At 69.1% G+C, this 114,000-nt stretch carries 101 protein-coding genes and 1 tRNA gene (1 of these 102 only partly in view); 51 read left to right on the top strand and 51 right to left on the bottom strand.

Annotated features, from left to right (window positions below):
- The 3 genes in view from EPN98_RS23625 to EPN98_RS23615 are tightly spaced (at most 39 nt apart) and all read left to right on the top strand, a layout consistent with a single transcriptional unit that may run on beyond the window.
- Positions 1-13: the 3' end of a hypothetical protein gene (locus EPN98_RS23625; RefSeq protein WP_293365422.1), read on the top strand. 644 nt of this gene lie to the left of the window's left edge; only the last 13 of its 657 coding nucleotides appear in the window; the start codon falls outside the window, past its left edge; its stop codon occupies positions 11-13.
- Positions 14-52: 39 nt separating this feature from the next.
- Positions 53-418: a phage holin family protein gene (locus tag EPN98_RS23620; protein WP_293365421.1), complete on the top strand. Its 366-nt coding sequence runs from the start codon at positions 53-55 to the stop codon at positions 416-418.
- Positions 415-1,251: a DUF3618 domain-containing protein gene (locus EPN98_RS23615; RefSeq protein WP_293365420.1), complete on the top strand. Its 837-nt coding sequence runs from the start codon at positions 415-417 to the stop codon at positions 1,249-1,251. Before EPN98_RS23620 ends, EPN98_RS23615 begins: the two co-directional genes overlap by 4 nt.
- Positions 1,252-1,318: 67 nt before the next feature.
- Here EPN98_RS23615 and EPN98_RS23610 read toward each other — a convergent pair whose 3' ends face one another.
- Together EPN98_RS23610 and EPN98_RS23605 are read right to left on the bottom strand one after the other, a co-directional pair.
- Positions 1,319-2,167 (bottom strand): copper resistance protein B, encoded by an 849-nt coding sequence (locus EPN98_RS23610; protein WP_366558523.1) that lies wholly within the window; start codon positions 2,165-2,167, stop codon positions 1,319-1,321.
- 272 nt (positions 2,168-2,439) lie between these two features.
- The gene (locus EPN98_RS23605) at positions 2,440-4,155 is read right to left on the bottom strand and encodes a copper resistance system multicopper oxidase (protein WP_293365418.1); all 1,716 of its coding nucleotides are present in this window, start codon (positions 4,153-4,155) and stop codon (positions 2,440-2,442) included.
- A 69-nt stretch (positions 4,156-4,224) separates the two neighbouring features.
- On the opposite strand from EPN98_RS23605, the gene EPN98_RS23600 reads away from it, so the two are divergent.
- Positions 4,225-4,938: a PepSY domain-containing protein gene (locus tag EPN98_RS23600; protein WP_293365417.1), complete on the top strand. Its 714-nt coding sequence runs from the start codon at positions 4,225-4,227 to the stop codon at positions 4,936-4,938.
- Positions 4,939-4,940: 2 nt separating this feature from the next.
- Here EPN98_RS23600 and EPN98_RS23595 read toward each other — a convergent pair whose 3' ends face one another.
- Positions 4,941-5,216 (bottom strand): metal-sensitive transcriptional regulator, encoded by a 276-nt coding sequence (locus tag EPN98_RS23595; RefSeq protein ID WP_293365416.1) that lies wholly within the window; start codon positions 5,214-5,216, stop codon positions 4,941-4,943.
- Between the two features lie 92 nt (positions 5,217-5,308).
- On the opposite strand from EPN98_RS23595, the gene EPN98_RS23590 reads away from it, so the two are divergent.
- A complete protein-coding gene (locus EPN98_RS23590; protein ID WP_293365414.1) occupies positions 5,309-7,678 on the top strand; it encodes a heavy metal translocating P-type ATPase in 2,370 nt (789 codons plus the stop codon).
- An 18-nt stretch (positions 7,679-7,696) separates the two neighbouring features.
- On the opposite strand, the gene EPN98_RS23585 is transcribed toward EPN98_RS23590, so the two are convergent.
- From EPN98_RS23585 to EPN98_RS23560, 6 genes are all read right to left on the bottom strand, one after another.
- Positions 7,697-8,734 (bottom strand): hypothetical protein, encoded by a 1,038-nt coding sequence (locus EPN98_RS23585; RefSeq protein ID WP_293365413.1) that lies wholly within the window; start codon positions 8,732-8,734, stop codon positions 7,697-7,699.
- Positions 8,734-9,768: a hypothetical protein gene (locus EPN98_RS23580; protein ID WP_293365412.1), complete on the bottom strand. Its 1,035-nt coding sequence runs from the start codon at positions 9,766-9,768 to the stop codon at positions 8,734-8,736. Before EPN98_RS23580 ends, EPN98_RS23585 begins: the two co-directional genes overlap by 1 nt.
- Positions 9,769-9,847: 79 nt before the next feature.
- Positions 9,848-11,074, bottom strand: coding sequence for an MFS transporter (locus EPN98_RS23575; protein WP_293365411.1), 1,227 nt, complete (start codon positions 11,072-11,074; stop codon positions 9,848-9,850).
- An 87-nt stretch (positions 11,075-11,161) separates the two neighbouring features.
- Complete coding sequence (locus EPN98_RS23570; RefSeq protein WP_293365409.1) at positions 11,162-11,785, bottom strand: DUF4142 domain-containing protein; 624 nt, start codon at positions 11,783-11,785, stop codon at positions 11,162-11,164.
- Between the two features lie 62 nt (positions 11,786-11,847).
- The gene (locus EPN98_RS23565) at positions 11,848-12,786 is read right to left on the bottom strand and encodes an aspartyl protease family protein (protein ID WP_293365407.1); all 939 of its coding nucleotides are present in this window, start codon (positions 12,784-12,786) and stop codon (positions 11,848-11,850) included.
- The gene (locus EPN98_RS23560) at positions 12,783-13,850 is read right to left on the bottom strand and encodes a beta-N-acetylglucosaminidase domain-containing protein (RefSeq protein ID WP_293365406.1); all 1,068 of its coding nucleotides are present in this window, start codon (positions 13,848-13,850) and stop codon (positions 12,783-12,785) included. Before EPN98_RS23560 ends, EPN98_RS23565 begins: the two co-directional genes overlap by 4 nt.
- Before the next feature lie 125 nt (positions 13,851-13,975).
- On the opposite strand from EPN98_RS23560, the gene EPN98_RS23555 reads away from it, so the two are divergent.
- Entirely contained in the window at positions 13,976-15,130 is a 1,155-nt protein-coding gene (locus EPN98_RS23555) for a saccharopine dehydrogenase NADP-binding domain-containing protein (protein WP_293365405.1), read from the top strand.
- 47 nt (positions 15,131-15,177) lie between these two features.
- Here the strand turns inward: EPN98_RS23555 and EPN98_RS23550 are convergent, their stop codons facing one another.
- Together EPN98_RS23550 and radC are read right to left on the bottom strand one after the other, a co-directional pair.
- A complete protein-coding gene (locus EPN98_RS23550; RefSeq protein ID WP_293365404.1) occupies positions 15,178-16,635 on the bottom strand; it encodes an MFS transporter in 1,458 nt (485 codons plus the stop codon).
- A gap of 129 nt (positions 16,636-16,764) precedes the next feature.
- Positions 16,765-17,511 (bottom strand): DNA repair protein RadC, encoded by a 747-nt coding sequence (radC, locus tag EPN98_RS23545; protein ID WP_293365403.1) that lies wholly within the window; start codon positions 17,509-17,511, stop codon positions 16,765-16,767.
- Positions 17,512-17,633: 122 nt separating this feature from the next.
- Here radC and EPN98_RS23540 point away from each other — a divergent pair, with 122 nt between their 5' ends.
- The gene (locus EPN98_RS23540; protein WP_293365402.1) at positions 17,634-17,921 is read left to right on the top strand and encodes a PEP-CTERM sorting domain-containing protein; all 288 of its coding nucleotides are present in this window, start codon (positions 17,634-17,636) and stop codon (positions 17,919-17,921) included.
- 16 nt (positions 17,922-17,937) lie between these two features.
- On the opposite strand, the gene EPN98_RS23535 is transcribed toward EPN98_RS23540, so the two are convergent.
- The 6 genes from EPN98_RS23535 to sfsA form a co-directional block, all read right to left on the bottom strand.
- On the bottom strand, positions 17,938-21,516 hold the full coding sequence (locus EPN98_RS23535; RefSeq protein WP_293365401.1) for a M1 family aminopeptidase: 3,579 nt from the start codon (positions 21,514-21,516) through the stop codon (positions 17,938-17,940).
- A gap of 6 nt (positions 21,517-21,522) precedes the next feature.
- Positions 21,523-22,401, bottom strand: a complete 879-nt coding sequence (locus tag EPN98_RS23530; protein ID WP_293365399.1) for an ABC transporter ATP-binding protein — start codon at positions 22,399-22,401, stop codon at positions 21,523-21,525.
- Between the two features lie 253 nt (positions 22,402-22,654).
- The gene (locus tag EPN98_RS23525; RefSeq protein WP_293365398.1) at positions 22,655-24,304 is read right to left on the bottom strand and encodes a hypothetical protein; all 1,650 of its coding nucleotides are present in this window, start codon (positions 24,302-24,304) and stop codon (positions 22,655-22,657) included.
- 79 nt (positions 24,305-24,383) lie between these two features.
- Positions 24,384-25,202, bottom strand: a complete 819-nt coding sequence (map, locus tag EPN98_RS23520; RefSeq protein WP_293365397.1) for a type I methionyl aminopeptidase — start codon at positions 25,200-25,202, stop codon at positions 24,384-24,386.
- Between the two features lie 98 nt (positions 25,203-25,300).
- Positions 25,301-26,668: an MATE family efflux transporter gene (locus EPN98_RS23515; protein WP_293365396.1), complete on the bottom strand. Its 1,368-nt coding sequence runs from the start codon at positions 26,666-26,668 to the stop codon at positions 25,301-25,303.
- 50 nt (positions 26,669-26,718) lie between these two features.
- A complete protein-coding gene (gene sfsA / locus EPN98_RS23510) occupies positions 26,719-27,435 on the bottom strand; it encodes a DNA/RNA nuclease SfsA (RefSeq protein WP_293365395.1) in 717 nt (238 codons plus the stop codon).
- 109 nt (positions 27,436-27,544) lie between these two features.
- On the opposite strand from sfsA, the gene EPN98_RS23505 reads away from it, so the two are divergent.
- The 4 genes from EPN98_RS23505 to EPN98_RS23490 all read left to right on the top strand — a co-directional run bounded on the left by EPN98_RS23505 (position 27,545) and on the right by EPN98_RS23490 (position 29,885).
- Positions 27,545-28,312: a competence/damage-inducible protein A gene (locus EPN98_RS23505; RefSeq protein ID WP_293365394.1), complete on the top strand. Its 768-nt coding sequence runs from the start codon at positions 27,545-27,547 to the stop codon at positions 28,310-28,312.
- 63 nt (positions 28,313-28,375) lie between these two features.
- The gene (locus EPN98_RS23500; RefSeq protein WP_293365393.1) at positions 28,376-28,639 is read left to right on the top strand and encodes a hypothetical protein; all 264 of its coding nucleotides are present in this window, start codon (positions 28,376-28,378) and stop codon (positions 28,637-28,639) included.
- A gap of 85 nt (positions 28,640-28,724) precedes the next feature.
- Positions 28,725-28,982: a hypothetical protein gene (locus EPN98_RS23495; protein ID WP_293365392.1), complete on the top strand. Its 258-nt coding sequence runs from the start codon at positions 28,725-28,727 to the stop codon at positions 28,980-28,982.
- Between the two features lie 189 nt (positions 28,983-29,171).
- Positions 29,172-29,885, top strand: coding sequence for a ParA family protein (locus tag EPN98_RS23490; protein ID WP_293365390.1), 714 nt, complete (start codon positions 29,172-29,174; stop codon positions 29,883-29,885).
- Positions 29,886-29,890: 5 nt separating this feature from the next.
- Here EPN98_RS23490 and EPN98_RS23485 read toward each other — a convergent pair whose 3' ends face one another.
- A complete protein-coding gene (locus EPN98_RS23485) occupies positions 29,891-30,823 on the bottom strand; it encodes a phytanoyl-CoA dioxygenase family protein (protein WP_293365389.1) in 933 nt (310 codons plus the stop codon).
- On the bottom strand, positions 30,820-31,095 hold the full coding sequence (locus tag EPN98_RS23480; RefSeq protein WP_293365388.1) for a hypothetical protein: 276 nt from the start codon (positions 31,093-31,095) through the stop codon (positions 30,820-30,822). The genes EPN98_RS23485 and EPN98_RS23480 overlap by 4 nt, the downstream gene beginning before the upstream one ends.
- Positions 31,096-31,219: 124 nt before the next feature.
- On the opposite strand from EPN98_RS23480, the gene EPN98_RS23475 reads away from it, so the two are divergent.
- Together EPN98_RS23475 and EPN98_RS23470 are read left to right on the top strand one after the other, a co-directional pair.
- Entirely contained in the window at positions 31,220-31,999 is a 780-nt protein-coding gene (locus tag EPN98_RS23475) for an SDR family oxidoreductase (protein ID WP_293365387.1), read from the top strand.
- Positions 32,000-32,009: 10 nt separating this feature from the next.
- Positions 32,010-32,804, top strand: a complete 795-nt coding sequence (locus EPN98_RS23470) for an enoyl-CoA hydratase/isomerase family protein (RefSeq protein ID WP_293365386.1) — start codon at positions 32,010-32,012, stop codon at positions 32,802-32,804.
- Here the strand turns inward: EPN98_RS23470 and EPN98_RS23465 are convergent.
- Positions 32,801-33,850 carry a glycosyltransferase gene (locus tag EPN98_RS23465; protein WP_293365385.1) on the bottom strand — a complete coding sequence of 350 codons (1,050 nt, stop codon included), beginning with the start codon at positions 33,848-33,850 and terminating at the stop codon, positions 32,801-32,803. The two genes, EPN98_RS23470 and EPN98_RS23465, sit on opposite strands and share 4 nt — an antisense overlap.
- A complete protein-coding gene (gene purU, locus EPN98_RS23460; protein WP_293365384.1) occupies positions 33,851-34,693 on the bottom strand; it encodes a formyltetrahydrofolate deformylase in 843 nt (280 codons plus the stop codon).
- 157 nt (positions 34,694-34,850) lie between these two features.
- Here purU and EPN98_RS23455 point away from each other — a divergent pair, with 157 nt between their 5' ends.
- Positions 34,851-35,405, top strand: a complete 555-nt coding sequence (locus tag EPN98_RS23455; protein ID WP_293365383.1) for a hypothetical protein — start codon at positions 34,851-34,853, stop codon at positions 35,403-35,405.
- 75 nt (positions 35,406-35,480) lie between these two features.
- Here the strand turns inward: EPN98_RS23455 and EPN98_RS23450 are convergent, their stop codons facing one another.
- A complete protein-coding gene (locus EPN98_RS23450; RefSeq protein WP_293365382.1) occupies positions 35,481-36,149 on the bottom strand; it encodes a superoxide dismutase in 669 nt (222 codons plus the stop codon).
- Positions 36,150-36,362: 213 nt separating this feature from the next.
- Between EPN98_RS23450 and EPN98_RS23445 the strand changes: the two genes are divergently transcribed.
- The 3 genes from EPN98_RS23445 to EPN98_RS23435 are packed head-to-tail and all read left to right on the top strand — an operon-like array spanning position 36,363 to position 43,854.
- Complete coding sequence (locus EPN98_RS23445) at positions 36,363-38,045, top strand: ShlB/FhaC/HecB family hemolysin secretion/activation protein (protein WP_293365381.1); 1,683 nt, start codon at positions 36,363-36,365, stop codon at positions 38,043-38,045.
- An 11-nt stretch (positions 38,046-38,056) separates the two neighbouring features.
- Positions 38,057-40,735, top strand: a complete 2,679-nt coding sequence (locus tag EPN98_RS23440; protein WP_293365379.1) for a filamentous hemagglutinin N-terminal domain-containing protein — start codon at positions 38,057-38,059, stop codon at positions 40,733-40,735.
- Entirely contained in the window at positions 40,732-43,854 is a 3,123-nt protein-coding gene (locus EPN98_RS23435) for a CHAT domain-containing protein (protein WP_293365377.1), read from the top strand. The genes EPN98_RS23440 and EPN98_RS23435 overlap by 4 nt, the downstream gene beginning before the upstream one ends.
- Here EPN98_RS23435 and EPN98_RS23430 read toward each other — a convergent pair.
- Positions 43,851-44,630, bottom strand: a complete 780-nt coding sequence (locus EPN98_RS23430; RefSeq protein WP_293365375.1) for an SH3 domain-containing protein — start codon at positions 44,628-44,630, stop codon at positions 43,851-43,853. The genes EPN98_RS23435 and EPN98_RS23430 overlap by 4 nt on opposite strands.
- Before the next feature lie 117 nt (positions 44,631-44,747).
- Between EPN98_RS23430 and EPN98_RS23425 the strand changes: the two genes are divergently transcribed.
- Positions 44,748-44,832, top strand: a tRNA-Leu gene (locus tag EPN98_RS23425).
- 18 nt (positions 44,833-44,850) lie between these two features.
- Here the strand turns inward: EPN98_RS23425 and EPN98_RS23420 are convergent.
- The 7 genes from EPN98_RS23420 to EPN98_RS23390 all read right to left on the bottom strand — a co-directional run bounded on the left by EPN98_RS23420 (position 44,851) and on the right by EPN98_RS23390 (position 49,167).
- Positions 44,851-45,354, bottom strand: a complete 504-nt coding sequence (locus EPN98_RS23420) for a DUF3237 domain-containing protein (protein WP_293365374.1) — start codon at positions 45,352-45,354, stop codon at positions 44,851-44,853.
- Between the two features lie 4 nt (positions 45,355-45,358).
- Positions 45,359-46,006, bottom strand: coding sequence for a carboxymuconolactone decarboxylase family protein (locus EPN98_RS23415; protein WP_293365373.1), 648 nt, complete (start codon positions 46,004-46,006; stop codon positions 45,359-45,361).
- Positions 46,007-46,029: 23 nt separating this feature from the next.
- Positions 46,030-46,416 (bottom strand): nuclear transport factor 2 family protein, encoded by a 387-nt coding sequence (locus tag EPN98_RS23410; RefSeq protein WP_293365371.1) that lies wholly within the window; start codon positions 46,414-46,416, stop codon positions 46,030-46,032.
- Between the two features lie 24 nt (positions 46,417-46,440).
- Complete coding sequence (locus EPN98_RS23405; protein WP_293365370.1) at positions 46,441-47,061, bottom strand: VOC family protein; 621 nt, start codon at positions 47,059-47,061, stop codon at positions 46,441-46,443.
- A 42-nt stretch (positions 47,062-47,103) separates the two neighbouring features.
- The gene (locus tag EPN98_RS23400) at positions 47,104-47,643 is read right to left on the bottom strand and encodes a VOC family protein (RefSeq protein WP_293365369.1); all 540 of its coding nucleotides are present in this window, start codon (positions 47,641-47,643) and stop codon (positions 47,104-47,106) included.
- Between the two features lie 47 nt (positions 47,644-47,690).
- On the bottom strand, positions 47,691-48,110 hold the full coding sequence (locus EPN98_RS23395) for a heme-binding protein (protein WP_293365368.1): 420 nt from the start codon (positions 48,108-48,110) through the stop codon (positions 47,691-47,693).
- Positions 48,111-48,237: 127 nt separating this feature from the next.
- Entirely contained in the window at positions 48,238-49,167 is a 930-nt protein-coding gene (locus EPN98_RS23390) for a LysR substrate-binding domain-containing protein (RefSeq protein ID WP_293365367.1), read from the bottom strand.
- Between the two features lie 175 nt (positions 49,168-49,342).
- Between EPN98_RS23390 and EPN98_RS23385 the strand changes: the two genes are divergently transcribed.
- The 9 genes from EPN98_RS23385 (at position 49,343) to EPN98_RS23345 (ending at position 58,568) form a co-directional block, all read left to right on the top strand.
- Positions 49,343-51,580 (top strand): TonB-dependent receptor, encoded by a 2,238-nt coding sequence (locus tag EPN98_RS23385; protein ID WP_293365366.1) that lies wholly within the window; start codon positions 49,343-49,345, stop codon positions 51,578-51,580.
- Positions 51,581-51,611: 31 nt separating this feature from the next.
- Entirely contained in the window at positions 51,612-52,184 is a 573-nt protein-coding gene (locus EPN98_RS23380) for a VOC family protein (RefSeq protein ID WP_293365365.1), read from the top strand.
- An 8-nt stretch (positions 52,185-52,192) separates the two neighbouring features.
- The gene (locus EPN98_RS23375; protein ID WP_293365363.1) at positions 52,193-53,575 is read left to right on the top strand and encodes an MFS transporter; all 1,383 of its coding nucleotides are present in this window, start codon (positions 52,193-52,195) and stop codon (positions 53,573-53,575) included.
- A 79-nt stretch (positions 53,576-53,654) separates the two neighbouring features.
- Positions 53,655-54,248, top strand: a complete 594-nt coding sequence (locus EPN98_RS23370; RefSeq protein ID WP_293365361.1) for a carboxymuconolactone decarboxylase family protein — start codon at positions 53,655-53,657, stop codon at positions 54,246-54,248.
- 25 nt (positions 54,249-54,273) lie between these two features.
- Positions 54,274-54,564: a putative quinol monooxygenase gene (locus EPN98_RS23365; RefSeq protein WP_293365360.1), complete on the top strand. Its 291-nt coding sequence runs from the start codon at positions 54,274-54,276 to the stop codon at positions 54,562-54,564.
- Positions 54,565-54,620: 56 nt separating this feature from the next.
- The gene (locus EPN98_RS23360; protein WP_293365358.1) at positions 54,621-55,619 is read left to right on the top strand and encodes an aminoglycoside phosphotransferase family protein; all 999 of its coding nucleotides are present in this window, start codon (positions 54,621-54,623) and stop codon (positions 55,617-55,619) included.
- Positions 55,616-56,917, top strand: a complete 1,302-nt coding sequence (eno, locus tag EPN98_RS23355) for a phosphopyruvate hydratase (protein WP_293365357.1) — start codon at positions 55,616-55,618, stop codon at positions 56,915-56,917. The genes EPN98_RS23360 and eno overlap by 4 nt, the downstream gene beginning before the upstream one ends.
- On the top strand, positions 56,914-57,861 hold the full coding sequence (locus tag EPN98_RS23350) for a 2-hydroxyacid dehydrogenase (RefSeq protein ID WP_293365355.1): 948 nt from the start codon (positions 56,914-56,916) through the stop codon (positions 57,859-57,861). Before eno ends, EPN98_RS23350 begins: the two co-directional genes overlap by 4 nt.
- On the top strand, positions 57,861-58,568 hold the full coding sequence (locus EPN98_RS23345) for an alpha/beta fold hydrolase (protein WP_293365354.1): 708 nt from the start codon (positions 57,861-57,863) through the stop codon (positions 58,566-58,568). Before EPN98_RS23350 ends, EPN98_RS23345 begins: the two co-directional genes overlap by 1 nt.
- Here the strand turns inward: EPN98_RS23345 and EPN98_RS23340 are convergent.
- Positions 58,565-59,617, bottom strand: a complete 1,053-nt coding sequence (locus tag EPN98_RS23340) for a hypothetical protein (protein ID WP_293365353.1) — start codon at positions 59,615-59,617, stop codon at positions 58,565-58,567. The genes EPN98_RS23345 and EPN98_RS23340 overlap by 4 nt on opposite strands.
- Positions 59,618-59,722: 105 nt before the next feature.
- Between EPN98_RS23340 and EPN98_RS23335 the strand changes: the two genes are divergently transcribed.
- Both EPN98_RS23335 and EPN98_RS23330 read left to right on the top strand, forming a co-directional pair.
- Positions 59,723-60,202 (top strand): MarR family transcriptional regulator, encoded by a 480-nt coding sequence (locus EPN98_RS23335; RefSeq protein WP_293365352.1) that lies wholly within the window; start codon positions 59,723-59,725, stop codon positions 60,200-60,202.
- Between the two features lie 27 nt (positions 60,203-60,229).
- Complete coding sequence (locus EPN98_RS23330) at positions 60,230-60,814, top strand: NAD(P)H-dependent oxidoreductase (RefSeq protein ID WP_293365351.1); 585 nt, start codon at positions 60,230-60,232, stop codon at positions 60,812-60,814.
- A gap of 26 nt (positions 60,815-60,840) precedes the next feature.
- Here the strand turns inward: EPN98_RS23330 and EPN98_RS23325 are convergent, their stop codons facing one another.
- Complete coding sequence (locus EPN98_RS23325; protein WP_293365350.1) at positions 60,841-62,469, bottom strand: long-chain-fatty-acid--CoA ligase; 1,629 nt, start codon at positions 62,467-62,469, stop codon at positions 60,841-60,843.
- 116 nt (positions 62,470-62,585) lie between these two features.
- Between EPN98_RS23325 and EPN98_RS23320 the strand changes: the two genes are divergently transcribed.
- The gene (locus EPN98_RS23320; protein ID WP_293365349.1) at positions 62,586-63,719 is read left to right on the top strand and encodes a hypothetical protein; all 1,134 of its coding nucleotides are present in this window, start codon (positions 62,586-62,588) and stop codon (positions 63,717-63,719) included.
- Between the two features lie 22 nt (positions 63,720-63,741).
- On the opposite strand, the gene EPN98_RS23315 is transcribed toward EPN98_RS23320, so the two are convergent.
- Positions 63,742-65,022, bottom strand: a complete 1,281-nt coding sequence (locus EPN98_RS23315) for a Rieske 2Fe-2S domain-containing protein (RefSeq protein ID WP_293365348.1) — start codon at positions 65,020-65,022, stop codon at positions 63,742-63,744.
- 93 nt (positions 65,023-65,115) lie between these two features.
- Here EPN98_RS23315 and EPN98_RS23310 point away from each other — a divergent pair, with 93 nt between their 5' ends.
- From EPN98_RS23310 to pcaD, 11 genes are all read left to right on the top strand, one after another.
- The gene (locus EPN98_RS23310) at positions 65,116-66,282 is read left to right on the top strand and encodes a Gfo/Idh/MocA family oxidoreductase (RefSeq protein ID WP_293365347.1); all 1,167 of its coding nucleotides are present in this window, start codon (positions 65,116-65,118) and stop codon (positions 66,280-66,282) included.
- On the top strand, positions 66,279-67,271 hold the full coding sequence (locus EPN98_RS23305) for an ABC transporter substrate-binding protein (RefSeq protein WP_293365346.1): 993 nt from the start codon (positions 66,279-66,281) through the stop codon (positions 67,269-67,271). The genes EPN98_RS23310 and EPN98_RS23305 overlap by 4 nt, the downstream gene beginning before the upstream one ends.
- Positions 67,271-67,747, top strand: a complete 477-nt coding sequence (locus EPN98_RS23300; protein WP_293365345.1) for a MarR family winged helix-turn-helix transcriptional regulator — start codon at positions 67,271-67,273, stop codon at positions 67,745-67,747. Before EPN98_RS23305 ends, EPN98_RS23300 begins: the two co-directional genes overlap by 1 nt.
- On the top strand, positions 67,744-68,451 hold the full coding sequence (locus tag EPN98_RS23295) for a glutathione S-transferase N-terminal domain-containing protein (protein ID WP_293365343.1): 708 nt from the start codon (positions 67,744-67,746) through the stop codon (positions 68,449-68,451). Before EPN98_RS23300 ends, EPN98_RS23295 begins: the two co-directional genes overlap by 4 nt.
- 57 nt (positions 68,452-68,508) lie before the next feature.
- The gene (locus EPN98_RS23290; RefSeq protein WP_293365342.1) at positions 68,509-69,000 is read left to right on the top strand and encodes a DUF3237 domain-containing protein; all 492 of its coding nucleotides are present in this window, start codon (positions 68,509-68,511) and stop codon (positions 68,998-69,000) included.
- Positions 68,993-70,309: an MFS transporter gene (locus EPN98_RS23285; RefSeq protein ID WP_293365340.1), complete on the top strand. Its 1,317-nt coding sequence runs from the start codon at positions 68,993-68,995 to the stop codon at positions 70,307-70,309. Before EPN98_RS23290 ends, EPN98_RS23285 begins: the two co-directional genes overlap by 8 nt.
- Before the next feature lie 72 nt (positions 70,310-70,381).
- Entirely contained in the window at positions 70,382-72,550 is a 2,169-nt protein-coding gene (locus EPN98_RS23280) for a TonB-dependent receptor (RefSeq protein WP_293365339.1), read from the top strand.
- 39 nt (positions 72,551-72,589) lie between these two features.
- Positions 72,590-73,288 carry a protocatechuate 3,4-dioxygenase subunit beta gene (pcaH, locus tag EPN98_RS23275; RefSeq protein WP_293365337.1) on the top strand — a complete coding sequence of 233 codons (699 nt, stop codon included), beginning with the start codon at positions 72,590-72,592 and terminating at the stop codon, positions 73,286-73,288.
- Between the two features lie 2 nt (positions 73,289-73,290).
- Positions 73,291-73,938, top strand: coding sequence for a protocatechuate 3,4-dioxygenase subunit alpha (pcaG, locus tag EPN98_RS23270; protein WP_293365336.1), 648 nt, complete (start codon positions 73,291-73,293; stop codon positions 73,936-73,938).
- Between the two features lie 15 nt (positions 73,939-73,953).
- The gene (gene pcaB / locus EPN98_RS23265) at positions 73,954-75,096 is read left to right on the top strand and encodes a 3-carboxy-cis,cis-muconate cycloisomerase (protein WP_293365334.1); all 1,143 of its coding nucleotides are present in this window, start codon (positions 73,954-73,956) and stop codon (positions 75,094-75,096) included.
- Positions 75,096-76,268, top strand: coding sequence for a 3-oxoadipate enol-lactonase (pcaD, locus tag EPN98_RS23260; RefSeq protein ID WP_293365333.1), 1,173 nt, complete (start codon positions 75,096-75,098; stop codon positions 76,266-76,268). Before pcaB ends, pcaD begins: the two co-directional genes overlap by 1 nt.
- 37 nt (positions 76,269-76,305) lie before the next feature.
- On the opposite strand, the gene EPN98_RS23255 is transcribed toward pcaD, so the two are convergent.
- Complete coding sequence (locus EPN98_RS23255) at positions 76,306-77,958, bottom strand: alkaline phosphatase family protein (RefSeq protein WP_293365332.1); 1,653 nt, start codon at positions 77,956-77,958, stop codon at positions 76,306-76,308.
- A 208-nt stretch (positions 77,959-78,166) separates the two neighbouring features.
- Here EPN98_RS23255 and EPN98_RS23250 point away from each other — a divergent pair, with 208 nt between their 5' ends.
- Entirely contained in the window at positions 78,167-81,379 is a 3,213-nt protein-coding gene (locus EPN98_RS23250) for an amidohydrolase family protein (protein WP_293365331.1), read from the top strand.
- Between the two features lie 3 nt (positions 81,380-81,382).
- Here the strand turns inward: EPN98_RS23250 and EPN98_RS23245 are convergent, their stop codons facing one another.
- The 5 genes from EPN98_RS23245 to EPN98_RS23225 all read right to left on the bottom strand — a co-directional run bounded on the left by EPN98_RS23245 (position 81,383) and on the right by EPN98_RS23225 (position 90,009).
- A complete protein-coding gene (locus EPN98_RS23245; RefSeq protein ID WP_293365330.1) occupies positions 81,383-84,514 on the bottom strand; it encodes a CHAT domain-containing protein in 3,132 nt (1,043 codons plus the stop codon).
- Positions 84,515-84,725: 211 nt separating this feature from the next.
- Positions 84,726-85,079 (bottom strand): hypothetical protein, encoded by a 354-nt coding sequence (locus EPN98_RS23240; protein WP_293365329.1) that lies wholly within the window; start codon positions 85,077-85,079, stop codon positions 84,726-84,728.
- A gap of 63 nt (positions 85,080-85,142) precedes the next feature.
- Entirely contained in the window at positions 85,143-86,072 is a 930-nt protein-coding gene (locus EPN98_RS23235) for a hypothetical protein (RefSeq protein WP_293365328.1), read from the bottom strand.
- Between the two features lie 77 nt (positions 86,073-86,149).
- Complete coding sequence (locus EPN98_RS23230) at positions 86,150-89,140, bottom strand: tetratricopeptide repeat protein (RefSeq protein WP_293365327.1); 2,991 nt, start codon at positions 89,138-89,140, stop codon at positions 86,150-86,152.
- An 83-nt stretch (positions 89,141-89,223) separates the two neighbouring features.
- Complete coding sequence (locus tag EPN98_RS23225) at positions 89,224-90,009, bottom strand: LuxR C-terminal-related transcriptional regulator (protein ID WP_293365326.1); 786 nt, start codon at positions 90,007-90,009, stop codon at positions 89,224-89,226.
- Positions 90,010-90,111: 102 nt separating this feature from the next.
- On the opposite strand from EPN98_RS23225, the gene EPN98_RS23220 reads away from it, so the two are divergent.
- The 5 genes from EPN98_RS23220 (at position 90,112) to EPN98_RS23200 (ending at position 95,381) form a co-directional block, all read left to right on the top strand.
- The gene (locus EPN98_RS23220) at positions 90,112-91,293 is read left to right on the top strand and encodes an acyl-CoA dehydrogenase family protein (RefSeq protein ID WP_293365325.1); all 1,182 of its coding nucleotides are present in this window, start codon (positions 90,112-90,114) and stop codon (positions 91,291-91,293) included.
- Between the two features lie 11 nt (positions 91,294-91,304).
- A complete protein-coding gene (locus EPN98_RS23215; protein ID WP_293365324.1) occupies positions 91,305-91,721 on the top strand; it encodes a MerR family DNA-binding transcriptional regulator in 417 nt (138 codons plus the stop codon).
- Between the two features lie 482 nt (positions 91,722-92,203).
- Positions 92,204-93,199 (top strand): NAD(P)-dependent oxidoreductase, encoded by a 996-nt coding sequence (locus EPN98_RS23210; protein WP_293365323.1) that lies wholly within the window; start codon positions 92,204-92,206, stop codon positions 93,197-93,199.
- Entirely contained in the window at positions 93,199-94,311 is a 1,113-nt protein-coding gene (locus tag EPN98_RS23205) for a DegT/DnrJ/EryC1/StrS family aminotransferase (protein WP_293365321.1), read from the top strand. The genes EPN98_RS23210 and EPN98_RS23205 overlap by 1 nt, the downstream gene beginning before the upstream one ends.
- Entirely contained in the window at positions 94,308-95,381 is a 1,074-nt protein-coding gene (locus EPN98_RS23200; protein WP_293365320.1) for a hypothetical protein, read from the top strand. Before EPN98_RS23205 ends, EPN98_RS23200 begins: the two co-directional genes overlap by 4 nt.
- On the opposite strand, the gene EPN98_RS23195 is transcribed toward EPN98_RS23200, so the two are convergent.
- The 11 genes from EPN98_RS23195 to EPN98_RS23145 form a co-directional block, all read right to left on the bottom strand.
- Positions 95,365-96,570 carry a glycosyltransferase family 4 protein gene (locus EPN98_RS23195; RefSeq protein WP_293365319.1) on the bottom strand — a complete coding sequence of 402 codons (1,206 nt, stop codon included), beginning with the start codon at positions 96,568-96,570 and terminating at the stop codon, positions 95,365-95,367. The two genes, EPN98_RS23200 and EPN98_RS23195, sit on opposite strands and share 17 nt — an antisense overlap.
- A gap of 81 nt (positions 96,571-96,651) precedes the next feature.
- Entirely contained in the window at positions 96,652-97,356 is a 705-nt protein-coding gene (locus tag EPN98_RS23190) for a sensor histidine kinase (protein WP_293365317.1), read from the bottom strand.
- Positions 97,357-97,566: 210 nt separating this feature from the next.
- On the bottom strand, positions 97,567-99,663 hold the full coding sequence (locus tag EPN98_RS23185) for a catalase (protein ID WP_293365315.1): 2,097 nt from the start codon (positions 99,661-99,663) through the stop codon (positions 97,567-97,569).
- 105 nt (positions 99,664-99,768) lie between these two features.
- On the bottom strand, positions 99,769-101,427 hold the full coding sequence (locus EPN98_RS23180; protein ID WP_293365314.1) for an amidohydrolase family protein: 1,659 nt from the start codon (positions 101,425-101,427) through the stop codon (positions 99,769-99,771).
- Positions 101,428-101,439: 12 nt separating this feature from the next.
- A complete protein-coding gene (locus tag EPN98_RS23175; RefSeq protein ID WP_293365313.1) occupies positions 101,440-101,664 on the bottom strand; it encodes a hypothetical protein in 225 nt (74 codons plus the stop codon).
- Entirely contained in the window at positions 101,657-101,872 is a 216-nt protein-coding gene (locus EPN98_RS23170; RefSeq protein ID WP_293365312.1) for a hypothetical protein, read from the bottom strand. Before EPN98_RS23170 ends, EPN98_RS23175 begins: the two co-directional genes overlap by 8 nt.
- The gene (locus EPN98_RS23165) at positions 101,872-103,122 is read right to left on the bottom strand and encodes an acetyl-CoA C-acetyltransferase (protein ID WP_293365311.1); all 1,251 of its coding nucleotides are present in this window, start codon (positions 103,120-103,122) and stop codon (positions 101,872-101,874) included. The genes EPN98_RS23170 and EPN98_RS23165 overlap by 1 nt, the downstream gene beginning before the upstream one ends.
- Before the next feature lie 63 nt (positions 103,123-103,185).
- Positions 103,186-105,165 carry an AarF/UbiB family protein gene (locus EPN98_RS23160; protein WP_293365310.1) on the bottom strand — a complete coding sequence of 660 codons (1,980 nt, stop codon included), beginning with the start codon at positions 105,163-105,165 and terminating at the stop codon, positions 103,186-103,188.
- Positions 105,162-105,887: a hypothetical protein gene (locus EPN98_RS23155; protein ID WP_293365309.1), complete on the bottom strand. Its 726-nt coding sequence runs from the start codon at positions 105,885-105,887 to the stop codon at positions 105,162-105,164. The genes EPN98_RS23160 and EPN98_RS23155 overlap by 4 nt, the downstream gene beginning before the upstream one ends.
- Before the next feature lie 14 nt (positions 105,888-105,901).
- A complete protein-coding gene (locus EPN98_RS23150; RefSeq protein WP_293365308.1) occupies positions 105,902-106,519 on the bottom strand; it encodes a hypothetical protein in 618 nt (205 codons plus the stop codon).
- A 245-nt stretch (positions 106,520-106,764) separates the two neighbouring features.
- Positions 106,765-108,180 carry an amidase gene (locus EPN98_RS23145; protein WP_293365307.1) on the bottom strand — a complete coding sequence of 472 codons (1,416 nt, stop codon included), beginning with the start codon at positions 108,178-108,180 and terminating at the stop codon, positions 106,765-106,767.
- Between the two features lie 155 nt (positions 108,181-108,335).
- Between EPN98_RS23145 and EPN98_RS23140 the strand changes: the two genes are divergently transcribed.
- Positions 108,336-109,367, top strand: a complete 1,032-nt coding sequence (locus tag EPN98_RS23140) for a hypothetical protein (protein WP_293365306.1) — start codon at positions 108,336-108,338, stop codon at positions 109,365-109,367.
- Between the two features lie 132 nt (positions 109,368-109,499).
- Entirely contained in the window at positions 109,500-111,491 is a 1,992-nt protein-coding gene (locus tag EPN98_RS23135; protein ID WP_293365305.1) for a hypothetical protein, read from the top strand.
- Between the two features lie 113 nt (positions 111,492-111,604).
- On the opposite strand, the gene EPN98_RS23130 is transcribed toward EPN98_RS23135, so the two are convergent.
- Positions 111,605-112,246 carry a TetR/AcrR family transcriptional regulator gene (locus EPN98_RS23130; protein WP_293365304.1) on the bottom strand — a complete coding sequence of 214 codons (642 nt, stop codon included), beginning with the start codon at positions 112,244-112,246 and terminating at the stop codon, positions 111,605-111,607.
- Positions 112,247-112,325: 79 nt separating this feature from the next.
- On the opposite strand from EPN98_RS23130, the gene EPN98_RS23125 reads away from it, so the two are divergent.
- Together EPN98_RS23125 and EPN98_RS23120 are read left to right on the top strand one after the other, a co-directional pair.
- Positions 112,326-113,405, top strand: coding sequence for an efflux RND transporter periplasmic adaptor subunit (locus EPN98_RS23125; RefSeq protein WP_293365303.1), 1,080 nt, complete (start codon positions 112,326-112,328; stop codon positions 113,403-113,405).
- Positions 113,402-114,000: efflux RND transporter permease subunit (locus EPN98_RS23120; RefSeq protein WP_293365302.1), on the top strand; the 599-nt coding region annotated here is incomplete at its 3' end. The genes EPN98_RS23125 and EPN98_RS23120, both read left to right, overlap by 4 nt.

Raw genomic sequence — 114,000 nt, 5'->3', positions numbered from 1 at the left:
CGGAGGTCGCTAGGCCATGGACGGCGGCGGACCCTCGCCGAGAGGGGCCGGCGTGGCCGACCTTCTGGGCCAACTGGGCGGCGACATCGCCGGACTGGTGCGCAAGGAGGCCGAGCTCGTCCGGGCCGAGGTTGCGGAAAAGCTGAGCGCGGCGGGCAAGGCGGTCGCCGACATCGCCGCCGGGGCCCTGCTGCTGGTGGCGGCGCTTCTCGTGCTGTTGCAGGCGCTGGTGCTGGCCCTGTCGAAGATCATGGACCCGATCTGGGCGTCGCTGCTGGTCGGCGCCGGCGTGGCGTGCGTCGGCTACGTGCTGGTTCGCGCCGGAATGAAGGCGATCTCGATCAAGGGCCTCGCGCCCGACCGGACCGCCCGGCAACTCAAGAAGGACGCAGACCTCATGAAGGGGAACCCCCAATGACCAAGACACCCGCCGAGCTGGAACGCGAGGTCGAGGACGCGCGCGGCCGCATCGACCGGACGGTCGAGGCCCTGAAAGACAAGATGCAACCCAAAGAACTGTTCGATGAGGCGACGAAGATCATGGGCGGAACCAGCAACAAGGTGCTGACGACGGCGGTGGAGCAGCTGCGCGAGAACCCGATCCCGATCGCGCTGATCGGCCTGGGCGTGGCGTGGCTGGCCATCGGCCAGACCCGACGCTCGAGCGGGGGCACGGGGTATCCCGCCGGCTACTATCCGGTCCACGAGGGCTACGACGACGACGAGTCGATCCGGGCCCGCGTGAAGGCCAAGGCCGAGCAGGCCAAGGCGCGCCTCTCGGAAACCGCCGAGCAGGCCAAGCAGCGGCTGTCCAGCGTCCAGAGTCATGCGGGCGACAGCCTCTCGGCGGTTCGCGACAAGGCGTCCGAGTATGCTCACGTCGCCCAGGACAAGGCCGGCGAGTACGGTCGCCTGGCGAAGCGGCGGTTCGACGACACCCTGGACCACGAGCCGCTGGTGATCGGCGCCATCGGACTTGCGGTCGGCGCGGCGATCGGCGCGGCTCTGCCGGCGAGCCCCGTCGAGCGGCGCTACTTCGGTCCCGCCCGGACCAAGGCGGCCGACGCGGCGAAGGCCTCGCTCGATCAGGTCAAGGACGTGGCCCAGCGCGCCTATGAGCAGGTGAAGGACGAACTGCATCGCCAGACCGGCCCGGAAGGCGAGGGCGCCACCCTGGCCGAAAAGGCCCAGGCGATCGCCGAAGCCGGCGCCCGAACGGTCAAGGAAGACCTGGAAGGGCGCGCGCACTAGCGCGACCCGGGCCTCTGCCTCCCGAGCCTAGGGAGGCGGAGGTCTCGGCGCCGCCCCCGCGCGGCCGCTAGAACCAGGCGCGCAGGCCGACCACGAGGCGGGTGTCGCTGCGGGAATCTCCGGCGAGCCGGGCGAGGTCGGCGGTGTCGCCGAGTTTGCGCTCCCAGTTCACGCCGACATAGGGCGCGAACTCCGGGGTGAAGGCGTAGCGGAGACGCAGACCCAGCTCTAGGTCGGTGACGCCAGAGCCCACGCCGATGGCCCTGTCGCGACTGGCGGCGATATTGATTTCGCCGCGGGGCTCAAGGATCAGTTTCTGGGTGAGGCGCAGGTCGTACGAGCCTTCCAGACGAGCCGAGATGTCGCCCTTGTCGGAGAGAAAGGCCTGGGCGCCGACTTCGAACCAGTAGGGGGCGAGGCCCTCGACGCCGAGGGTCGCATAGGTGCGGCGGGGACGGGGCTGGAAGTCCTGACGCACGCCGGCCTGCAGGTTGAAATAGGGCCCGATGGCGCGCGCATACAGCGCCTGGACCTCGGCGGCCTCCAGGTCATCCCCGGCGCCGTCGCCCTCGGTCTTCAGAACGACGCGGTGGATATCGCCGCCGTAGGAGGCGCTGGCTTCCCAGCCGAAGCCCGTGCCGTGCCCGGTCGGGCGGACCTCGGCCGTCTCGACCATCACCGTCGTCCACCGCATGACGCCATGTTCCCGGCGCAAGGTCTCCCGCGCGGCGGCCATGACCTGCGGCGGGAAGAAGCGGTCGGCGGCGTGGTCGGCCGGGATGGGCGGCGCCGGTGCGTTGCCCACGACGCCTTGGGGAGCCGACATGTTGTGGCCGGCGTGCGGGTCGGCGCTCTTCGCCTCCGGCATCATGTGGCCGGCATGAGGATCGGCCGCGGCGGGCGACGCAGGCATCATGTGACCTGCATGCGGGTCGGCAGGGGCCGCTGGGCTCGTCTTCGGCATCCTGTGCCCCGCGTGCGGATCTGCAGGCTGCCCCGCGGGCGCGGGCATGCGGTGGCCGGCGTGCGGGTCGGCGCTCTTCGCCTCCGGCATCTTGTGACCCGCATGGGGATCGGATGGGGCGGGCGGCGCGGTCGCCTCAGGCGTCCTGTGGCCCGCGTGGGGATCCGCGGGCTGGGCTAAAGCGGGCGTCGCGAGCGCGGCGGCGGCCAGGATCGCAAGGCGCATCACGCGGCCTCTCCGTCCAGAGGGCGCACCGTCACGACCTTGAACATGCCGGCGTGCATGTGCAGCAGCATGTGGCAGTGGAAGGCCCAGTCGCCGGGCGCGTCGGCGGTGAGGTCGAAGGAGGCCTTGCCGCCCGGCATGACGTTGATCGTGTGCTTGCGCGGCTGGTGGCCGGGATTGCCGTTCACCAGATCCATGAAGTGCCCGTGCAGGTGGATCGGGTGGTTCATCATGGAGTCGTTGACCAGGGTCACGCGGACCCGCTCGTCGCGGCGGAACGGTATGGGTTTGGTGATCTCGCTGAACTTCTCGCCGTCGAAGGCCCACATGAACCGCTCCATGTTGCCGGTCAGATGGATCTCCATCGACCGCGACGGCGGGCGCGTGTCGGGGTTCGGCTGCAGCGCTACGAGGTTCGCGTAGGTCAGGATGCGGCCCGGCTCGGTCTCCAGGCCGGTCGGGCGGTCGGCGACCCGATCGACGGGCATCGGCGAGATCATCTGCACGCCGGGGCCCTGGCGCACCTGCGGCGCGTTCTTCGGGTCCAGCATCGACATCGTGTGCCCGCCGCCGCCGCCGTGGTCCATGCCCGCGTGACCGGCCATGTCCATGCCCATGTCCTTCATCGTGAGGATCGGGCGGGCGCGCAGGGGCGGCGCGTCGGCGATCAGGCCGGGGCGCGGCGACAGCGTGGCGCGGACCAGGCCCGAGCGGTCGGCCGCCTCGGCCACAAGGGCGTAGGGCCGATCCTGCGTGGGCGTGACAACGACGTCGTAGGTCTCGGCGTTGGCGATCTGCAGTTCATCGACCTCGACAGGGCGCACATCCTGGCCGTCGGCCTGCACCACGGTCATGGCGAGGCCCGGGATGCGGACGTTGAAGAGGGTCATGGCCGCCGCGTTGACCAGCCGGATGCGCACCCGCTCGCCCGGCGTGAAGAGGCCGGTCCAGTTGTCCTGGAGGCCGTGGCCATTGGCCAGGTAGTGGTAGGTCGAGGCCGTCACGTCGAGGATGTCGGTGGCGTCCATTCGCATGGCCGCCCATTCGACCCGGTCTTTCAAAGACTGGTCCTTGCCCGCCAGCAGCCCCGCCACCGTCTGCTTCTGGCGGTTGAAGTGGCCCCCCTCCTGCTTGAGCTTCTTCATCAGCACGTGGGGGTGGGTGAAGCTGTAGTCTGACAGCACGACCACATGCTCGCGGTCGTAGGCCACGGGGTCGGCGCCCTTGGGGTCGATCACCAGCGGCGCATAGTGGCCCTCCAGCTCCTGGAGGCCCGAGTGGCTGTGGTACCAGTAGGTCCCGGCCTGAACGATGGGGAATTCGTAGACGAAGGTCTGACCAGGCTTGATGCCGGGGAAGCTGACGCCAGGAACGCCGTCCATTTGGAAGGGCAGGATCAGGCCATGCCAGTGGATCGAGGTGTCCTCGGAAAGCCGGTTGGTGACGGCGATGCGGACGTTCTGGCCTTCCTTCAGCCGGATCAGAGGACCGGGGACCGTGCCGTTGATCGCGATGCCGTGGCCGGCGCGGCCGTTGATGCGCAGCGGCGCATGGTCGATCGTCAGCGCGATCTCTTCGCCCGACAGCGTCCGGCGGGGCGTGATCCCGGGCGTCTGGCTGTGCGCCCAGTGGGGCAGCGCGCCGGCGGCGCTCAGCGCGGCGGCGCCGGTGAGGATCTGTCGTCGATCGGGAAAAGCGGTGGCGCGGGGGCGCATGCTGTCGGGACCTAGGCTCTACTGGTGGCGGGAATCGGGCGCCGCTGCGCCCGCTCGGGAGAGTTCGTGATGCTCAGGCTGTCGACCCAGATCCATAAGTGGCTGGCCCTTGTGGTCGGCCTGCAGGTCCTGGGCTGGGTGCTGGGCGGCGTGGTGATGACCGCCATCCCGATCGAGAGGGTGCGCAGCGAGCATCACCTCGCCAAGTTCCAGCCGGACTCGCTGCCGACCGAGGGACTGGTGGATTATCGCCAGGCCGCCGCCGCCGTTGGCGTCACGCCGGTCGAGGCGACGCTGAAGTCCAGCCTGCGCGGACCGCTCTGGGTTCTGAAGGACGCCCAAGGCGGGAGCCACGTGGTCGACGCGGCGACGGGCCGGCACGTCGCGCCCCTGCCGGCGAAGGAGGCGCGCTTCCTCGCCGGCGCGCAGTACGAGGGCAAGGGGCAGCCGGGCGTTCCTCAGTGGTTCGCCACCGCGCCGCAGGAGGCGGGCAAGCCCGGGCCGTTGTGGGCGGTCGACTTCCACGACGCCGAGAACACACGGTTCTACCTGTCGCCCGAGACGGGCGAGGTGGTCAGCCGACGCTCGGATGTCTGGCGGCTCTACGACGCCTTCTGGCGCATCCACATCCTGGACTTCAGGGACGGCGAGAACTTCAACCACCCGTTGATCATCGCGGCGGCCGTGCTGACCCTGCCGGTCGTCATCACGGGCCTGATCCTGCTGTGGATCCGCCTGGCGCGCGACCTGAGGGGCGTGCTGGCGCGGCGTCGCAACGCTTAGGATCACCGCGCGGTCCGTTCCAGGAGCTGGATGAGTTCGGACGCCTTCTGGCGCTGCTGATCCCTGTCGCCGGAGACGATGGCGCCCTCGATGCAGTGACCCAGGTGGTCGCGCAGCATCTCGGTCTCGACCTTGGCCAGGGCGGCGCGCACGGCCTGCAGCTGGGTCAGCACGTCGATGCAGTAGCGGTCTTCCTCGACCATGCGGGCGATGCCGCGCACCTGACCCTCGATGCGGTTCAGGCGGTTGAGCAGGCGCGGCTTGTTCTCACGTTCCATGGGCGGCTCCATCGACAAGCCCTCTATATACCCCTGCCGGGTAATTGCAATATGCCCTATGGGGGTATATGTGAAGGGTCCTGGAGGCAGCTATGACCGACCCGAAGACCTGTGGGCATGCACATCACGACGCCCACCACGATCACGCCCATCATGCGGCGGCCGTTACGCCGGACACGACGCTCGATCCCGTCTGCGGAATGACCGTCGATCCGCAGAAGACGGCGCACCACGCCGAGCACGCCGGCCGCGACTTCCACTTCTGCTCTGCCGGATGCCGGACGAAGTTCACCGCCGACCCGCTGCGCTATCTGGAAAAGGACCGTGCGCCGCCGCCGGCCGCGCCGGCGGGCGCGATCTACACCTGCCCGATGCACCCCGAGGTTCAGCAGGTCGGCCCCGGCAGCTGTCCGATCTGCGGCATGGCGCTGGAGCCGGAACTCTTCACCGCCGACGCGGGCCCCAACCCCGAACTGGCCGACATGAGCCGCCGCTTCTGGATCGGCCTGGTTCTGGCGGCGCCGGTGTTCCTGCTGGAGATGGGCGGACACCTCTTCGACCTTCACCGCCTCGTTCCGGCCCAGGCGTCGAACTGGATCCAGTTCGCGCTGGCGACGCCGGTCGTGCTCTGGGCGGGCTGGCCGTTCTTCGCGCGAGGCTGGGCGTCGCTGCAGACGCGCAACCTCAACATGTTCACGCTGATCGCCATGGGCGTGGGCGTGGCCTGGTCCTACAGCGTGGTCGCCACCCTGGCGCCGCAGATTTTCCCGCACGCCTTCCAGAGGCATGACGGCAGCGTTCCGATCTACTTCGAGGCCGCGGCGATGATCACGGTGCTGGTCCTGCTGGGGCAGGTGCTGGAACTGCGCGCCCGCGAGCAGACCTCAGGCGCGATCCGCGCCCTCATGGACCTTGCGCCCAAGACAGCGCGGCGGGTCCGCGACGATGGGTCGGACGAGGAGGTGGCTCTGGACCTGGTCGCCGTGGGCGATCGCCTGCGCGTGCGGCCCGGCGAGAAGGTCCCGGTGGACGGCGAGGTCCTGGAGGGCCGCGTCTCCATCGACGAATCCATGGTCACGGGCGAGTCCATGCCGGTGACCAAGGAGCCCGGCGCCAAGGTTGTCGGCGGCGCGATCAACAAGACCGGCTCCTTTGTCATGCGCGCCGAGAAGGTGGGGGCCGAGACGCTGCTGTCGCAGATCGTCCAGATGGTGGCCCAGGCGCAGCGCAGCCGCGCGCCGATCCAGCGCATGGCCGACCGGGTCTCGGGGTGGTTCGTGCCGGCGGTGATCGCCGTGGCGCTCCTGGCCTTCACCGGCTGGGCGCTCTGGGGGCCGGAGCCTCGCTTCGGCTTCGGGCTGCTGGCCGCCGTCTCGGTGCTGATCATCGCCTGTCCCTGCGCCCTGGGTCTGGCGACGCCGATCTCGATCATGGTGGGTGTGGGCCGTGGCGCCCAGGCGGGCGTGCTGATCAAGAACGCCGAGGCGCTGGAGCGGTTCGAGACCATCGACACCCTGGTGATCGACAAGACCGGGACGCTGACCGAGGGGCGACCGGCGGTGACCGCGATCCTGCCGGTCGCCGGCCTGGACGAGTCCGAAGCCCTGCGACTGGCCGCCAGCCTCGAGCGGAGCAGTGAGCACCCGCTGGCGGACGCCATCCTGCGGGCGGCGAAGGATCGCGGCCTCACCCTCTCCGAGCCGGAGGCGTTCGACTCGCCCGTGGGCAAGGGCGTCGAGGGCCGGGTGGACGGCCGGATGCTGCTGCTGGGTTCGGCGCGGTTCCTTGAGGAGCGCGGCATCGACACGTCGGCGCTGACCGACGACGCCGATGTCCTGCGCTCGGACGGCGTCACGGCGATCTTCATGGGCGTGGACGGGCGCGCCGCCGCGACCTTCGCGATCGCCGATCCGATCAAGGCCACCACCCAGGAGGCGATCCGCGCCCTGAAGGCCGAAGGCGTGCGCCTGGTGATGATGACCGGCGACAACCGGACCACGGCGATGGCCGTCGCGCGGCGCCTGGGTATCGATGAAGTCGAGGCCGACGTGCTGCCGCAGGACAAGGCCGCCGTGGTCGCACGGTTGCGCGCCGAGGGCCGCCGCGTGGCGATGGCGGGCGATGGCGTGAACGATGCGCCGGCGCTGGCGGCGGCCGACGTCGGGATCGCCATGGGCGCCGGCGCCGACGTGGCGATTGAGAGCGCTGGCGTCACGCTGCTGCACGGCGATCTGCAGGGGCTGGTGAAGGCGCGGCGGCTGTCGCGCGCGGTGATGCGCAACATCCGCCAGAACCTGGTCTTCGCCTTCGCCTACAACGCCGCCGGCGTGCCCATCGCGGCGGGCCTGCTGTATCCGGTGACCGGATGGCTGCTCTCGCCGGCCATCGCTGCGGCGGCCATGGCGCTGTCCAGCGTCAGCGTGGTGGGCAACGCGTTGCGGCTGAGGACGGTCAGAATCTGAACCGCTCAGGCGGGCGACCTACTCGCCTTCTTCGCGGACCGCGCCGCGGTTGCCCGCCTGCTCACGGCCCTGCCTCTCTTCCTCGCGTGCGCCGGCCAGGATGCCCGGCAGGGCATAGTTGCCTTCGTGGCAGGCGTACTCATAGACCGGGCCCTTGGCCGCGTTCAGCGCGATCTCGCCCTTCACCTTTTGCGTGAATGTTTCGGGATCATCTAATTCGAACTGATAGAGAATCTGGTTGGCGGCGACCCGAGTGAAGCGCTCGGTCACCTTCAGGTTCTCGGTGGCGCCGCGGAAGGCCTGGTCGGGCCGGAAGTTGGTGGTCTCGACGACCAGCGTGTCGCCGTCCCACCGGCCGATGCTGTCGCCCATCCAGGGACGCACATGCGCAGGCTGATGCTTGCCGCCGATCCGGACGACGCGGGTGTCGTGGACCATCTCGATGACGATGGCCACCTCGTCGCGGGTCTGCGCGATCTGGTAGTGATTGTTGTAGAGCACCGGCAGCATCGGCGGGCCCGAGGTGGAGCCGAAGCCGACCAGGCAGCGCTCGCCGAGGGGCCGGCGTTCCGGTCCGTCAAAGTTGCCGACCCGCGCGTCGCCCTGCCGACGCTGGGCGCGGGCCATGGCTTCCTTGGTGAACGGGATTCGGCCATCGGCGGGCTCGACGATGATCGACGAGCGGCCCTTGCCGTCCAGCCGCATCACCTTGGTGCCGGGGTCGATCCAGAAGGCGTTGTAGCCGCAGGCCGGGCCCGTCGCGCCGCTGCCGCACTCGGGCAGATCGTCGACCTTCGTCTCAGCCGCGGTGGGCTGGGCCAGGCGCGCATTGCGCTGGGCCGTCGCGCCCTCGGCGCGCGCCGTTTCCTCATCGGTCAGCAACAGCCGGTTCCCCAGGCGCGGATCGCGTTCCAGTCGGGTGATGGTGGCGTTGGTCCAGACGCCCGACAGGTCGGGCTGGCCATAGCTGTTGCGGGGCGCCTTGTAGCCCTGAGCGGCCGCGGCGCCTGCCGCGAGCGCCAGGACCGAGGCGAGCGTGAGGAGCGTGGTGCGCATCAATTACTCCCTTCATCGGCGGTCGCCGGCGCGGCGGACTTGGCGGTCTTTTCGGCCTCGCGGGCGCCGGCCAGGATGCCTTCCATGGCGTAGTTCCCCTCGTGGCACGCGTACTCGTAGACCGGCCCTTTGGTGGCGTTGAACGCCACTTCGCCCGAGATCGGCGCGGTATAGGCGCCAGGGTCGTCGACGGTGAATTTGTAGCGGATCTTGTTGGGGCCGATCCGCGTGAGCCACTCGGTGACCTTGACCTTGTCGCTGGAGCCGCCGCGCAGGCCCTGCTCGGGACGCAGGTTGATGGTCTCGATGACCAGGGTCTCGCCGTCCCACCGGCCGATGCTGTCGCCCATCCAGGTCTTGAGGTTGGACGGGTGATGCTGGGCGTTCAGGCGCACGATGCGGGTGTCGTGCACCATCTCGACCTGGAACAGGACCGCGTCCTTGGTCTGCACGATCTCATAGACGTTGTTGTAGTAGCCGTTGGGCAGCATCGGCGGGCCGGCCGATGAGCCGAATGACAGGATGCACCGCTCGCCCAGGCCGCGCGCCTCGGGGCCGTCGGCGCCGCCGAACGTGCGACCGCGGCGGCGCTCCATGGCCTCCCGGGTGAGCGGTGGGAATTGGCCGTTGGCGGGCGAGATCAGGATGGACGTGCGCTTCTCGCCGTTGAATTCGATCAGATTGGCTTCGCTGTCCTTCCAACCCTGGTTGTAGCCACAGTTGAGCCCGGAGATCCCGTCGGGGCCGCAGTCGGCGTTCTTGAGGTCGGTGACCTTGGCGTCGGGCGGGGTCGGCGCGTCGGCGCGGGCGACCTTCTCGGCGTTGGCGTTCTCGATCGCCGCGGCCTCTGCCGGCGTCAGCACCAGCCGATCGCCGAACGCGGCGGGGCGGGTCAGCGGCGTGATCGTGGCGTTGCTCCAGACGCCCTGCAGGTCGGGCTGACCGTGGGCGGTGCGCGGCGCCTTGTAGTCCGCGGCCGCCGCCGGCCCGGACAGGGCGGCAAGCGCCACGGCGAGCAGCCCTGGACGCACCATCGCTAAGCCTCCCAGCAAACCGGTTCTTCTAGACCGCTGAGGGGCAGGATAGGCCGACTTGGCGAAAGGGGAAGGGCCTTCAGGCCGGGTCGCGGCCACCCCTGAGCGCCTGCGACGCTCGCCAGCCCAGCCACGCGGCCGGCAGCATCCAGAGCCCCGCCGAGACCAACGGCGCCCAGGGGCCGATGCTCGAGAACAGAACCCCGCCCACGATCGGGCCGGCGACCCGGGCCAGCGACCCGGAAGCGCTGGCCGCTCCGAGCACGGCCCCCTGGCGGTCGGGATGAGTGGCGCGCGACACGATCGACGTGGCGGCCGGCTGCCAGAGGGCGTTTCCGACGACGCCGACGCACAGCAGGACCGAGGCGACCAGGGCGGTGGGCGAGATCGCCATGGCCGCGTAGCAGGCCGAGGCCAACAACGCGCCGATGACAATGGTGGCTCCGGCCCCCAGTCGCCGTACCGAGTAGCCCGCGATCGCGCCCTGGCTGGCGGCCGCCGCGACCCCGGTGAAGGCCATCAGCAGGCCCACCTCCTTGGGACCCCAGCTGAAGCGGGCGTCCAGCCATAGGCCCAGGTTCGACCAGAGCGACGAGGACGCGAAGAACGCGAAGAAGATGACGCCGAACGCGCGGGCGGATACGGGATTGCGCAGGCCTTCCCCGACGGCGGCGAAAGGATGGCTCCGCGGAGGCGGCGCGCCGTCGAGGCGGCGGCTTTCCTTCACGAAGGCCAGGATGCCGACGATCGCCAGCAGGCAGAGGCCCGAGGCCACCAGCAGCGGCGGCCGGAAGCCGGCGGCGCCCAGTTCCGGACGGGCCAGCAGGCCGCCCAGCGCCGGTCCCACCACGAAGCCCACGCCGAAGGCCGAGCCGATCAGACCCAGTCGCCCCGCCAGCTTCTGGGGCGGTGAGACGTCGACGATGTAGCCCTGGATGGCCGACATATTGCCGGCGAAGAACCCGGCGGCGCCGCGCGCCAGGACGGCGATCCAGATCCCGGGGGCGTAGGCCAGCGCCAGGTAGCCCACGGCCGAGCCCGCGATGGTGATCAGCAGCACCGGGCGGCGGCCGATGCGATCCGACATCCGGCCCCAGAACAACTCGCCCAGGAACTGCCCGGCCGAATAGGTCGCGAACAGCAGAGACACCTGCCAGGGCGGGGCGTTGAAGGCAGTGGCGAAGAACGGCAGCAGCGGGATCACCACGCCGAAGCCGATCAGACTCAGGAAGACAAGCAGCAGCAGCACCGGGACGGCGCCCGGCGCCGAACGCGGGTCGGAGGGCTCTGGCTGTGCGATGGTCACCGACCAGGGCTTATCAGCCCGGACACGATCGTCAAAAGAAACGGGCCGCGCCTCAGAGAGACGCGGCCCAAGTCGGCGGGAAGAATTCTACTTCCTGGCGGGCGCCGGCGGCGCGGCTTGCAGCTTCCTCACCTGGTCGAGATGGCCCTGGATCCTGGGGACGGCCTTGGCCGCGGCGGCCTTCAGGCCGGCGTCCTCACCGTCGTCGGCGTAGCCCTGCATGAGGGTGAGAGCCTCGGAGTGGGCGGCGTCCTGCTGGCTCAGATAGACCTGATCGAACTCCGCGGGGTTGGCGGCGTTGAGGTTGTCGATCAGCCCCTTGCGGCGCTCGTCGAGGCCGGTGGGGAGCGTCTTGCCCGCCGCCGCGACCAGGGACTTCATCTCATTCGACAGCGCGGTGTGGTCGGCGACCATCATCTTGCCGAAGGCCTTCACGGCGGCGGACTGGCCCTTCTTCTGGGCGATCTCGCCGGCCTGGATCTCGTACATGTCGCTGATCGCGGCGTTTGTGACGAAGGCGTCGGTGGAGACCTGGCCCACCGTTGCGGCCGACGTCGCGCCGACCGCCGCGCTGGTCGCGTCCTGGGCAGTGTTGACGGCGTCGTTGGTCGTGCCCGGGTCGGCCGGATTGGCGGCCTGGTCGGTCTTCTGGCAAGCGGCCAGGGTCAGCGCGGCGGTTGCCGCCGCTGCAAGAATGAAGGCGCGTTTCATGGATGCTCTCCCGTTGGGATTTGTGGGGAGCCCAACGGGTCGCCGCCGGGGTTGTTCCCGGGCTAGCGGACGATCATCAACGCGGGCGGGACGAGGTGCAGCCGATCGCCTGCCAGATCGAGCGCCATCCGGTAGCGCGAGAACAGGCCGGTCCCCAGGAGACCGGACGGCGCCGGCGCATTGGCGGCCGGGCGATACACCTGGATCTCCACGTCCCGGAGCGTCAGGTTGCCGATCGTGACGGCGCGCGCCGTGACGCGCCGGTCCAGACTGAGGCCGCCCAGACTGACCGAATGGGCCTGGCTGACAATGCGCCCCGGCGCGAGCAGCCCTGCGTCGCGAGCGGCGTTCTCCGACAGGGCCAGGACGCCGGCCGAGCCGGTGTCGACCAGCACCTCGATCGGCTCGGCGGCCTCGACCTGGACCCGGACCATCGGCCCCCGGCCTCCTTCGGCCAGCACGATGGTGCGGGCGTCCGGCGGGGGCGTGTAGGCGCCGGGGGTCAGAAAGCGCACGCGGCGCATCGGGAAGTCCGCCTCGATCACCACGCGCCGCAGCAGGTCGCGACCGATCAGCATCTGGAACTCACGGCCTGTGGCCTGGGCCAGCGGAGCCAGGTCGAGGGCCGCGGCGCGCAGGTCGGCGACGGCCAGCCCGGGGAGCGCCAGGTCGAGCCGGACGGTATGGGTGAGCATGGGCCCGCCGCTCACGCCGAACGCGACCAGGGGAGCGGCGACGTTGCGTTGCAGCTGAAGTCGTTCGGCCAGCGCCCGGTCGACGGCGCTGAACTGTGCGCCGGAATCGATGACCGCATGGATCGGAGTCCCGTTCACGGCGACCGCGATCTCCATCATCCCGCCGTGCGGAATGGGCTGCCAGGGCGTGTCGCGGCCGTTCCGGAAGCGGGGCGTCAGCGGCGGCCAGGGCAGGCGGTCGCGCACGAGGAACAGGCCGCCTGCCGCGGCGGCCACGCCGATCAGCAGCGACCGGCGCCCGATCACTGGGTCTGCAGCTCGTCGGCGCCGATGGCGAAATGGCCGTCCAGCCAGGCCACGATCTCGCGGGCGGCGGGATGGTCGAACGCCGAGAAGCGGGCGCGCAGGCGTTGGTGCTGCTCGGGCGTGATCCCGCCCAGGCCGGCGTCCTCGAGCAGGAGCAGGGTGCGTTCGACGCCGTCCGCCAGCGCTGGGCCCAACACATCGTGCGCGGCGCGGCGGAACGCGGCGAGGTACTGATAGTCCGCGCCGTCCCGATAGCTCTCGATCAGCGTCAACGCCGGGATGCGCGAGAGCACCGCCTGGGACGCGGTGTTGATCCCGTGCGCGGAAATCTCTGCGCCGATGGCCGCCGGGCGGCCCGTGAAGGCGCGCAGATGCAGATGCGGGCTCATGCGCGGTCCGTCGTTGACCGGATAGTTGTCCCAGAGGAACGGCTTGCGCCGCATCTGCTCGGCCACGCGGGCCAGGTGTCCGGGCGAGAATTCACGCGCGCAAACTTCCTCGCCGGTCCACATCAGGTGGACGGCGGGATCGAGCCCTCGACCCAGGTCCTCCAGATAGTTGGCAGGCCGCTGGCCAAAGACGCGGTCGAGCACCGGATCGTCGGTGTAGTAGCTGGGACAGGCGATGACGCGGGAGGCCGTGGTGCGTTCCGCGATCCAGTGGATGATCTCGACCTGCCGCGCGGCGAGCTCGGGCAGGTCGCCCTTCATGTCGTCGAAGAAGACGCCCAGGTCGGCCAGACCCAGGCTGTCCAGCTGGGCCAGCTTGGCGGAGAGGTCGGCCTTGGCGGCGTCGTCGAAGTTGAGGAACAGCTCGTAGGGGCTCAGGCCCACGCCGAACCGGACGCCCGCGTCGCGACAGACCTGGGCGAAAGCGGCCAGCTCTTCCAGGGTCGCGTCCGGATAGGGCTCGCGCCAGCGGCGGCGAAGATGGCCATCGATCTTTGGGGCGTAGAGGTAGAAGCCGTATCCGGCCGGCGCCAGGGCGCGCACCATGTCGGCGCGCTCTTCCCACGTGTAGGGCCGTCCGAAAAAGCCCTCGATGATGCCGAGCTCGGGTGTCATGCGTCCTGAATAGCGGTTTCTATCGCCTTCGCCACCGCCCGGCGGCTGCAGCGGGTGGCCGTCGTGGCTATTGAGGTGACGCTGTAAATTTGTAAGGTCGCGGGCCTTAAGCGGGAGGAACCCTGATGAACCCCAACGCCGAGTTCGACCTGATCGTCTATGGCGCCACCGGCTATACCGGCCGCCTCGTGGCCGAGCACCTGGCGCAGCGCTATGGCGTGGGCGGAGAGGTGAAGTGGGCCATGGCGGGCCGCTCGCAGGCCAAGCTGGAAGCGGTGCGCGACGAGATCGGGGCGCCCAAGGACACGCCGCTCGTCGTGGCCGACGCCGACGATCCGGCGCAGCTGGACGCGATGGTGAAGCGCGCCAAGGCGATCATCACGACGGTCGGGCCCTATCAGCTGTACGGCGACGCGTTGGTGGCCGCCTGCGCCAAGGCCGGGACCGACTACCTCGACCTGTCGGGCGAGCCCAACTGGATGCGCAAGATGATCGACGCGCACCACGAGACGGCGAAGGCCTCGGGCGCCCGGATCCTGCATTCCTGCGGCTTCGATTCGATTCCGTTCGAGGCGGGCGTGTGGTTCTGCCAGGAGACGGCGAAGGCCAAGCTGGGCGGCGTGGTTCCGCGCGTGAAGGGTCGGGTGCGGGACATGCGTGGCGGCCTCTCGGGCGGCACCGCGGCCAGCGGTGCGGCGACGATGGCGGCGATCCAGAAGGACCCTTCGCTGCTGGCGATCATGATGAGCCCGTTCGGCCTGACCCCGGGCTTCGAGGGCCCCGCCCAGCCGGCCGGCCAGACTGCGGAAGAGGACCCGGACGTGGGCCCGGTCGCGCCGTTCATGATGGCGGTGATCAACACCAAGAACGTTCACCGCTCGAACTTCCTGATGGGCCATCCCTATGGCGCGGACTTCGTCTACGACGAGATGGTGATGGGGGCGCCCGGCGCGGGCGGGCCGGGGTTCACCGACCTGGGCAGCATCCCCGGCGGCCCGCCGAAGCCCGGCGAGGGTCCGACCAAGGAAGAGCGCGAGGCGGGCTTCTACGACATCCTGTTCGTGGGGATCGCCAAGGACGGTCGGCAGGTGCGCGTGGCGGTAAAGGGCGACAAGGACCCGGGCTATGGCTCGACGTCCAAGATGCTGGCCGAGACGGCGATCGCGCTGGTCCGCGCGCCGGACGTGCAGGGCGGGGTTCTGACGCCCGCGGCCGCGCTGCAGGGGCGCCTGGTGGACCGGCTGCAGGCGAACGCCGGCCTGACGTTCGTAGTCGAGTAAGCCGGAGGGGCCCGGGGCGTTGGAGGCGCGCCCGGGACCTTTCGAACTCAGGACGCCTTGCGGGCCTCGGCGAGCTTGCGGAGGTTTTCCTCGTGGTCCGAACGGCTGAGCTTGTAGGTGCCCATGACGGCGATCATCGCCAGCCAGATCGACAGGATGGTGGGCACGTACAGCGCGCCGAACCGCCACAGCGTCTCGTCCGACACCTGATCGGGTGAGGCGCCGGTCGGGAATCCGGACACGGTCAGCACGAAGCCGGCGGCGATCACGCCCACCCCCTGGACCGTCTTGCGGATGAAGGTGGAGGCCGCAAAGAACAGGCCCTCGGATCGGCGGCCCGTCCGAAGTTCGGCCTGCTCGACCAGATCGGCCAGCATCGACGACGACAGGATCTGGAAACAGATGATCAGCCCGGTGTCGATCATGGTGGTCAGGACCACGACCGGGAAGTTGAAGGCCGGGTCGTCAGGCAAGACGCCGAACAACTTGAGGGTCACAGGCAGCGGCGCGCCGAGGAACGCCACGAGCCCGATGATGATGGCGCCCCGCTTCTTGCCCAGGGTGCGGGTGATGTACGGCGCCATGAGAGAGCCGATGATCGCCGAGCCGAAGACGCTGAACGTGATCCAGCCGATCTGCTGGGGATCGAACCGCCAGAAGTAGATGCTGAAGTAGAAGGCCAATGCGGCCGACAGCCCGGTCGCCACCGCGCCCAGCAGGGCGGCGAAGAACAGCGAGAGGAACGAGCGGTTCACGAGGGTCTCGATGATTTCGCGGAAGATGGCGCCCAGCGTCATGCTGCGCTTGGGCGGCGGCGGCTTCAGGTGGCGGATCCGGGCGTGCGTGCCGCCGGCCGACACAATGATCGCCAGGAAGATCAGCACCGAGGAGATGATGCCGTAGAGCTCGTAGGCCTCGCGGTTGAACCGCCCATCGGGGATGGCCGCCGTCACGAACATCGGGAACAGCGCCATGAACATGAGCACCGACATGATGTTGCCGCCCGTCCACCCGAAGTAGAACCGGAAGCTGAGCAGCGAGCTTCGCTGGTCGTAGTCGTCGGTCAATTCCGGCGCGAGGGCCGAACTGGGTGTTTCGTAGAAGGTTATGAAGGTGCGGATCAGCACCGCCATGACCAGCAGGTAGACGAAGAGCGCTTCGTCCGACCAACCCTGCGGCGGGTTCCACATCAGGAAATAGGTCGCCGCCACCGGGATGGCCGAAGCGTACATGAACGGGTGGCGCCGGCCGAACCGCGAGTGGAAGTTGTCGGACCAGTAGCCCACGATCGGATCGCTGATCGCATCGAGGACCAGAGCGGTGGTGATGGCCAAGCCCACGAGGCGCGCGTCGACCCCGATCACCTGGCTGTAGAACAGCAGCAGGAAGTAGTTGAAGCCGTTGTCTTTCACGCCATAGGCGACGGAACCGAAACCGTACGCCAGCTTGGTCCAGAGCGACGGCGCACCCACGGGCGCAACCTGGCCTTCCACGGTGCTCGTCATGCGTCCTGCCCTGCGGTTCCCGGTGCTTGCGACCGTTGGGGCCATAGTTTCGGCGAGGCGCGTTTTTGTAAACCGGTCGTTCAAATCGTCGGTGTCACCGCCTTGAGGCAGGGCTGACCGAAGGCTTCGTCACATCAGCCCCAGCGCCTTGAAGCTGGCGACGCCGTCGCGGCCCACCACCAGGTGGTCGTGGATGGCGATGCGCATCGGGCGGGCGGCGTTCACGATCTCGCGGGTCATGTCGACGTCGGCGCCGGACGGGGTCGGGTCGCCCGAGGGATGGTTGTGAACCAGGATCAGCGCGCTGGCGGACAGTTCGAGGGCGCGGCGCACCACTTCGCGCGGGTAGACCGGGGCATGGTCGACGGTGCCGCGGTTCATGATCTCGTCGGCGATCAACTGGTTCTTCTTGTCGAGGAAGATCACCCGGAACTGCTCGCGCGACTCGTGCGCCAGGGCGGTCTTCACATAGGCCAGCAACGCGGCCCACGACGAGATCACCGGCCGGCGGGCGACCTGTTCGCGCGACGCCCGCAGGGACGCCTCGTGGATGAGCTTGAGATCGAGGGCGACAGCGTCGCCTACGCCCCTCACGGTGCGCAGCTCCTCGGGCGTCGCGCCCAGGACGCCGCCCAGCGACCCGAAGCGGGCCAGAAGCTGCTTGGCCAAGGGCTTCACGTCGCCCCGAGGGATCGCCCGGAAGAGCAGCATCTCCAGCACTTCGTAGTCGGGCAGGGCGGCCAGGCCGCCGGCGGCCGCGCGGTCGCGCAGGCGTTCACGGTGGCCCAGGTGATGCGGCTGCGGCGCCGGCGCAGGCGGCGTACGCCACAGATCGGGCTGGGGGGCGGCGTCTTCGACGGCGTGGGGACGGGCCATGGCGAAGCTATTTGTTCCGCAATTGTTCTGATCTGGCAAGTCCCGCGTCCGACGCCCCCAATCGGGGGATGCCGCAATCGCCGGCACGTCGCACCCTGTGGCCACAAGGGGGGGTGCTGGCCATGAAGACGGGTACGATTCTCGGGGTCCTGGGGGCGGCCGCAGCCGTGGCGGCCATCGCGATCGCGGCGCCGGCGCGCTCCGCAGAGAATCCGCCGGGGCACACGTTCAACGGCGCGGTCACGGATTGTGGCGCCTATTGCGACACCGACAGCGCCGACCAGGAACTGATCGACGGCGCGCGCACATCGGGCGTCGTCCCCGAACCGTCGGCGTGGCTGCTGATGCTGACCGGCATCATCGCCCTGGGCGGCATGTTCCGGGCCGCCCGCCCGGCGTTCTCCGACTAGCTGTCGTGCGGGCGGGTCAGCCGCCCGTCGCCCGGATGGCGTTGTCGTCCGAGTTGCGGTCGATCTGCTTGTTGTAGGGATCGACACCCGCAAACTTCGGCGGCTTGTCCACCGTGACCGTCAGCCGCTGCACGCCCGACCGAAGCGGCACGGCGCGGAGCGAGAGGACGTTCGCACGGGCGAATCCGGGCTTACCCGGTTCGGCGTCGAACACGCCGACGTCAAACACCTCGCCCGTGGGGATCGCCACGGCCGTCTCGCGGCCCTGGCCGTCGGCGTAGGCCTTCCTGGCCTCGATCTCAAGCACCACGTCGTACCGGCCGTCGGCGCGCTTCTTCACCTCCGCCGTGCGGGTGCGCAGGTCGTAGATCGTGATCTTCTCGAAGAGGTCGGTGATCAGCTGCTGGGTCGCTGGATCGGGGCCGGCTTCGGCCCGCAGAGCGGCGATCAGGTCGGTCGAGCGGGGGTAGGGCGCGCCCTTGAAGGCGTACTGGGCCAGCAGGCGGCGAAGGGCGGCATTGACCTTGGCCTCGCCCATCCGGTCGCGCAGCAGGTACATGACCAGCGAGCCCTTGCGGTAGTGGATGTAGTCCTGGTTCTCGACGCGATAGAGCGGCTGCTCTTCGACCAGCTCTCCGGAACGGCTGCGCAGGTATCGGTCCAGCTCGAACTTGAGGAACTTGCGGATGCCGTCCTGGCCGTAGGTCTTCTCCATCACCAGCAGCGCCGAGTACTGGGCCAGCGTCTCTGAGAGGCTGGTGGCCCCCTGGACATCGGCGCCGATGATCTGGTGCGCCCACCACTGGTGGGCCAACTCGTGGGCCGTGACATAGGTCACGTAGTCGATCTTGTCGGGCTTGGTGTTGTCGGTGACGAAGCCGATGGCTTCGGAGTAGGGCATGGTGTTGGCGAACGCCTGCGCGAAGCGCTCATAGCCCGGGAACTCCAGGATCCGCGCCTGGCGGAACTGGTAGGGGCTGAAGTTGGCCTGGTAGTAGTCCAGGCCCGTCTTCAGCGACCCGATCATCCGGTCGACGTTCCAGGGATGCTGGGGGTCGTAGTAGATCGCCAGCTCGACGCCCTTGTAGACCTCGCGCTTGATCGCGTAGCGGGCCGACTGCACCGAGAAGAAGTTGAGCACCGGCGCTTCTGTGCGGAAGCGGATCGTGCGGCGGCCATCGCGGGTGGTGTCCGAGGTGATGTAGCCGGGCGCCACGGGGGTCTGGTTGGCGTCGGTCGTGACCGAGATGTCGGCGTTCACCCAGTCGCCGTTGGGGATGTAGTTGTGGGTGAGGCCGTTGGCGTCCTCCAGCTTGGGTGGCCGCAACTGGGGCGGCAGGCCGTACTTCCGTCGCTTGGCGCGATCCTGCAGCAGGCCCATTCGGTCCATGCCGACCAACGGACCGAACTCGAAGTTGTTCACGAACGTGCCGTTGTCGACGATGCGGGTGGTGTTGCCGCTGTTCTTGAAGCCGCGCTGCTGCATCACGGTCTCGAACGACAGGGCCGTGCGCTGGCCGGGCTCGAGCGGCCGGTCGAAGGTGAAGATGCGATAGTTGAACCTGTCGAAGGTCCGCACCCGGCCGGCGCCGTTCACGCTCATCTGCAGGGCCTTGGTGTCGCGGGCCAGCCGCACGTGCAGTTCGCGGATCGGCACGCCGGTGTCGTTCACCAGCTCATAGACGCCCTCGGTCTCCAGCCTGGGCTGGTGGGGATAGAGGTCGAGGTCGAGGTGCACGGCGGTGACCGACGGCTGGGGCAGGTTCTCGTACTTCAGGAACGCTTTCTCGTAATCGGCCTGCCATTCCTCGTTCTGGAGGGTGGTGCGGTATTCGTTCCAGACGTTGGTGTTGACGAAGATGTAGCTGCCTAGGCCCACGAACGCGACGAGCGCGGCCAGGCCGAACACGCCGGCCAGGCTCAGCATCCGCCGAGGCAGCCGGCGCAGGCGGGGCTGCAGGCGGATTTCGGTCCCGCGGCGCCAGAGGCCGTACGTCAGTACGACAAGCAGGATGGCGAAGGCGGTCCAGTAGGCGCGGACCCAGCCGGCGAAGCGGGCATAGTCGCCTTGGCCGTTCATGTCGGACAGGGGCAGACGGCCTTCGGGCACCGCGCCGTAGTTGTAGAGGACGTGCTCGAAGCCCAGCTGGTTCAGCGAGATCGAGGCGATCAGGTAGAGGACCATGAGGCCCCATCCCACGAACTTGTGGGGCGAGATCGCCTGGAAGAACACGGCCAGGATGGCGATCAGCGTCCAGTCCAGGGCCGTCGGCAGGGCGTACCAGAGAAGGTATTTCTCCATCTGGAAGTCGAAGAACCCTTTCGACGCCTGGACCGCGATCCCGGCCACGACGCTGACCAGCAGGGTGGCCACCAGCACCAGGGAGAGGGCGATCGTCTTGGGGACGATGAAGGTCCAGTCGGGGGCGGGGGTGGCGTCCACGATCTCGTGGGTCTTGCGGTCGCGCTCTCGCCAGACCAGTTCGCCGGCGTAGTAGATGGCGATCACGATCACCACGAGCGTGAAACTGCCTTCCAGCGTGGTGATCACCCAGCGGGTCACCGGGTAGAGAGCCGCGCCCTGCAGCTCGGCGCCGAGCAAGAGCGCGCCGGCCGAATTGAAGAGGCCGATGAACAGCAGCACCGCGAAGGCGGGGCTCTTGAACACCTGGCTCATCTCGAAGCGGGTGCGCTCGATGATCTGGGTCAGAGCAGCCTCTCGCGGCCGGGGCCGTGCCAGAGGACGCGGCGGCGGCGGCGGATCGGCCTCACTCTTCGCGGCCTTGCGGGCGTGGGCGCCCTTGGTCTCGAAGCGGTAGGCGAAATAGGCGATGGCCAGGATGGCCAGCGACACGGGAACCCAGATCACCCTGTTCCACAGCAGCGGCCCCTCGATGGGGGGCATCATCGCGTTGGCTTCCGAGGCGGTGTAGTAGCGCGTCGCCAGATCGAACGCGGCCAGGCCGAAGGGCTCCAGGAACGCCGCCAGCAACAGCTTGTCGGGGTCGCCCAGCATGGCGTTTGCGGCCACGTAGGCGACCAGGAAGGCGGCCACGCCCAGGTAGGTGGCCATCATCGATCGTGTGGCGGTGGCCAGCGAGAAGAAGATCGCCGACGTCAGGAACAGGCCCGGCAGCACCAGCCAGAAGTAGGCGAAGGCATAGTCGCCGATGCGGTTCGGCCCCATCGTCTCGGGGTCGACCCACCACATCAACGAGCCCGCCACGATGGCCAGCGGCACGAAGAGGAACGACAGGGCGACCGCGGCGAAGGCGCCGGCGAAACGGCCGTAGAGGTAGTCGAACTTCGAGATCCGCGTTGAGCGGATGATCGGACCGAACCCCGTCTCGTCGTCGCGCACCACCACGTTGGCCACGAACGCCGTCGAGGCGAACATGAAGAACACCGTCATCGTCAGCATGATCTCGCCCATGGCGCGGGGGGAGTTCTTGTGGACGTTGCCGCCCGAGCCGATGGAGATCACGTCGACCGCGGTCGCGGCGAAGACGATCAGGAAGAAGATGAGGCCGGCGATCCAGAAGATCGGCTGGCGAAGCTGGTAGCGCAGCTCGAAGGCCGCGATCTTGCCGAACATCTGCGTCTAGGCCGCGCGACGGGAAGCGTCGAGCGTCGACATGTAGACGTGTTCGAGATCGGGCTCGGCCTCGCGGAAGGCGGGATCGGGCGCGCGATCGGCGACCACGTGGATCACGGCGCGTCCGGCCGACAGCCGGTTGGAGATGATCCGGTTCCGCTCGCCCTCGGCCGGCAGCTCGCTGCGGTCGATGGTCTTGGTCCACACCTTGCCGGAGAGTTCGGCCACCAGTTCGGCGGGAACGCCCTCCTTGAGGATCCGGCCGGCGGCGAGGACCGCCATGCGCGGGCACAGCTCGGCCACATCGTCCACGATGTGGGTCGACAGGATGACCACGACATTCTCGCCGATCTCGGCCAGCAGGTTGAGGAAGCGGTTGCGTTCCTCGGGGTCGAGTCCGGCGGTCGGCTCGTCGACGATGATCAATGAGGGCCGCCCGATCAGCGCCTGGGCGATGCCGAATCGCTGGCGCATGCCGCCCGAGTAGCCGGAGACCCACTTCTTGCGGTCGTTCCAGAGGTTCACCTGGGTGAGCAGCGTCTCGACGGTGTCCTTGCGCTCGCCCTTGCCGGCGATGCCCTTGAGGACCGCCATGTGATCGAGCAGGTCGACGGCCGAAACGCGCGGATAGACCCCGAAGTCCTGCGGCAGATAGCCCAGCGTGCGGCGCAGCTTCTCGGGCTCTGCCACCACGTCGATATCGCCGAAGCGGATCGATCCGGAGGTCGGCGCCTGCAGCGTCGCGATGAGACGCATGAGGGTCGATTTGCCGGCGCCGTTGGGGCCCAGCAGGCCGAACATGCCCTTGCCGATCTCGAGATCGACGCCATCCAGCGCGCGCGTCCCGTTCGGGTAGACGTGCGTCAGGCCTTTGATCGAAAGCATTCTAATCCGACTTCCACCCCATCCCAGGTCCAGGCTGCCTCAACGCGGTCGCAAGGGGCAAGTGAGGGATGTGTAACTTACGGCGCGTTACGCCTTGGCGGACGCGAAGGAGGGCGATGATGCGGCGGTTTCGACGGGCCATGCCGGCGCTCACGGCAGTGTCGCTGACGCCATCGGCGCTGTCGGCCTTCCTGACGCGGGAGCGTACGACGCTGCTGCTCGGCGAGCGGTAGCCCGTGGGGGCGGGCTTGCCTCAGGTGAGGTCGAGCGGGATCTTCGCCACGTCGCCGACGTAGGCCTTGCGGGCCTGGGCGCGCCATTGGGCGGCCTGGGCCTTGTCGGCCTTCTCCAGGATGCGCAGCGCCAGGCCGTCCTGTGGCCACTCGACCAGGCTGGCCTTGGCTTCGCGGATAGCCTCGGCGTTGCGGCCGGCCTTCAGGTGGGCGGCGGCCAGGCTGCGACGGACCGGATACCACCAGGGCGGCGGGTCGAAGTTCTTGGGCACCGGATAGGCCTTCTCCTGCGCCGCAGCGGCCTCGGCGAAGTGGCGCACGGCTTCCTCGGGCTTTCCGGTGACCATGGCGGCGCGACCGCGCAGGACGCCCTCGGCCACGGCGGCCATCTCGGCCTCGCCGCCGAGGTCGCCGGTCTGGGCGCCCTGGGCGATGACCGCCCGGATCGCCTCGGCCTCGCGACGCACGCCGGCCGCGTCGCCCTTCGCGGCGAAGGCCTCACCGCGCGCGTAGTGGCGATAGATGCGCAGGAACCGGCCGTCGTCCGGGTCCTGCGGCACGGCCAGCGCGCGGTCGGGCGCATAGCGGCCCAGCGCCACGAGGCTGCGGGCGCGCGACATGACGCGGTTGCGGGGCAGGCCGGCGGCCTTGAAGCCCTTCTCGGCGTGGTCGGCGTAGCGCAGCGCCAACGCCTCGTCGCCCGCCATCAGCGCGCCCGAGAGACCGAACAGGTAGTTGTGCAGGTAGTAGCGCTGGGCCAGCGAGCCCGAGGTCGGCAGGGTCGACTGGCTTTCGACATCCACCTTCAGGGCCCGGGCGTTGGAGAGCGCGACGTCCTCGTAGTGGCCGACCCGCATCATGGTGTGGGTGCCCATGTGCACCAGATGGCCCGAGCCGGGGGCCAGGTCGGCCAGCCGTTCGGCATAGGGCAGAGCCAGGGGCGCGCGCTGCGCGAACTCAGTGGCATGGATGTAGTAGTGGATGGCTGCGGCGTCGTCGGGGTTGGCCTTCAGCACCGCCTCGATGATGGCGATCGAGCGTTCGACGCCGGAGAAGTCGTCCTGTCGGGCCGGGATGATCAAGGCGTGCGCCGCCAGATTGGCGACCAGCACGTCGCTGGGATTGGCCTTGTAGAGCTCGTCCAGGTCGCGGCCGAACGCCTTCTCGCGCCCGCCCGACGGCGGGGGCGTCTCGGCGTAGCGGGCCAGGAGCGCGGTCGCCAGGCCCTTGGCGCGCACGTCGTCGGGCTTGGCCAGGGCCAGCGCGCGCTTGGCGGCGTCACGGGCGACCACCGTCTCGGCGGGCGTGATGCCGGTGTTCAGCGTCGGGCCCAGCGACAGCGCCACGCCCGAGGCGCAGAGGCTGCAGTTCGGGTCCAGCGCCGCGGCGCGGGCGAAGGCGGCCTTGGCCTCGTCGTGGGCGAAGGCGTGGTAGAGGCGAAGCGCGTGGTTGAACCAGGCCGCGGCGTCCGGATTGGCGGTGTCGACCGCGTAGGTCCCGTTGCCCATGCCGGGCAGCATCACGCCGGTGGCGGCGCCCACGGTGGAGGCGGCGGCGTCCTCGGCGCCGCAGATGAAGCCGATGCCGACGAGCGACGAACTCATGCCGGGCGCGAGCGCCGTCGGCGCGGTGGCGAAGATGGCGGCGGCCAGGCTGATCGCGAGTTTCATGGCGCGAGCATCGCCCCCGGAGTGCGCCGGGGCAAGAGCGGGGCCTTACCTGCCGCCGCTACGGGGGGAGGTGAACGCGTCAGGCCGCCAGGATGGCCGGGCGGAACTGGCCGGTGGGCGAGGCGGTGAAGATCTCGACGCCGTCCTCGGTGACGCCCACCGAGTGTTCGCACTGGGCCGACAGCGACTTGTCGCGGGTGACCGCCGTCCAGCCGTCGGCCAGCAGCTTCACGGGATGTTTGCCCAGGTTCACCATCGGCTCGATCGTGAAGAACATGCCGGCCTTCAGGACCTCGCCCGTGCCCTTCTGGCCGAAGTGCAGGATGTTGGGGGCGTCGTGGAACACGCGGCCCAGGCCGTGGCCGCAAAAGTCGCGCACCACCGAGCAGCGCATGCTCTCGACGTATTGTTGGATGGCCGCGCCGATGTCGCCGGTGCGATTGCCGGGCTTCACCTGGGCCAGGCCGCGCTCGAGCGCTTCGTAGGTCACGTCGACCAGACGCTTGGCCCGCGGCGCGACGGCGCCGACGCCGTACATGCGGCTGGTGTCGCCGTGCCAGCCGTCGACGATGACGGTCACGTCGATGTTGGCGATGTCGCCCTCGCGGAGCGTCCGCTCGCCGGGGATGCCATGGCAGACGACGTGGTTGGGGCTGATGCAGACGGTCTTGGTGTAGCCGCGGTAGCCCAGGCAGGCGGGCAGGGCGCCGTGATCCAGGATGAACTCGCGCGCCAGGTCGTCCAGCTTCTCGGTGACCACGCCGGGAACGACGTAGGGCTCCAGCATGTCGAGGCATTCGGCGGCCAGACGGCCGGCCTTGCGCATGCCCTCGAACCCCTCGGGTCCGTGCAGCTTGATCTGGCCGGTGCGATAGTCGCCGTCGAGGGTGTCGGTCATGGGAGGCTCCAGGAGAGCCTATGTCGCGATCCTGGCACGGAAAATCAACCGCTTGGTCGCTGGCGCGACAGGGCGCCGCCGTTGAAGGCGAGGTCGGTCTAGGCGGGTCGGGTGGTCGGGCGCGGCCCCCACGGGGTCATGGCGACGAAGGCGACCGACGCTGTGCCGGCTGTGACCATGCCGGCCGCCACCAGCGCGAAAAGGGTCCAGTCCGGCGCGTCGTTGGCCAGCAGCGCCCAGCCGCCCACCGCGATCACCACCAGCCGCAAGGTCCCGGCCAGCAGCGGTCCGCCGATGCGCCCGGCGCCCTGGGCGGCAAAGTAGAGCGAGAGGTTGAGGCCGAAGAACACGAAAGCCGGTCCTGCGAACCGGAGGTAGAGGGACGCGGCGGCGGCGACGCCGGGATCGCGCGTGAAGATGCTGACCCACAGGCCCGGCGCCACCGCCAGGATGATCCCGATGACGCCCAAACCGGCGCCGCCCATGACGCCCGCTGTCCACGCCACCCGACGAGCACGGGCGACCTGGTCTGCGCCGATGGCGATGCCGACCATCGGCAGGGCCGCGACGCCGACCGAGAAGGCGATGGGGACCAGCAGGAACTCCATCCTCGAACCGATGCCGTAGCCGGCCAGGGTCTCGGTGCCGAACCGGGCGGCGATGGCGGTGAGGATCAGGATGGCGCCGACGGTCTGCAGGGGCGACAGGAGGGCCGGCGCGCCGACGCGCAGGATGTCGGCGAAGGCGTCGCGGCGCAGGGGGCCGATGAAGCGGAGCCGGATCTTGGCCCGCGGCGACCTGAGGATGACCAGGAACGCAGCGGTCGAAAGCAGCGCGGTTGTCGCCTGGCCCAGCGCCACGCCCATCAGGCCCAGCGCTGGCGCGGGCCCCCAGCCGAAGCAGAGCGAGCCGCCGATCACCACCTGCAGCGCCGCGCCGCCCACCATCACCACCGAGGGCCGCGCCATGTCGCCTGTGGCGCGCAGCACCGAGGCCATGACGTTCAGCAGCCAGATCGCCACGGCGACCGAGAACACGACGCCGGCGTAGGTCACGGCAAGTTGCAGCGTCTCGCCGCGCCCGCCCAGCAGATGGAACAGGGCCCCGCCGAACAATGTGAGGGTCAGCGTGAAGATCAGCCCGAACCCCAGAGCGATCCACGCGCCGTGGCGCGCGAGAACCTCGGCCCGGGCGATGTCGCCGGCCCCGATGGCGCGGCTGACGGCGGAGGAGACGCCGCCCCCCATCGCGCCCCCGCTCATCATTCCCATCAGCATGAACATCGGGAACACCAGCGCCGCCGCGGCCAACGGCTCGCGGCCGAGTGCGCCGATGTAGGCGGTCTCGGCGATGGAGACCGCGGTCGAGGCCACCATGCCGATGAGGTTGGGCGCTGCGAGGCGCGCGAGGGTGGGCGCCACGGGCGCGGTGAGCAGGGGGTGTGGCGCAGGCGCGGCGGCGGTCATCGGCGCAGCTAACGCCGTTGCCCTAGCGTCCGGCTATCGGATGCGCAGGGTCAGGGCGCCAGGTTGGCGCCCAGCCAGGGTATGCGGTCGGCGAGGGTGACGCCGGATGGGGCGATGGCGCAGCGGTAGGCCAGCACCTCGACGCCGCGGGCGGCCGCCTCGGTGAGGCCATGGGCGTAGGCCGGGTCGAGGTCGGCGCAGGCCTGGAAGGCGTCGCAGTCGGTGCGCTGGATGACGAACAGCATCACGGCGCGTTCGCCCGCCTCGACCATGGCGGTGAGCTCGCGCAGGTGCTTCAGGGAGCGGGCGGCCACGCAGTCGGGGAACTCGGCCAGGCTGTCCGCGCGGCGCAGGTGGACGTTCTTGACCTCCAGCCAGCAGCGCGCGCGCTCGGGGTGGTCCAGCAGGAAATCGACGCGGGAGTTCGCGCCGTACTTCACCTCGCGACGATGGGTGGCGTAGCCGGACACCTCGGGGATGGCGCCCTCGGCCAGCGCCTCGGCGACGATGCGGTTGGGGTGCAGGGTGTTGATGCCGACCAGGCCGCCGTCCACCTCCACCAGCTCCAGGGTGTGGGCCAGCTTGCGCTTGGGGTCGTCCGACTTCGACACCCAGGCGGGGAGGCCCGGCGTGTTCAGTCCCAGCATCGCCCCGGGATTGGGGCAGTGGGCGGTGATCGGCGTCCCGTCCTCCAGCACCACGTCGGCGAAGAAGCGCTTGTAGCGGCTGACCAGGGTTCCGCGGACGAGGGGGGAGGGGAAGAGCATGGGTGAGCCCTTAGCGGCGAGCGGCGGCGACGGAAACCACTGGGGCGCGATCCACGTCCGGAACCGGTCGGTCCTTGACCGCCCGGGGCGGTCGCGCCAACTGGGAAGCATGACCGACAATGCTCCCGACCGCGTCACCTGCGCCGTGCTGATCATCGGCGACGAGATCCTGTCCGGCCGGACACAGGATACGAACCTGCGCGACATCGCCCGCTATCTGGGCGTGATCGGCGTCGACCTGGCCGAAGCGCGGACGGTGTCGGACGTGTTGCAGGATATCGTCGACGCCCTGAACGCGCTGCGCGAGCGCTACGACTATGTGATCACCACGGGCGGGATCGGGCCGACGCACGACGACATCACCGCCGATGCGGTGGCCGCAGCGTTCGGTGTCGAGCTGGAAGAGCACCCCGAGATCATCGAGATGATGTCCAAGCGCTGGGGCACCGAGCTGAATGCGGCGCGTCGGCGGATGGCCAGGGTGCCGGTGGGCGGCGCGCTGGTGAAGAACCCGGTGCAGGGGCCGCCCGGCTTCACGATCGGGAACGTCTTCACCCTGGCCGGCGTGCCGTCGATCATGCGGGGCATGCTGGAAGACGTGGGACCCAGGATGCGGGGCGGGCGGCCGACCGTGTCGCGCACCGTCCGCGTCGAGGGTTCGGGCGAGGGCGTGATCGCCGCGCCGCTGGAGGCGGTCGCCAAGGCGCACCCCGACATGAGCCTGGGCAGCTATCCGTTCTTCAGCCCGGACGGCTTCGGGTCGAACCTGGTGGTGCGCTCGCGTGATCCCGACGCGCTGGCCGGCGCTGTCGCCGAGCTGATCGTCGCGCTCAAGGGCGCGGGAATCGAGAACGTGCGCGAGATCGAGGTTGCCTGACCGGCCCACCTGATATCACCTGACGCGGAGTGACGGGCCCCGGCCCGACGGGAGACCTTGCCGATGCTGGCCCTCTTGTTCGTGGTGGCCCACCTGGCAGGCCAGCCCGCCGCCGAGGACGTGGAGGCGCCGGCCCTGCGGACCACGACGGCCCCGAAGGCGCCCGACAGGATCCGCAAGGACGATCTGGTCTGCCGTAAAGAGGCGCTGGTCGGGACGCGCATGCCGGTCCGGGTCTGCCTGACCCAGGGCGAATGGGCCGAGCGCGGCGTCGCCGACCGCGACAAGGTGGAGAAGGCCCAGAGCCAGAAGCCGGCCTACTTCTGAACCGTTGGTCGCGGATCCGTTGCGCGACGACCGGCCGCTGATATCAGATAGGGCAACACCCGTTGCCTCTCTGGAGCCACTTCCGATGATCGCCGCTGTCTTCGCCATCGCCTTGATGGCCGCCGCGCCCGCCGCTGGCGAGGCCGCCGCCCCGGCCAATGCCACGCCCACCAAGTCGGCGAAGCCGGACAAGAAGGACATGGTCTGCAAGAAGGAAGCGGTTCTTGGCAGCCGCATGCCGCAGCGGGTGTGCATGAGCAAGGCCGACTGGGACCAGCGCGCGATCGACGCCAAGGTCGACACCGACGCGGCCCAGCGCAACCAGCCGATGCGGACCCAGTAAGCGATCCCGTACCCGGCTTGTCCACAGCAGCGCTGTGGACGAAAGTCCTATATCCCCGTCTTTGCTCGGGAATAGACCCTTCGTCGCACTGAGGGGTGTGGGCTTTCGCCTGTGGATAACTTGTGCATTAGATGACCCCGGAGAGAGGGGCGCGGCTTGCGCGCGCTCGCAATCGCTCGAGGGTTGGCCGTGAAAACGCTCGCCGTCATGTCCCGCAAAGGCGGGGCGGGGAAGACCACCGTGGCGGTCAATCTGACCCTGGCGGCGCGCGCGCTGGGCGTCCGGGCCGTGCTGGCGGACGCCGACCCCATGCGTAGCGCCCACGAGGTGCTTCGTGGCCGCGATGAGGCCGCGAACCTGCTGGTCGAGACCAGCGCCTCGAAGCTCTTCGCCCTGACCGAAGCCAGCCGCCGGGCCGGCGTGGAACTTCTGGTGATCGATACGCCCGCCGCTCCCGAGGCCGACGTGGCCGAGGCGGTGAAGGTGGCCGACCTGTGCCTCGCGGTGGCGCGTCCGACGTACCTGGACCTGGCGGCCGCGGTGCTCTCGGTGGCGGTGATCCAGCGGCTGGGCCGCGAGGGGCTGATCGTCCTGAACCAGTGCGCGCCGTCGCGGGCGGGCGTCGAGCCGCCGTCGGTGCTCAAGGCTTTCGAGGCTCTGCGGTTCGCCCACCTGCCGGTGGCGCCCACGGCGATGCGGGCGCGGATGGTCTACCAGACCGCCTTCGCCCAGGGCCGATCGGTTCTGGAGAGCGACCCACAGGGGGCGGCCGCGCAGGAGGTCCGGGCCCTCTTCGGGCAAGTCTGGCGGCGGCTCAACGGCGAGCGGCCCGCGGCGATGTCCAGCGCCAACGACGACCTCGCGCGCGCCCGCCGAGGCCTGATCCTGGCGCCGACCGCCTAGCGTCCCTATGCCGTGGCCAGGTTCTCCAGGCGTGTGAGCCAGTAGTCGGCGTCGTAGCCGGCGTCGCCGGTGAGGTAGCGCCAGAACTTCACGCGGTTCACGAACTCCAGCCGTCCCGTGTCGTCCTCGAACCACGGCTCGGGTGTCATCAGGATCTGCTCGACGCTGAGGGGCTGCGGACCCTTGAGATAGAAGATCGGCCGCTGGCCGGTCGGCCGCTCCAGGGTGGAGAGGTCGAACTTGGCCACCTGGGACGAGCCCGGGTTGATCCGCACCTTGAACATGGTGCGCGTGCGCTCCGACAGGTTCACGCCGCCGCCATGCCAGATCCCCGAGTGCAGGAACAGCAGCGTGCCTGCCTCGCACACCATGTGCTGCTGGCCGCGAATGTTCTGGTAGCGGCCGAGCGCCGCCTCGCTGACCTTGCGCAGATGGGTGCCCGGGATGAACCGCGTGCCGCCCATGTCGCGGGTGACGTCGTGCGGGTAGTACATGATCTGCAGGTCGAAGGCCTGGCGGGGATCGATGGTCGAGTCCTGGTGGGTATGCTGGCTGACGTTCTCCCCGCCGCCGGCCGCGTGATAGGCGGGCGGGAAGGTCACGTGCAGGAAGTGGTGGTCGAAGACCGGATCGTCGCCCACGAGGCTGCGTATGGCTCCCGCCACGACCGGCAGAGCGAGCATCCGCGCCATGGCCGAGCCTTGCGGATAGGTCTGGGCCAGCGGAACCCCCGCGCCCACCTCCGGGACGCCGGCGTTGGCCAGCATCTCGCCGTAGGTGCGGCGCAGCTTGCGCCCCGGCTCGGGCGGCGCGATGTCGCCCATCTCCCGCAGGAACTGGGCGTTGATGTCGGGCGGGACCACGGCGTCCATCCGCAGGAAGCCGCGGGCGGCGAACCGCGCCATGTCGTGTGCGCCGAGCAGGGGCAGGTCGTTCACGCCTCCACCTCCGAGAGCTGTTCGAACCAGAATTCGTACTTGAGGTAGCTGACGTCGAACTCCCCGCCGCGCTGATGCGGCAGCAATTGCGAGGCCTGGAAGAGGCGCCAGCCATCCTTCAGGGCGTCGAGGCCGGTGCGGTAGGGCGGCTCGTCGGCGTCGCCCGCCATGTGACGCGTCCCCCCGGTCCCGTCGTAACGGCTCCATCCGACGACGGCGGAATCCAACGCGGAGTTGGCCAGGTAGAGAACCAGCACTGTCTGTCGTCGCATTTCGCCCCCCGCGTGGAATGGTGGCACGAAGCGAGCTGGACCGGGAAGCCTTGACCGACGAAGCCTTGACCGACGCCGGGGCGCCCGCGAGAAGTCCAATCCAAATACGGGAGGACTATTCGAGATGGCGTTCAATCCCTTCGACCTGACGGGCAAGGTCGCGCTGATCACGGGCGGCAACGGCGGGATCGGCCTGGGCATGGCCGAGGGCCTGGCGGCTGCCGGCGCCAACGTGGCGATCTGGGGTCAGAATCCCGAGAAGAACGCCAAGGCCGAAGCCACGCTGAAGGGCTACGGCGTCGAGGTCCTGGTCCAGACGGTGGACGTCAACGACGAGGCCGCCGTGGTGGCCGCCGTCGCCGAGGTGCTGGCCAAGTTCGGCCGCCTCGACTTCGTCGCGGCCAACGCCGGGGTCGGCGGCGGCGCGCCGTTCCATGAGATGACCACCGACAAGTGGCGGCGGGTCACGACGGTGAACCTGGACGCCGTATTCTGGACCTTCCGCGAGGCGGCCAAGCACATGATCGAGCGCGCGGGTCGGGGGGATCCGGGCGGCTCGCTGCTGGTCACGTCGTCCACATCGGCGATCCACGGCGCGCCGAAGAACCAGGCCTACGCAGCGACCAAGGGCGCGGTGCTCTCGATGGTCCGCGGCCTGGCGGTCGAATACGCCCGCTATGGCATCCGCGCCAACTCCGTGCTGCCGGGCTGGATCCGCTCGGACATGACGGCGGCGGCCCAGAAGTGGGACAAGTTCAACGATCAGGTGATCGGCCGCGTGCCGATGCGGCGCTGGGGCGAGCCCGAGGACTTCTCGGGCCTAGCGGTCTACCTGGCCTCGGACGCATCGAAGTTCCACACCGGCGACGCCTTCGTCATCGATGGCGGCTACACCATCTACTGAGGAGCGTCGCATGACCGACCGCTACGCCCGCTATCAGCGGCTGAAGTTCGAGCGGCCGGCGCCCGGCGTGCTGCGGATCGTGATGAGCAATCCGGGCAAGCTGAACGCCGCCGACGAGACGATGCACCGCGAACTGGCCGAGGTGTGGCGCGACGTCGACGCCGACCCCGACACCCGCTGCGCCATCCTGACGGGCGAGGGGACGGCGTTCTCGGCCGGCGGCGACTTCGGGATGATCGAGCAGATCGTCGATGATTTCGAGGTCCGCGTGCGGGTCATGCGCGAGGCCCGCGACATCGTCATGAACATCATCGACTGCCAGACACCGGTGGTCAGTTCCATGCGCGGTGTGGCGGTGGGCGCGGGGCTGGTCTGCGGTCTGTTGGCCGACGTCTCCATCGTGACGCCCGACGTGCGGATCATCGACGGCCACACCCGCCTGGGCGTGGCGGCGGGCGACCATGCGGCGATCATCTGGCCGCTGCTCTGCGGGATGGCCAAGGCCAAGTACTACCTCCTGACCTGCGACCCGCTGAACGGGCAGGAGGCCGAGCGGATCGGGCTGGTCTCGCTGTGCGTCTCCGACGAGGACCTGGACGCCAAGGCGCTGGAGGTGGCGACCAAGCTGGCCAACGGGGCCACCCGCGCCATCGCCTGGACCAAGCACACCCTGAACCACTGGCTGCGCACCGCCGGGCCGACGTTCGACGCCTCGCTGGCGATGGAGTTCCTGGGCTTCACCGGGCCGGAAGCGGCCGAGGGGCTGGCCTCGCACCGCGAGAAGCGCAAGCCGAAGTTCGTCTAGCCTGTGCGCCCGGCCTTCAGCGTCTCGGCCAGGGCGTAGTGCTGGGCGGCGCGTTCGGTCTGGCCTAGCGTCTCATAGAAGACGGCGAGGTTGTGGGCGGCCATGTGACCGCCCCGCCCGGGGACGGATCCGTCGAGGTCGGGCTGTTCCCCGATCTCCAGGCAGCGCTGCCAGGCCGATTCCACGATGGGCAGGAAGTCGCTCGCCGCCCGCTCGGGCGCCTGGTTGGCGCACTCGAGGTAGAGATCGCCCAGGGCGAAGTAGAAGTCCGGGGAGTTCGGCCAGCGTGGGATCTCGGCGCCGGCGAGTTCGAGAGCCTGATCCAGCTGGCCCGCGGTCTTGAAGGCCGTCAGCGCGCGAACCACGAGGCTGTGGCGCCAGGGCGTGTCGAGGGGCGCCAGCCGCAGGGCCTCGGCGAAACACAGCGCCGCCTGGGGCGGGCGGTCGCGGACCTGATGCTCGCGGGCCAGCTGATACCACAGATAGCCGTCCTCCGGCGCAGCCTGGAGTTCGGCCATCAGCAGCGCCTCGTTGCGGCCGGCCTTCCGTTCGAGATTGGCGGCGGTGTAGCCGTCGTGACCCAGGATCAGGCCCGTGCGGACGCTGCGGGCGGCCCCGACGGGCTGCTCGTGGACGCGGCCCTCGTAGCGAACGCCGCGGGGCAGGAGGCGGGGCAGCCAGGCGCTGGCCGCTTCCCGGCCGGGCGTGTCGGTCTGGTTGTCCAGGCGCACGAGGCCCAGGCTGCCGTCGACGGGTAGATCCTTGAGCGCTTCGGCGCCGCCCGCGATCCACTCGTCGGCGTCCAGCACCAGGTTCCAGGCGGCGTCGGATTGGGCGAGCGCAGCGTTGCGGGCGGCCGAGAAGTCGTCGATCCAGGTGAAGCTGTGGACCTCGGCGCCGGCTGCGGCGGCGATGGCCGCGGTTTCGTCCAGCGAACCCGTGTCGAGCACGATCATGCGGTCGACATGGGGCCGGGCGCTGGCGAGCGCGCGCGCAATGGCGTGCGCTTCGTCACGCGCGATCATCACCAGGGCGAGGCGAGTCATCTAGTCCGTGAATACCACGGTCTTGCGCCCGTTCAGCAGGACGCGGTCCTCCAGGAACCAGCGCACGGCCCGGGCCAGGACGCGGCGTTCGATGTCGCGGCCCTTGCGGATGAGGGCGGCGGGCGTGTCGCGGTGGCTGATGCGTTCGACGTCCTGCTCGATGATCGGGCCCTCGTCGAGGTCTGCGGTGACGAAGTGGGCCGTGGCGCCGATCACCTTCACACCGCGGCTGTGAGCCTGGTGATAGGGGCGCGCGCCCTTGAAGCCCGGCAGGAACGAGTGGTGGATATTGATGCAGCGGCCTTCCAATTGGCCCGCCAGGTCCTCGGACAGCACCTGCATGTAGCGGGCGAGGACCACCAGTTCGGTCCCCGTGTCGCGGATCAGCTTCAGGAGTTGGGCTTCCTGCGCCGGCTTGGTGTCCGCGGTGACCGGCAGGTGATGAAAGGCGACGCCCTGCAGGTCGGTGTGGGGGTAGGTCGAGGCCGGGTGGTTCGAGACCACGGCGGTCAGGTCCATGGGCAGCTCGCCCTGGCGCCAGCGCCAGATCAGGTCGGCGAGGCAGTGGTCCTGTTGCGAGGCCAGGATCATCACGCGCCGGCGTTCCTTCCGGCCCCGCAGGGTCCAGGTCATGGCGTAGTCGTCCGCCAGCGGCCGCAGGTGCGCCCGCCATTCGTCGGCGCCGGCTGCGCCCGGATCGAAGACCACGCGCATGAAGAAGCGGCCGGTCTGGTCGTCGTCGTACTGCTGGGCGTCGAGAATGTTGGCGCCGCGCTCGAACAACAGGGTCGAGACGCGGGCCACGATGCCGGGGCGATCGTCGCAGGCGAGGGTCAGGATCATGTGCGCGCCTTGCACGCCCAGCGCCGGGACGGTCAAGCCGAAGCGCGAGCTCGCCGTCGACGATCGCCTGGCTCATCCCCGGACAATCCGCCATTGCAGCCCCGCCGCCTCGGCGCGCAGAGTGACCTGTCGTTCGTCGGGCGATCAGGGGTGTGCGATGCGAGTTGCGAGTTTCCTGGCCATGGGCGCGATCCTCGCGCCGACGTTCATGCCGACCGTTGTGACTGCGCAGGACCGCGACCCGGCCCGCGCCTGCGGCACGGCGATCCGGTACGAAGTCCAGGACCGCTATCCGCAGGCCCGGGGCGTCCGCATCATCGACTCAAGCAGCCGCGACGCGGGACGCAGTGAGGTGGTGGTGACCGGCCGCGGCGAGTTCGAGGACCGCAACGGCGGCGAGGCGCGGTTCGGGTTCAGCTGCACGTACAACTACCGCAGCGAGCGGACCTACGATCTGCGGGTCGAGGATGTGAGCCACAAGGACGGCAAGAACAATGGCGCGGCCGTCGCAGGTCTGATCCTGGGCGCGATCGTCCTGGGCGCCATCGTCGCCAGCTCCAAGGACAAGGATCGCGAACGGGACGACTGGCGCCAAGACGACGTCTGGAGCCCTGCCGACGGTGTGCGCTGCAGCGCGCGCGAGCGATCGTGCCACAAGAACGGCCGCTTCTCGCAGAAGTGGACGGACCGGGTCTTCTACCGGGGCGGGTAGGGCCCGATTGGCGGTTCGTCGGCAATAGCTGTCGTCATCCCGCGAACGGGCCGCAGGATGACGGTGACACGAAGCTCAGGCCGAGCGTCGCGCTGCCTCCGGCTTGTCCGCCGCCCCCGCCGGATAGCGGAAGCCTTCGCCTTGGCCCGCGGACGCGGCCAGCTGCGCGGCGGCGAAGTCCCAGTTGGCGAGGTTGTCGAACCAGCGCTCAAGGAACGCTTTCCGGTCGTTCTTGTAGTCCAGGTAGTAGGCGTGCTCCCAGAGGTCGCAGACCAGCAGCGGGAACAGGCCGTCGCGGACCAGGGTGTCGTCGGCGTCGTGGGTGGAGACCACCTTCAGGCCGCCCGAGGCCATGACGATCCAGACCCATCCCGAGGCGAAATGGCCGACGCCTTCTTCCAAGAAGGCGGCCTTCAGGGCCTCGAGGTCGTCGAACGATTCCGAGATGGCGCGGGTGAGCTGTTCGTCGGGGCCGGCGCCGCCCGGCGGGCGCATGGAGCGCCAGAAGAACGCGTGGTTCCAGGCCTGGGCGGCGTTGTTGAACAGTCCCTTGTCGCCCTTTCGATGGGCCTCGCGCACCAGATCCTCGAGGGATCGGCCCGCCAGCTCCGCCTTGGCCGCAAGATCATTCGTCTTCTCGACGTACGTCTTGTGGTGCTTGCCATGATGGGTGCGCAGCGTGTCCGCCGACACGAACGGCGCGAGCGCGTCTTCGGAGTAGGGGAGGGCGGGAAGGACGTACATCTGGGGCCTCGCGAAGCGGTATGGGTGTCGGCTGTCCCAACCCTTGGGGCGCCAGCCCGTTCCGAAAAGATACCGACGATTTACCATTGCGAAGCTCGCGCATCGGTGTGAACTCTAGCACGTCGGGGGGAGCCGCTTGCGCGGCGAGCCTCGTCGCATTGGTCCGTTCGCGGGCCGAAGGCGTCGGCACGGGGCGCCCCAAAGGATTGGGGTATGGGGGTTACCGTAGCGCGTTTGGGCGCTGCGGCGACGCTTGCTGTCGCCGCCACGCCAAGTCTTCTGCATGCTCAGGCCGTTGCGCCGAGCCGGCAGGAGCTGAACCCGGCCGCCAGAAGCGAGCGCCTTCCGGCGCCGCAGGCCGACCTGTTCTCCAACCCGGATGCGGGGCCATGTCCGCTGGCCGAGAACCCGGCTGCGCTGACCGTGACCTCGGTCACGTTGAACGGGCTGGAGTCGGTATCCGCCGACGAGCTTCGTCCGGCCTATACGGCCTTTCTCAACAAGCCGGGCGGGGATGCGTCCGACCTGTGCCGGATCAGGGACGCGGTCGCCGACGCCCTTTTCGCGCGCGGAATTCTGGCGCGGGTGGAGATCCCGGCCCAGACGATCGACGGCGGGGCGGTGACCCTGGAGGTCATCGAGGCCCGGATCGTCAATGTGAGCCTGCGCGGCGACGCCGGGCCGGCCGCGCCGGCGCTCGAGAAGTACGCCGCCAAGCTGCGTGGCATGACGCCGTTCGATATCGAGCGCGTGCAGCGCTTCATCTTGCTGGCCTCGGACGTGCCCGGCCTGAAGGTGCGGGCCTCGGTGCGGCCCTCGAGCTCGGGCGGCCGGGGCGCCGTCGATCTCGACCTCAATGTCGAGCGCGACGAGGAGGAGCTGATCGTCAACGTCCAGAACCTGCAGGGCAAGGCGACGGGCCGCTGGGGCGCCCTGGGGCGCTACGACCTGAATGCGCGGACCCGTTACGGGGAACGCCTGACGCTGGTCGGCTACCGCACCGTCTTCCACAACGAGCAGTGGGTGGCCCAGGCGCTGTCCGAGGCGCGGCTGGGCGGCGATGGCTGGGTGGTGCGCGGCGGGCTGGCCTATGGCGAGAGCCGGCCGGGCGGCGCCTTGAGCGGCCTGGGCCTGAAAAGCGTCAGCGTCGTGGGCAATGTGGAGGCGGCCTATCCGCTGGTCCGCAAGCGGCGTGAGAACGTCTGGGCCGCGGCGGGCTTCGAGTACATCGACCAGGACACGCGCCTGTCGGGCGGCGGCAAGCTGATCAACGACGACCTGCGGGTGTTCTACGCCCGTGTCGACGCCGACCAGACCACCTACTTCGGCTATCGGCCGATCGTACTGCGCGGCAATGTCGGCGTGCGGCGCGGGATCGAGGGCTTCGGCGCGACGGACGAGGGCGACCGGCTGCTGTCGCGCGCGGGCGCCAAGACCAACGCCTGGACGCTTCTGGCGGAAGCCTCGGCCCAGGCGGTGATCACGCCCAAGCTGCAGGCCTACGTCGAGGTGAGCGGGCAGTACGCCAACCAGCCCCTGACGTCGTATGAGGAATTCTCGGTGGGCTCGCTCACCGTGGGGCGCGGGTATGATCCGGGCTATATCTCGGGCGACAAGGCGATCGCGGCCAGCTTCGAGCTGCGCGCCGGTCCGTTCCAGCCCTCGCCGAAGTGGACGTTCAGCCCCTACGGATTCTTCGACATCGCCCACACCAGCGACCAGGATCGCGGCGGCTTCAACCAGACCGTCAAATCCGTCGGCGTGGGCTTCCAGATTCCGGTGCGCGAGCGCTGGGTCCTGGACGTGAGCTATGCGCGCCCGCTGGACAAGCGCGCCTTCGACCGCAGCAAGCCGCCGGGCCGGCTGCTGGTCAACTTCACCGCCCGCTTCTTCTGAAGGTGGCCGTCATGCGCCTGAACACCTCGCTCCGAATCCGCCTCGCCGCCGGCGCGACGCTGGTTCTGCTAAGCGCGCAGTCCGCACAGGCGCTGCCGAGCGGACCGGGCAGTCCGATTGTCGCCGGAGGTACGGCCCCCGTGATCTCGGGCGGCGGCAACACCCTGACCGTCGACATCAACGCCACGCGCACGATCATCGACTGGGGCAGTTTCAACATTGGCGCGGGCGAAAACGTCACCTTTGCCTTCGACCAGCGCAACCAGATCGCCCTCAATCGAACGACGGGTCCGGTCACCATCGATGGCGCGCTGACGGCTCGCACAGGCGGGGCCGTGGGCGGCAACATCTGGATCTACTCGCCCGCTGGCATCGCGTTCGGCGCGAACACACGTGTCGACGTGGGGGGGCTTCTGGCGACCAGTGCGGCCGTGAATCAGGGCTCGTTCCTGACTGTCGGCAACCTGAATCTCCCCTTCACGGGGTCGGGCAACGGGGGCCACGTCACGATCGCCGGCGGCGCCCAGTTCAACGCGGTGGGCCATTTGGCCTTCGTGGCCCCCAGGGTGACCAGTGGCGCAGGCGCGGTGGTGAATGCGGGCGACCTGGGCACCGCAGCCTATGGCGGCGTCGACAGCTACGAGATCCAGTTCATCCCGATCGGCAACAACGACCTGGCCTTCTTCACCTTCCTGGTGCCGAACGCCGCGGCCGGCACGGCGCAGACCGAAGCGCTGAACCTGGCGGGCCAGACGACGGGCGCGAACGTGTACCTGCTGGCCATGAGCCGCGCGGCGCTGACCAGTCAGCTGATCAACGCCCCCGGCCTGTTGGTGGGGCAGTCGTCGGTGAACAATTATGGCCAGGTCACGATCTCGACCGGCCGCAATATCCTGCTGGGGCAGGTGAACGCCGAGACCTCGCAGGTGGCAGGCGTCACCACCGCATCGGTCAGCATCGGCGAGATCAACGCCGGCGGGAACGTGAACGTCTACCTGACGGGCACGGGCAGCATCGGCAATCTTTCCGCGACGCGCATCCGCGCCGGCCAGGGCCTGCTGATCGCCGCGAATGACATCAACATCCCCGGCGGCACCAGTTCGGGTGACCGGGGCATCCTGGCTCGCAACACCTTCATCGACACCGCCGGGACCGTGAACATCGGCGCGATGACATCCAACACCGACATCAACATCCAGCGAGGCGCGGCCCAAACTGGACGGACGACGTCGCAACACATGCTGACCGTCACCTCCGCCAACGTCGGGCGGGACTTCTTCGTGTTCAACGCCCAGACGGTCAACATCGGGTCGATCACCGCGGCCAACCAGTCGCAGGTCTTCAGCAACGGCAACGTCGCCATCGGCACGCTGAACACCAACGGCTACACCCGGGTCAGCTCCAACCAGTTTATCACGCTGAACACCGTCAACGGCGTCGACCTCGACCTGCGTTCCGCCGGGGGCATCACCGCGAGTTCGCTGATCGGCCGCACCTCGACGTCGATTGGGACGGCCGGGCCCGCCGACATCGCCACGATCACCAGCCCGACCCTGTCGCTCAACGCCGTGTCCGCCCGTATCGGCAACGTCGCGATCAGTGGCGACGCCACGCTGCGGGTGGTGTCGATGGACCTGCTCAACAGCTTCACGGCGACCAACCTGACCATCGAAGGCGTGTCCGGCCGCTTCATCCTGGGCGGCTCGGATGTGCTGGGCCTGAACAACAATGAGTTCCAGCGCATCCGGGTCACGAACTCGCTCAACCTCTACGCCGGGCTGCAGGCTCCCACGGTCAATGTGCCGATCCCGACGTATGGGACCTTCTTCGTGGACGACCTCACGCTCGACCCGACGCGCGTCCCCCGGCTGAATGTCTACGCCCGTAACGGGCAGGAGGTGCTTGTCCGTGGCCGGATCGAGGTCGTCGGCCCGAACGGTTCGCTCAGGATCGGCGATCCGGCCGCGGACTCCCTGTGGACGCCACGGAAGATCTCGATCCTTGGCGGGCTCGGGACGGCCCAAGGCGATCCCCTGGCGGGCTTCACCAACGTAAGGGCGTTCGAGAGTGTCGCCCTGCACGCGACCAATGACATCCTCATGGGATCGCAGCGGTTCCTCGACCTTATCGGCGACCTTCCGCCCGCGCAGATCGACATCGGCCGGGGCGTCCCGCTGGGCGTGGCGGCGCAGGGGGATGAGATCGGCAAGCTGTTCCTTGTGGCGGGCAGCGTGACGCTTACCGCCAACGACCGGATCGTGCAGCAGAACACCGGCGTCTTCGGCTTCGAGGGCGGACTGTACCTGACCGGCGCCGGCGTCCAGGCCAACGCGCCGATCCTGACCATCGGACGGGCCCAGGTGGCAGACCTGTTCGGGGCGTTCGACTCGGGCGACGGCGTGCTGGCGATCGGCGCGGCCGGGGCGTTCTCCAGCCGCATCGCACGGCTGGAAGGCGACACCAGCCAGGGACAGATCCGCATCAACGGCTGCCTCCTGGGGATCGGATGCGCCCTCTCCACCCCGTCCAGTCAGTTCCGCATCCAGCAGTTCCGGCCCGCCGCGCCCCGGGCGGCCATCGACCCGCCGGTGCTGACCCCGCCGCCGCCTGTCGACGACGATGAGCGTGAGGCCGAGGCCGTGACCACGGGCGCGGGCAACGAAGAGATCTGGCGGAAAGACCCACAATGAAGGCGATGACCATGCGCGTGGCGCTTCTCGCCGGCCTGACCGGCGTGATGACCGCGGGAGCCGCTGCGGCCGCCCCGCTTCCCGAGCTGTTCCCCCTGGGCCAGAGCGGCGCCAGCGGGGCCGTCTGCGAGGCCGTCCGCGACTATCAGGACGCGCTAGGGCAGGGGGCCGACGCCAAGGCCTGGCGGGTCCGTTGCCGGGGCTATTCGTCGGCGCTGGGCCGCATCTATCAGTTGCCGGCCGGGCAGAAGGCGGCCTGGGCGGCGGCGCTGCGGACGCGAGCGGAATGCGGGGCGCCCGAAGCCGCGCCCGGCGGCCTGCCGGCGACGCTCGCCACCTGCCGGATGGGCGGGGCGCAGGGCGCGCCCTATGTGGTGTTCTCGTCCGAAAAGGGCGGCGTCGTCACGGTGGCCGAGGGGCTCGCGCCGCTGTCGGACGTGGTGGAGACGGGTCTGAAGGTCGCGTTGGGGCTGGCCAAGGCGCCGGCGTCGACCGAGGTTCGCACCTCGGCGGCGCAGGCCGAGATTGCGGCCGACTTCCCCAACCTGGGCGGACTGGCGGCGGCGGATGCTGCTGCGGCGGCCGACCCGGAGCGGCTGCGCGCGCGGGGCTACGTTCAGAACAACGAGTGGCGGTTCGACGAGGCCGAGACCGTCTTCCGCGCCCTGGTGAACGAGGGCGAGGCGCGCAATGCGCCGCCCGCACAGCGGGCGGATGCGCTGCTCAACCTGGCCATGAACATCTCGAACAACGGCCGGTTCGACGAGGCCGAGGCGTACTTCGCCGAAGCCGAGAGCCTCATCGCGCCTGACGACGCCCTGACGCAGGCCCGCAGCCTGAACTACCGGGCGCTGCACCTGCGCAATCGCGGCCGGTTCGCCGAAGCGATCACGGCGGCCCGCAGCGCCCTGCAACTGCGCGCCAGCGCCTCGCCGGTCGCGGCCGCCGCCAGCGGGGGCGGAGCAACTCGGGCGACCGGGGCGGTGGTCATTGATCCGGGCACGGCGCGCAAGCTCAACGCGCCCTCGGTGGCGCAGAGCCAGATCGAACCGTCCAGGGTGACGGTCGCCGAGCAACTGGCGATCCAGGACGCCCAGGCCTGGCAGGTCATCAGCACGTCGCAGGCGGCGCGGGGCGAGACCGCCCAGGCGCGGGCCTCGCTGGGACAGGCGCGGGACATCCTGGCTCGCAGCGTGGCCCTGGGCCGCCTGACCGCGTGGTTGCAGTCGCGGGTCGAGGCCGATCTCGCGGGCCTGGACCTGCGTGAAGGCCGGGCGGGGCAGGCCGTGACCGGCTACGACCGTGCGATCAGCATCCTGCGCACCCGCCACACGGGCAGCTCGGGCGAGGGCGCGCTGCTGCTCGACCTGGGCCGCGCCCAGGTGGCGGCGGGGCGCGATGTGGACGCGCTGGCCACCTTCGGCCGCGCCATGCAGATCTTCCGCGCCCAGCGCGGCGGCCTCGGCGCCTCGGCCGATGCGGCGCAGCCCTACTTCGATCTCCTGCTGAAGCGGATCGGCGAGGACCCGGCGAGATCGACCGAGTATGGCGCCCTCTACTTCGACGCCGCCGAGACGGTGGTCTCCAGCGCCACGGCTGAAACCGTGAACCGTCTGGCGGCGCGGGTGGCGGCGGGAGACGGCCAGATCGCCGGGCTGTCGCGCGCCTTCGAGGACGCGCGCCGCCGCGTGCGCGCCACTGAGAGCCAGATCGCCGCGCTGCAGGCCGAGAACAGCTATTCCGACGCCGTGCGCGACCAGATGGACGCTGCGCTGAAGGCGGCGCAGGCCGAGGCCGACGGCCTGGAAGCGCAGATGCTGGCGGCCAACCCGCGCTACAATCAGCTCGTCGCGCCTGGGGCTTCGGCGGCCGATATTCAGAAGGCGCTGAAGCCCGATGAGGCTTACCTCCGGCTGCTCCCGCTGGGCGGCAAGACCTATGGCGTGCTGCTGACCAGCAAGGCGGTGAAGCCCTATGCCGTCGCCATGGGACGCGGCGAGGTACAGGGCGCGGTGACCCGCCTGCGCCAGCCCCTGGAGCCGACGGAATCGCTGGTCCCGTTCGACGTCGCCGGCTCGGCGGCGCTGTTCGACAGGCTGTTCGGTCCGGTGAAGGCCGAGGTGCTGGGCGCCCGCCACCTGATCTACGCGGCGGACGGGCCCCTGGTCTCGCTGCCGGTGGCGCTGTTCGTGACGGACACCACGCCGGTAAGGGCCGACGCCAAGGGCGATCCGGACTATGTGAAGACGGCCTGGCTGGGCAAGCGCGTGCGCTCGTCGCTGGTGGTCTCGGGCGCCAGCTTCCTGCAGTCGCGGGCGTTCGCGCCGTCGGCCGCCAAGCAGCCCTACCTGGGCTTCGGCGACCCGGCCCTGCCGCGGGGCGACGAGCGGGCTTTCACGTCGGTGACGCGTTCGATCCTGCGGCGCAGCGCTGTGCTGGAGCGGGTGTGCGGCGAGACCCGAAACGCGCTCCTGCGCATCGAGGCCCTGCCCGAGACGGCGGCCGAGGTGCGGGAGGTGGGGCAGAGCCTGGGCACGCCCGGCTCGGTCGTAACCGGCGCGGAGTTCAGCGACGACGCCGTGCGTTCGCGGGGCGACCTGGCGAACTATCAGGTGCTCTACTTCGCGACCCACGGTCTGCTGCCCCAGCCCGACGCCTGTGTGCCCGAGCCGGCGCTGGTCACCTCGCTGGGCGTCGGCGACTCCGACGCGCTGCTCGACACCAGCGAGATCCTCAACCTGAAGATCGACGCCGACCTCGTGGTGCTGGCGGCCTGCGATACGGGCGGGCGCGGCGCGGGCGTGGACCGCACGGGCCTCACCGGCGGCGGCGAGGCTCTGGGCGGACTGACGCGCGCGATGGTCTACGCCGGCTCACGCGCGCTGGTGGTCAGCCACTGGTCGGTGGACTCAGAGGCGTCGGTCAAGCTGATGACCGGCCTGTTCGCCTCGGGCGCGCCCACTCTGGCCGAAGGGCTGCAGCGGTCGCAGGCGGCGCTGCAGGCCGACCCGAACTACGCGCACCCCTACTTCTGGGCGCCCTTCACCCTGGTGGGGGATGGCGAACGGCCGCTGCCGGCGATGACTCGCCGCGTCGCGGCGGCCGTGGCGGATCGTTAGGCCGCCTCGACGCGCCAGCCGCCGCCTGCGTCGCGGCAGGCGGTGTAGCGCTCGGTGTAGCTGCCCTGGCCGCGCTCGGTGATGGTCTGGCGCACGGCGCGGCAATCGCCGCCGCCTCCGCCGGCCGGGCGCACGACGCCGCGCGAGACATAGCCCTGCACCACGCCGTCCTCGATCACCGCCAGCCAACCGCCCGCGGCCGAACCGCCGATCTGGAGCTCCTCGCCGTCCTGCAGGCGGTCGACGATCGGGGCCGAGGTGTTGGGCGCGGCGCGCATGTTGATCCGCCCCGTGGCCACATAGGTCCCGCCCGCATTGCTGACGCGGGTGGCGGGCGAGACGCCTTGGGCGTAGCGCCAGCGGCTGGTGTAGGTCTGGCCGCCGCCGTAGCTGGACCCGCCCGCGTCGCCGACCACCTCGATGCGCCCGCGGGCGCCGGTCGTCGGGTCGGACCAGGTCTGGGGCCGGCCGGTGTTCAGCGCGGTCTCGAAGGCGCTTTGGGCGTCGACGCGGGCCTTGCGGTCCATGCGGCAACCGATGCTGTTGCCGATCGCCGAGCCGATGCCCGCGCCGATCACGGCGCCGAGCGCCTCGTTCTTCTTGCTGATCTGGCTGCCCGCCAGCGCGCCCACCAGGCCGCCCACGACCGCGCCCGTGGTGTTGGCGTTGCCCGCGGCGTCACACGAGTACAGCGAGCCCAGCCCGGCAGCTGACGCCGCCTGGGGGGCCGCTACAATCAGGGCGAGGGCCGATACGGCGATGGTCAGTCTTGGCATGGTCATCCTCCTCGTTCCCCGAAGCGGTCATGATGCGGCAGTTCTGTCGGCAAGGCCAAGGTCGGAAATGACGAACGAGTGGACGCCGCCGCCGCAAACGTCGTACCCGACACGCACGCGGGCGTGGCGGAACTGGTAGACGCAGCGGACTTAAAATCCGCATCCGTATGGAGTGTCGGTTCGAGTCCGACCGCCCGCACCAGTCCGGAGCCTGGCGCCGTCAGAGGATGGCGAAGATCGAGTGCCGGATGCCGGAGCTCGTCCGATGGCCGCAGCCGACGGCCAGGACTCCGTTCAGCCATGCATAGCGCGGGTCCGCCGTTTCGAAGACAGGCGCGATGCGGATGTAGTAGTCCGCCGAGGGCACATGGTCGGCGCGGGCCGGGTCGCGGAAGGCCGCGCTGACGTCGTCGCTGATCACGCTGCGGCCCGTATAGGTCACGAAGATCGTCGCCCCGTCGTGCGTCCGGAACAGGACGCGGGCGTCGAATGTCCCGGCGGTCTGGCCCGGGGCAATCTCGCCGCTGGTCGACCAGTTGCCGCCGCCCGGCAGGATCTCGCCCCGTATCCGCGGCCCCTCGAACGACCCGCCGGTGACATAGCCCACCCGCCGCGAGGCCCACGGCGACTGGCCCAGCGGCATGATCGCGCCGCCGACGTGAAAGTCGGCGACGCAGAGCGGCTCGCTCGCGAGGTGCGGAAAATCGAACGCCAGCCCCGCCACGCCGTCAGCTCTTGCGCTGCGGCGTGCTGAGGAAGTCCTGGGCGTTGAAGCCTTCGGGAGCGGCCACCTCGACGATCGGCTCGTCGCGGTTGTCGTATTCCATGCGCAGCGCGCGCGTGATCACCGCGTGCATCGCGTAGAGGGTGGTGATGTAGGTGAACTCGAAGATCTGCTCGTCGCTCCAGAACGTCTTCAGCTTGTCGAACACCTCCACGGGCGTGCGGCCGTCGGCGGCCGTCAGGCAGTCGGCGTAGGCGAGGACGGCGCGCTCCTGGTCGTTGAACACGTCCGAGACCGTCCAGTGGGCGATGGCGCTGATTTTCTCCTCAGGCACCTTCAGGGCCCGCAGCGACTTGCAGTGCTGGGAGAAGACGAACTGGCTGCCCTTCACCCATCCGGCCCGGGTCTGGCCCAGTTCGCGCAACACCGGATCGATCTTGCGATCCGGGTGGCGGTAGACCGCGAAGCCGTCGACGGCATGCTTGAAGATGTCAGGGGCCAGGGCGAACACCGTCCACCAGTCGCCAGGCGTGCCGGTGGCGGTGCCGGGGCTGGCGACGGGGTCGCGGTCGGGACCGAAGAGTCGGTCGTAGTAGGCGGTCACGACTTCCGAGGTGACCTGGTCGCGGGGGACCTGACGAAGGACGGGCATGGCGTTTTCCTGGACTGTGCGGATCAGGCGGTTTTGCGGAATTCGGCGACGTGGGCGCTGTCGAAGTATTCGTCGAGGCGGGTGACCTTGCCGTCCTCGACCTGGCAGACGATGCAGGCCGGTAGCTCCAGCCTGACGCCGTCGTGGGCGCGGGTCCCTTTCAGCACGTGCTGCTGCACGAACCCGCCGGGGAACACCTGGAGCTGCCGGTCGGCGTACTCCCGATCCAGAATCCGGGTGACCATGCCCCTGAGCGTGGCCCGGTTCTCGGCTGGGGTCTGCTCCAGTCGGTCGGTGTTGTGCCAGATGCGGGCGTCGGGCGCGTAGCAGGCGACGAGGCCGTCCACGTCGCCGGCCTCGACGCAATCGAAGAAGCGCTTGGCCAGCGCGCGGATGGCCTCGTCAGTCATGGGGCTTTCCAAAACGCGGCGCGGCTATTCGGCCGGCTCGGCGACTTTGCGGCCGGGTTCGCGCGGCGTGCCATCGGGATTGAGGACCAGATTGACGCTCCGCGACCCGTCGGCCCGCGCCGCCTCATGGGCGATGTCGTGCGGCCCGAGCGGCTTGGTCCACGACGCGAATTCCAGCAGCGCGCCGTCCGGATCGAAGAAGTAGATCGACCGCACAAAGACGTCGTCGGTCACGGTGGGAGAGATCTGGCTGGGCGAATTGTCGTGGTTCGACACCGCCGAAACCTGGACGCCCTTCGCCCGGAGCCGTTCGCAGTACTCGTCGAACTTCTCGGCGGGCACGTCGAAGGCCAGGTGATTCATCGAGCCGTGGGCGGACGCGAGCCCTCCCTGACCGGGCAGGGTGCTGGGCGCCGAGACGCCGGGCACCCCGTCGCGCGCGTTGGGGAACCAGAAGAAGGCCAGGGAGTCGCCATTCCCGATGTCGAAGAAGAAATGCTGTCCCATGTTGTTGGGCAGGTCGATCGTCTTGGTCAGCGGCATCCCCAGGACGTCGCGATAGAACTCCACCGTCCGGGCCATGTCCTTGCAGACGAGGGCGATGTGGTTGACGCCCCGGATTTCGAATTCCCGGTTCTTATTCATGACTTCCTCCTTCTGCGGCGCCGCTCCGCGCCGCCTAGCGGTCTAGAAACCCTGGGGCGCCGTGGAGCGTGGCGCATGTGAAACGTCGAGGGGCGTGAGGTCGCGCGCCCAGGCTGCGAACTCCAGCCGGATGCCGTCGGGATCGTGGAAGTAGATCGATCGGATGAAGGTGGGGTCGTCGCCGACCAGCGGGGCCGGGTCGCGATGCGCCACCACATCGGTCACGTCTATTCCGGCGGCGATCAGGCGATCGCGGTAGTCCGTCAGGTCCTCCGGCGCCACGTCCAGCGCCAGGTGGTTCATGGATCCGTGCGCCGACGGTCCGCCGCCGAGGGGCGCCTGCACGACGCCCGGCTGGGCCTCGGGAGCGGCGGGAAACCAGAAGAATGCAATCGAAGCGCCGCCGCCGGCGTCGAAGAAGAAGTGCTGGCCCTTGCCATCCGGCAACTCGAGCGTCTTCACCAGCGGCATGCCCAGGGCGTCGCGGTAGAACGCGACCGTGCGAGCCATATCCCGGCACACGAGGGCGATGTGGTTGACGCCCCGAAAACGGAACCCCGGCGTGTCTCGGTGGCTGTCCATCCTGAGCCTCGCGCGTTGCGGCCGACAGCGGCGCGGTCCTGATCTCCTCAGGAAAGCGCCGCAAGCCCCGCTTTCGCAACCTCCATATCCTGTTCATAGTGACCGCCGCTCACCCCGACGCCGCCAACGACGACGCCGTCGATCTCGATCGGATAGCCGCCGCCAAAGACGATCAGCCGCGGCGTCTTGACAATGCCGTGCAACAGCGGCGGGTCGCCCTTGATGAAGTCGTGCCACGTATGGGTCGCGATCCCGTACGCTGCGGCGGTGTACGCCTTGTCCTGGGCGAGCTCGACCGACAACAGCGGCGCGCCGTCCATTCGGGTGTAGCCTTTCAGGACGCCCGACTCATCGGCCACGGCGATCACCATCGGCACGCCCATCTCGGCTGCCTTGGCCTCGGCGCCGCGCAGGACCTCGGCCGCCGCCGACGCGGTGATCGAACCCTTGGTGAAGGTGCGCGCCATCCTGCCTTCGCTCCCCGTCCTGTTCGCGGCCGCAGTCTCGAGGCGCGGCCTGACCTAGCTGTAGCGGGGCGGCCCGTCGGCAGGCGCCCCAAAATGATTTGCGGCGGCGGTCAAAATAATTGGCGGCTCACGCGAACTCGGTCGCGGCCAGGCCGAGCTCGGCGCGAAGCCAGGACCGGAACGCCTGCAGCCGCGGCGCGCCGGCCATCGCCGGTGAGTACACGAGCCAGTAGGCGATCTTGCTGGTCACTTCGATGTCGAACGGGGCCACCAGCAGGCCAGACGCCAGGAAGTTGTCGATCAGAGGCCGCCGGCCAATGACGACGCCCATGCCCTGCAACGCCGCGGTCGTGGCCAGCTGGATGGTGTCGAAGCGCAGGCCATGGTGCGGGTCGAGGCCTTCCATCCGCCAGCACTGGCCGCGGGCGTGCTCGATCCACTCGGGCCAGCCCTCCGGCGTCCGCGACACGATGATCAGGGTCTGGTTGACCAGGTCCTCCGGCGTGCGGAGCGGAACGGGCCCTTCCCTGACCGAGGGCGTGCAGACCGGGAACATCACCTCGGGGACGAGGCGCTCGGCCGTCAGGCCGGGGAAGGCGCCCTTGTCCAGGCCGGCGCGAACCGCGATGTCGGCGCCCAGGCCGCGCAGGTCCACGACCTCGCCAAATCTGCCTCCGGTGTTGATCTCCAGCTCGATGGTCGGGTGGTCCCGATGGAACTGGGCTAGGCGTGGCACCAGGAAGTTGGCGGCGAAGGACGGCAAGCTGTTGACCACGAGCCGTTCCACGCACGAACGCTGAGCCAGCTGCTCGACACCGTCGTGCAGAATGCGAAAGGCCTCGGTGGCCGCCGTCAGAAACTCTGCGCCGGGTTCGGTGAGCTGGAGACCGCGGGCGCCGCGGACGAATAGCTCTACCCCCAGGTGGTCCTCCAGCGTGCGGATCTGGTGGCTGACCGCCGCCGGCGTGACGTTCAGCTCGTCGGCGGCCTCGCGCACGTGACCGAGGCGGCCGACCGCCTCGAACGCTCTCAGGGCCGTCAGCGGGGGCAGGCGCATGCGATCACCAAGGCAGTCAGACGACCCTGGTCCCGGCCCCCTGCGAGGGCCGACCCGACAAAGCTGGTTTGTCCTCGGGCCAAAATTTTATGCGGTATGGACAGAATACTTCGTAATCTAACATTCCCTCCAAGCAAGACAATGATCGGCGCAATGCCGGCGGGGAGGAGGGATCATGCTCAGGAAGACTCTGCTCGGGTCGGCGTGTGTCGGCGCGATGACGATGGGTGCGTTCATGCCGGTTTCGGCGATGGCGGCCGAAAACGAGACCGCGATCGAGGAGCTGGTGGTCACCGCGCGGATGCGGGCCGAGTCGCTCCAGGAGACGCCGGTGGCGGTCACCGCGGTGACCGAGAACCAGATCGCGAAGATGTTCGTCCAGGACCTCTCGGATCTGACGCGGGCGGCGCCGAACTTCACGATCGAGGGCGTGGGCGCCATCCACCGCAATGCGTCGGTCGCCTATTCGCGAGGGATCGGCTACCAGGGCGTGGACCAGGCGATCGACCCCAGCGTCGGCATCGCGGTCGACGGCGTGTTCTACACGCGTAACATCGGCGCCCTGCAAAGCACTTTCGACATCCAGCAGGTCGAGCTGCTTCGCGGACCTCAGGGCACGCTGTTCGGCAAGAACACGACCGGCGGCGTGATCAACATCACAACCAAGAAGCCCGGCTCCGCCTACAGCTTTGCGGGTCTGCTGCGGATGGGGAACTACGGGCGGGCCGACGCCTCGATGGCCGCGGATCTGCCGGTCAGCGACACCCTGGCCTTCCGGCTCTCGGCGACGCGCCAGCACTCGTCCGGTTACATGCACAACCTCTACCGCACGCCCACGGGCCTGCAGCCCGTCGAAGAGTGGCTGGCCGGCGACGACGTGCAGTCGATCCGTCTAGCCATGCGTTGGAACGCGACCGAGGATCTCGAGGTCAACGCCAGCTACTCCTACGTGAAGGATCGCAGCGACTCGGTGAGTGGCGTGAACGGTTCGTTCCCGACCGACGCGCTGTCGCGGATCGGACGGCCCGGCTTCGGCTTCCCTGGCGGACCCACCGACCCCTTCGTCGCCATGCGCAACTTCCCGAGCGGCGACTTCCAGGACACCTACGCCGGAACGGTCAACCTGACCTACAAGGGTCAGGGCTACCGGCTGGTCTCCATCAGCGGGATCGTGCGCAGCTCGAACTTCTCTTACAGCGACTTCGACGTCACCGACCTGGCGTTCTTCGAGACGACCGCCTCCAAGCGCCACAAGACGATGTCGCAGGAGCTGCGCTTCGAGTCGGAATTCGAAGGCCCGTTGCAGTTCGTCGCCGGCGCCTACGCCGGCCGTACGAAGTGGGACGCTGACCAGATCTTCTTCCTGGCGACCCAGACATACGAGGCCTCGCGGCAGAAGGAAAAGACCGCGGCCGGCTTCGCCCAGGTCGACTTCAGCGTCACGGACCAGCTGACCCTGACGGCGGGCGGCCGGTATTCCTGGCAGGAGAAGGACTTCGTGCGCCGTCTGCAGCGCCCGATCGCCACCTTCGCGGCGACGCCCGCGGTGACCGCATCCGAGGACTGGTCCCGGTTCACCTACCACCTGGGCGGAAACTATCAGATCAACGACGACGCGATGGTCTACGCCAGCTATTCGACGGGCTTCAAAAGCGGCGGCTTCAACTCGCGCGCCGCTTCGGCCGCCACCATCGGACCGTTCCGCCCGGAGAAGGCCAGGGCCTTCGAGGTCGGCCTCAAGTCCGACTGGATGGAGAACCGCCTGCGCGTGAACGTGGCGGCGTTCTGGAACAAGTACAGCGACCTGCAGGTCTCGGTTTTCCGTCCGGCCACGGTCGGCACGGGCGAGGAGCAGGTGGTCGCCAACAACGCCAACGAGCGCGCCCGCGGCGTCGAGTTCGAGGTGACCGCTCTCCCGGTCGACAACCTGACGGTCACCGCTTCGGTGGGTTACCTGGACGCCGACTACACCAGCTTCGTGGCCAACCTGTCGGGCGGCGCGGCCACGGCGGCCAATCCCTGCGGCGGCCTGCGTGACCGCTCGCTGAAGGGACCCTGCCTGCTCGTGCCCACCCGCGTGCCCGAGATCACCAGCCGCATCGGCGTCTCCTACGATTTCGAGCTCGCGGGCGGCGGCACGATCACGCCCGATGTCGCCTGGTCGCATGAAGGCGCGCACTTCACCGACACGCTCAACGTGCCGCAGGGACGCCAGAAGGCCTACAGCGTCTGGGACGCCAGCCTCACCTACGTCGAGCCCAAGGGCCGCTGGCGGGCGTCGCTCTGGGGCAAGAACCTGAACAACGTCGCGCACCGCCTGTCGGCCGTGCCCACCGCGGGCGTGTTGACCCAACTCTACTTCGCCGAGCCCCGCACCTACGGGGTCGAGCTCAGAGTCAATCTGGGCGAGTAGCCATCGGGGGGATTGCCGGAAGGAGACGACTATGGACGAGCCCATGCGCTACAGCGGCGTCAATCACGTCGCACTGGTCGCGCGCGACATGGCCGAGACGGTGGACTTCTACACCAACGTTCTCGAGATGCCGCTCCAGAAGACGATCGACCTGCCCAACGGGCGAGGCCAGCACTTCTTCTTCGACTGCGGCGGCGGCGGATCCATCGCCTTCTTCTGGTTTCCGAACGCGCCGGAGGCGGCGCCGGGCGTCGCCTCCATGCATCCCGACTACCAGAAGGTCGGATCGCAGACAGCTCATGCCTCGATGAACCACCTGGCGATCAGCGTGCCCCTCGACAAGTTCGACGAGTATGCCGAGCGGCTCCGTCGCCGGGGCGTGTCGCTGCGCGTGTTGAACCACGAGGACTCCGAGCGACACGGGTCGGAAGAGGTCAACGAGAACACCTGGATCCGCTCGATGTACTTCCGCGATCCGAATGGCATCCACATGGAGCTGGCGGCGCTGGTCCGGCCCTACCGCGAGAGCGACGTCGCCCACGATCCGGTGAACGCCAAAGGTGAACGGGTGCCCCGGACTTCAAGCGCGAAGGTCCCGGCCTAGGGTCCGCCATGACGGCGCAAGCGCAGAGCGACGCTTCTCTACCGCTGGCGCCAGCGTCCGCGGAGTACCCGCCCGTCGGCTACGCCTGGTTCGTCGTTGGCGCGCTGTCGATCGTCAACATGATGTCTTACGTGGAGCGGCAGATCCTCACGCTGCTGTTCGCGCCGATCAAGCGTGACTTCCAGCTTACGGACACCCAGGTCAGCCTCCTGGCCGGGGCGGCGTTCGTGATCTTCTTCGTCGTGTTCGGCCTGCTGTTCGGCAGGTTGGCGGACCGCGGCAACCGCAAGCGGATCATCATGCTGGGGGCTTTGTTCTGGGGCCTGGCGACAGCCGCTTGCGGGGCCGCTCAGAACTTCATCCAGCTCTTCATCGCCAGGATCTCGGTGGGCATCGGGGAGGCGTCGCTGGGCCCCTCGGCGCTTTCGACGATCAGCGACTATTTTCCCCGCCACAAGCTGGCGCGCGCCATCAGCTTCTATACCGGGGCTCAGTATGTCGGCGCGGGGCTGGCGTTGGTGGTGGGCGGCCTGGCCATCCACCTGGTGGCTCAGCTGCCGCCGATCGTGCTGCCTGGCGTCGGCGTGCTCCGGCCCTGGCAGATGACGTTCGTCCTCGTGGGCTTGGGCGGTCTCCTCGTGCTGATCCCCATGTCCTTCGTCAAGGAGCCCGAGCGACGGGGCGTGGCGAAGTCGACCGGACCGGCGGGCGCAAACCGCGGCGAGATGCGGGCCTTCCTCGGCGCCAATCGGCGCATGCTGGCGAGTCACTTCGTGGGGTTCGCCCTGTCCTCGATGCTGGGCTTCGGGGTCGTTGCCTGGGTGCCGACCTTCTTCATCCGCGTCCATGGCTGGGCGGCGCAGGACATCGGCTACGTATACGGGGCGATCCTCGCCGTCATGGGCGGGGCCGGCGTGCTTGCGGGCGGCCGCATCGCCGAGTGGATGGAGGCGCGCGGCGTCAAGGACGCCTATTTCCTGCTCCCGATGATGTCGGCCTCGACGACGATGGTCCTGTTCATCTCCGCCATGTTCGCACCCACGGCCGGGCTCGCGCTCGGCCTGCTGGTCTGTTCGACATTCTTCAGCAGCTTCCCTGTCTCGCTGATCATGACGGCGCTGCAGGCGGTGGCCCCGAACCAGCTGCGCGGGCAGCTCACGGCCCTGTTCAGTTTTGTCACGAACCTGCTTGGTGTCGCGACCGGACCTACCGTCGTGGCCGTGCTGACCGACTACCTGTACCGCGACGAGCAGGCCGTCGGTCTGTCGCTGGCGACCGCCAGCGCGATCATCACGCCCTTGGTGGTCATCCTGCTGGCGATCGGGCGGCCGGGCCTGCGCGACAGCCTCGAGCGCTCGACCAGGCTCTACGAGGGACGGCCTGCCGGATGAGCATCCAAGACACCATGGCAACCGGAGTTGGCCTATGCCGCGCGTAACGCCTCTTCCCCGCAGCAAGGCGTCGGAGGACGTGCTTGCCTTCTACACCGAGGTGTTCGGCGTTCGAGATCCCGTGGCGGAGCCCGGCACGGCGACGGGCACGCCCGGCAACTGGTGGACCGCCTGGGCGCGGGTGCCGGGGATTTTGCGCGCGTTCCGCGCCTATCCCGCCGGCGACTGCCCGCTGGACCCGCAGTTGCGCGAGCTGGCCGTGCTGAGGACCGGTTACGCGCGGGGCAGCCACTTCGTGTTCTCCCAGCACAGCAAGTCGGCGCGCCGCGCCGGCCTCGCCGAGGAGAAGATCCGGGCCGTGCCTTACTGGACGATCTCGGACGCTTTCAGCGACGCCGAGCGGGCCGTGCTGGCCTTTGTCGACGGGATGATCCTGGAGGGCGGGCGCGTGCACGACTGCGTGTTCGCGGCGCTGCGCAAGGCGCTGCCCGAGGACCACATCCTGATGCTGACCTATTTCGTCAACATGTATGCCCTGCATGCGACCAGCACCAAGGCGCTGCGGCTCGAGTACGACGACGTGCCGGAGCGGGTGGTCGAGATTCCCGCGCCCGAGCAGGGCGGCGTGCAGGACTGGCGCGATCCCGTCTGGGCCGAGCGTGGCGCTCTCTAGGGCGATAGCGGGGAGGAGAGTCGAAGTGCCGATCGGTGTGATCGCAAGGGTGAAGGTCGTGTCCGGCAAAGGCGCGGAATTCGAGGCGGCGTTCGCCGAGCAGGCCAGAGGCGTGCGTGAGAACGAGCCGGCCAACAAGCTGTACCAGCTCGTGCGCTCGCGCGAGGATCCGGACAGCTACGTGGTGATGGAACTGTATGATGACGATGCGGCGCTGGAAGCCCACCGGGCCGCCCCGCACATTCTGGCCAACCGGCCGCGGATGGCGCCGCTGGTCGCCGAGAGGACCATCGTCGAAGTGTACGACGTCGTCTGAATGACAGACGATTCCTCGGCTGGACGTCTATCGCTTAGCCTTCTAACTAATGAGGCATGTCGGCGGAGATCCTCGAGGTTCTGAAGCGTGGCGGCTTCCTGGCGGAAGGCGCGGAGGCGCGGCTTGAACCGTTGACGGGCGGGGTCTCCAGCGACGTCTTCCGGCTCGAAACGCCGACGGGCGTCTACTGCGTCAAGCGGGCGCTCCCCCAGCTGCGGGTCGCCGCCGACTGGCGCGCGCCGGTGGAGCGGTCTCACTTCGAGGTGGAATGGCTGAGGGTTTCGCAGGCGTACGCCGGCGGCGCGATCCCGGAAGTGCTGTTCGAGGACCGGGCCTCGAACCTGTTCGTCATGAACTTCTTTCCGCCGGACAAACACAGCGTCTGGAAGGCCGACCTGGCCGCCGGCGATGTGGATGTCGGGTTTGCGGAGTCGGTGGGACGGCTGCTTGCCGCGCTCCATGCGGGTGCTGCGGGAAGCGCGGCGGTGGCCGCGCGATTCGACACTACGCCGCTGTTCGAGGACCTGCGACTGGGGCCGTTCCTCAGACACTGCGCAGAGGCCCACCCCGATCTTGCCGCGCGCCTGGTGCGCCTGGCCGACCGCACGGCGGCCACGCGCATCACGCTGGTGCATGGCGATGTGAGCCCGAAGAACATCCTGCACGGACCGGCGGGTCCGGTGCTGCTGGACGCCGAGTGCGCCTGGTATGGCGATCCCGCGTTCGACCTGGCGTTCTGCTCGGCGCACCTGTTGCTGAAGTCGGTCTGGAGGCCGCCGCACATCGCGGCCTATCTGGCGGCGTTCACGGCGCTGCAACGCGGCTACCTTGCCAGGGTGACCTGGGAAGACGCGGCGGCGCTCGAGGCCCGGGCGGCAGAGCTGACGGCGGCGGTGCTGCTCGCGCGCGTGGACGGCAAGTCGCCGGCCGACTATCTGCGCAGCGACGATGATCGAGGGTTCGTCCGAGCGGCGTCGCGCCGCCTCGTGGCGGACACGCCACCTACCATGACCGGCCTGGCCGCGGCCTGGCGTGACGACCTGGGAGCCAGATGAAGTCCACCATAACCGCCGTTCGCGCCCGCCAGGTCTGGGACAGCCGCGGCCGTCCCACAGTCGAGGCCGACGTCACCTTGGCTGGAGGCGCCATGGGGCGGGCCCTCGCGCCGGCCGGCGCTTCGCGCGGCGCGCACGAGGCCATCGACCTGCGGGACGGAGGCCCGCGTTTTGGCGGCATGGGCGTCGACCGGGCCGTAGCGGCCGTGAACGACGAGATCGCCCGCCTGCTGATCGGCCGCGACGTCCGCGATCAGGCCGGCCTGGACGAAGCCATGGCGGCGGCCGACGCCACCCCGAACCTCGCCCGCTTCGGGGCCAACGCGACCGTCGCGGTTTCGCTCGCTGCTCTGCACGCGGCGGCGGCGGCTGAGGGCGCGCCCCTATGGGCCTGGCTGGCTCAAGGGCGGAAGGCGCGCATCCCGCTGCCTGAGATCCAGATCTTCGGCGGCGGGGCCCACGCGGGCCGGCGCACCGACGTGCAGGACTTCATGATCATGACCCCGCGCGCCGCCACGGTGCGCGAGGCCTTCGAGATCACGGCCGAGGTGTTCCGCGCCGCTGGCCAATTGATGGCCGACACCGGCCGCCTCGCGGGCGCCGCCGATGAAGGCGGCTGGTGGCCGGTGTTCGACTCTAACGAACAGGCGCTGGGCGACCTGACGGCCGCCATCGAGCGGGCCGGCTACCGGCCGGGTGAGGATGTCTTCATCTCTCTGGACGTCGCCGCCAACGAATTGGACAGGGGCGACGGTCGCTATCGTTTGGGCCTGGACGGGTCCGAGTTCTCGACCGACGAGATGGTCGAGCGCGTAGCCGCCTGGGTGCGGCGCTATCCGATCCTATCCATCGAGGACCCGGTTAGTCAGGACGACCTCGCGGGCTTCGCGGCCGCCACGGCGGCGTATGGCGAGCGGGTGCAACTGATCGGCGACGACATCCTGGTGACCAACGCCGATCGCGTCCGGCGCGCGGCCGAGGCCAATGCGGGCAACGCCGTCCTGGTGAAGGTCAATCAGGCCGGGACGGTCACCCGGGCGAAGGCGGCCCTGGATGCCGCCAAGGCGCTGAACTGGGGGGCTATCGTCTCGGCGCGGTCAGGTGAGACCGAGGATGTGTCCATCGCCCACCTCGCCACCGGCTGGGACGCCGGCCAGATAAAGGTCGGCAGCTTCGCCCGGTCTGAACGCATGGCGAAATGGAACGAACTGCTGAGGATCGAGGAGGCCATGGGCGCGGACGCGGTGTTCGCCGGCGTCTCGGCCTTCGCGCCGTCGGTGACGGCGGGGCTGAAATGAAGGCGGTCCTGCACTATCGCGCCAGCGCCGGCTTCCGCGCCATGCTGGCCCACCAGGCCGCAGCGGCAGGCGTCGAGGCCGTGGTGGTCGACGAAACCGACGACGCCGGCTTCGCACGCGAGATCGCCGACGCCGAGGTGCTGCTCCACGTGCTGAAACCGGTGACCGCGGCGATGATCGCCGGCGCACCCAGGCTGCGGCTGGTCCAGAAGCTGGGCGTGGGTGTGAACACGATCGACCTTGAGGCCGCGAAGGCCGCCGACGTGGCGGTGGCCAACATGCCCGGGACCAACAGCCAAGCCGTGGCCGAGATGACCCTGGCGCTGATGCTCTCGGTCCTGCGCCGACTGTCGTACCTCGACCCCCTGACCCGGCGCGGGGAGGGCTGGTCGCCGGACACCGACCTGATCGACGGCGTGGGCGAGATCGCCGGACGCACGGTCGGCTTTATCGGGTACGGAGCCTCGCCGTCACGGCTAAGCGCGGCGCTGGAGGCCCTCGGCGCCCGGGTCATCTACACGGCCCGCAACCCGAAGCCACAGTTGCCCGGCCGGTTCGTGTCCCTGGAGGAACTGCTCGCCACGTCCGATATCGTCTCGCTTCACGTCCCGCTGACGGCGGAGACCGAGGGCCTCATCGGGCGGGCCGCGCTGGCGGCGATGAAGCCGGGCGCGATCCTCGTGAACACGGCCCGTGGCGGCCTGGTGGACGAGGCGGCTCTGGTCGAGGCTCTGCACTCGGGCCGGCTGCGTGGCGCAGGCCTGGATGTCTTCGCCGCCGAGCCGGTGGATCCGGGCAACCCGCTGCTGATGCTGCCGAACGTGGTCGTGGCGCCCCACCAGGCCTGGCTCACGCCGGAGACCCTGGACCGTAGCCTCGTCGTGGCCTTCGACAACTGCCGCCGTCTGATGGACGGGCAGGCGCTTGTGAATCAGGTGGTGTGATGCCCCGTCCCACGGTCGTCTTCGCTTCGGGGCAGCTTCTGACGGACGATGTCTGGGCCCCGCAGGTCGAAGCCCTGACGCCCGACTACGACGTGCTCCTCGCCGATCACGGTCGGGACGACACCATCGCCGGTATGGCCGCGCGCCTCCTGGCCGGCGCGCCGGAGGGGTTCCACTTGATCGCTCACGCCATGGGCGGCTTCACCGCCTTTGAAGTCATGCGCCAGGCGCCGCAGCGGGTGCTGAGCCTGGTGCTGATCGCCACGCTGGCCCCCAACGACGGACCGGCCCAGACGGAGCGCCGGCAAGGCTACATCCGGCTGGTCGAGGCGGGGCGCTTCGACCAGGTGGTTGAGGAGCGCGTGCCGATCCTGCTGCCGCCTGAGCGCCGGGGGGAGGAGGCGCTGCTCGCGCGGGTCCGGAAAATGGCGTCCGACACGGGCCCGGATCGGTTCCTGGCCCAGCAGCGCGCCATCATGAGCCGGATCGACAGCCGGCCGTCGCTGCCTTCGATCAAGGTCCCCACGCTCGTGATCCGGGGCGCCCAGGACGGCATCACCACCCCCGCGCACCAGGACGAGATCCTGGTCGGCATTCCGCACGCTCGCTTCGTCGAAATCCCGGCCTGTGGGCACCTGCCCACACTGGAGCGCCCGGAGACGACAACCCGGCTGCTACTGGAATGGCTGGCGGAGGTGTCGACCTAGCCCTGCAGTTCGCGCCGAACGATCGCGGCGCCGTCGGCCATGGCCTTCAGCTTCCCGAAGGCGACTTCGCGGCTCTGGTACTTCATCCCGCAGTCGGGCGCGATGATCAGGCGCTCGGCGTCGATGAAGGGCAGGGCCGCGCGGATGCGCGCGGCCACCGTCTCGGCCGTCTCGACGTTCGGGTCGTTCAGGTCGATGACGCCGTACATGATGTGCTTGCTGGGCAGTTCGCGCAGGATCGACGGGTCGAGCTTTGGCTGGGCCGCCTCGATCGAGATGATGTCGACGTCCGAGGCTTCCAGCTCTTCCAGGAAGGCGTAGCCGCCCGGCTTGGACGCCCCGCGATGGACATGCGCGTAGCCGAAGCAGATGTGCAGCGCGGTGATGCCGCTCACGCCCTTGCAGGCGCGGTTGATGGCCTCGATGGCGAAGCTGCGCGCCTCGTCGGCCTTGGCCTGCAGGTAGGGCTCGTCCAGCTGGACGATGTCGCAACCGGCGGCGAACAGGTCGCGCATCTCGGCGTTGACGGCGTCGGCGTAGTCCAGCGCCAGCGCGCGCGCGTCGGGGTAGTAGTCGTTCTGCGCCTGCTGGGTCATCGTGAATGGCCCGGGGATGGTGATCTTGACCGGCCCGCCGACGCGCTGCTTGAGGAAGCCGGCGTCCTGGGCCTCGATGGGACCGGTCCGCCGGATCTTGCCCGCCACGCGCGGCACAGGGTTCATCGCCCCCGTGCGGTCCATGGCTAGGCCGGGAGGGTCGGTCTCGATTCCGGCCAGCGCGGTGGCCAGCCGGTTGGAGTAGCTCTCGCGCCGCATCTCGCCGTCACCGACGATGTCGATCCCCGCCAGCTTCTGGTCGCTGATCGCCACCAGGGTCGCCGCCTCCTGGGCGTCGGCCAGTTGCTGCGGGTCCTTGATGCGCCACAGCTCCTGGGCCCGCACGCGCGGGGGCAGGCGGGACTTCAGCCCCTCGCGGTCGATCAGCCAATCCGGCTGCGGGTAGCTGCCGACGATGGTCGTGGGGAGGAGCGGCAGACCCGGGAGCAACATACGAACGAATTCCGATTGATTAGTATTCTATCTATTCTGTAGGAAGGCCGGGGCCTGTCAACGGACGCGATTGCGGCTGGACAGGCGCGGTGGAATTGTCCGGGCATGAGCGACAACCAATTCTACGCCGACCCGGGCAACAGCATCGGCTACCTGACACGGATCGCGTTCCGCTTTTTCTCGCGGGCCCTCGAGATGCGCACGGCCGCGCACGGGGTCTCCAGCGGCCAGTGGCGGTTTCTGCGCGTGTTGTGGCTCGAGGATGGCCTCACACAGCGCGAGCTTTCGCGTCGTGTCGGCATGCGCGAGCCCACCACCGTGATCGCGCTCAAGAGTCTGGAGCGCAGCGGCTTTGTCGAGCGCCGCCAGAGTACGGAGGACCGCCGCAAGGTGCACGTCTTCCTGACGCCGGAGGCCAAGGCGCTTCAGGGGGTGCTGCTGCCCGACGTGGCCGAGGTGAACCGCATCGCCATGGCTGGGCTCACCGAAGACGAGGTGACGGTGCTTCGCAAGGCGCTGATCCAGGTTGGCCGCAACCTGGCGGCCGATGTCGGCGAGGATACGCCAACCGACTCCGCCGCCTAGGCATTCGAACACCCCCGAGGGACACAGATGACCGTGAAGCTTCTCGCAATGGCCGGCAGCACGCGCACCGGCTCACTGAACCAGGCGCTGCTCGATCTGGCGGTCGCCGAGGCCCGCGCCCGGGGCGCCGAGGTGACAGCGATCCGCCTGAAGGACTTCGCTCTGCCCCTCTATGACGGCGATCTGGAGGCCAACGCCTTTCCGCCCGCGGCGCGGGAGCTGAAGGCGCTGTTCGTGGCCCATCACGGCTTCCTGATGGCGACGCCGGAGCACAATGGCTCGACCAGCGCGGTGATGAAGAACGCCATCGACTGGGCCACGCGACCGACCGAACCGGGCGAGGCGGGGCTCGTCGCCTTCCGCGGCAAGGTGGCGGGGCTGATGGCCGCGTCGATCAGCCCGTTCGGCGGCCTGAGGGGCATCACCCACCTGCGCCAGATCCTGGGGACCATCCAGACGGTAGTGGCGACCGAACAGGTGCTGCTGCCGTTCGCGCAGAACGCCTTCGACGAGGCCGGCGGGCTGAAGGAGGCGCTGCCGGCCCAGATCCTCGGCATGACGGTAGCCCGGGTGATCGAGCTTGCCGAAAAGCTGCAGCCGCCCACCGCCTAAGGTGGTCTGCGGGCGTCGAAGACCGCTCAGCGCTTCAGGTTCGGATCGAACGGCAGCTCGTAGCCTGTAAGGCGCGTGCGCAGCAGCTTCTTGTCGATTTTGCCCGTGGGGCCCAGGGGGATCTCGTCGACGAAGACGACATCGTCCGGCATCCACCAGCGCGCGATCCGGCCGTCGAGATAGTCCAGGAACTCCTGCTTCCCGGCCGCTTGTCCGGGCTTCAGCTGCACGAGCAGGATCGGCCGCTCGTCCCACTTGGGATGCACCACGCCCAGCACGGCGCACAGGGCCGCCTTGGGGTGTCCCACCGCGATGTTCTCTACGTCGATGGAACTGATCCACTCGCCGCCCGACTTGATGACGTCCTTGGCGCGGTCGGTGATCTGCATGTCGCCGTCCGCGTCGATCGTCGCCACGTCGCCGGTGTCGAAGAAGCCCTCGTCGTCGAGGGCCGAGCCGTGCGGGGCGCCGTAGTAGCCGCTGGCCACGGTGGGGCCCTTGATCATGAGACGGCCGAACGTCCGGCCGTCGTGAGGGAGGCGCGCGCCGGCGTCGTCCACCAGCTTGAGGTCGAGGTTGCCGACGATGCGGCCCTGCTTGAGCTTTCTGGGCACGCTGTCCTCGAAGGACAGCCCGGGCCGCTTCGGGGTGGATACGGTGGCCAGCGGCGAGGTCTCGGTCATGCCCCAGCCCTGAATGACGTCCACGCCGAAGTCGTCGTGCAGCGTGCGAATGATGCTCTCGGGGCAGGCCGATCCGCCCACGGTGACGCGCTGGAGCGTGGTCAGCTTGCCCTTCGTCTCCTTCAGGTGCGCCAGCAACATCTGCCAGATGGTGGGAACGGCTGCGGAATAGGTGACGCCTTCGGTCTCGATCAGCTCGTGCAACGCCGCGGCGTCCAATTTCTGACCCGGCAGAACCAGCTTCGCGCCCACCAGCGGGGCCGAGTACATCACCCCCCAGGCGTTGGCGTGATACATCGGCACGATCAGCAGCACCGCGTCGCGCGCCGACAGGTTCAGCGCGTCGGGCTGCAGGGTCATCATGGCGTGCAGGTAGTTCGACCGGTGCCCGTAGAGCACGCCCTTGGGGTTGCCCGTGGTGCCCGAGGTGTAGCAGAGCCCCGCAGCAGAATTCTCGTCGAAGCCGCCCCAGGCCGCGTCGGCAGGCCGCCCCGATAGCCAAGCCTCGTAGGCTTCGGCCGGGAAGGAGGCTTCGGGCGCCGCCTCGCTGAGGAAGATCACCCGCTTGATGGTTGGGCACTGGGGAAGCAGTTCAGCCAGCAGGGCGGCGCAGGCGGGATCGGCGAACAGCACCGTGTCTTGCGCATGGTTGGCGATGTAGACGATCTGTTCGGGGAAAAGGCGGGGGTTCAGGGTGTGCAGAACCGCGCCTATGCCCACTGCGCCGTACCAGACCTCGAGGTGCCGGTCCGAGTTCCAGCCCATGGTGGCGACCCGGTCACCGGGCCCGATCCCCATCTCCAGAAGGCCGTGTGAGACCTGCTTGGCGCGTCGATGGAGGGTGGCGTAGTCGCTGCGCGTGATCGGCCCTTCGACCGAGCGGGTCACCACCTCGCGGTCGCCGTGCCATCGCGCGGCATGATCGAAGATCTTGTCGAGGGTCAGCGACCAGTCCTGCATCAGGGCCCGCATGGGCGGTTTGCTCCGGTTGTCTCTGGATCGGGAATAATGATTAGATTACGAAGTATCTCATGAGCCGCCAAGCGGCCGAGCCATGTAGCCGCGCCTGACGGTAGGGGAGAGAACGCGTGATCGACGACACCGACCTGCTTGCGAAGCTGGACCGCCAGTTCCTGGGCTTCGTGTCGCCGACCTCGCCACGGATCATGGCAGGCGGTCATCCCTGCCAGGGCATCTACACGACACCCAAAGGGCAGCGGCCGAAGACCGCCTTCATCGCCACGCATTACAACGTCGACTTCTCCGAGCACTACATCGCCCCCTACCTCGCCGCACGGGGCTACGGCTTCCTGGGCTGGAACACCCGCTATCGCGGCGCCGAGGACCAGTTTCTTCTGGAGCATGCGGTGATCGACATCGGGGTCGGCGTGCGCTGGCTGAAGGAACAGGCCGGCGTCGAAACGGTGGTGATCCTCGGCAACTCCGGCGGCGGCTCGCTGATGGGCGCCTACCAAGCCGAGGCGATCGCCCCCACGCTAGGCGACCTGGTGACGGGGGCCGGTCTAGAGGCGCTAAACACGTTGCCGCCGGCGGATCTCTATGTGTCGCTCAACGCCCACCAGGGCCGACCCGACGTGCTGACGGACTGGATGGATGCTTCGGTGGTCGATGAGAACGATCCCACGCTCACCGATGAGAGCCTCAACCCCTTCAATCCCGACAATGGTCCGCCCTACTCGCCGGAATTCATCACTCGCTACCGAGAGGCTCAGCGGGCGCGCAACCAGCGGATCACGGACTGGGCCAAGGTGGAACTGGCCCGGCTGAACGCGGCGGGCATTCCGGACAGGCTGTTTCCGCTGTTCCGGTGCTGGGGGGACCTGCGGATGATGGATGGAACGATCGACCCGTCTGAGCGCCAGACGCCGATGTGCTATCGGGGCCACCCGGCGGTGGCGAACAAGACCCCTTCCATCGGCCGGGCGAACAACCTGAAGACCTGGCTCTCGATGTGGAGCCTCGAGACGTCGAAGTGCAAAGGCGCCGACCAGCTCGCCAAGTTCCGACTGCCGGCGATGGTGGTGCAGGGGCTGGCCGACACGGGCGTCTTCCCGTCGGACGCGCAGAAGATCTTCGACAACCTGGGCACGGCCGACAAGGAACTGCACATGATCACCGGCGCCCACTACTTCGAGGACAGCCGAAAGGTGCGCGACGACATGGCGGACCTCATCTGCGACTGGGTGGCCAGGAAGCGCTGAGGCGTCGGCGTCGCGGGATCGGTTACTCGGCCGCGGCGGTCCGGGAGCCCGCGTTGCGGGTGGTGAAGCTGCGCCAATCCGTGGTCTTCGGGGCGAGACCCTCGAATGAGGCGAGCTCCGACGGGCGCGTCGCGCCCTGCGTGCCGATGACCGGTCCGCCGGCCGCGGCCCCCTTGGCGGCGGCCACCATCTGGCGGCGGAACTGGATGATGGCGGCGTCGCTGGAACCCAGGTGATCCTCGCTGCGGTCCGCGATGGGGCCCATGCTCTCCCACATCGCCATGTCCTGCGCGGGGATGCCCTGGATGCCGGTGAAGTCGCCGGCCTTCATGGCCGCACGGTCCTGGAGAAAGTTGTTCTGGAGGTTGCGGACCTTCGTCCAATCCGCATTCAGATCCACGCCCGGGACCGCGCCGCAGAACCTGCGCCAGGCGTCCTGAGCGATCCCCTTCGTCGGGTGCCACGCGACCCAGTAGAACATGCAGTTCACGTCATCGATCGGCACCAGCATCTGGGCGAGGTTGTATTGGTCGTTCGGCGGGATCAGCACCGTGAATGGTGCGATGAACACCGTCGTGCGGATGTAGACCTGGGTCTCGGGATCACGGATCGGGCGGCGGATGGCCGCGTAGTGGAAGCCGTAGTCGGTCGCCTCGACCTCAAGGCGCGGCGCCTTGTCGTTCGAGGGGCGCAGCCAGGCGGTCTCGGTGGCGGTGGAGCCTTCCACTTCGGCCGTCGGCATGTTGGTGGAATGCAGGCTGGAAGAGTGGGCGCTGTCGATCGAGCCCTCGAGCACCTGGGCCCAGTTGCAGGCCGCATGCATCTTCACGATCGAGATCCGCGTCGTCGACGAAGGCGCCCAGGCCGGGGTCTCGAACGGGCGCACGCTTCCGGGATCCCCCATCCAGACCCAGATGAAGCCGCCGGCTTCATGGGTCGGGTAGGCGCGGGCCCTCAGGTTCCGCATCGGGCTGTCGGCCGGTTCGGACGACATGTCCTGGATCTCGCCGTCCACCCCGAACTTCCAGCCATGATAGAGACACCGCAGGCCGCATTCCTCGTTGCGGCCGAACGCCAGCGACGCGCCGCGGTGCGGACACCTCTCGTCCAGCACGCCGACCCGGCCCCGGGTGTCGCGAAACACCACCAGGTCGACCCCAAGCAGGCGGGTGCGCACCGGCGCGCCGTCGGCCTCGGCCACCTCTTCGCTCATACACGCGGGCAACCAGTGCTGACGCATCACCTGGCCCATCGCCGCTTCGCCCTCGACGCGGCAAAGAAGTTCGTTGTCGGCGGGTCTCATGCGCTCTTCCGGCGGCGGCGTTGCAAAACTTAGATTACGAAGTATTTTACGGATCGAGGCCGCGATGTCCAGCGGCGGGAGGATACGGACCGCATGGCCGATCGCGTGCTCCGCCTGGGCGTGATTGGGCTAAGCCGCGCCTTCGACCTGACCCGTCCGACGCTAATGGCCGACCCTCGTGTGCAGGTGACGGCCGCCGCCGATCCGCGCGCCGAAGCCCGCGCCGCGTTCTCGAGCGAGTTCGGCGCGCCCGCCTTTGCGGAGGCGGGCGAACTGCTGGAGCAGGCCGATGTCGAGGTCGTCTACATCGCGACCCCACACGCCACCCACACAGAGCTGACGCTGGCCGCAGCGAGGGCGGGCAAGCATGTGCTGGTCGACAAGCCCATGGCGCTGCGCCTCGCCGATTGTCGGGCGATGACCGAGGCCGCGCACGAGGCCGGTGTTCGCCTGCTGGTCGGGCCCAGTCACGGGTTCGATCCGCCTGTTGTCAGCGCCGCCGCCCTGATCGCTTCGGGGGAACTCGGGCGACCGCGAATGGTGACCGCCATCAACTTTACCGACTTCCTCTACCGACCGCGTCGGCCCGAGGAACTCGACACGTCCCAGGGCGGCGGCGTGGTGTTCAGCCAGGCCGCGCATCAGGTGGACGTGGTGCGTCGGCTGGTCGGCGCGCGAGTCGCGACGGTTCGCGCCGCCACCGGCGCCTGGGACCATGGCCGCCCCACCGAAGGCGCCTACCAGGCGTTCCTGACCTTCGAGGGCGGAGCCTCGGCGGCGCTCACCTACAGCGGCTATGGTCGCTACGACACCGACGCCCTCATGGGCTGGGTCGGCGAGACGGGAGGCCCGAAGGACCCCGAGGCGTACGGCGACGCGCGGCGGCGGCTGTTGGGCGCCTCCGAGGCCGAACTCAAGGCGGCGCGCGCCTATGGAGCGCCGCGGGAGCCGTCGCCATCGCCCATCGGTCACGAGCACTTCGGCTTCGTCCTGGTCGCCTGTGAGCGCGGCGACCTGCGGCTCACGGCGACAGGCGTCGACGTCTACGGCCCCGACGCCCGCCGAACGCTCGACACGCCCGTGCAGGCTGCGACGCGCCACGGGGTCGTCGACGAGCTCTGGGCCGCCGTGGTGGAGGGTCGCCCATCGATCCACGATGGCGCCTGGGGATGCGAGAATCTGGCCGTCTGTCTGGCCATCCTGCGATCCGCGGCGGAGGGCCGCGAGGTCGCCATTTCCGAGATCGAGGACTCGCCATGAGCAAGCTGCGCCTCACCCTGGCCTGTTGGGACTACGACCGGACTCGGGCGCTGGCCGACGGCCGCGTGCAGCCGGAGGGGATCGACCTGAACTTTCTTCCGCTGCACGTGGAGGAGACGTTCTTCCGGATGCTGCGCAACCGCGAGTTCGACGTCGCTGAGATGTCGCTCTCGTCCTACTGCGTCTCGCTGATGCGCGACGATCCGGCGTTTGTCGCCATCCCGGTCTTCCCCTCGAGGTTCTTCCGCCACTCCTGCATCTTCGTGTCCGCCAGGAGCGGCATCCGCGAGCCGAAGGACCTGATCGGAAAGCGCTTCGGCGTGCCCGAATACCAGATGACGGCGCCGGTCTGGATTCGCGGGATTCTGTCCGATGAGTATGGCGTCGCGCCCACCTCGGTGCGGTACTTCTCCGGAGGGGAGGAGGAGCCCGGGCGCGACGAGAAGCTGAAGCTCAGCCTTCCGCCCGAGTTCAGCGTCACGCCGATCGGCCCCACACAGACGTTGTCCCAGATGCTCGCGGACGGCGAAATCGACGCCCTGCACACGGCGCGGACACCCTCGACCTTCTACTCGCGGCCTGACGATGTGAGGCGGCTGTTCCCCGATTTCGTACCCGTGGAGAAGGACTACTACCGGCGGACGGGCATCTTCCCCATCATGCATGTCGTGGCGATCCGCCGCTCGGTCTACGAGGCCAACCGTTGGATCGCGCAGTCGCTCTTCAAGGCCTTCTGCGAGGCCCAGGCGCTGACGTACCAGAATCTCGCCGTCACATCGGCCATGACATCGATGCTGCCCTGGCAGGTCGCCGCCGTCGAAGAGGCCCGCGCCGAGCTCGGCGACGACTGGTGGCCTTACGGCTTCGCGAAGAACCGCACGGTGCTCGACACCTTCCTGCGATACCACCACGAGCAGGGCCTGTCGGCGCGGCGACTGCAGCCGGAAGAGCTGTTCGCGGCGGAGACGTTCGAAGCGTTCAAGATCTGATGAGCCGTCTCGCGCCTCTCGAGGGACTGCCGCCGGATCAGAGCCTCGGCTTTCAGGTCCGCCGTTGTCATCGGGCATTCGACCGTGTCCTGAACGCCCACCTCGCGCCCGCCGGTCTCAGCAGCGGCTTCTGGTACTTCCTGCGCGCGCTCTGGCAGGAGAACGGGGCGACGCAGCGCCGCCTGGCCCAGCTCAACAACGTCACCGAGCCTACAGCTGTGGCTGTGCTGGGCGCCATGGAGCGGCTGGACCTGATCCGCCGCGACCGCAACCGGCAGGACCGGCGGAAGCTCAACGTCTTCCTTACGCCGCGGGGCGAGGCGCTGGAGGCGGAGCTGATCCCGACCGCGGCGCGGATCAACGACATCGCGGGCGAGGGCGTCTCGCCTGCCGATCTGGCCACCTGTCTCAGCGTGCTGAAGCGCATGAGCGACAACCTGACGCGCGAAGCTCAAGCCCGGAGCCCGGCCCCATGATCACGCTCTACGGCGGTCCCACGCCCAACGCGCGGAAGGTGGCCATCGCGCTCGAGGAGATGGGACTGGCATGGCGGCTGTCGCCGATCGACATCCTGGATGGCGATCAGTTGGCCCCTGCCTTTCTCAAGCTGAATCCCAACAACAAGGCGCCCGTCATCGTCGAGGATGAGGATGGGGCCGATCCATTCGTTCTGTGGGAGTCGGGCGCTATCCTCTGGTATCTCGCCGACAAGACCGGCCGCTTTGCGCCGGTCGAGCCACGGGCGCGCGCGATATGCCACCAGTGGCTGATGTTCCAGATGTCGGGCGTGGGGCCGATGTTCGGCCAGAACGCCCATTTCTCATTCTACGCCAAGGCGCGTCACGACTACGCGATCCAGCGCTATGCCAATGAGGTGACCCGCCTGCTGCGGGTCCTGAACGGGCGTCTTGCCGAAGGCCCGTACCTTGCCGGAGACGACTACACCGTCGCCGACATGGCGACCTACCCCTACGTGCTGCGCCAGGTCGAGGCGCGGGCGGCGGAGTTCCCCCACCTCAAACGGTGGTGCGAGAGGGTTGGCGCACGGCCGGCGGTGAAGCGGGGAATGGAGGTGGGCCGCGACCTCCTGAGGAAAGAGACCATCGAGGGGGGCCTTTCGGGCCTCTCGGACGAGCAGCGGTCGATCCTGTTCGGCGAGATCCAGCACGCCGCGCGCTGAGCAGCTTCCCCGCCGCGACAAAATATGTAGAGTTCTAAGGATTATGGGGAGGGCACGTTGGAACCGGACACACTGAGAAGCCGGCCGCTGTGCGTCGTGGATATCCGGCTAGACGACGACGCGCCGCTGGCGCTGGGCAAGTCGCCGTTCCGCAACCGGCGCGTCAGCTACATCGCAGGAGGCGAAGTCGAGGGCGAGCGGCTGCGCGGCGAAGTGCTGCCTGGCGGCGGCGACTGGTCCGAACTGGGCCCCGGGCCCGATGGCGCCGCGCTCACGTTGATCGACGTCCGTTCCATCTGGAAGACGCATGACGGAGCAATGATTTACGTCACCTACGGCGGGCGCCTGGTGATCCCCGCGGACGTGCTGCCGGCCTTCCGCGATCCGGCGCAGGTCGAGGGGCTGTCCGAAGACAGCTACTACTTCCGTATCCAGCCGGTGTTCGAGACGGCCGACGATCGCTACGGCTGGCTGAACGCGACCGTGGCCGTAGGCGTCGGCAAGCGGACGGCCGCCGGGGTCCGCTACAGGATCTTCAGTCTTGAGTAGCGAGCCGGTCCGCCCGGCCTCGCCGACCTATGCTTGGTATGTGGTGGCCGTGCTGCTGCTGGCCTACACGCTCTCGTTCATCGACCGGATGATCCTCAGTCTGCTGGTCGGGCCAATCAAGGCGGACCTCGGCATCAGCGACACCCAGATGAGCCTGCTGATGGGGTTTGCGTTCGCCATCTTCTACAGCGCCCTCGGAATCCCGCTGGGCTGGTTCGCCGACCGCCGCGCGCGCAAGGGCCTGATCGTGGCGGGGATCGCCGCCTGGAGCCTGATGACAGCGGCCTGCGCCTTCGCGCGCGGCTACGTCGGACTGTTCCTGGCCCGGGTCGGGGTGGGTGTCGGCGAAGCGACCCTGTCGCCCGCCGCCTACTCGATGCTGGGCGACTACTTCCCGCGCGAAAAGCTGGGCCGGGCGATGGCCGTCTATTCCATCGGCGTGCCGCTCGGCTCAGGCATCGCTTTGGTGGCGGGATCGCTGGTGGTGAAGATGGTCACCGAGGGGCCTCCGGTGATGCTGCCGCTGGTGGGAGCCCTGGAGCCCTGGCGACTGACGTTCCTCTGGGTCGGCCTGCCCGGCCTGCTCGTGGCGTTGCTGGTGGCGCTGACGGTGCGCGAACCGCCGCGCCAGGGCGTGGCGCCAACAGCAGGCAGCGGCGAACTAATCGCGTTCCTCAAGTCGCACCCGGCCGCCATCGCCTCGCACTTCGGCGGGATGGCCCTGGTGGCGCTGGTCATGTACGGCGCCATGGCCTGGATTCCGCAGTTCCTGCATCGCACCTACGGCATGCCCGTGCCCCAGGCGGGGTTGTGGTTTGGCGTCGCGACGGCGGCCTGCGGCGCAGGCGGCCTACTGCTAGGCGGCTGGCTGGCGGATCGTCTCTATCGCCGCGGCCTCAAGGACGCGCACCTGAGGGTCATTCGACTGAACGCCGTCTTATTGGCGCCCCTGTTCGTCGGGATGGCGCTGGCCCCGACAGCGCCGGTGGCTCTGGGCCTGATGATCGTGGCCATGCTGGTGGGCACCCTTCACGGCGGCGTGGCCGGCGCGGCGCTGCAGATGATCACGCCCAACCGCCTGCGGGCGCGGATGGTGGCCCTGTACTTCCTGGTCGCCAACCTGATCGGGCTTGGCCTGGGCCCGACCGCCATCGCCCTTGTCACCGACCTCGGCTTCGGGCGGCCCGAGGATCTCCGCTATGGCCTGGCCATCGTGACCGCTGTCGCGCTGCCGATCGCGGCAATCGTCCTGAGCGTCGGCCTCAAGCCCTTCGCCCGCGCCGTGGAGGCCGCTGAGCAGAATACTTAGCATACTATGGAATCTGGTGTACCGTGACGACAGGCCCTGCGATGAAGACGGGGTCAACGGGGAGGTTGCGATATGTCCAAGCGTCTGACCGACGGTGTCTCATGGGCGGCCATGACCCTCGCCCTGTTTGCGGCCGGACACGCCGCCGCGCAGGAAGCCGAGGTTTCGGAACTGGTCGTCACCGCCCAGCGGGTCGAGGAAAACATCCAGAAGGTGCCGATTGCGGTGACGGCCTTCGGCTCCGCCGCGCTGGAGCGGCAGTCCATCGAAACCCTGCAGGACATTGCCATCCGCACGCCCGGATTCAGCGCCGGTCAGGTGGACCCGGTGCAGCCCAACTTCGCCATCCGCGGCATCGGCTCGGCCTATGGCATCAGCCAGAACGCGGGTGGCGACGCCTCGGTCGTGGTCTTTGTCGACGGAGTCTACGCCGGGCGTGGCGGCACCCCCGATATCGACGCGATGGATCTGGAGCGGGTGGAAGTGCTCCGGGGGCCGCAGGGCACGCTGTTCGGCAAGAACGCGGTCGGCGGTCTCATCCAGTACGTGACCCGCAAGCCGTCCAACGACACCCGCTTCCGCGTCGAAGGCAGCCTCGGCAACTACGACCGCCGCACCTTCAGCGCTCGGGGCAACATTCCGCTCAGCGACACCGTCTATCTGTCGGGCGGCGTCTCGGTGAAGCTGCGCGACGGATACGAGTTCAATCAGACCACCGGCAATGACGTGAACGACCAGGACCTGCGCACCGCGGCTGTCGCCCTGCGCTACCTGCCCAGCGAAGACCTGGACATCGTGCTGGCGGCCGATTTCACCGACCAGGACCAGCGCGGCAACCCGCGCGACAACATCTGCGACGCGACCCTCCGGGGCGGTGTGCACTGTGTCGGGGTCAACCCCGACCCGCGCATCGTGAACGCCTACACCGACGGCTACACGCGCCGCTGGCTCCAGACCTATCGGGGCGAGGTGAATTGGAAGACCGCGCTCGGGACCGTCACCTCGATCACCGGCTATCGCGCGGTCACGACGAACATCCGCATCCCGTTCTTCGCGAACCCGGTGAACCCTCCGAACCAGATCGAGTCGACCCAGACCGATCACGAAAAGAACGATCAGTTCAGCCAGGAAGTCCGACTGTCGTTCGACGCCTTCGGCGGCCGCCTGAGCGGCCAGGTCGGGGCCTACTATCTGCACGAGGACAACTTCCGCATCGAGGACCTGCGCCAGGACTTCCCGTCGCCGGCCCTGACGGGCGTGGCGACCTATCCGCAGGACGTTTCGGCCAAGAGCTATGCGCTGTTCGGTCAGGTCGGGTTCAACGTCACCGACACGCTCACGCTGACCGCCGGTCTCCGCCAGACCTGGGAGGAGAAGTCGGGCCGCTTCATCGGCATGAAGGTCTCCGGCCCCGGCCAGCCGCCCCCGCTGGGCGCCAACTACGACGTCCGCGGCCGCAAGAAATGGAATGCGCTGACGCCCCGTTTCGCAGCGGACTGGCAGGCGACGCCGGACATCCTCGTCTATGCCTCCGCCACGCGGGGCTTCAAGAGCGGCGGGTTCCAGGGTATCGCCGGCACGGCGCTCAGCCAGTCGACCCCCTATGACCCCGAGTACGCCTGGAGCTACGAGGGCGGCGCCAAGACCCAGTGGCTGGACAAGCGCCTGCAGGTGAACGCCTCGGTCTTCCACACCGACTACAAGGACCTGCAGGTCTCGCAGCTGGTGCCACTGTGCTGCGTCGTCGTGGGTAACGCTGCGACGGCAGAGATCGATGGGTTTGAGGTCGAACTGGTGGCGCGGCCGATCCCCGGCCTGCAGCTCGAGGCGGCCTATGGTTACCTGGACGCCAAGTTCACCAGCTTCGCCAACGGCGCGACGGCCAACTTCACTGGCAACAGCCTGCCGCGCTCGCCCAAGGACAAAATCCACCTGGGCGCCCAGTATGGTTTCGATGTCCAAGGCTGGGGCGTGCTGGGCCGGGTCGATTACACCAACCAGGCGCACATGTTCTTCGAGGCGTCCAACATCGCGACCCAGAAGCAGGCCGGCTACATCAATGTCGACGCGCGGCTCGCGCTGACCTCGCCCGACAAGCGCTGGCAGGTGGCCGTGTGGGGCAAGAACCTGACCGACGAACTTGTGGCCACCTACGTCACCGCCTTCGCCCCCTATAGGCAGGTGCTGGTGCCCTATGCCCCGCCGAAGACCTATGGGGTGACGCTGGTGTGGAGGATGTAGGTTCCCGACGAGAACGCTGAGGGGCGGGAGAGGTGTCGCATGGCTGAGCCTGACGCGTACGCGCGGGAGGATGCGGGGCAGCCCCCCTCGCTGCATCCTCCGTACAAGTCCACCAGCCTCCGCTCACCCTCGCGGCCCCTGGTGCGGATCCCCCAGACTCTGACCGAGACGACCGGGCCCCGCGACGCGGCGGGGCTTATGGGCCCGGCCATGGCCGACCTGACGGCTCATCACGCCGGCGTCCCGCAAGGCCAGAGGATCATCGTGGCGGGACGGGTGCTGGATGAGCGCGGGCGCCCGGCAGCGAACACCCTCGTTGAAATCTGGCAGGCCAACGCCGCCGGCCGCTACATCCACGCCAAGGACCAGTGGGACGCGCCGATCGATCCCAACTTCACGGGAATGGGTCGGGTGATCACCGACGCCGAGGGGAGATACCAGTTCGTCACCGTGCGACCGGGCGCCTATCCCTGGGGCAATCACGACAACGCTTGGCGACCGTCGCACATCCACCTGTCGCTGCTGGGTCCGGCGTTCGCAACGCGGCTCGTCACCCAGATGTATTTCCCCGATGATCCGTTGATCCCGCTCGACCCGATCGCCTGCGCCGTGCCCCAGCCCTTTCGGGACCGGCTGGTGGCCCGCTTCGACCTCGACACCACCCGGCCGAGCTGGGCCCTGGGTTACCTCTTCGACCTGGTGCTGCGCGGACCCGGGGCCACGCCGATGGAGGCGTGAGCGTGGCCGACAATCAGAGTCCTGAGCGGTTCGGCCAGACCCCCTGGCAGACCGTGGGTCCATTTTTCCACTACGCCCTCCCCTGGAAGGGTGGAGCCGATCTGGTCGGGACGTCCGACCTCGGGGCGCGGCCCGACTTGATCCCGTCCGGGCACGATCTGCTGCACGTCGCGGGCCCGCGCGGCCCCGTGGCGGGCGATATCATCGAGATCACGGGCCGCGTGACAGACGGGGCCGGCGAGGCGGTCCCGGACGCCCTGGTGGAAATTTGGCAGGCGGATTCGGCAGGCCGCTACCCCTCGGAGGCCGACCCGTCCCTCGCGCCTGCGTTCCCGGGTTTCGGAAGGGCCGCGACGGACGAGGATGGAACGTTTCGCTTCCGTACGATCCGCCCAGGCCGCGTTCCGGGACCCGGCAACAGCCTGCAGGCGTCTCACATCGCGGTCGGCGTCCTGGGCCGCGGCCTGATCAAGCGGCTGGTGACGCGCCTGTATTTCGAGGACGGAGAGGGGCTCGAGGACGATCCTATTCTCGGGCTGGTCCCAGCCGCCCGGCGCGCGACCCTCGTGGCGCGCCGCGCCGGGGACGCGCTCTGGCGCTTTGACATCCGCTTGCGGGGCGAGCACGAAACCGTCTTCTTCGACATCTGAGCCGGGAAGGGACATGTGACCTCGCTCCTCAGGGATCGGCCCGGGTCGACCCCGGCCATGCTGGCGGTGTTCGACGATGCGGCGACGCTGGCCCACGCGCTGGCGTTCGAGGCCGCCCTGGCCCGCGCCAGCGCGGAGGAGGGGATCATCCCGCAGGCCGCGGCCGACGCCATCGCGAGCGCCTGCGCCTCCGCCACATTCGACGTGGCCGAGCTTGCCGAGGCCGCCACGCACGCGGGGACGCTGGCCATCCCGCTGGTGGCGCGCCTGCGCGAATTCGCGGGCCCCGAAGGCGGCGCGCATGTTCACTTCGGATCGACCAGCCAGGATCTGGCGGACACCGTCATCATGCTCCAGGCGAAAGCCGCCGCGGCATTGGTTGCGGCCGAGGCGGCGGACCTCACGCAAGCCCTTGCCCGCCTGGCCCGGGACCATGCCGCGGCCCCGATGCTGGGCCGCACGCTGACGCAGCCGGCCCAGGCCATCACCTTTGGGCTGCGGGTCTCGCATTGGTTGCTGGGGGTGGATGCCGCGGCGCGGCGGCTGGATCGCGAGTGCGCGCAGGCGCTGGTGCTGCAACTGGGTGGCGCCGTGGGCACGATGGCTGGCCTCAGCCCTGCCGTCGCCGAGCGAATGGCCCGCGACCTCGACCTGGCCGTTGCGGTCGCTCCCTGGCATGCCCGCCGCGAGGCGCTGGCCGGCGTGGCGACGGCGCTGGCGATCCTCGTCGGCGCAGTCGGCAAAATGGCGCGTGATGTCGCCCTGATGGCCCAGTCCGAGGTGGGCGAGGCGTTCGAGCCGCGTGTCGAGGGCCGGGGCGGCTCGTCGGCGATGGCCCACAAGCGCAACCCCACTGGCTGCCAGGTGGCGCTTTCGGCGGCGGTGCGCGCGCCAGGGCTCACGTCCGCGATTCTCAGCGGTCTCCCGCAGGAGCATGAGCGTGGCCTGGGGGGCTGGCAGGCGGAAGGTCCGGTCCTCGCCGACCTGTTCGGCCTGGCCCACGCGGCGCTCTCGGCCATGCGCCCTGTTGCGCAGGACCTGGAGGTGGACACCGCCGCCATGCGGCGCAACCTGCGCGCGGCCGGCGTCGACGAGGACGTGGGCCACGCCGAGGCGCTCGTGCGGCGGGCGCTCGGCCACTACGGGAAGGACCGCTGATGCCGTTCGTAAGCCGCGATGGCGTTCGCCTCTACTGGCGCGTGGATGGCGAGGCCGATCGACCGGCTCTGCTGCTTCTGAACGCCATCGGCTGCGACATGAGCCTCTGGGACGGCGTCGTCCCGCACCTCATGTCGCGCTTCCGGGTGCTGCGGATGGACGTCCGCGGGCACGGCGCCTCGGACGCCCCGGCCGGGGATTACAGCCTGGACGACCTCGCCGCCGACGCCCTGGCGGTGTTGGATGCGGCGGCTACGCCGCGCGCCGCAATCTGCGGCGTGTCGCTGGGCGGCATGATCGCCATGACGCTGGCGCTGAAGGCGCCTGCGCGGGTCGAGGCGCTGGTCCTGGTCTGCACATCGGCCCAGATGGACCCCGCCGCGTGGCAGGCGCGCATCGACACTGTGCGCGGGCAGGGGCTGAGCGCGATCGCCGACCTGGCCATGGAGCGGTTCTTTTCAGAACGGTTCCGACATCAGACCCCGGGCGTCGTGGCGAGCGCGCGGACCCGGCTTCTGGCCATGAGTCCTGACGGCTATGCCGGATGCGGGGCCGCCATCCGCGACATGGACCTTTCGGCGCGCCTCTCCGGTATAGGCGCCCGGGCGCTCGTGATCTCCGGCGACCGCGATGTCTCGACGCCCTTCGAGGGGCATGGAGATCGGATCGCGGCGGCCGTCCCCGGCGCCCGGGCTGTCGCCCTCGACACGGGCCACCTGCCCAGCCTTGAGGCGCCCGCCGGGCTGGCCGGCGCCATCGTCGATTTCCTGGCGGGGAACGCTGCCGCCGACGAGGCCCGGGCGACCCTCTTCGACGCCGGCCTGGCCGTCCGCCGGGAGGTTCTCGGCGATGCCTGGGTCGATCGCGCGCTCGCGGCCCGCACGCCCTTCAACGCCGACTTCCAGGCGATGATCACGCGCTATGCCTGGAACGAGGTCTGGGGCCGGCCCGGGCTCGACCACCGCACCCGCCGCCTGCTCGTCGTCGCGATGACCGCCTCCCTCGGCCGTTGGGAGGAGTTCCGTCTGCACGTCCGCTCCGGTTTGGAGCAGGGCGGGTTCACGCGCGATGAGCTGAAGGAGGTCCTCCTGCAGACCGCCATCTATGCCGGAGTTCCGATCGCGAACACGGCCTTCGCCGAGGCGGCGGCCGTCATCGCGGGTATCGATTGAACCGATCGCGGGCGTCGGCGGCTTGGTCGCCCTCTGCCTAAGGAGCTTTCGGGCATGCGACGCCGCTTCCGGCCGGCAGGGACAGGCATCGGCCGTCGATATCGGCGGGGGGTGTGAGGCCAATGGCGGCGGCCAGTGTCGGGGCGATGTCGACCGTCTCTACGGGGATGAAGCGGTCCTCGGCCCTGGCGCCCTTCCACCAGAACAGCATCGGCACGCGACGGTCGTAGTTCCAGGGTGAGCCGTGACCGGCCCGGGAGTCGCCGTTCATGCCCGTGCCCAGGCTGGTCAGCGGCTGCAGGGCGCTCAGGATGTCCGGCGAGCGGGTCGGATGCGCGCTCATGGCAAAGCGCTCCTTGAGGCTGACCTCCTCGGGCGGCGCGCCCTTGCGGATCGGCGTGGCCAGCAGTTCCTCGCGGGTGAAGACGGCGGCAAGTTCGGGCTGGGCGGCCAGGGTGCGCACGGCGGCGGCCATCAGCTTTTCCCGGTCGACGCCGGCGACCTCGAGCAGCATGACTTCCTCGGGCGAGCCGGCCAGCGGCGGCTTTTTCAGGTTGAACTCCGCCATCAAGGCGGTGTTGACCCGGCCCATCACCTCCGACGCCGAGACGCGACCAGCGGGGTAGCCCTGGGCGCGCAGGCGCTCCGGGATGTCGGAGCCTCCATGGTCGGCGCTGAGGACGACCAGATAAGGCACCTTCAGAGCGTCGAGGTCGACGAACAGCCTGGCAAGCGTCGCATCCAGGCGGTGCATCTGCTCGCACATCTCGGGACCGCGCGTGCCGTAGCGGTGGCCGACCCAGTCCGTCGCCGAGAAGCTGACGGCCAGCAGGTCGGTCGCAGGCCCCTGGCCGAGACGATAATGCTTGATCAGGTCGCGCGCCGCCTCGCCGGTGATCTCATCGCCGGCCGGCGAGTTGATGAGGGCGGCCGGGATCGAAGCGGCATAGCCGTCCGGCGGCAGCTTGGATTCCCAGGTCTTGCCGCCGATCTCCACCGTTGTGGCGGCGGCGCGGCAGGCGGGGGTCTGGTAGGTCCATGTCGGCCTCTGGGTCCAGCGTGGCGCGAGCCGCCGGTTGGTCGCCGCGACCGGGGCCAACGCCTTGGCGGCGTCGCCGCCCGGCGGGACGTAGGTGGTGAAACCGTAGCCGCTGAACAGCCAGAAGACGCCGTCGGGCTTATGGCCGGCCATGGTGATCGCCGCGCGGTCCTTGCCGGAGACCGCCACGACGCGGCTCTGGGGCGAGGTCTCCTTCAGCCAGTCGCCCAGGGTTGAAGCCTCCAGGCGCGCCGGGCCCACCGGGCTGGCCTTCGCGTCATGGGCCAGCACGACGCTGGTGTCGTTGACGCAGTACACCGGCCGCCGGGTCGCCGGGTCGAGAAAGGCGTTGGCGACGATGCCGGTCTTGTTCGGATGCTTGCCGGTCAGCAGCGTCGAGTGCCCGGGGCAGGTCTCGGTGCCCGAATGCGTCTGGTAGCCGCTGCGATAGGCGACGCCGCTCGCCATGCGCGCCAGGCCGCCCTTGTAGGTTCCGCGCCACTCGTCGAAGAGGTTGGCGCTGTACTGGTCGATGCTGATGGCGACGATGAGCTTTGGCTTCGCATCCTGCGCCAGGGCCTGGGCCGCGGGCAGGGCGGCGAGCGCGAGCGTCGCGGCTGCGGCAAGGCTGCGAAGGGCGGGAAGCGTCATAGGTCGGTCTTTCGTCGCTCGATCGGGATATGCGTTCCAGCCCTAGACCATGGATGTGACGACCAGCCACCCCTCGCGCGAATTCTGCGGTCGTTGCGTGTCGATGGCGCGCATCCTGGGCGTCCATGGCGACGAGCGTTGTCGTGTGCTGCGGGGCTGCCTAGAACTCTTGCGTGGGCCCCGGCCCTAACGTGTGAGGCAGGGTGCCATGAACTCCAAGCTCGCGGGCGTGTTCGCCGCCGTGGTCGGCCTGTCGCAGGCCCACGCCCAGACGCCGCCCGAGAAGCCAGCCAAGTGGGATGTGAACGCGCCGCAGGGCGCAGTCGTCCGTCAGGTCCCGATCAACGTCGACGAGGGATCCTGGATGGACCTCGACGTCAGCCCCGACGGCGCCTCGATCGCCTTCAACCTCCTGGGCGACATCTACGTCATGCCGATCAGCGGAGGGACGCCGAAGCGCATAGCAGAGGGTTTGGCCTGGGAGGTGCAGCCGCGCTTCTCGCCCGACGGCAAGCGGATCGCGTTCACCTCCGACCGGGGCGGCGGCGACAACATTTGGGTGATGAACGTCGACGGGTCCGACAAGCGCCAGGTGACCAGGGAGGACTTCCGGCTCCTCAACCAGCCCACCTGGAGCCCGGACGGCCGATTCATCGCCGCCAAGAAGCACTTCACCACGAGCCGCTCGCTGGGGACCGGCGAGGTCTGGCTCTATCACGTGTCGGGCGGGGCCGGCGTCGTGCTGGTGAAGCGGCCGAACGAGCAGCACCAGAAGGAACTGGGCGAGCCGGTGTACGCCCGGGACGGCAAGTCGATCTTCTACACCCGCAACATCACGCCCGGCCCGATCTTCGAGTACGCCCAGGACTCGAACACCGACCTGTTCAACATCGAGCGCTACGACCTGGAGACAGGTGAGATCTCCACGGCCGTGTCGGGCGCCGGCGGATCGGTGCGGCCGGCCCCGTCGCCTGACGGCAAGAAGATCGCCTTCGTCCGTCGCGAGCGGACCAAGTCCAAGCTGTATGTGAAGGACCTGACCTCGGGAGTGGAGCGCAAGGTCTATGACGCCCTGGACCAGGATGTGCAGGAGGTGTGGGCCGTCAGTGGTCTCTATCCCAACATGGCCTGGACTCCGGACGGCAAGTCGATCGTCTTCTGGGCCGGAGGCAAGATCCGGCGCGTGGACGCCGATGGCGCGAACGCCGGGGTGATCCCCTTCCGGGTGAACGACACCCGCGGTGTCATCGATGGCCCCCACCCACAAATCGCCGTCTCGCCCGATCGCATCCAGACGAAGATTCCACGTTTCGCGGCCGTGTCGCCCGACGGAAAGACTGTGGTCTTCGAGACCCTGGGGAAGCTCTATGTGAAGCCGATGGGCGGCGGTGAGCCCCGGCGTCTGACCAAGGCCGTCGAGGGCATGGAGCTGTTCCCGGCCTGGTCGCGCGACGGCAAGCAGATCGCCTTCGTAAGCTGGACCGACAACGGCCTGGGTCAGGTCCAGGTTGTCCCGGCAGGCGGAGGCGCGGCGCGCACCGTCACCATCCAGCCCGGCCACTATGCCCGGCCGGTGTTCTCGCCGGACGGCAAGATGATCGTGTTCGAGAAGGGCGGCGGCGGCGGCCTGACGTCGGGCGAGTGGTCTGACAGCCAGGGTGTCTATCGCGCGCCGGCTACGGGCGGCGCGGCGGTCCGGATCTCAAAGGATCTTTCGTCGCCGCAGTTCGGAGCCTCGAACGACCGAGTCTTCATGGTCGGGCGCGAGCGCGGCAAGCTGCAGCTGGTCTCCACCGACCTGAACGGCGAGGCCAAGCGCGTCCATGCCGCGGGCGAACTGGTGAACGACTACTTCGTCTCGCCGGATGGCGCGTTGTTCGCCTTCCGCCAGAACTACGAGGTCAGCGTGATGCCGCTGATGCCGGGGACGCAGGAGGTGGCGGTCGACCTGAAAGGCGGGCCCCTTCCGGTGACCCGCGCCTCGGTCGGCGGGGCCGACTACGTCAACTGGTCGGGCGGCGGGACCCAGCTGCACTGGAGCCTGGGGCCGGTGGTCTACACGGCGGCGGCCAAGGACCTGTTCCCCTCGGCGCCTCCCGGCGAAGGGGCCGCGAAGTTCCAGCCGCCGAAGACGGGCGTGTCGCTGTCGATGGACGTGCCCGCCGACCGTCCCAGGGGGACCGTGGCGCTGACCGGCGCGCGGATCGTGACGATGGCGGCTCCGGACGGCGGCGTGATCGACGACGGAGTCATCGTGATCCGCGACGACCGTATCGCGGCTGTGGGCAAGCGGGGCGCAGTCTCTGTGCCGGCCGAAGCAAAGGTCGTGGATCTGGGCGGGAAGACCATCATCCCGGGCCTGATCGACGCGCACGCCCACGGCCCGCACGGGGTGGACGAGCTGGTGCCGCAGCAGAACTGGTCGATGATCCTGAACCTGGCCATGGGCAATACGACGGCGCATAACCCGTCGTATCCTTCGACCGAGATCTTTGCCGCGTCCGAGATGCAGCGGGCGGGCCTGATCCTGGGCCCGCGCACGTTTTCGACGGGCACCATCGTCTATGGCGCGAAGCAGGCCGGCAACTACGCCCAGATCGACAGCCTGGACGACGCGCTGGCCCACGTCCGGCGGCTGAAGGCCCAGGGCGCCCACAGCATCAAGAACTACAACCAGCCCCGCCGCGAGCAGCGTCAGCAATTGACCGAGGCGGCCCGCCGCGAGGGCATGCAGGTGGTGGCCGAGGGCGGGGCCCTGTTCGGCCTGGATATGACCCACATCGCCGACGGCAACTCGACCGTCGAGCACAACGTCCCGCTCTCGACCTTCTACGAGGACGTTCTCAGCTTCTTCTCGCAGAGCAAGACCTACTACACGCCGACCCTGGTCGTGACGTTCGGCGGGCTGGCGGCCGACCCCTACTGGCGCGCGCACACCGACGTGTTCGAGCAGCCGATCCTCAAGCGCCATGTGCCGCCCAGCCGGCTGGCCGCCGAGAACGTGCGTCGCGAGATCGCCCCTGAGAGCGACTACGTCGACGACGACAGTGCGCGCGAGGCGCACAAGCTGGCCAAGCGCGGCGTGCCGGTCTCGATCGGCGCCCACGGCCAGCAATCGGGCCTCGGTCCCCACTGGGAGCTCTGGTCGTTCGTCCGCGGCGGTATGACGCCGATGGAGGCGCTGCAGGCGGGCACGATCGTGCCGGCGCGCTCGCTGGGCATGGCCAGGGACATCGGCTCGCTGGAGGTTGGCAAGCTGGCCGACCTCGTGGTGCTGGACGCTGACCCCACGACCGACATCCGCAACAGCGAGAAGGTTCACCGCGTCATGCTGGGTGGCCGGCTCTACGATCCGCTGACCATGAACGAGGTCGTCACCGGCGAGCGCAAGCGTGCGCCGTACTGGTGGGAGCAGAGGTAGCCGCTACTCCCCGGCGCCGATCAGGACAAACGGCGCCCAGGCCGCAGGGTGAGCCCAATAGGGCTGCCAGCCCTCGATCGGCGTGGCGTCGGGCCGGCGGCCGGTGCGGATCGACGCCATCGCCCGCTGCAGCGCCTGCGCCCCGTTGAGGGTCGAGTCGGCTCGCTGCGCGGCCAGGGTCTCGATCATCAGCGCCTCCGTTGCGTCGTCCAGGACGCTCCAGTGGCTGGCGAGCAGCGCCTTGGCGCCGGCATAAAGGAACGCTCGGGCGAGGCCGGACAGGCTTTCGGCCTCGGGCTTTCCATCGGGCGCCGCCGTGTTGCAGGCCGAGAGGATCAACCAGTCCGCAGAGAGCTTCAGCGTTGCCGCCTCCGAGGCGGAGAGATAGCCATCATCGAGCGAAGAGGGCGTGGACGGCGGCGTGAAGACAAGCCCGGGCTCGTCCAGCTTGTTGATCGATGTGGGGATCAGGCCGTGCGTGGCGAGCACGACAATGCGCGCGGAGGCGAGAGTGGCGTCCGACTTGATTGCCGCCTCGGTCGCGTCGTCGCCCAGTCTCAGGCTTGTGGCTTGCGCGCCTACGCTGCGGGCGATCGCCAGCAACTCGCTGCGGGTATGGGGCAGGGGCGCGAGGCCTTTTCGCAGCATTTCGGGGTTGGCCAGGGTCTGCCGTCCCGTGTCGCCCCGATGGACGTCGGCCGGGGCGAGAATGAAGCCTTCTCCGGTCAGGACCGGATCGCCGAAGCCGCGCAGGATCTCGCCGCGTTCCCGGACGTCACGGACCACGTTGAATGCGCGGAGGCTCGAGACGGAAGGAAGCGTCGTCAACGCGTAACGGTCCGCCAGCCACGCCGCCGAAGCCAGTCTCGACGCGGAGCCGGTCTGGGCGTCGGCGGGCGGCGCTTGGGTGATGAGCAGTCCGAACGGAAGCGCGCTGAGGGCGCCGCTCGCGGTGACGAAGAGCTGCTTCACGCCCTCCAGGGCCGGTTCCACAGGGGCGATCAGATCGTTGTAGAGGCTGTAGGCGGCGTTCAGATCGAACTCCGGGATGGAATCGTCGGCCGCCGTCGCCATCTGCGCAAGGTCACCCCGCCGGCGGCCCGCCAGCGCCTTGCCGCAGGTGGTCTCGTCGACCTGGCAACGCAGGCGCGCGACGCGTTCGGCCACGGAGTTCGAACCACCCGCCAGCCGGCTCCATGCGATCTTCGTCTTCGACACCGCGAAGACATGGATGTCATTCCACAGGTCGACGGTCAGAAGCAGTCCTTCTCCCGGCCGCAGCCGGGCCTGGACCTCGGCCAGCGAGAGCGGCTTGGGCGAAGCCAACTCTGCGTACTGCGGGAAGCTCTTGCGCAGTTGCGCGTCTGCGGCGGCCAGACGAGCGGCGACTCGCGCCATCTCATCCTCGAGTCGCGCGATTTCGTCGGCGTCGTTGCCTGTCAGGGCGTCCGTCAGTTCGGCGCTGATCGTCTGGAGGTCTCGCGAGAGCGATTGTTGGAGTCGGGCGGCCTCTCCAAGCTTGCCGGATCCGGCCGCCATCCGCGCTGCAGTCTGGGCCAATGCGCGCGCCGCGGCGGATACCTCAAGGTCCTGCGCCGCCAGAAACGTCTCGGCCTCGAGCCCGCGGGTCCGTTCGCGCTCGGCATAGCCGACGGTCAACAGCAGGCCGAGAGCGGCCGTCCGTCCGTGGTCGGAACGGATCAGGTCGCCCGAGAGGGCCTCGCGTGCGCTGGCGCCCGTCGCGTCGGCGGCGCCGGCAAGGCCCTGTTTCAGCGCCTCGATGTCGTTGAGGATTGCGCGGACCTCAGCCAACGCCGCAGGCCGCGTGGCCGGATCCTGCGAAGCGGCCTCAGCCGCCATGAGCCGTATGGCCTGGCGTTCGGGCCGGGGGACATTCGGGTCGCGGCCGAAGCGCTTCGCAAGCCACGCCATGGCTTCGCGCCCGCCGACAGGATCTCCGGCCAGGGTCAGGATGTCGCTGAGTTCGCGCACGGCGTCGGGCAGATCGTACACCCACGCGTGATCCTGCAGCGCCAGCCGACGCTTCCGCAGCAGATCCAGCGCCTCGGTCTGGCGGCCTGAGACGGCGAGCAGCCGCGCGCGCGATGCGGACAGAACGTCCGACATGGGGTCCGCCGTCGCCGCCCTGGCGACGGACGGATGCGCCGACGCCGCCCCGATCACCTCGAGCGCGCGCCCGATCCTGTCGGTCGCTTCATAGGTCCTGGCCAGCCACAGCGCCGCGTAGGCTACAGTCGTGGGGGCGGCCGCCCGCGACTGCAGATAGTGGTCGAGCGCCGCCTGCAGGTGGGGCGCGGCTTCCTCAGGGCGACCCTGTGACCACAGGTTGAAGCCCAGGTCGCGCGCTGCGTCGGCCCGCGCCTCCCCGCCGTCTGCCTCCTCCAGAGCCTTGCGGCGCAGTGGCTCGACCGCGGCGTAGTCGCTGTAGCCCAGCTCTAGCCAGTGAACGATCTCGTCACGCTCGTCAGGCCCACAGGCGGGGTTGGAGAGCAGGCCAGCGTAGAGATCATGTCCGGCGTCGTCGTCGCCCTTGTAGCCGAAGTAGATCGACAGATTGCGCAGGAGCCGTGGCTCGCAGGCGCCGCCCCGGAGCCGCCGGATGAGCCCAGCGCCGAGACGATCGAGGGTCTCGACATCGTCCGCCTCCAGGCTGAGGTCGAACAGTTGATCGCTGGCCTGGGCGCACGCGGGGGCCCAGGCGTCCAGGCAGGCGCGGGGCAGAACGGCGAGCGCCGCGCGCGCTCCGGCGCCGTCGCCTGCCTCGAGCAGGTGCTTCGACAGATCGAGCGCGACGTCGGGAAGACGCTTGTCCTGGGTGCGGGAAAGGTAGTCCACCCGGCCGCGCAGGTAAGGGATCGACTGGGCGAACTGGCCCGAGACGTCATGGTACAGGATCAGGTCCGCGCGCGTGGCGTCGGCCGCGGCTTCCTGCGCTGGTCCGGCGGCCATCTGGATCTTCAGGATTCGCTGCAGAAACGGGATCTGCTTCTGACTGCGCTGGGGATCATCCAGCGGAACTGTCGCGGCAAGATGCCGGATCGTGGGGATGATCTCCGGGGACTCGCTTCCATGCAGCCGGATCTCCAGCTGCAGAAGCTTTTCCAGAGCTCGCACCTGTTCGGGCGAGTCGCTGTCGGCGCGCGCCGCCTCATATCGCGCCGCCTTGATCTCAGCCTGCAGCGCTTCGGTCTTTGTATCGCTGGCTCTGGCTGGACCCAGGGGACTCGCCAGGACGGCGAGACTCAGGAGGGCGGCTCTCCACCAGGAACTACGGGGGCGAGCCGGCGTGGCGGCGCGCATCCCGGGTGCCGCCGGCGACCGTCTGTCAGCGCCGCGGGGCGAGCCGGTTTAGATCGCGTTCCGACGGCGAGATGCGGCGATTCAGCGGGGTGTCGTAGCGGTCGTCCGCCGGGACCACGCCGTTGAAACGGCCGAAGGCGTCGTAGCTGTTATAGTAGAAGCGCGGCGCATCGGTGTTGGAGCGCGAGCCCTGGCTGTAGCTCAGGCCGGTCGGGCCGCCGCCACCGCCGAGGTAGGAGTCGCGAATATCGACGCCCTGGGCGGCCGGCGAGGGGCGCAGGTGCTGCTGCTGATCGACGTTCGGGGCCGAGGTGACCGTCAGCGCCAGGGCCGGTGTGGCGAGAGCCGCGAGGCCTAGGGCGATCAGAACCGGACGCATGAGGCGACCTCCACGAACGTAATGCCGCCGAGCCTACGGGGCGCCGCGCTCGACCGCAACCGCTCAGGCGCGACGACGGGGTGCGACGCCAGCCCCCATCTGTTCCCACGCCGCCACCACGCCGCGCTCAGCCAAGCCAGCGAACAGGCGCTGGACGGCGGCGGCATGCTCCTCGGCCAGCGTCTGTATGGCGGGGCGATCCAGGATGTCCTGGGCGACGGTGATTCCGCCGCGCGTGCGGGCGACGAGTCCGACCCCCTCCAGGCCCAGCACGTGCCGCCGCACGGTCTCGCCGGGCATACGCAGGCGGCGGGCCACGTCGGACACCCTTATGGCTCGAAATGGCGTCGGCTCGGCGGCGGCCTGCGGCGGCCAGGGAGCTTCGTCGAGCGCGGTGACCAGGATCGCCAGGAACGTGAGAGCTGAGGCTACGTCCTCGCCCTCGCGCAACAGGCCGTCGAGGCCGCGCAGCAGGTAGTCGGAAAGGAGCCGAGCCGCGCCACGCAGGGGCACGCCGTCGTCGATGCCGTAGTTGGTCGCGGGCAGGGGATCGAGAAGGTCGCCTTCCAGCAGCCGCGCGTAGAAGGCGATCAGTCGCTCGTGGGCCGCGAGGACGCTCTGCAGATAGGCCGGAGAGGTCAGAAACGACTCGGGGATCACGATGCCGGAGCCCGGGATCGTCTTGCACACCCCCTGGCCCTCAAGCTTCTTCAGCCGCCGACGTGTGGTCTCGAAAGGAATGCCCAGCGAGTTGGCCATGGCGTTGATGCTGGCCGGGCGCCGGGCGTCGTCGGGAGCGGCGTGCTCGAGGTCGCCATAGGCCTGGCGGGCGGCGGGATCACGGGTGAGCGGCGCTATGTTGGCCTGGTTTACCGCAAGCACCAGCAACGCATCCATCGGGCTGAGATCTGCGAGCCCGGCCGCCACCTGCTCCAGCGTGAAGCCGAGCGAAAGTCGCGCCAGGGTCCAGACACGCGGCGAAGGCGTCACCATGGCGACGTCATGCTCCCCAGCCGCTCAACCCGCAAGCGTTGTCTCCCCCCAACGCAAGCGCCATCGCTGCGTTGTGTTCAGCCTTCGGCGGCAATCAGCACGAAGGGCGCCCAGTAGGCTGGATGGGACCATTCCGGCCGCCAGCCAGGCAGCGGGCCGCCGGTGGGGAGTCGCCCCGTCCGCACAGCGCGCATCGCCCTTTGCAGGGCCTGCGACTTGGTCAGCCGAGGGTTGGCGCGCTGGATCGCCAGCGTCTGCACGGTCAGCGCCGCGGTCGCGTCGTCGTAGACGCGCCAATGGCTGACCAGCAGGGCGCGCGCGCCGGCGTAGAGGAAGGCGCGCGCCAGGCCCGACAGGCTGTCGGCGCCCGGCGTGCCGTCGGCGGCGGCTGTGTTGCAGGCCGACAGGATCACCCAGTCGGCCGAGAGGTCCAATGCCGCAGCCTCGGAGGCGGTGAGGACGCCGTCGTCCTGCGACGTCGCGCGGGCGGGCGGGGTCAACACGAGACCGGGCTCGTCGACGCCGCCGATCTCTCGCGAGAGCAGGCCGTGCGTGGCGATGGCGACAACGCGCGCGGCCGCCAGATCGGGTGAGGACTTGAGCGCCGCCTCGGTGGCCCGGCCGCCCAGGCGCAGGCTGGCCTGGGGCGCGCCGAGGGTGCGGGCCATGGCGCGCAGTTCGTCAGCCGTACCGGGGAGAGGGCCGAACGCCATGGCCAAGGCCTTGGGGTCGGCCAGCCGCCGGTCGGGGCTGGCCCCCTTGAGCGTCGGATCGCCATAACCCACGAAGGACCAGCGCGTCTCCGGCCCGCGTCGGCTGTGCGCCGAGGCCCGCAGGCTGGCTACGGACGGGAGGGTTGTCAGCGCATACCGGTCGGCCAGCCAGCTGGCGTGCGCGAGGGCGTCGGGCACGCCGCCTGGATCGCGGGTGGGCAGCAGCGCCAATGGCAGCCCGGCCAGCGCGCCGGAACTGGTGACGTAGAGCCGGTCGACTCCGGCCAGCGCCGGCTCGAGCGGCGCGATCAGGTCGCGATAGACGCCAAAGGCGACCTGGCCGTCGAAGGTCGCCTGGCTCTCGCCGGCGGCTGTCCGGCGACCGCTGCAGGCGCTGTCGTCCACCTGGCAGCGAAGGGTGCGGATGCGCCGTTCCAGGTCCGCCTGGCCTCTGGTGATGCGGTTCCAGGCGGCACGGTTCCGCGAGATCGCGAAGACATGGACGTCCTCGCCGGCGGGGACGATCAGCAGCAGTCCCTCGCCGGTCCGCAGACGGGCCTGTGCCTGAGGGATGGACAGCGCCGGCGGCGATACGGTCTCGGCGTAGCGCGGATTGTCGCGCGAGAGGCGGGCGTCGAGGCTGGCCAGCTCACGGCCGACCGCGTCCAGCGCCCCCCCGATCCGTGCGGCCTCACCGGGGTCGTTCTGGGGCAGGGCCTGGACCAACTGGCCCTCCAGTTCCCGAACCTGACCCGCCAGAGCCTGTCGCACGCGGGCGTCGCGGGCGGTGGCGGTCTTGCCCAGCGCCGCGCGGGCCGTGGTCTCGGCCAACGCACGGGCGGCCGGCGAGATGTTGAGGTCCTGCGCGGCGGTAAAGGCGGCGTTCTGCAGGCGCGGCAGCTCGCCGGGCGTCTGTTGCGAGGCGTCCCAGGCCACGGTGAGATAGCGGCGGAACGTCGGCCGCCCGTCAGCGACCGAGTCCTCGCCCGCGCGTGCTCGCCGGAGCGCCGCATCGGGGCCCGACCCGACGGCGAGGCGATCGGCGGCGCGGCGGGCGCGAACGATGGCGACGGCGCGCGCCGACATCTGCTCGGCTCCCGTGTTGGCGGCCTGTCGGTGCTGGGCCTCGGCCAGGGCGTCATAGGCGCGGCCGGTGTCCGGGTGGCGCTCGCCCAGGGTGGCGCGGCGAATCTCCAGCGCCTTCAACAGCAGTGGTTCAGCCTGGGCGTGGCGTCCCTGGGCGACGAGGTCGCCCGCGAGGCCCGCGTAGAGGGTGGCCGTCGCCGGCGTCCGTTCGCCCCGGGCTGCGCGGGTGATCTCCAGGGCCCTGCGGTGCAGCCCTTCGGCCTTGCGTCGCTGGCCGCTGGAGGCCAGCGCATCGGCCAACGCGCCATAGCTGGCCCCCGTGTCGGCGTGGCGCTCGCCCAGCACCTTGCGGCGTATGGCCAGCGCCTCGCGCAACAGGACCTGGGCCTCGTCCGACTTGCCCTGGGCAGTCAGGTTCGCGCCCAGCGCCGCCGCATCGGCGGCCGTTGCCGGGTGGCTGCGCCCACGAAGCTCCTGGTCGGTGGCCAGAGCCAGACGGTGCAGCGGCTCGGCCTGGACGTGCCGGCCCTGGGCGTCGAGGTTGGCGGCGATCCGGGCGTAGGCCTGAGCGGTCGCGGCGTCGCGTTCACCGAAGGCCTGACGACGGAGCGCCAAGGCGCGTCGGTGCAGAGGCTCGGCCTCGGCGTGGCGACCCAGGTCGTCAAGGGCGGCGGCCAGAGCCCCAAGGTCGGCTGCGACGCGGGGATCGGCCTCGCCGGCGACGCGGGTGTCGATCTCAAGGGCCGCGCGGTAGAGCGGCTCCGCTTCCGTGGCCCGGCCCAAGGCCCGCAGGACATCGCCCAGGGCGACCGCGCCGGCGGCCGCCGCCGCGCTGCTGGCGCCGAACAGGCTCCGTCCGGCGTCGTGCAGTTCGCGACGCAGCGGCTCGGCCTCGGCGAAACGGCCCTGGCGCTCAAACAGGGCGGCCAGGTTCGACATGGCGATGAGGGTCTGGGGGTGCGCAGCGCCCAGAGCGCCGCGATCGACGGCCAGCGCCTTGCGGAAATAGGGCTCCGCCTCGGCGTCGCGCCCGCGATGGACCAGGGCCTGGCCGATCCAGGACCAGGACGCGGCCGTGATGGGCGCCTCAGGACCATAGGTGCGCTCCTCGATCGCGGCGCGCCTGCGCGTGGCCTGCTCCAGCCTGCGCCAGTCGCCCGCCATCTGCGCAGCCTCGGCCTCGACGACGAGGGCCGACCACGCCCGCGCGTCCTTGCCCGTCGGCGCGCGCGAGGCGGCGCCGGCAGGCGCTGCCGTCGCGAGAATCAAGGCCGCGCAGGCCCCGACGCCTGCACGACGAAAGCGGGGCCGCATCTCCCGTTCGTCCTTTCCGAATCTCCCGTAGGTCGAGCCTACTCGCTGGGAAGGCGAGCGCGCATGGGGCCTGTGGTCGCGTGGGGTCCTGTCGCCCCGATGTAGCCCAAGGTTGCGGCGCGTTGCACGGCCTGCGAGCGTCCGGCGACCCCCAGCTTCCGCGCCGCGTTGGTCACATGAAACCGGACTGTTGGCAAAGAGATGGCGACGATCTCGCTGATCTCGGAATCCGTCTTCCCGGCGGCGGCCCACTTCAGGCACTGGATCTCGCGGCGGGTCAGCCGGGCCGGAGGCTGGTCGCTGCCGGCGACCGCGTCCTCGTAGGTGGCGACGAACCGCAGGGCCAGCACGTGCAACTCGGCCGCATTCGCGGTGAAGGCCCGGACCACGTCGATAGCAGGGTCGGGCGTCGCCCACACCACCGCCCCGATCACCCCGCCAGGCAGGTAGACCGGACTGACGATCGCCGAGGCGACGCCATAGGTGTCGATGGGCCCTTCGCTGTTGATCAGCTCGAGCGTCGGGTTCGCCCGCCAGGAGCCGAAGCGGGCGCCATCGAAATAGTACGGCTCGGCGCAGGCGCGCGCGGCGTGAATGAAAGCGGCCTTCAGGGCGAAGCTGTGGTCCTCCCAGTAGCGCAGGGTGGGATCGATCCAGCGGAACACGGTTTCGGCCAACGGCCGGCCGTCCACCCCCAACGGAGGTTGGGCCGAGCTGATGTCGGCGGCGGCGGCCACGAAAGGCAGCCCGATCCGCGACCCGGCCGCCACGATCTCGTGAGCCAAGGCCTCGGATTCCTGGAGGAAAGGGGCAGCGTCGCGCATGCCGTAGGGTTATTCCTATTACTTCCGATAGCTTGTTCTGACCCGCTAGGGGCCGCAAGCTGGCGAGGTGCGTAAATCCCTCGCGCACGTCGCGGCGACGCCATGGATCTTGAGCTACGTGATGAGGACCTAGCCTTCCAGGCCGAGGTCCGGGCCTTTCTCGATGCGAACCTGACACCGGAGCTGCGCGCTGCCGGCGCCGGGCTCACCAGCGTGTTCTGCGAACCCCGGTTCAGCCTCCCGTGGCAGCGCATCCTGCACGAGCGTGGGTGGGCGGCGCCCAGCTGGCCCAGGCCGTACGGCGGTCCGGGATGGAACGAGGTGCAACGCTCGATCTTCTCGGCCGAGTGCGCCCGGGCCGGGGCGCCCAGCCTGTCGCCCATGGGCCTGAAGATGGTGGGGCCCGTGATCATGGGCTACGGCACGCCCGAGCAGAAAGCCTACTACCTGCCCCGGATTCTCTCGGGTGAGGACTACTGGTGCCAGGGCTATTCCGAACCCGGCTCCGGCTCGGATCTCGCATCGCTTCAATTGCGCGCTGCAAGTGACGGAGATGACTACGTTCTCTCCGGATCCAAGATCTGGACCACGCATGCCCACTTTGCAAATCGGATGTTCTGCCTGGTGCGGACCTCGACCGAGGGCAAGCCGCAACAGGGCATCACCTTCCTGCTGCTGGAGATGAAAAGCCCGGGGATCGAGGTCAAGCCGATCATCACGTTGGCGGGCGAGCACGAGGTGAACCAAGTGTTCTTCGACAACGTCCGGGTTCCCAAGGCCAATCGGATCGGCGAGGAAAACCAGGGTTGGACGGTGGCCAAGTACCTGCTCGAGTTCGAGCGGGGCGGCGGCTCGGCGCCAGGGCTGCAGGTGGGTCTGGCCCGCGCTCAGAAGATCGCCGAGGCAGCCGACGGGGACGATGCCGCCCATCGGCGCAGGCTGATCGAGGCCGAGATCGCCATCACCGCCATCGATATGTCCGAGCGGATGGTCCTGGCCTCGCTGGCCGGCGGCAAGAATCCCGGCCCTGCGTCGTCCATGCTCAAGATCAATGGCACGGAGGCCATGCAGCGGTTGGATGAAATCTCCATCGCCGCCCTGGGAGCCTACGCCCATGTCGATCAGCCCCAGGCGCGCGAGCCAGGGTCGAATGTCGAGGCGGTGGGGCCCCACGAAGGCCTTGTTGCGATGCCACGCTACCTGAACAACCGGGCCGCCTCGATCTATGGCGGCTCCAACGAGATCCAAAGGGACATCATCGCCCGGCTCGTGCTGGGGCTGTGAGGGAGGAAGCCATGACCCTGCTGCTGAACCTGAAGCGTCCGCCGTACCGGACCTATTCGATCACCCAGCTGTGCCGCGAGTTCAACGCCACGCCGCGCGCGCTGCGGTTCTATGAGGAGCAGGGCCTGCTCTCGCCGGCGCGTCGGGACACGGCGCGGGTCTACTCCTACAAGGATCGGGCGCGGCTGCAGCTGATCCTGCGCGGCCGCCGCGTTGGCCTGTCGATCGCCGAGATCCGGGATATCCTCGACACCTACGACGAAGAAGGCCCCACCGCTCAGGACGCCGAAGCGCTGCGCATCCACAAGAAGCGGATCGAGCAGTTGCAGGCCCAACGGGCGCACGTGGATGAGGCGATCGAGGAACTGAAGCAGGGCGCCAAGCACCTGATCTGCAAGTACCCCCAGCTGGCCGAGAACGCGCAGTAGCCCTCGCGGCGCCGCGCGTGGGCCGGAAACCGGCCATGACGCGGCGCGTCCGTCACGCCGACCCGATCCACGGACGCCCGCGCGCGGACGCGCTCGGCGGCGGGACCGGGCCAGCGGCCCGGAGATCAGCCTGCGCGGGTGCGCGTGCAGACCAGACTTCCGAGCGTCGGCGAGCCGGAACGGCGGAGGTCGTGCCTCCGGTCAGGTTCCTGGCCGACAACGACGACGCCAGGCGACAGCGGGCGAGGACAGGCGTCTCGCCTGCTGCGGCTCACAGCGAAGGGGCGGGGGTCTAGACCCTGGCGATGGCGTTCGGCGATGGGCTGCAGTGTCGCAGGCCAAAGGCCAGTGCGTCTCCAGGTCGGAAGACAGCGCAGTCCGCAACGGTTGAGCGCCGATTGCCGAAACTCGCCTGCCAGGGTGTCTGCCCTTCCCATGAGACCCAATCGAAGTATCGTGAGGGTTGTAGTGGGGGAAGTGATGTGCGTGCGATAGTTGTCGGTGGACTGGGTTTTGTCGGGTCTCACCTGGTACGGGAACTGACGGACCACGGTCATACGGTTGTTGTCATCGACTGTGGGCCTTTCGGGCCCGGTGTCGAGGACGGACATCCGCAAGGCTCGATCGCCGCAAGCTTGGCCTTTCGACGCCATGAACTTCTCCCTCGGGCGCGGATCGTTCGCCTTGACGTTGCCGACCGTCCCCGGCTGGCCGAGGCCCTGGACGCGGCGGATCCGGACTGCGTGTACTACCTGGCGGCCGCGCCGCTCGTGAGCCAGGTGGAGGCCAACCCGCCTGAGGCGGGTCGCTCGATGATGCTGGGTCTGACTCACGTGCTGGAAATCGTTCGGGCGCGCTCCCGGCCGACCCGGGTGGTCTACGTTTCCTCCAGCATGGTCTATGGCCACTTCGCCGCCAATCCTGTGTCGGAGGACGCACCCACCAAGCCAGTCAACCTCTACGGGGCCCTGAAGCTGGCAGGGGAAGTGATGACGCACAGCTATCTCGCGCGCACGCTGCACGAGAGCGTGGTGGTGCGCCCGTCTGGCGTCTACGGGCCGACTGACATCCATGGCAGGGTGGTTCAGAAGGCGTGCGAAGCGACCCTAACTGGCGAGCCGTTCATCGCCTCCAATCCAGCCGAGACCTTCATCGATTTCACATGGGTCGGGGACCTGGTCAGCGGCCTTGTCGCAGCCGGCGAGACGCGAGGGCTGGGTGGCGACACGTTCAACCTCACCTTCGGAGGCGCCCGCTCGTTGGAGGACCTGATCGGGGTTGTCCTGCGCGAGGCCGGAAACCTGAACGTGGTTCGCTCAAACAGCGGTGCGGGCGACCGTCCGCGGCGAGGCACTCTGGATGTCTCTCGTGCCCACCGGCTGCTTGGGTACCGTCCGCGCGTCGACCTGGAGTCGGGCGTGCGGCGCTATCTCGATTTCCTGGTCTCGCATGCCGTTGCGCCGGTCGCGGCTCAGTGATGAACGCCGTATCAAACCCTGCGCACGTGATCGATTTCGCTGGCATCAAGCGCGAGCATGCCGAATTGGCCGACGTGCTCAACGCGCGAATTGCGGAGGTCATGGCAAGCGGCCAGATGCTGCAGGGGCCCGGCGTCGTGGCCTTGGAGCAGAGCCTGGCCCTGGCCTGCGGGCGTGCGGAGGCCGTCTGCGTCGGGTCGGGCACCGACGCGCTCTACTTCGCACTGCTTTCCGTCGGAGTGGGCCCTGGTGATGAGGTGATCGTCCCCGACATTTCGTTCATCGCGACAGCCGCAGCGGTGGCGCGGACGGGCGCACGGCCCGTTTTCGTCGATGTGGACGATGCCTGTTTGCTGGACCTTGAGGCGGCGGGGCGGGCTGTCACTCCGCGCACCAAGGCCGTGGTCATGGTCCAGTTGTTCGGCGCCATGAGCGACCCCGAGGCGTTGCGCGCGTTTGGCGCCGCGTATGGCGTCGCGATCATCGAGGATGCGGCCCAAGCATTCGGAGCGACCCATGGCGAGGCCGCGGCCGGGGGAGTCGGTCTTGCCTCGGCCCTGAGTTTCGATCCGATGAAGGTGCTGAGCGCGCCGGGCAGCGGAGGCGCCGTGTTGACGGACGATGCCTCGATAGCAGCCCGAGTTCGCCGCCTGCGGTACCACGGGCGCGAAGCTGGAGACTACGTCGAACCGGGCTACAACTCGCAGCTCTCGACACTGGCTGCGGCCGTGCTTTCCACGAAGCTTGAACGGCAGACCGATTGGGCTGCCCGACGTGCGCGCATCGCCGAAAGGTATATCCACGAGTTCTCGGACCTGCCGCTGGAGCGTCCGTCCGTGTCGCCGCACGTACGGCATGTTTGGCACAAGTTCGTTCTGCGGGCTGCGGAGCGTGACCGCTTCATGGCTCATCTCAAGAGTGTCGGCGTGCCCACGCTGGCGCACTATCCGCGGCCTTTTCATCGGGAGCCGATGTTTGGTGTCGCTGCGGACGGTCTGTTTCCCAACGCAGTCCGGCATGCTGGGTCCACGCTGTCCCTACCGATCCACGCGCACCTGACCGAGGTCGAAGTCGAGCGCATCATCGCGGCCGTACGGGGCTTCTTCGCTTGATCGGCGCCGAGTCGGCCGATGTGGTCGGGATCGGGACAAGCCCCCTCACGCTTATGCGCGCGATCCGCCTGGCTGAGAGTGGGCGCCGCGTCCTGCTGGCGGACCGGTCGGCTACGATGGGCGGCGGATGGATGGCGGGGAGCCTCCTGGGCTTCGAGCGCGTCGAGATCGGGGCGCATCTGCTGGAGAACCGTCTCGCCCTCATGCGTTGCCTGGAGGTCGATATGGGCGTGCCGATGAAGGTCGATCCCTCCTACAGTTTGATCAACGGACGACGCGCGCCGATGGGCCTCACGCGCGCGGCCTTCCACGCCGCCGTCGCGGCGCGCGCGCTGGCGCGGAGGGAGGCGGACAAGGCGCGCCGGGGTTTGCGCAGTGCGTGGCGTACGGCGATCAGTTCCGCCCATCTCTACAAGTACCCGCAGGAGGGCGCGTGGGGCCTCCTGGAGCGCCTTGGGCAGCGCTTCTTGGCCGCTGGCGGGATCATCCGCCATGGCCTCGACGTGCGCGAAATCCGGGTCGAGAACGGGCAAGTCTCGATCATGACCGACGCTGGTGTTATGACGGCGCGCCTTGCGCTGATGTCTTCGCGAGCGTGGGCGCCGGTCATGATCGACGGCGAGGCCGAGCCGGTCGATGTTGAACATGGCATGTGCTGGAACGCTGTCCTGCACATCGCGGGCTGTGGCGGACCGCCGCTTTCATACGTGGAGATCTTGGGTGATCCGATGCTGAAACGCGTGCGCGACATCGGCGAGTTCGCGAGACCGGCCGTCGCGCCGGGAGAGCGGCTGCTCGTCGTGCAGTACCGGCGGGACCAGTCGCTGGACGACCGCGCGCTGGGTCGGCGGCTGGCTGAAGGGCTGGCGCACGTGCGTCTGCTCGAACGTCCTGGTGTTCTCCTCGCAGTGGCGCGGACGGACACGCCGCTATCCACCCTGACTGACGCCACGCTTCAGCGGATCGCGCACCGCACCGGAGGGCGGGTCGAGACCCTGGAGACGTCGGATCTGGCCGAAGGATTCGTGTCTGCCTACGACCGGCTGCAGCCCCTCAGCCCGGTGGCTTGAGCCGGTCGTAGGCAGCCACCAGCGACGAGGCTTCGCGCGCCCAGTCGAACTTTTCGCGCGCGACGGCCAGGGCCTGCTTGGCCTTCCTCTTGCGGAGATCGTCGTTCTGCAACATCTCGCGCAGCGCATCGGCCAGGCCGGCCGGCGTATCGTCAGGGGCATAGGCGCCTGCGTCGCCCAGGAGGCGCGCCGTCTCCTTCAGCCGGTAGCTCACTATTGGAATGCCGAGCGCGCTGTATTCGAAGACCTTGTTCATCGAAATCTTGTCGTTGAAGGCGTTGCGTGGGTCTGGGATCACGCCCACGTCGAAGTCGGCTAAGTGCGCCCAGAGACTAGCGCCCGAGAGGTACCCCGTCAGGGTGAAGAGCGCGGTGAGGTTGGCGGTCTCGATCTTCTCACTTAGGGACTCCAGGGCAGGCCCGTCGCCGATGATGACCACCTGGAAGTCGGTCAGCCCCTCGGCATGCAGGCGCGCCACCGCCTCCACCAGATGGTCTAGGCCATCCTGGAAGCCGATGATCCCGAGGTAGCCCACGACCAGGCGCTTGCCGCGCCGCGCGGTCCGATCTGGCTCGGCGACTCTGAGGTGCAGGGCGTCCGGAATCGTGTGGACGACCGACACCTGCTCCGGCGACTTGCCGCCCCGCTCGAGCGCGATCTCGCGGAAGGTCTCGTTGGAAGCCAGCACATGGTCGGCCATTTTGAACGACAGCTTCTCGAACAGCAGCAACATCCGGTGGGTCAACGTCCGTCCGAAGCGGGACTCGTATAGTTCCGGCGATAGGTCGTGCTGGTCGAACACGAAGCGGACGCCGAAGAGCTTGAAGGGCGCGGCGACGAGGAAGATGACGTCGGGCGGGTTGCAGGCGTGAATGACGTCGAAACGTCCCTTGAGGGCGACCCTGATCAGCAACCGCAGCTCATGGAACAGCGCCGCGCCGTACTCGAGGGCATAGCCGGCTAGGCCCCCCCTGGCTTCAAGCGGCAGTCCGTGGCGGTAGATTTCGATGCCCTCCAACCGCTCATGCTTCAGTTGGGCCGACGGTCCCGTGGGGCAAATCACCGTGACCGCCCAGTCGGCGTCGCGTAGCGCGAGAGCCTGCTGCCAGACGTGACGGTCGAAAGGGACCGGAAGGTTCTCGACGATGATTACGCAAGCGCGACGACGCGGTACGAGCGTCCTTGGCATACAGAGGTTCCTGCAGGCTGAAGCCAGATCCGGGGAGCCGGCGCCAGCATTGCAGGTCGCAACGAGCTCGTCGATGTCCGGCTAGAGTTCGGCCCAGGACTGGAAGGAGCGATCCAGCACGACCGTCCGCATCGAGGGCAGGGGCGCGCGGATCGTGAATAGGGCGCCGCGATCGCTCTGAACGGTCAGCACGCCCTTAAGGTCGCGCACGATGGCGGCCACGATCGACATCCCCAGGCCGCCATTGGCTGATCGGCCGTCGCTCAGGCCCTTGCCCTCATCGGCGACGGTAAGGACCAGATCCTGCCCCTCCCGGCGGCTCGTCACCGACAGCCGGCCGCCCGGCTTGCCATCGTAGGCGTGCTTGGCGGCGTTGATGGCGAACTCGTTGATGGCGATCGCCAGTTGCTGGGCCATGTCGCCGGGCACGCGGGTGAGGTCGGATTGCACGCGGCACTTGAGGCCGGTCGAGGCCGACACAGCCTCACAGAGACCGGTGAGGAAAGGGGCCATCTCGACCGACGGCGCGTCGGCGTGCTCGTACAGATACCGGTGCAGCTCGCCGACTGCGACGAGTCGCGCGCGGCTGGCCTCGAGCGCCGCCTGGGCCAGGGGGTCGCGGGACCGCAGTTGCTCGAACACCAGCATGTCGGCGGCCAGTTGCAGGCTGTTGGCGACCCGGTGATTCAGCTCCTGGATCTGGCGTTCCTGGTCGGCAAGCCGGGCCCGGGCATCGGAGAGCTCGCGGGCCAGTCCCACATCGGATGTCACGGCGCTGGCGAACATAGTGGTCGCACCCAAGTTTGTAGTGAAGCTTGTTCCTATTCGGGACGCCGCCTTTTGCGACGCCAACCCTCCAACAAAGGGTTGCAGTACATTGTTCCGCGAGTTGCAGAATAAATGGGGCGGAAGAGTGACGCGTGGCCGTGTTTTACAGACTTTCGCGGGGCGCGTTAACGCCTTGTTAAGTGTTCGCGCCCCGCGGTGGCTTGTTGCTTAGGCGAGTTTTCGGACGTTGGGCTCCCGATCCCACTGGCGGTTGCGGGCGGGAGGAACGAAGCTGTCGGCCCCGCCTGACAGATCCACGATCCCGGCGTCAGGCTCGACATTCGCCTTGTCGAGCAGCGGCTGGGCCTCGGGCGTGAAGCCGATCGCCTTCAGGTGCACGAAGGCGTTCGAGACAAAGTCCACGGCGGCGCTTTCGCCCAGGAGGTCGGCGCAGCCTTCCTCGGACAGGACCAGGGCCACGGCGTCGAACAGCACCGAAGGCATGCCGGCCAGCTGGCCATCCGCCCTCAGCAGCTTGCCGCCCTTCAGCTTGGCCCCGCCCACCTTGGGCGCGATGATCTTCACTGCGGCGCCTTGGGCCAGGGCTGCCGCCTTCACGGCCTCGACCACGGCGCCATCGGCCCCGTCCGTCACCAGGATGCCGACCGCTCGCCCCTGCAGGGTCTCGGGATACTTGCCCACGATGCGGAGCAACGGCGAGGCGTCCATGTCGATCGGCTCGACGGCGGCCGCGTTCTTCGGGGGCATCGGCATGCCCAGCCCGTCGGCGACACGGGCCGCGAGGTCCTGGTCGACGTTCCGGAGGTTGCCAAGAATACGGCTTCTGACGTGCTCGAAGCTGCACTTCGACAGCTCGAACACCAGGGCGCTGGCCAGGTGGGCCTGCTCGATCGGGGTCTGCGAGCGATAGAACAGCCGGGCTTGGCTATAGTGATCGGCGAAGGTCTCGGCGCGAAGACGCGCCTTGGTCTGCTCGACGGGCGCCGCGAAACTGCGGAACCCGCCTAAAGGGTCCTCGCGCGGACCGCCGGGCTCGCCAGTGTCGGCGAGGCTATTCGGTTCATAGTTTGCGCGCCCCCTGAAGACCTGGGTCTGCATGTGGCCGTCGCGCTGGAAGTTCTGGAAGGGGCAGCCCTTGGGCTGGTTGATGGGCAACTGGTGGAAGTTGACCGTGCCCAGGCGCGACAGCTGGGTGTCCTGGTAGGAGAACAGCCGGCCTTGCAGCAGGGGATCCTCCGAGACGTCGATGCCGGGGGGCATGTTGGTGGGCAGGAAGGCAGCCTGCTCGGTCTCGGCGAAGAAGTTGTCGGGATTGCGATCAAGCACCATCCGCCCGACCACCTGGATCGGGAACAGCTCCTCGGGAATCAGCTTGGTCGCGTCGAGGATGTCGAAGGGCAAGGCATCGGCTTCTTCCTGGCTCAGCAGCTGCACGCCGAACTCCCACTCGGGGAAGGCGCCGGTGTCGATGGCTTCGAACAGATCGCGGCGGTGATAATCCGGGTCGGCGCCCGCGATCTTCACGGCCTCGTCCCAGCAGGTGGACTGCGTGCCCAGCTTCGGACGCCAGTGGAACTTCACGAATGTGGCCTCGTCCTGGTCGTTCAGCAGCCGGAAGGTGTTGACGCCGAAGCCCTCCATCATGCGCAGGCTGCGCGGTATGGTTCTGTCAGACATGGCCCACATGATCATGTGGGTGCTCTCGGGCATCAGCCCGATGAAGTCCCAGAAGGTGTCGTGCGCGCTGGCCGCCTGGGGATAGCCGCGGTCGGCCTCCATCTTCACCGCGTGGACCAGGTCGGGGAACTTGATGGCGTCCTGGATGAAGAAGACCGGGATGTTGTTGCCCACGAGGTCCCAGTTGCCCTCCTTGGTGTAGAGCTTCACGGCGAAGCCGCGGACGTCGCGCGGCGTGTCGACCGAGCCGGCGCCGCCGGCCACGGTGGAGAAACGGGCGAACACCTCGGTCTTCTCGCCGACCTCGGTGAGAATCTTGGCGCGCGTGTACTTGGACAGCGACTGGGTCAGCTCGAAGAAGCCATGGGCGGCCGAGCCGCGGGCGTGGACGATCCTCTCGGGAATCCTCTCGTGGTCGAAGTGCTGGATCTTCTCCCGCAGGACGAAGTCTTCCAGCAGGGTCGGCCCGCGCGCGCCGCCCTTCAGCGAGTTCTGGTTGTCGCTGACCGGGACGCCGTGGTTGGTCGTCAGGCGCGCATCGGGCGCCGAGGCGGTCTGGTGCGTCTCGCCGCCGATCCCGGCAGTCGCGGCGTTGGCGCGCGGCGGCGCGCCCTTGGTGGTCGGCATGACGGAAGGTCCCTGAGCTCGGAGGTGCGACGATCGCTGGGATCGCTAACGCCCGAGCGGGCCCTTCGTGGCAGCTGAGGGTCGGAATTCCTGATCGCGCGCCGACTAGACGCAGACGACGCCGCTCTTCGCGTCGGTGTAGGCGCCGCCGGAGTAGGCTACAGCGCCATTGACCAGCACCGTGTCGACGCCGCGGGCCGCGCGTGTGTAACGCATGCCGTCACCCGGCATGTCGAACACCGGCAGTTCGTCCTCGCGGTCGATGGTGGCGGCGTCAAAGACCACGATGTCGGCGGCCAGACCCGGCTGCAGGCGGCCGCGGTCCTTGAGGCCCCAGATGTCGGCGGTCTCGGAGGTGATCTTGGCCACAGCCTTCTCCAGGCTCATGGCGCCGGCCTTCCGCACGAACTCGGAGAACAGGTAGCCGGTGTCGCCGTACGTCGAGAAAGAGGCAAGGTGCGCGCCGCCGTCGCTGGCGCCAATGTGGACCAGGGGGTGGGCCAGCATCGGGCCGATGCGGTCGGTCACCTGGTGACCCTGGCCGGCCGACAGGAACGCGACGTCCAGACCGTTCTCCAGGCTGAGCTCGATGAGCGCCAGGCCGGCGGGCTGGCCGCGGTCCTTGGCGATCTGGCTCAGCGTCTTGCCCACGAGTGCACGGGGGCAGGCGTCGCCGCCGCGGGCGATCAGGCGGCCGAACATCGCCTCACCGCCATCAGGTCCCAGGTCCGCGAGCATTTTCTCCCGCGTCTCCGGATCGCGCAGCGCCGCCAGGCGCTGGTCCAGCGGCTGGCGCAGGATGCGCACCCAGCGCGGCAGGCGGGCGAAGAACAGGCTGGGGCGCAGCAGGCTGAAGCTTATGTCGATCGGCCGCGTCTGCATCTGCGGCCAGACGCGGGCCCCGCGCGCGAACTGTTCCTCGACGCGGGCGATGGCGCGCTCGGCGTTGTCGGGCACGGCCAGGGTGTCGAACAGCGGCGAGAAGGTGGTGGGTATGTTGTGCCGGATCGACAGATCCGCCAGCTGGTCGATCCGCGCGATGGTGATGTCGGTGGCGTAGAACTCAGGCACCACCTGCAGCATGCGGCCATACTCGCCCAGCACGGCGGCCAGGGCGTCCAGCTCTTCGGCCTGGGCGTAGCGGCTGGGCACCGGACGTCCATGCTCGTCAAGGTCGACGAAGCTGGTCGACAGGCCGACGGCGCCGGCGTCCAGGCATTCGCGCAGCAAGTCCTGCATCGCGGCGATCTCGCCAGGCGTCGCGGCGCGCTCCTGCGCGGCCGGACCCATGACCCAGAGACGGATCACGCTGTGCCCGACCAGCGGCGCCACGTTGATCGACAGGCCCTTCTCGATCGCGGCGCGGTAGCCGGCGAAGTCTTCCCAGGTCCATTCGAACGCGGTCGTGAAGGCCTCGGGCGGCATCTCCTCGATCTGCTGGAACATGCCCACGACGGCGCGGCGGTCAGCGGCCTTGAGCGGCGCCAGGGACAGCGAGCAGTTGCCGGGCACCACGCAGGTGACGCCGTGCTCAAGGGCGGGCTTTGCCGCGCCGTCCCAGAGGAGCTGGACGTCGAAGTGAGTGTGCGGATCGATGAAGCCGGGGGCGACGACGCGGCCCGAGGCGTCGATGACCTGCCGGGCCTCGCCCGAAACCTGGCCGACGGCGGCGATCTTTCCGTCCTTCACCGCCACGTCGCCCTGGAAGCCGGGAGCGCCCGACCCATCCACCACGGTCCCGCCGCGCACGATCACGTCGAACATCCCGTCTCTCCTTCAGGCGTCCGGCACGATCCTGCGCCAGGACTGGCCATAGAGGTCTTCGAGGCTCGACGCCCCGCAGGCCTCCATCAATTTCAAGCCCGTGTCCTCGTCGAGCAACACGGGATGCTCGGACCCGTCGGGATGCAGCAGTCGCACAACGAGCTCGGCCGTGCCGTCGTGGCCGGCGACGATCTCGGCCCCGACGATCACCGCCTCGTCCAGCGCGCTCTCAGGCATGCGTGACGGGCGGCTCGACGAAGATCACGTCCGAACCCAGCATCAGGCCGGGCGGCCGACGCATCGCGAAGACGTGCAGGTTCCAGCTCTTGATTCTGTCGACCGCGCTCTCCAGCGGCTGGTCCGGCATGGCCCGCGCCGCCAGCTGCTCGACCGTCTCGCCGGGACCTGGCGTGACGAACCGGCGCTGGCGGCTGAGCTCCGCCATTAGACCCGCTCGACGATGATGGCCGGAGCCATGCCGCCGGCGGCGCACATGGTGACCAGGCCGCGCTTGAGGTCGCGCCGCTCCAGCTCGTCGACGATGGTGCCGATCAGGATCGACCCGGTGGCGCCGATCGGATGGCCAAGGGCCATGGCGCCGCCGTTCACATTGACCTTTTCGCGGTCGAGCTTGAGGTCACGAATGAACTTCTCGGCGACGACGGCGAAGGCCTCGTTGATTTCCCACAGGTCGATGTCGTCGACCGTCAGGCCTGCCTTCTTCAGCACCTTCTGGGCCGCAGGGACCGGAGCGTTCAGCATCAGCGTCGGGCTGTCGCCGACGTTGGCCATGGCCACGACGCGGGCGCGGGGCTTCAGGCCATGCTTCCGGGCGTACTCGGCCGAGGCCAGCAGCACGGCGCCCGACCCGTCCACGACGCCCGAGGAGTTCCCGGCATGGTGGAAGTGCTTGATCTTGAGGTCAGGGTACACCTGGTTGATCAGGCCCGCGAAGGTGGTGCCCCTGCTGTCGAGCGGCATGTTGGCCATCGCCTCGAACGATGGCTTCAGGGCGGCCAGGCCTTCCAGGGTGGTCTGAGGGCGGGGGAATTCCTCGTGGTCGAGGGCCACCGAGCCATCCTCGCGCAGCACCGGGATCAGGGCGCGGTCAAAGGCGCCCTCGGCGATGGCCTTGGCCGCGCGCTGCTGGCTGACATAGGCCAGCTCGTCCAGCGCCTCGCGGCTGATGCCTTCCAGGGTGGCGATGGCGTCGGCGCAGATACCCTGGTGGCTCTGCGGGTGCTTGGCGCGCAGGCGCAGGTTGCCCGAGTCCATCAGCATCGGGCCGGCTTCAGGATCCGGCTTCGGCGCGCTGGAGGCCGTGTAAGACATCATCTCGCAGCCACCGGCGATCACGAGATCTTCCATGCCCGACATGATCTGAGCCGCGGCAAGGTTCACCGCGGTGATGCCCGAGCCGCAGTAGCGGTCGAGCGTGACGCCCGAGGCCTTGATGTCATAGCCAGCGTCCAGCGCCGCCATGCGGCCCATGTCGCCGCCCTGCTTGCCGCGCTGGGACGAGGTGCCCCAGATCACGTCGTCGACGTCGGCGGTGTTCAGGTTGTTGCGGTCGCGCAGCGCGGCCAGGACGGTGGCGCCCAGGTGCTGCGGGTGGTGGTCCGCAAGGGCGCCCTTGCCAACCTTGCCGATACCGCGCGGCGTGCGGCAGGCGTCGATGATGTAGGCTTCGCCCATAGTCTTTCCTCGCGAGCATGAAGATCGTTGCCGCGGAGGTTCCTCGCTCTCCGTAAGGTCAGTCTAGAGCCAATCGAACGGAGGCCTGACGCTCCGGTACGGCGTTTCCAGCTCGATGAGCCGCAGGGCCAGGCCAAGATCGAGCGATCCGGCCGGGGCTTGGCGCGCGGCCCCATGCGCCTGGCGCCGCGCGGCGACCAGCCAGTCGGTCTCGCCCGTAAGCTGGTGGACGCGCAGCAGGTCATAGATGTCGTTGGAGCGTCGGGCCGCCACCGCGGCGCGCTCGGCGAAGGCCGGTTCGGCGTAGGCGTCGTGGGCCAGCGCCCACAGGTCGGCGTCGCCGGCGCCCGGCGGAAGCGCCGCCAGGGCGCCCAGCATGTCGGGCAGTGGCAGGAGGCCGGCGCGGGCCAGCGCCAGATGGTCGCGCATCACGGGGCGGCCCGCCACCATCGCGGCGTATAGGCGATCGGCGGCCCACGTGGCGAAAGGCGTAGGCTCGATGTCGCGGGCGCCGGCGCCATCCATCAGCCGCGCCAGCACGGCCAGGGGGGCATCGCCCGGCGGCGCGCGCTGGGTGAAAGCCTCGAGCGCCCGGGCTTCGCCGGATCGGTCGCAGCGCGCACGGGCCACGTGGGCGCGCACGGCCTGGGCTCTCCAGTCATCGCCGGCGCGGGCCGACCAGACGTCGGCGGCGGCCAGCAGGTCGACATCGCTCCAGGCCAGAGCTGCGCGAAGCGCCAGCCAACCCAGACGCAAGGCCTCAAGCTCGCTGGCGTCGGCCCAGACCTCCCCGGCGCGATCCAGAGCTGCGCCCAGCAAGGCGTCTGCAGAGGGCGGTCGGCGGGTCCGCCGACGGGCCGGACCCGCGGCGGCGAAGGCCTCGGCGAAGGCGGCCATCGTGGTGAAGCGCTCGGCCGGATCCTTGGCCAGCGCGCGGATCAGGACCGCCTCGGCCGCGGGCCAGGCCTCGATGCCCCGGGCGGTGAAGGGCAGGGGCGGGCGGCGCGCAATGCGGACCAGAAGCTCGGCATGCTCCGCTGTGGCGTCCACGGTCGGCAGGCCCGTCAGCAACAGATAGGCGAGCGCGGCGACGGCGGCCTGCTCTCCTTTCGGCGTGACCGCCGGCGGCAGGCGGTCGGCCGCCAGGGCCGCAGCCATCTCGGGCTCGTAGAAGTGGGCGATGCCGGCGCGGGAGATGTCCGCCCCGCCGGTCACGCCGGCGCGGGCGCGGCCGAAGTCCAGCAGGGTGATCCGCCCGTCCTCGGCCATCAGGATGTTGCCAGGATGGATGTCGCCATGGACGACGCCGCGGGCGTGGAGACGTCCGTAGGCCGCCAGGAGCCTGCTGACCAACCGATGTAGCCGGCGCCGGTCGCCGCTGGCGCGGGCCTGCTGGGCGGCCGCGGCGATCGGCGCCCCCGGCCGCCACTCCATGGCCAGAAAGCGCCGCTCGTGGGCCTCGCCCAACTCCAGCAGCCGAGGGCTGTCGCCGCCGCCGCCCAACTGCCGGAGGATGCGGGCCTCGTGGGCGAACGAAAGTCTGTCGCCTGGCCGGGCGATCTTTAGGGCCACGGGTGTCTCGTCCGGCGCCAGCGCGCGATAGACCTCGCCGTCCTCCAGCGCCTGAACCAGCAAGACGATCTCATAGGCGCCGAAGGCTTGGCCCGCAGCGAGGCTGGGCGCTATGGCCTGGGCGTCCGGCGAATCGGCGGGCACCAGGACCCGGCCGTCGACCAGGGTGGCCAGGGCGTCGAAGGCGTCCTCCAGCGTCGCGAAAGGATCACGCGCCTCGGCTTGGCTGAAGTCGAGGACGGCCTCCACGAAGCTGCGCGGCTCGCGGAAGCGGTCCATGAGGCGGGCGAGTTCCGCGCTCACCAGCCGCGTGGTCACCCGGAAGCCTGGGCGGCTCACCACGACGTGGCCGGGTGGCGCGGGTCCGATCTTGGCCTGCAGACGCAAGGACAGGTCGCCGACCTCCACGAGTTGAGCGTCTGGCGGCAGCATGAACAGGACGTCCGACAAGCCGGTCTCGGGCTGGCTCATGGCGTCACCCAGTCGCGAACGCCCTGTTCAGCCAGCCGGGCCGTGACGGCGGGGGCAGGATCGGCGCCGGGCTGCCGCACGGCCACGATCGCCTCGGCCACCCTGTCGGTGATCCACGAGCGCCAGCTCTGAGGCTGGGCGCCGGCGACGGGGCAGGGGTCTCGTCCCCAGGAGAGGAGCCCGTCGCCGGCGATCTCGGCGGTGAACGCTGCGCCCTGGGGCGGCGCGCCGCGAAGGGCGCGCGTCAGGGCCATGGCCACTGTGCCGAGATGATCCAGGTCGTCGAAATAGGCCACGATCTTGTCCGCCCGCAGCAGTCCGGGTGCGCCGCGACCGACCTTGAACGACCCGACGTCCAGGCTGGCGAAGGTGTTTGCGATGACGGGGAAGGCGTCAGCCAGCGCCTCGGGGCGAGGGCTGACATAGAGCTTGCAGGCCGGCGCCTCGGCCAGGTCGCCACCCGCGCGTCGGAAGCTGATCCAGCCCGGATAGGTCGAGGCCTCGTAGTATTGCGCCAGGAGCTCGCGCACCGCGCCGCCGGGGGCGAGGCCCAGGACCGAGAGCGCGTTGTCTCCCGGTCCGAAGGCCAGTTCGGCGTCATGCCCGAACGGCGCGGCGCCATAGGCGTAGAGTCGCCGCGCGAGCAGGCCGACGTCCGAGGTCGGAAGCGCCGCCACGGTCCGGATGGCCCGCAGCGAGAGCTCGGCGAGCCGTCCGGCCATGGCGGGCCGCGCCTTCAGCGCCCGAGGCTCTGAAGCGCCCCCTCGAGGTGCTTCTTCACCGCCGGGATGTCGTCGCCTCGAGGGGCGTAGCTGGCCGAGATCTTGTCGAGTTTCTCGACCGCGATCGCGAGCTGCTTGCGCATCTTGGGCAGGTCCGAGACCCGGTGCGCTTCCATGCCGACGTGCACGATCGGGGTGATCGGCGTGGGGATGGTCTCAAGCGACGAGCCGCCGCAGTCGGGGTTGGGAAGGCCAACGCCGCCGCCGCCGCCATTGGTGCGCGCGCCGGCCCGCGCGAGGTCGGCCCAAACGGCGCTGGCGACGACCGCCGAGCCCACGTCGTGGATCGCTTCACGCAACGCCGGATTGCCCTCGTGGGCTCCCGCCTGGAACGCGAGACCGATGCTGTCCAGCGCCGCCTGGTCCTTCAGGGCCACCCGGACCGTCTCGCGGGCGATCTCAAGGATGTGCTCCTTGCCCAGGACCCCGGCCACCGGCGAGATCCACCAGGGCAAGGGTTCGCCGTCATCGGCGGGAAGGAAAGACCGCCCGCCGGCGCCGGCGGCGGACGGAATACTGACTACCAGGTCCTTGATGACAAAATCGGTCTTCTCGCGCGGTTGCGTGGCCATCCGCGTCCTCCTCGTTTGCTAGGCTGTTGGCTTCGCAGCACTGGAAAGGGCGGCGCAAGTTACTTGCCCCACCTTGGATAATAGCTCCTGAACATTTGTCTTAGCCGAGTTGACGCTACGCGCCGCAGCGCGGTCGAGTCAATTGAAATACACCAGAAAGTTGTATTGCTAAGCTTGTTTGGGCCGAGTCTAGGTTGCGCCGCGATGCAGCCCGATGCGAGGTGGTGCAACTCGGGTCGGAGGGCCTAGGTCGACCGCGCCCAGAGGTCGTGGACGGGCAGTCCCAGCCGGGCCTCGATGGCGGCCGCTGCCTCAAGGCAGGCGTCCTCGCGGAAGCGCTGACCGATGAGTTGGATGCCGATCGGCGCGCCGTCGACATAGCCGATCGGGGTGGTCGCGACCGGGACGCCCAGCGCGCTGACGGCCATGTTGAAGCGCAGGTCGTTGCCGAAGATGCGCCGGACCGCCTCGGTGCTGACGAGGTCGGCGTCGAAGGCGGGTGTGGGCTGCACGGAGACCGGGGCAAGGATCACTGGCCAGTCCTCCAGGAACGCCAGCCAGCGGCGGATGAGACGGGCGCGATAGGCGACGGCCTGCATATAGCCGGGGCCGTCCAGGATCGTCGCCATCGTCAGGATGCCGTCCAGCGCGCCCTGGAACAGCGGGCCACCCTGCTCTCGGTACTGCTTGAGCTGGAGGACGGTGATCTCGGTGGAGATCAGGTCGACCCAGACCTTGAAGGTCTCGTCGATGTCGGGAACCTCCAGCTCCACGACCTCGTATCCGGCCTCGGACAGCCAGGCGGCGGCGCGGTCGATGAGCGCGAGGACCTCGTGGTTGCAGTCCATGCTGGCGGGGATCTTCGCCTTCGCCACACGTTTGGGCAGGGGCGGGCCTTCCAGGGGGGCCGGAACCCACCAGGGATCGCGGACGTCGCGGCGGCTCATCACCGACAGCGCGAGCCGCACGTCGGCGACGTCGCGGCACAACGGCCCCTGGACCGACATCAGCTGCGCCATGGGGGGGCGCTCGACCGGCGCCGAGGGGTTGAAGGCGGGGACGCGTCCCTGGCTTGGGCGGATGGTGGCGATACCGGTGCAGAAGGCCGGCCAACGCAGCGAGCCGCCAATGTCGTTGCCGTGCGCGATGCAGCCGATCCCGGCCGCGACCGCCGCCGCCGCGCCGCCCGACGACCCCCCGCAGGTGATCGCGCGGTCCCAGGGGTTCCACGTCTGGCCATGCAGCGGGTTGTCGGTGAACGCCCGCATCGAGAACTCGGGCGTGTTGGTGAGCCCCAGGATGATCGCGCCGGCCTGCTTGAGGTTGGCGGTCACGGGCGCGTCGCCGGGAGCGATATTGTCCTTCAGCGCCACGACGCCGTTGGAGTTGGCCTGTCCCTCGACGTCGATGTTGATCTTGATCGTCACGGGGACGCCGTGAAGCGTACCGAGTTCGGCCCCCGAGGCCTGGGCTGCATCGGCGGCGCGGGCGGCGTCCAGGGCCTGGTCGATCAGGTCGACGACGACGGCGTTCAGGGCCGGGTTGGCGGCGTGGAGGCGCGCGACGTGCGCCTGGGTCACTTCCAGGGCGCTGACCTGGCCGGTTCGGATCGCCGTCGCCGTGTCTACGGCCGACCACTGCCAGATCTCGTTCGACGCCATGATGATCGTACTCCCCCGCGCAGGATCGGCGGCGGGGGCCGGTTGCGTCAACCGCCGGGCGACCGGAGTGCTCGGCGCCCAGGTTGGCGGACCCTGAAATACGGCGGCAAAGTGCTGCCGCCACGACAAGGGCTCAATCGCGGGAGCGAGGGACGATGAAGACGACGCAGATTGCCCTGGGCGCGGCGCTGGGACTCCTGGCGACCGCCGGGCCGTCGCTGGCTCGGGACGTGGGCGGCGTGGCGTGCACGACGCCGCAGCCGGTGAGATGCGAGGGTACGGCCTGCGTGCCGGGCCCGCTGGCCGATCTGGGCAACGCGACCGACGCCAGGACGGGGCGCAAGTTCTGGCTGGACTATCCCTGCGACCTGAAGCCGGGCGAGAAGGTGACCTTCATCCTCAACATCCACGGGGCTGGGTCGGTCGGCAACTGGCAGCGCCACTACTTCCCCGCCTCGGACTACGTGCAGAAGTATCGGCTGGTGGTGGCCACCCCGACGGCGGCGACGGCCACGCCGGTGCGCCGCTGGGATGGCGCGGCCGACGACGCTCATCTGCAGAACATCACCGATTTCGTCTTCGACAGCTTCGGCAAGGGCAACGTGAAGGCGATGTGGTTGGCCGGGCATAGCCAGGGTGGGTTCACCTCGCGCCGCATCGTCTGCAGCGACTACTTCAAGGGCAAGGTCGACGGCTGGCTCAGCCTGTCCGGCGGCCGCATCGGCCAGGCGCCTTTCGTGAAGCAGTTCGGCCCGCCCAAGGCCGATGGCTCGCCGCCCGACCCGCGCCCCGCCGGTCCGAACCCGATGGCCAACGACAGGCCGCCGGCCTGCGAGTTCAGTCATATCTTTGCAGTCGGGCAGTGGGAGATCGACAGTCTGCCTGCCACCTCGCCCTGGGCCACGAAGTACGGCTGCGGCGCGCGGATCCGCGAGAATGACATCGTCGACGACAAGCCCGGACACGTCTGGGACTTCAGCCGCGCCGGCTACAAGGTCTGGGGAATGAAGGCCGGGCCGGGGAAGAGCGAGGTCTACGTCTATCCCAAGTGCAAGGACGGCCGCGTCGTCGCCGACGTGGTGCGGATGGACAAGGGCCACACCGAGGGCCTCGAGCCGAACGTTACCGAAGCGCTGGTCAAGATGATCGTCAGCGCCAAGGGCGGGAAGGCCCAGGGCGGCGACTGAGTCCGGCCGCGACCGCCTCCAACCCGGGGCGCGAAGGTTTTCGAAATAATGGTGTAATGTGATGCGGCGAAAATGACGCGCGGCTCAGGTTCTCGCGCCTGGGCGCCGAACGATAGAGATTGGGGAGCTACCATGACGACGCGTCTCGGCCTGATGGGCCTTCTGGCGACCACCGCGCTTGTGACCGGCTGCGCCAGCGACACCCAGCAGGCGGCCCTGACGGGCTCCCAGGTGAACGCCTCGGCCACGACGCCCGCCAGCGTCGACAACTTCATGCTGGTGGACGCCAACCTGGAAGCCCACGAACTCTATCGCATGAACGACGCCAGCGCGGTGGTTCTGGTCACCCAGGCCAATGGCGATGCCGTGATCCGCGGCCTCGCGCCCCAACTGAAGGCCCTGGCCGATACCTACGGCGCCAAGGGCGTTGAGTTCCGGCTTCTGAATTCCAGCCTGAAGGACAGCCGCGAGGCGATCCTCTCCGAGGCGTCCAGCGTCGGCTACGCCGTGCCGGTCCTGCTCGACCCCAACCAGCTGATCGGTGAAAGCCTGGGCGTCACCCGCTCGGCCGAAGCGTATGTCATCAATCCGAAGACCTGGACCATCGCCTACCGTGGCCCGGTCAGCGGCGTCGCCGGCGCCCTCGAGGCCCTGGCGGCCGGCCGGGCGGCCCCGGCTGCGACGGGCCCGCTGGGCGCTCCGATCGCGTTCCCGTCGCGCGGCGCGGGCGCCAAGCTCACCTACGTCAAGGACGTGGCTCCGATCCTCGAGAAGAACTGCGTCGGCTGCCATCAGGAAGGCGGCATCGGCCCGATGAAGCTGACGAGCTACGAGATGGTGAAGGGCTTCTCGCCGATGATCCGCGAGGTGATCCGCACCGACCGGATGCCGCCCTACAACGCCGACCCGCACGTCAGCAAATTCTCCGACACGAAGAATCTGACCCCGGCCGAGATCAAGACGCTGGTCCACTGGGTCGAGGCCGGTGCGCCGCGCGGCGAGGGCGCCGACCCGCTGGCGGGCACGCGGCACACCGCTGCCGAATGGCCGCTGGGCAAGCCCGACCTGATCCTGAACATCCCGGCCTACAAGGTGCCGGCCTCGGGCATCGTCGACTATCAGCGCCCGTTCACCGAGAACCCGCTGACCCAGGGCAAGTGGATCCGCGCCACCACCGTGAAGCCGGGCGACCGCCAGGCCGTGCACCACGTGCTGACGGGCTGGATGAAGGATGTGCCGAAGGCAGGCGAGACGGCGTCGGAAACCCGTTGGCGCGGGTCGGTCGGCGGCTATGCCGTGGGCGCCGAATCCAACGTGTTCTCGGGCGAGGTGGGCACCTACCTGCCGGCCGGCGGCGCCGTCGGCTACCAGATGCACTACACGCCCTACGGCAAGGAGACGGTCGATAACACGCAGATCGGCGTCTACTTCCGCGAGGACATGCCGAAGTACATCATGCGTGGCGTCGTGGTGATCGACCCGACCATCACGATCGCCCCGAACACCAAGCGCCATAAGGAAATGGCCTACGTCGAGTTCCCCAACGACGCGCTGCTCTACTCTGCGTTCCCGCACGCCCACTACCGGGCCTATTCATCCGACCTGTGGCTGCAGACGCCGGACGGCAAGAAGAAGCTGCTGCTCACCCTGCCGCGCTATGATTTCAACTGGCAGCGCAGCTACACCTTCGCTGAGCCCATCAAGATCCCCGCGGGCTCGCGGCTGATCGCCAACTACGTCTACGACAACTCGAAGGCCAACCCGTCCAACCCGGACCCGACCATCAAGGTCACCTGGGGCGAGCAGAGCCACGAAGAGATGCTGTTCACCTCGCTCTCGTTCCGCTGGCTGGATGAGACCGCCGCCAAGCAGGTCGACAGCGACGCCCGCTTCGCCCAGACTCGGCTGATCGGCATGATGGACGACAACATCGACGGCAAGCTCCAGAAGGCCGAACTCAAGGGCCAGATGGGCAACATGATCGCAATGGCGTTCCCCAAGATCGACAAGAACGGGGACGGCGGTCTGGACCGGATGGAACTGGCCGCGGCCCAGTCGATGCTGCCCAACCGCCGCCGCCAGCAAAGCGACGGCCCGAACGAGAACACGCCGCTCGGGAACTAGAGGCGGCGATCGGCGAGGGGCTGAACGGGCCCCTCGGCCACGTTGGCGGATAGGCTTCGGCGCCGCTTGATCGCGGTCGTGCGGCGAATGAAGTCGTCTGGTCTGACCGTCGCTCACGCGCCGCGGTGTTTGCCGGTTACAGCGGCGTCGAGCAGCAGGTCGATGTGGCCCTGGATCAGGGCCTCCCGCTCGACCCACGGAAACTCGGGGCGGGCCAGGAGGAGGGCGACGAGGCCATGCAGCGCCGCCCAAAGCGACTGGGCGAGACGTTCGGGATCGTCCGAGCTAGCCGAGCCGTTCGCGTGGAGTTCATCGATCCAGATTCGCAACACCCCGAAAGTCGCATGCGCCTCGGGCGGGATCGCGAGGTCGTCGGCGCGGGGCGTGCGGCCCAGGGGGCCTTCGAGCATGAAGGCCAGTCTATAGGCGTCGGGGTTGTCCAGCCCGAAGTCGACGTAGTGGCGTAGCGCGACGCGGAAGCCGTCGCGAGTGCGAGGCAGGGCAAGGCTGGCCACCAACCGGGCATGCAACCCGGCGAAGGCGCGCTCATGCAATGCAGCGGCCAAGTCATGCTTCGACGGGAAGTATGCGTAGAGCGTCGGCTGCGAAATGCCCACGGCGCTTGCGATCTGGCGGGTTGAAACCCCGTAGAGGCCGTATTGGGAAAACAGCCGCAGCGCCGCGTCGAGGATCTCCTCCCGCCGCTCCGGCCCGAGCCCTTTGCGCTTGGGCGGCGATCTCGTCCCCGCCTTCATGGTGTTGTTCCTGTCACCGATGCTACGGCTTGACAACGAAACCGATCGTTGATCACTGATAGTCGATCATTGATCGATCATGAAGGAAGAGATGCGCGATCGGGGCTGGATCGGGATGTCGGCCGTCCTGACGCTGATGTTGACCTCCTGCGGGAAGGCCGACGCCCCCGCAACTTCAGCGCCGCCGCCCACGCCGGTGGAGGCGGTTCAGATCGGCGCTGCGACCGGTGCTGAGACACTGACCTTCACCGGCCGGATCGAGCGGCGTCGCGAGATGGATCTGTCGTTCCGTGTACCGGGCGTGATGACGCGGCTGGACGTCGAGGCGGGCGACCGGGTCCGGGCCGGTCAGGTGGTGGCCAGGCTCGATCCCACCGGCGTGGCCGCGGCCGAGCAGCGCGCGCGGGCCGATCTGGAGCGTGCAGAGCGCGACATGGCTCGCGCCCGAATCCTTTTCGACCAGGGCTTTGTCAGCCGGCAGCGACTTGACGACAGCGCCAGCGCTCTGAAAGCGGCGCAGGCCGGGATGTCGGCAGCCGCTTTCGACCGCCGCTGGGCTAGCCTGGTCTCGCCGGTGGAGGGGGTGGTGCTGACGCGCACGGCGCAGGCCGGCGAGGTCGTTCAGCCCGGCCAGACGGTGATCACCGTGGCCGACGAGCGTAGCGGGCTGGTCCTGCGGGCCGATGCGCCGGATCGCCAGGCGGGCCGGGTCAAGGTGGGCGATGCGGTGCGCGTGGACCTGGGCGGCGGGGCCCCGCCTGTCGCCGGACAGGTGGTGCGTGTCGGACGGAGTGCGAACGCACTGACCGCCGGCGTGGAGATCGAGGTGGCCCTGCCGCCCAGCGCACAGGCGCTGAGCGGCCAGGTGGCGAGCGCGAGTGTCGCCGTAGCGACCGACGTCGGCGCTCAGGCGGCGCGCGTCCCGGCTGAGGCGATCCTCGAGGCCAAGGATCGTGCAGCCAGCGTTCTGGTCGTGGACGCCCAGGGCAAGGCCCGACGCCGGGCGGTGACGTTCGAGGGCTTCGAAGGCGACTTCGCGCGGGTCTCCGGGCTGCCGCCGGGCGCCAGGGTGATCACCGCCGGAGCCGGGTTCGTCAGTGACGGCCAGGCCGTGCTGGTGGTCGATCCCGCAAAGCTGCCGGCCGTGGCCGCCCGGTGAGGTTCGATATCGCCGACTTCGCGGTTCGTCGCTGGCAGTTCACGCTGGTCGCGTTCGGTCTGCTGACCCTCCTGGGTCTGAACGCGCTGATGACCACGCCGCGGTCTGAGGACCCGCACTTCCCAATCCCCGTGGTGTCGGTGCGGGCGGTAATGCCGGGCGCCGAGCCGGCCGAGATCGAACAGCTGGTCGTCGATCCGATCGAGGACGTGCTGGCCGGCCTCGACGACGTGGACGACATCGCGTCGACCAGCCTGGACGGCGCGGGTTCGGTGAACGTCGAGTTCGACTGGAGCGTAAATCCGGAGCGGAAGTACGACGAGGTCGTGCGCGAGGTGAATGCGCTGCGTCCGTCGCTGCCCGCGGGACTGGTCGAGCTGGAGGTCCGTCGGGCGCGGACCACCGAGGTGGCGATCGTGCAGGTGGCGCTGGTCAGCGAGACCCTGCCGATGCGGCGACTTGAGAAGGCGGCGGATCAGCTCCGGGAGCGCCTGGATCGCGCGCCGGGCGTTCGGCGGGCCGAGATCTGGGGCGCGCCGCCTTCGGAGGTGCGCGTCGCGTTGGATACCGCGCGGCTGGCGGAACTGCGGCTACC

This window comes from Phenylobacterium sp., from assembly GCF_004299445.1.
GTDB lineage: Bacteria > Pseudomonadota > Alphaproteobacteria > Caulobacterales > Caulobacteraceae > Phenylobacterium.
This window is presented reverse-complemented; position numbering and strand designations above follow the sequence as displayed.

Excerpts from the sequence above, each read along its gene's own strand:
- EPN98_RS23410 (WP_293365371.1), bottom strand. The coding sequence starts at position 46,416 with ATGACTGACGAGGCCATCCGCGCGCTGGCCAAGCGCTTCTTCGATTGC.
- EPN98_RS23570 (WP_293365409.1), bottom strand. The coding sequence starts at position 11,785 with ATGAAACGCGCCTTCATTCTTGCAGCGGCGGCAACCGCCGCGCTGACC.
- pcaD (WP_293365333.1), top strand. The coding sequence starts at position 75,096 with ATGCCGTTCGTAAGCCGCGATGGCGTTCGCCTCTACTGGCGCGTGGAT.
- EPN98_RS23465 (WP_293365385.1), bottom strand. The coding sequence starts at position 33,850 with ATGACTCGCCTCGCCCTGGTGATGATCGCGCGTGACGAAGCGCACGCC.
- EPN98_RS23190 (WP_293365317.1), bottom strand. The coding sequence starts at position 97,356 with ATGTTCGCCAGCGCCGTGACATCCGATGTGGGACTGGCCCGCGAGCTC.
- EPN98_RS23440 (WP_293365379.1), top strand. The coding sequence starts at position 38,057 with ATGCGCCTGAACACCTCGCTCCGAATCCGCCTCGCCGCCGGCGCGACG.
- EPN98_RS23335 (WP_293365352.1), top strand. The coding sequence starts at position 59,723 with ATGAGCGACAACCAATTCTACGCCGACCCGGGCAACAGCATCGGCTAC.
- EPN98_RS23395 (WP_293365368.1), bottom strand. The coding sequence starts at position 48,110 with ATGGCGCGCACCTTCACCAAGGGTTCGATCACCGCGTCGGCGGCGGCC.
- EPN98_RS23405 (WP_293365370.1), bottom strand. The coding sequence starts at position 47,061 with ATGAATAAGAACCGGGAATTCGAAATCCGGGGCGTCAACCACATCGCC.
- EPN98_RS23295 (WP_293365343.1), top strand. The coding sequence starts at position 67,744 with ATGATCACGCTCTACGGCGGTCCCACGCCCAACGCGCGGAAGGTGGCC.
- EPN98_RS23470 (WP_293365386.1), top strand. The coding sequence starts at position 32,010 with ATGACCGACCGCTACGCCCGCTATCAGCGGCTGAAGTTCGAGCGGCCG.
- EPN98_RS23550 (WP_293365404.1), bottom strand. The coding sequence starts at position 16,635 with ATGACGAGCACCGTGGAAGGCCAGGTTGCGCCCGTGGGTGCGCCGTCG.
- EPN98_RS23135 (WP_293365305.1), top strand. The coding sequence starts at position 109,500 with ATGACGACGCGTCTCGGCCTGATGGGCCTTCTGGCGACCACCGCGCTT.
- EPN98_RS23360 (WP_293365358.1), top strand. The coding sequence starts at position 54,621 with ATGTCGGCGGAGATCCTCGAGGTTCTGAAGCGTGGCGGCTTCCTGGCG.
- EPN98_RS23505 (WP_293365394.1), top strand. The coding sequence starts at position 27,545 with ATGACCGACAATGCTCCCGACCGCGTCACCTGCGCCGTGCTGATCATC.
- EPN98_RS23540 (WP_293365402.1), top strand. The coding sequence starts at position 17,634 with ATGAAGACGGGTACGATTCTCGGGGTCCTGGGGGCGGCCGCAGCCGTG.
- EPN98_RS23220 (WP_293365325.1), top strand. The coding sequence starts at position 90,112 with ATGGATCTTGAGCTACGTGATGAGGACCTAGCCTTCCAGGCCGAGGTC.
- EPN98_RS23325 (WP_293365350.1), bottom strand. The coding sequence starts at position 62,469 with ATGCGGGCCCTGATGCAGGACTGGTCGCTGACCCTCGACAAGATCTTC.
- EPN98_RS23300 (WP_293365345.1), top strand. The coding sequence starts at position 67,271 with ATGAGCCGTCTCGCGCCTCTCGAGGGACTGCCGCCGGATCAGAGCCTC.
- EPN98_RS23525 (WP_293365398.1), bottom strand. The coding sequence starts at position 24,304 with ATGAAACTCGCGATCAGCCTGGCCGCCGCCATCTTCGCCACCGCGCCG.
- radC (WP_293365403.1), bottom strand. The coding sequence starts at position 17,511 with ATGGCCCGTCCCCACGCCGTCGAAGACGCCGCCCCCCAGCCCGATCTG.
- EPN98_RS23130 (WP_293365304.1), bottom strand. The coding sequence starts at position 112,246 with ATGAAGGCGGGGACGAGATCGCCGCCCAAGCGCAAAGGGCTCGGGCCG.
- EPN98_RS23240 (WP_293365329.1), bottom strand. The coding sequence starts at position 85,079 with ATGCGTCCGGTTCTGATCGCCCTAGGCCTCGCGGCTCTCGCCACACCG.
- EPN98_RS23340 (WP_293365353.1), bottom strand. The coding sequence starts at position 59,617 with ATGTTGCTCCCGGGTCTGCCGCTCCTCCCCACGACCATCGTCGGCAGC.
- EPN98_RS23605 (WP_293365418.1), bottom strand. The coding sequence starts at position 4,155 with ATGCGCCCCCGCGCCACCGCTTTTCCCGATCGACGACAGATCCTCACC.
- EPN98_RS23580 (WP_293365412.1), bottom strand. The coding sequence starts at position 9,768 with ATGGTGCGTCCAGGGCTGCTCGCCGTGGCGCTTGCCGCCCTGTCCGGG.
- EPN98_RS23495 (WP_293365392.1), top strand. The coding sequence starts at position 28,725 with ATGATCGCCGCTGTCTTCGCCATCGCCTTGATGGCCGCCGCGCCCGCC.
- EPN98_RS23555 (WP_293365405.1), top strand. The coding sequence starts at position 13,976 with ATGAACCCCAACGCCGAGTTCGACCTGATCGTCTATGGCGCCACCGGC.
- EPN98_RS23530 (WP_293365399.1), bottom strand. The coding sequence starts at position 22,401 with ATGCTTTCGATCAAAGGCCTGACGCACGTCTACCCGAACGGGACGCGC.
- EPN98_RS23330 (WP_293365351.1), top strand. The coding sequence starts at position 60,230 with ATGACCGTGAAGCTTCTCGCAATGGCCGGCAGCACGCGCACCGGCTCA.
- EPN98_RS23125 (WP_293365303.1), top strand. The coding sequence starts at position 112,326 with ATGAAGGAAGAGATGCGCGATCGGGGCTGGATCGGGATGTCGGCCGTC.
- EPN98_RS23165 (WP_293365311.1), bottom strand. The coding sequence starts at position 103,122 with ATGGGCGAAGCCTACATCATCGACGCCTGCCGCACGCCGCGCGGTATC.
- EPN98_RS23150 (WP_293365308.1), bottom strand. The coding sequence starts at position 106,519 with ATGGCCACGCAACCGCGCGAGAAGACCGATTTTGTCATCAAGGACCTG.
- EPN98_RS23535 (WP_293365401.1), bottom strand. The coding sequence starts at position 21,516 with ATGTTCGGCAAGATCGCGGCCTTCGAGCTGCGCTACCAGCTTCGCCAG.
- EPN98_RS23585 (WP_293365413.1), bottom strand. The coding sequence starts at position 8,734 with ATGCGCACCACGCTCCTCACGCTCGCCTCGGTCCTGGCGCTCGCGGCA.
- EPN98_RS23305 (WP_293365346.1), top strand. The coding sequence starts at position 66,279 with ATGAGCAAGCTGCGCCTCACCCTGGCCTGTTGGGACTACGACCGGACT.
- EPN98_RS23595 (WP_293365416.1), bottom strand. The coding sequence starts at position 5,216 with ATGGAACGTGAGAACAAGCCGCGCCTGCTCAACCGCCTGAACCGCATC.
- EPN98_RS23215 (WP_293365324.1), top strand. The coding sequence starts at position 91,305 with ATGACCCTGCTGCTGAACCTGAAGCGTCCGCCGTACCGGACCTATTCG.
- EPN98_RS23235 (WP_293365328.1), bottom strand. The coding sequence starts at position 86,072 with ATGGTGACGCCTTCGCCGCGTGTCTGGACCCTGGCGCGACTTTCGCTC.
- EPN98_RS23445 (WP_293365381.1), top strand. The coding sequence starts at position 36,363 with ATGGGGGTTACCGTAGCGCGTTTGGGCGCTGCGGCGACGCTTGCTGTC.
- EPN98_RS23345 (WP_293365354.1), top strand. The coding sequence starts at position 57,861 with ATGCCCCGTCCCACGGTCGTCTTCGCTTCGGGGCAGCTTCTGACGGAC.
- EPN98_RS23145 (WP_293365307.1), bottom strand. The coding sequence starts at position 108,180 with ATGGCGTCGAACGAGATCTGGCAGTGGTCGGCCGTAGACACGGCGACG.
- EPN98_RS23375 (WP_293365363.1), top strand. The coding sequence starts at position 52,193 with ATGACGGCGCAAGCGCAGAGCGACGCTTCTCTACCGCTGGCGCCAGCG.
- EPN98_RS23180 (WP_293365314.1), bottom strand. The coding sequence starts at position 101,427 with ATGTTCGACGTGATCGTGCGCGGCGGGACCGTGGTGGATGGGTCGGGC.
- EPN98_RS23560 (WP_293365406.1), bottom strand. The coding sequence starts at position 13,850 with ATGACACCCGAGCTCGGCATCATCGAGGGCTTTTTCGGACGGCCCTAC.
- EPN98_RS23280 (WP_293365339.1), top strand. The coding sequence starts at position 70,382 with ATGTCCAAGCGTCTGACCGACGGTGTCTCATGGGCGGCCATGACCCTC.
- EPN98_RS23400 (WP_293365369.1), bottom strand. The coding sequence starts at position 47,643 with ATGGACAGCCACCGAGACACGCCGGGGTTCCGTTTTCGGGGCGTCAAC.
- purU (WP_293365384.1), bottom strand. The coding sequence starts at position 34,693 with ATGATCCTGACCCTCGCCTGCGACGATCGCCCCGGCATCGTGGCCCGC.
- EPN98_RS23205 (WP_293365321.1), top strand. The coding sequence starts at position 93,199 with ATGAACGCCGTATCAAACCCTGCGCACGTGATCGATTTCGCTGGCATC.
- EPN98_RS23515 (WP_293365396.1), bottom strand. The coding sequence starts at position 26,668 with ATGACCGCCGCCGCGCCTGCGCCACACCCCCTGCTCACCGCGCCCGTG.
- EPN98_RS23175 (WP_293365313.1), bottom strand. The coding sequence starts at position 101,664 with ATGCCTGAGAGCGCGCTGGACGAGGCGGTGATCGTCGGGGCCGAGATC.
- EPN98_RS23480 (WP_293365388.1), bottom strand. The coding sequence starts at position 31,095 with ATGCGACGACAGACAGTGCTGGTTCTCTACCTGGCCAACTCCGCGTTG.
- EPN98_RS23435 (WP_293365377.1), top strand. The coding sequence starts at position 40,732 with ATGAAGGCGATGACCATGCGCGTGGCGCTTCTCGCCGGCCTGACCGGC.
- EPN98_RS23170 (WP_293365312.1), bottom strand. The coding sequence starts at position 101,872 with ATGGCGGAGCTCAGCCGCCAGCGCCGGTTCGTCACGCCAGGTCCCGGC.
- EPN98_RS23450 (WP_293365382.1), bottom strand. The coding sequence starts at position 36,149 with ATGTACGTCCTTCCCGCCCTCCCCTACTCCGAAGACGCGCTCGCGCCG.
- EPN98_RS23225 (WP_293365326.1), bottom strand. The coding sequence starts at position 90,009 with ATGCGCGACGCTGCCCCTTTCCTCCAGGAATCCGAGGCCTTGGCTCAC.
- pcaH (WP_293365337.1), top strand. The coding sequence starts at position 72,590 with ATGGCTGAGCCTGACGCGTACGCGCGGGAGGATGCGGGGCAGCCCCCC.
- EPN98_RS23600 (WP_293365417.1), top strand. The coding sequence starts at position 4,225 with ATGCTCAGGCTGTCGACCCAGATCCATAAGTGGCTGGCCCTTGTGGTC.
- EPN98_RS23430 (WP_293365375.1), bottom strand. The coding sequence starts at position 44,630 with ATGCCAAGACTGACCATCGCCGTATCGGCCCTCGCCCTGATTGTAGCG.
- EPN98_RS23415 (WP_293365373.1), bottom strand. The coding sequence starts at position 46,006 with ATGCCCGTCCTTCGTCAGGTCCCCCGCGACCAGGTCACCTCGGAAGTC.
- EPN98_RS23350 (WP_293365355.1), top strand. The coding sequence starts at position 56,914 with ATGAAGGCGGTCCTGCACTATCGCGCCAGCGCCGGCTTCCGCGCCATG.
- EPN98_RS23160 (WP_293365310.1), bottom strand. The coding sequence starts at position 105,165 with ATGAGCCAGCCCGAGACCGGCTTGTCGGACGTCCTGTTCATGCTGCCG.
- EPN98_RS23590 (WP_293365414.1), top strand. The coding sequence starts at position 5,309 with ATGACCGACCCGAAGACCTGTGGGCATGCACATCACGACGCCCACCAC.
- EPN98_RS23310 (WP_293365347.1), top strand. The coding sequence starts at position 65,116 with ATGGCCGATCGCGTGCTCCGCCTGGGCGTGATTGGGCTAAGCCGCGCC.
- eno (WP_293365357.1), top strand. The coding sequence starts at position 55,616 with ATGAAGTCCACCATAACCGCCGTTCGCGCCCGCCAGGTCTGGGACAGC.
- EPN98_RS23500 (WP_293365393.1), top strand. The coding sequence starts at position 28,376 with ATGCTGGCCCTCTTGTTCGTGGTGGCCCACCTGGCAGGCCAGCCCGCC.
- EPN98_RS23315 (WP_293365348.1), bottom strand. The coding sequence starts at position 65,022 with ATGAGACCCGCCGACAACGAACTTCTTTGCCGCGTCGAGGGCGAAGCG.
- EPN98_RS23610 (WP_366558523.1), bottom strand. The coding sequence starts at position 2,167 with ATGATGCCTGCGTCGCCCGCCGCGGCCGATCCTCATGCCGGCCACATG.
- EPN98_RS23195 (WP_293365319.1), bottom strand. The coding sequence starts at position 96,570 with ATGCCAAGGACGCTCGTACCGCGTCGTCGCGCTTGCGTAATCATCGTC.
- EPN98_RS23185 (WP_293365315.1), bottom strand. The coding sequence starts at position 99,663 with ATGCCGACCACCAAGGGCGCGCCGCCGCGCGCCAACGCCGCGACTGCC.
- EPN98_RS23385 (WP_293365366.1), top strand. The coding sequence starts at position 49,343 with ATGCTCAGGAAGACTCTGCTCGGGTCGGCGTGTGTCGGCGCGATGACG.
- EPN98_RS23255 (WP_293365332.1), bottom strand. The coding sequence starts at position 77,958 with ATGACGCTTCCCGCCCTTCGCAGCCTTGCCGCAGCCGCGACGCTCGCG.
- EPN98_RS23615 (WP_293365420.1), top strand. The coding sequence starts at position 415 with ATGACCAAGACACCCGCCGAGCTGGAACGCGAGGTCGAGGACGCGCGC.
- EPN98_RS23140 (WP_293365306.1), top strand. The coding sequence starts at position 108,336 with ATGAAGACGACGCAGATTGCCCTGGGCGCGGCGCTGGGACTCCTGGCG.
- map (WP_293365397.1), bottom strand. The coding sequence starts at position 25,202 with ATGACCGACACCCTCGACGGCGACTATCGCACCGGCCAGATCAAGCTG.
- EPN98_RS23475 (WP_293365387.1), top strand. The coding sequence starts at position 31,220 with ATGGCGTTCAATCCCTTCGACCTGACGGGCAAGGTCGCGCTGATCACG.
- sfsA (WP_293365395.1), bottom strand. The coding sequence starts at position 27,435 with ATGCTCTTCCCCTCCCCCCTCGTCCGCGGAACCCTGGTCAGCCGCTAC.
- EPN98_RS23380 (WP_293365365.1), top strand. The coding sequence starts at position 51,612 with ATGGACGAGCCCATGCGCTACAGCGGCGTCAATCACGTCGCACTGGTC.
- EPN98_RS23155 (WP_293365309.1), bottom strand. The coding sequence starts at position 105,887 with ATGGCCGGACGGCTCGCCGAGCTCTCGCTGCGGGCCATCCGGACCGTG.
- EPN98_RS23390 (WP_293365367.1), bottom strand. The coding sequence starts at position 49,167 with ATGCGCCTGCCCCCGCTGACGGCCCTGAGAGCGTTCGAGGCGGTCGGC.
- EPN98_RS23455 (WP_293365383.1), top strand. The coding sequence starts at position 34,851 with ATGCGAGTTGCGAGTTTCCTGGCCATGGGCGCGATCCTCGCGCCGACG.
- EPN98_RS23250 (WP_293365331.1), top strand. The coding sequence starts at position 78,167 with ATGAACTCCAAGCTCGCGGGCGTGTTCGCCGCCGTGGTCGGCCTGTCG.